The sequence below is a fragment of the Bacillus sp. FSL R12-0074 genome, assembly GCF_038005725.1.
Lineage (GTDB): Bacteria > Bacillota > Bacilli > Bacillales > Bacillaceae_G > Bacillus_A > Bacillus_A mycoides.
Genome location: NZ_JBBOTR010000001.1, coordinates 2,944,083 through 3,059,425 on the forward strand (window position 1 = coordinate 2,944,083; position 115,343 = coordinate 3,059,425).

A 115,343-nucleotide genomic window follows, 5' to 3' on the forward strand; every position below is an offset into this window, starting at 1 on the left:
CCCTTCATTTAAAGAGAATGCAAAAGTTGCATCGCTGCCGTATTCTTTTTCAATCGTTTGTCCATTTATAAGTAGTCTCCACTCACACGGTTTATCTGTTTGAACGTTATAAATAATATTTCCTTTAACCTCATCGCCGACAGCAATCGTTTCACCTTCGTTTTGAATATCTATCGTTAGTTTTCTAAATCGAGAGAAATAAATTCTTCCGTTTTTGATCGCAAATTTCAAGTTTTTAATTGATAAACCGTTACATAATACATATGTTCCTGGATCACCGTAAATTGATGGGTCTTTTGATCCTGGGAATGTTTTAGACGGATGTAAATGAGAGTCACTTCCTCCTATTCCCCAGATTTTAAGACCATTTGACCACATTTGATCGAAACAACGCAAAGCTTCTAAAGTAGATGATTTACTTTTTTTATACGTTGGATCACACATAATTTCCATCGTATGAACATTTTCTAAGTTAATATTAACTTGGTTCGCCCAAGGCTTCATAAATGGATGATTCACACTCAATAAATACCCTTTTTCTTTCATGAGTGAAAATAGTACATTCATTTTTTCAGCACTAAATGATTCATCTACATACTCTGTAAAATCAACGAATTCTCTTATACCAAATATGTTGTAATGACCGAAAGGCGTTGTAAGTTCCATAGATGGTATAATTAATGTGTTTCCTTTTTCATAAGATGGCATAACAATATTGTGCTCCGTCGCATATAAAAAATCTAATTCTTGTTTTTCACATACTTTCATTCCAAGTTCATCATCTATCTCGCCATCTGTTAAATCTGTATGTTCATGAAAATCCCCTTTGTACCAGCGATGTTCTTCATTTACTACCTTATTAAAACGGTCTTCATCGATAAAAACATTTCCCATACAAAAATGATCTCTATTATACTTTCGTTCCAACTGATCATTCATTTCTATATTTACTGTATAGTCAATTTTTCCCCCAGTAAACTTTACTACTTTCTTTGCACAATGAGGGATATATACGACTTCTAATTCCCAATTACCTGACTGTATTTCTCCTCCAATACAACCAGCGGAACAAAACTTTGAATCTTTCGAAACGACTAGTTTTTCATTTACAATTGGAGTTTGATATTGTATACGTACATAACCGTTAGGATCTCTCAAGATTAGTAAAAGCGGAATTTTCCGGCTGTCCCCTTGATCAATTGTTAATGTAAAGTTTGTAATATCAGTTTCATCCATTTGGAAACAATGTTTATTTTTTACGAATGGAGAAAGTGTTATCGTACTTGTTATTTCGATCATAGTTCTCACACCTTTTTAAGTGAATTTTAGAGGTACTTCCTTCGTTCAAAAGCACCTCACGTTCGTACTACAACAGGTTTATTTCTTCTTTTTCAGAACTTTATCTAATTCTTCTTGCGCAACTTTAGCTGCTTCATCTAATGCTTTCTTTGCTGGAACCCCTTCAATCTCTACTTTATCTTTAGCTACATTTAAAGCGTCATTGATTTTTCCGCCCGTTGGATCTACAAATGGTTCCACTCCATTATTGTTAGCTTGTTCTAATGGAACTAATGCTTGTGGTTGTTTTTTAACAAATTCAGCATATGGACCGTACTCTGTTACATTGTTACGAACAGGAATATAGCCTGTTGCCATTGACCATTCAGCCGTTTTCTCCGTACTTGTCGCAAATTTCATAAAGTCATATGCACCTTTTGCTACTTCTGGATCAATATTTCTCGTTAATGTGAATAAATATGTTTCTAATTTTGGTGCTGGTTTATTATTATCCCAAGCTGGTTGTGGCAATGCGTCAAACGTGTTAAGACGTTCTTCTTCCGTCATTCCTTTACCTAATGATTTGAAAACAAATGCTTGGTCACCAGATGATCCTGTAAACCCTAATGTTCTGCCTTCTACTAAATCAATTACCGTTTTATCCCAATATTCCCATCCAGTACCACCTGAATGTATTTTCATAATTTTATCTTCATGAAGCCATGTGCGGAATTTCTCCCATACCGTAACCCAAGTATCATCGTTAATTAATACTTTTTTACCATCTTCACTTAATACATTGCCACCAGCACTACGGACTACATCAATTAAGTTTGATGTCCCCCACATTGGCATCCAGCCAGCATATGAAACATTTCCGTTTTCACCACGTTTTGCGACTGTTTTTGCTACCTTTTCTACACCTTCCCACGTCTTTAAATCCTCTTTTGTAAAGCCATTTTCCGCTAATGCCTTTTTATTGTAATAAAAGATTTGTGTTGTACCGTAAAACGGAATTCCATATAACTTCCCGTCAATTGTTGCTTGCTCCATAAAACCTTTTCCGTAATCTTCCTTTTTAAAATCAGTATCATTTTTAACAGATTCATCTAAAGGTACGATTAACTGTTTTTTAACATATTCTTGAATGACGTCTGAACCTAGTAATGCGATTGCTTCTTGGTTATTCGCTGCAAATCCACTTTGTAGCTTTTGATAAGACTCATCGTAGTTACCCGCTTTCGTCGTTTTCACTACATATTTGTCCTGACTTTTATTGTATTCTTCCACGATCTTGTCTACACGATCTGCAAGAGAACCACCCACTCCATTTATGAATGGAACAACAACCTTCTCGCCTTCTTTACTTGCTTTAACAGTACTTCCTTTTCCGCCTGAACAACCCGCAAGTGCACTAACAAACAACGTTAAAACTGTTAGAAGCATGAATAGTTTTTTCATCCCATATATCTCCTTTACTATTTAATTACCCCTTTATTCCTGAATCAGTAACACCAGATAAGAACCATTTTTGTAGAATTAAAAATACGATTAAGAGCGGCACCGTTGCGATTGTACTTGCAACCATAATGTGTGACCAATCTCGTCCTAAAGAACTATTAATGAAATAATCAGCAATTCCATTCGTAATTAGCTTTTGTGTATTATCTTTCAAAATAAGAGCTGGCCAAATGTAATTATTATAGTTACCAATAAATGTGACCAATCCTAATGTTACAAATGATGATCGTGTCATTGGAAAAATAATCTTCCAAAGAATTCGCCAATCACTCGCTCCATCAATTTTGGCTGCTTCTACTATTTCAAAACCAACTTTGTGGAACGTTTGTTTCAAATAGAAAATACCGAATACGCTAACAGCCATAGAAATCATGTATCCAAAATGTGAATCAAGTAGACCAAACTTCCCTAACATTACATATACAGGAACATACGATACAGCTCCAGGGATCATATAGGTTGCCATCACAACACTAAACGTAATATTCTTGCCTTTAAACTTATAAAATGCCAACATATAAGCAAAAAGCGCTGACGAAACAAGTACATATATAGTAATGATGAAAGAAGTATAGAAACTATTAAATAAATATGTGCTAAATGGAAGTATATCTAATACTTGCTGATAATTTTCCCAGTGAAATTCTTTAGGCCAAAAACCTCCTTGTAATACTTCACTAGATGTTTTAAACGAACCAAGCACCATCCATATGAATGGAAAAATAAATAGTATACTTGATAATGCTAGAAAGAGATGCTTTACGATTAATGAACCTTTTTTCATATTATTCACCTTAATAGTTCACCCACTTGTCACCTATTATTTTGTTTATAACAGATAGTAGTATTGTAATGATTAGTATGATAAATGCGATTGCTGTTGCAGATCCCATATCAAATTGTTCAAACCCTTGTTGGAAGAATAAATAAAGTAACGTACGCGTCGAACCACTAGGTCCACCTTGTGTTAAAATTTTTATTTGATCGTAAGCCTGCACTGAAGAAATTGTATTGACAACAACTAAGAAGAACGTTGTTGATGAAACCATAGGCAGTGTTACATATCGAAATTTCTGCCATGAATTTGCTCCATCAATACTAGCTGCTTCATATAAACTATCTGGAACTTTTTCTAATGCGCCGATATAGAAGATCATCGTCCAACCAACTAATTTCCAAACTGTCACAATAATGACTGCTAACATCGCTGTTTGACTACTTTGAAGCCAGTCCAAACCTGGTATCCCGAAAAAGTTTAGAACTTTATTAATAACTCCAAATTGAGGTTCATATAAGAGTGACCACACAATGGATACAGCTATTGTTGGCGTTACCCAAGGTGAAAAGATCATTAATTGGTACAATGCAGAACCTTTGAATTTTTTTCGGAAGAATAATGCGAATCCTAAACCTAATGCAATCGTTGGAATCACTGTTCCAATTCCGAAATAAAACGTATTTAGCAATGCTTGCATAAAAGAATCTTGTGTAAATAAATTGAAATAGTTTTCTAAACCAACAAAATTAAAATCATTCGTCATAAAATCCCAATCAGTAAAACTAATACCTAAACTAATGAAATTCGGAATAATCCAAAATAATATTAGAGGTATTCCAACTGGTATCAAAAAGAACACAGCTTTTGATAGTTTTATTTGCATTCTTGCCACCTCCTAATTCATATTGTACGAGTATATTATTAACACAATGTTGTTAATTTGTTAACTAATTGTAAAAACAACAAATAAACAAAATAAAACAACATATAAACAAAAAGAAAACTATTTCTCAACTTACTAAGAAATAGTCTTCTTTTTGTTTTTCTATACTGTTATTACTTCTACCCCATTACTTGTTAACACATTTTGCCACGCCTCATCGAGCTTAGCGTTTGTATATAATGCATCTATATCACTAAAATTCCCGCTTTTATAAAACTTTGTTAAATTAAACTTTGACTCATCTACCATCATTACAACTTGTTTTGCATTATGCTTTAACTGCTTATATATTTGTGCATCTTCAATATACGAACATGTTAGTTCCTTTTCTAAAGAAATTCCATCACACGAAGCAAATAACTTATTAACAGTAAAATGGTCAAGATAGTTTAACGTCATTTCTCCAGACAATGCTAATGAATTTGTATTCAATATTCCTCCAATGACTATTAACCTGCAATCAAAGGAATCATATTGTTCTTTAAGCTCAATAATTTTATTTACAGCTGGTATCGAGTTTGTTAAAATCGTCAAATTCTTTTTATCGTGTATGTAATCCAAAATTTGCATTGTGGTTGTCCCAATTTCAATTGCGATAATATCATTATCTTCTACGAGTTTACTTGCTTCCATTGCAATTTTTCGTTTTTCTTCAATATTTTCAGCTCGGCGCTTATTAAAATGAAATTCTAGTGTCTGATCTTTTTTCTTAATTGCACCACCATGTATTTTCGTAAGCTGCCCTTCCTTGTGCAACATATCTAAATCTCTTCGTATCGTTTCTGTTGTAACATTCAATACCTTCGCTAAATCATTTACCATAACTCGGTTGTACTTTTCTAATTCATCTAGTATGTGTTTTCTTCGTTCAAATTGCGTGTACGATTTCATTTCATTAACACCTCTTCAAATTACGAAAAATATTGTTTTTCTAAAAACTCTTATTATTAGTACGACTTAATCGTTACTTTTAACATAACATCATTTACAGAAAGAAGGAACGATTATCTTCACTATATTCCGTCAAAGGAACAATGATATATATCACTATATTCATCATACTTTTTTATTTCAGGAAATCTATTTGTTTGGCGCCCTTTTTTATAAAGAGTGCACTTTTTATTTTCATCTAAAATTCAAATTGGTTTAACAATAAAAACAAGATTATAACAAATAAAAATTTATTGTTAAACGATAAATTTCATGTTAGATTAAATAGATAATTAATAAATGAGGTGCTTTATATGAAACAAGGTTCAACACTCTTTTTAAAGACAGCTATTATTCTGATTGGAATCCCTGTTCTTGCTTTATGTATATTTTTAGTTCCTAACATAGGGAAATATGCAGCGGAATTGTTCCCGGATATTGCATTTATAAAATATCTTGTTTTAATCAATCTATATGCAACCGTGATACCTTTTTATTTTGCTCTATATCAAGCCTTTAAACTTGTAAGCTTCCTTGACAAGGGTAACGCTTTCTCGAAATTATCTGTTAGGGCTTTAAAAAAGATAAAAAACTGCGCAGTAACAATCAGTATTTTATATGTGGTAGGTATGCCACTCTTCTATCTTGTAGCAGAGAGAGATGACGCACCAGGTATTATTATACTTGGCATGCTCCTAATCTTTGCTTCAATGGTTATCGCAGTCTTTGCTGCCGTTCTCCAAAGACTTTTAAAAGATGCGATAGATATAAAATCAGAAAATGATTTAACGGTCTGAGGTGAATAACATGGCAATAATAATTAATATTGATGTAATGTTAGCTAAAAGAAAAATGAGTGTAACAGAGCTTTCGGAGAAGGTTGGAATTACAATGGCTAACCTTTCTATATTAAAAAATGGAAAAGCAAAAGCAATTAGAATTACAACTTTAGATGCTATTTGTAAAGCATTAGAATGCCAACCTGGGGATATTTTAGAATATCAACCTGAAGATACCGAATAAAAGAGTCCTTCTATTAATGAAGGACTCTTTTTATTGCTCATTACGGCGCGAAGCTAACTTGACCCGTCAAAACTAAAATAATTGCGATGATCCAAAATATAAAAAATGATGAGGACAGTACTAATGAAATAATAGCTATCCCCTTTTTCTCTGTTTTTTTCGTCATTGTGATTATTGAAAGTATAATACCTACACCTGTAAGAGCAATCGTTACATAATCTCCAACTATATTTCCCGCATTCGCTATTCTCGTCGGAGTTATAAAAACGAATAAAAAACACATAATTCCGATGAGTAAAGATATATAGCTTATTATACTGTACTTCTTTTTGGGAACTATTTCGGTTTTCATAATACCCACCCCTTTTATATAGCTATGTGTTCATATTAGCATGAATAACCATAATTTGGTTAAAACAAAAAAACAGATACAGTGGAAACTTCCACTGTATCTGTTTTTTATTTAATATATAAACCTGCTATTTCAATTACAGGAGTAAGATCTTTCATTTTCTCCTCTGATAATGCGGTTTTCATCTTACTATCAAATTTTTCATGCACTTCTTTATACTTAGCTTCATTTTGTAACTACTAAATCCGCCCTATCCCTCGGCGATTCCGCTTCCCAATAATGCTCCTCAGCTTTCCAATACCTACTTTGAAATTTTGAAAGATTCTTCTGCGTTTCTGGACTTTCACGTAGAAACCTTGTCTCTCTTGAACAATCCAAATACACCATATAATGAAAGAAATCTCTCCATTCTTTTCGCTGAAGAAAAACTCCTTCTATAATTATTACACCTACTAAAGGAAGCTGTATTTCTTTCATTTCACATGAGTCTGTTTCATCATGATAAAAAGGTAATTCTAATTCAATGTCGCTTTGTAACTTTTGAAAAAGGTTTCGCAGCAACCAATCGATATCCCATTGAAGGTTGTAGTACTCATACCACTCTTCAAATCCAGTATTATATCGCTTGTTACGCTCGGTAATATGATCGTCAATATGAAAAATATGAAACGAGATTCCATTTCGTTTCATATTTTCTTCTAATTCTTTAACCAACGTTGTTTTACCCGAACGACTTAGTCCGTCTATACCTAGTATAAATCGCTCATCATTTTGTTCCTTAATAACTTTCATTATTTCATTTGTGCTCATTACTTTTGCCAATCTTCTTTTAATAATGAATAAACGACCGTGTCATGAGCAACATCATTTTGAATCATATATTTCCGAAGTAATCCTTCTTCTTGAAATCCGACTTTTGTTAATAAATTACGGGAAGCTTCATTTTCTATATATACGACAGCTGCAATTCTTATAAATTGCAACGTTTCAAATCCATAAGCTAGCATTGCTTGCAGTGCTTCGGTTGCGTATCCTTGTCCCCAATATGTATCATCTAGCTCATAACCAATTTCAGCTCGTTTATGATGATTGTTAATTAAATGAAACCCACACGTACCAATTAATTGATCCGTGCCTTTCTTCTCTATTCCCCAGCGAAATACACTTCCCTCTTCATTACGCTTTCTAAACGTTTGAATTGTCGTTTTCGCTTGCTCAACATTTCCGAAAGAGTCCATTCCAAAATAACGAATAACGGATTCTTTTGAAAAATAATGGAACATCGTTTCTGCATCTAATAGTGTAAGTTCTCTTAATAGTAAACGTTCTGTCTCTAATTTTGGAAACCCCATCCTCTTTTTCTCCTTCTATTCTAATGAACTACAAATTTCAATATAATTACCGTCTGGATCGGCAATGTAAGCAATTGTTTGTCCCCACGGTTTTACGATTGGCTCAACTAGAACTTTCACCCCTTGTTCTTTTAATTTCTCAATCGTTTCCTTTACATCCTCTACAACAAACCCTAACTCAAAATGAGAAGATTGTAGTACACCTTCTGTAAGAGGTAGTCCCGTTAACGCCTTAACATCCTCTCGTGTATTCATCGCTAAAATTGTTGCTCCTGTTTCAAATTCAATATATGTACCGTGCTCTGCTCTTATTGGCAATCTTAAAATTTCTTTATAAAACTGAAGACATTGTTCAAACTTTTCAACATATAAAATAATGTATTTCATTTTTAAGTTCATACTTATTCCCCCTTTACCTTCACCTCTAAAAATTCGACAAATATTTTTAAAAACCTTGTAACTTATTGAGATGAGCACAAAAAAATGAGGCCGATTTCTCGGCCCCCCAGCTTATTGGCATAAAACAGGAGATTTGGTTTGGACATAACCAGTTCTTACATTTATTATATTTTATTTTTTCTGAATTTTAAATATAATAAACACCTATTTATATTGAGAAAGTTTTTTTACTTGCATAAAATCATACCGCTTAAGAAATGCTACAAATGGAGGTGTATACATATGGAACCAATGCTATGTCCAAGCTGTAAAACGAACCGAACGCGCTTTAATATTCTTGAGCAACAAGTAAAACCAGTAAAGTTAAATCCACAAACTGGTCAAGTAGAAGAAGAATACACAAATGAAACGATGAACGCTTTTCATATGGCTTATCAAGGACCTACTTACCGCGTTCAATGTGCTGTATGCGGGCTTGTTGAAAATCCAGAACAATTTATTAAACCTGCGCAAAATCAGTCTTTCTCATAAAATCATTACTATCCCTTATAGAAATAGATTTTTCTTTAAGGGATTTTGCCTTTTAATGAGGTAGTACAAAACGTATTTCTTCCTTATTATATTTTAAACTCCATACTCTTCTGGTAATATTTACATCAGAGAGGTGAAATAAATGATATTTAATAACAGATTAATGATTCCATCCGCATTACTACTATTAGTTTGCCACATGATCATACTCTACTTTTGGATCTTCGACTGGAAGAAAATAACGACTCCCTATGGACTATTTATATGGATAGGATCAACTATTTGTGGCTTTTTACTTTATTATCATTTTAAAAACCAAAAATCTAATAAAAAAATATTAATCGGTAGCTCATTATTATTAATAGCTTCCTCATCATTTATGATTTTGTTAGGTGTTGTTACAGGTGTTATCTTTATTATCGTTAGCTCTATGCCTTAATTACATAGTTTTTATTATATAAAAAAGAATGAACAAAAAGAATTTTTTACATAACAAAAGAAGATGATTCCCATAAATCCTAATACGAAATCATCTTCTTAAAAATTTCACGATTTGTTACAATATTTCCTTTTTTAACTTTTTAATTTTCCAAAATAAATTAATAAATATATATAAATATATACAAACAAAAAATCCTATCATACCTTTATATAATCCAGATTCTGATACTCCAAAAAAACATAAGTACAGCGCTGGAATTAACATTGCAAACATAATTGCAATGAACTGTAACAACTCAGTAAGCTTTTGTATCTTCGTTTCCTTGTCTGAATATATATCAGGCAATTCATTTACCTCTTCTACTTCCTTACAAAAATAATTCCATCCTGTAAAACTCGTTACGCGTTTCCAACCAGACATTTCGTATATTTCGAAATACTCTTGTTGTTTTTCTTTTGAATCTCTATAAACCAATCTAAAATCTGCTTTATAAATTACATCTTTCGGCTCAGTTTTCTTAAACGTATACATTACATTATACTTTTGTAGCGCCCAGCCTTGTTGATGCATTTTTCTTAAAAAGGCTTCCTCTTTTTCTAAACTCCATCCTACGTAAAATTTAAATACCCTTTTTGTCTCCATCTTCCATTCACTCCCCTAATATACTGTTTCCATTCCTTACAGATCTCTGCAGTCTGTTATACTCTAGCTCTAACACTTCTCTCCCAAACGGTGTTAACTCGTAGCACTTCTTTCTGTCTGTAGAGGCAACTTCAACAATCAATTTCTCTTTTAATAACTTCGTCGTATTCCCATATAAAGTACCAGGACCGAGCTTTACTTTCCCATTTGTCATCTCTCCTACCATTTGCATAATTCCATAACCATGCATTGGCTTTACAAGTGACAACAATATGTAATATGTCGCCTCAGTTAATGGAATGTATTTTTGCGCTTTCGCATTCATTATAACTACCTCCGATACATCGCTTCATGATATATCGACTTACGATACACCGTATAACGATATTGTATAATCATATTCCAAAATATGCAAGTGTGATATTAAAATTAAATATCTATTTCTTCAGATTAAAAAATCATACTAATTTTCTGAATAATTTGTTAAAATATAGAAATATCCACTTTTATTTTGAAAGGAATGATACATATGATAAATAAATTAAAAGAAAACATAGGATCTGTTTTTGTCGGTAAGGAAAATGTAATTGATTTACTCCTCGTTTCACTGCTTGCTGATGGACATGTACTACTTGAAGACGTACCTGGTACCGGAAAAACATTACTAGCAAAAACAATTTCTAAAAGCATTGGTGGTAATTTTTCTCGCGTTCAATTTACCCCTGATGTACTTCCGAGTGATGTAACAGGTATTGAATATTTCAATCCAAAAACTAGTGAATTCGAATTAAGACTTGGACCAGTTATGACAAATATACTACTCGCCGATGAAATTAACCGCGCGATGCCGAGAACACAATCTAGTTTGTTAGAAGCGATGGAAGAACGACAAGTAACGCTTGAAAAGCAGTCTACTCCTCTTCCGAAACCGTTCTTTGTTATTGCGACGCAAAACCCGATTGAATCACAAGGAACTTTCCCTCTTCCAGATGCACAACTTGATCGCTTTTTAATGACGATTTCAATTGGTTATCCTTCTCCTGAAGATGAATTAAAAATGATGCGCCGTTTTCGTAACAATGCACCGTTAGAAAGCGTCACATCTGTCATTTCTTTAGAAGACATTTTAGAAGCACAGAAACAAGTGAAAGAAATTTTCGTATCAGAACCGTTAGAACATTACATTATTAAGCTTGCTCACGCTACAAGAAATCATGATTACATTGCTAACGGTGTAAGCCCGCGTGCTACATTAGCTTTAGTACGTGCGGTTCAAGCACTAGCCTTTTTACGCGGCAGAGAATACTGCACACCTGAAGATATACAGTTTTTAGTTCCTTCCGTTTGGAATCACCGTATCGTCTTATCGATGGAAGGAGCTTTACGTACGACAAAAAATGAATTAATGCAAAGGATTTTAAAAGAAGTAGACGTACCTGTGGAGATTGAACAAGCATGAATGGACAGCGCGTTGTAACTGTACCTTTATTTTTTCAGCTCCATATTATTCAATTAACTGTGCCAGGCGCTATACTATTTACGTTTTTTCTGCCGCAACGAATTATTATGTTTCTCTTTTTCTTCTACTATTTATTTGCGATTTTCATTTATAAATATGTCGCTTACATAGAGAAAAGATTTCAAGTTATAAATGAAAAACAAACAACTCGGCTTTTCCCTGATGAATCTGGACAGTTTTTTATTCATTTAAAAAATGGTGCAAATATACCACTCGTTAACGGCGTTTGTTATTTTCATTTAGATTCATCTCTTATACCGCATAAGGATCAAGGGATTGAACAAATATCGAAAACGTTATTTTCTTTCCCATTTTCACAACCTGCTCATTCAGCACAAAAATGGGATTTAACATTAACCGCAACGAAGCGTGGTGTGTTTCAAATTGAACAGTTCGAATGTGTTTTAAAAGATCCTTTTCATCTTTTAACTGTACATTTACCTGTTTTCGATAAGTTAAAGACTGAAATTATTGTGTACCCTTCTCCTAAAGAGGTAGGCGGTTTACAAGAACTTCAGCAACTATTAACAGGTTCGTATCGAACGAATTTCTCTTTTTACAATGATGAAACATCCATTATCGGTGTTAAACGATATGAACGTGAATCTTTCCGCTCTATTCATTGGAAAGCATCTGCTAAAATGCAGGCATTACAAGCGAAGCAATATGAACCTGTAAAAAATTATAGTTGGACGATTTGTCTTTCTTTAGCTGCTGATCGTGGGTTTGGTTGGAAAGAAAATGTAGAAGACCTTATTTCATTTACAACGTACATTTGTCAATATGCAACGAAGCATCAAATTCCGTTTGAGTTATTTATTAGTGTTTTAGCAGAAGGTGGCCCTTTGCTTTTACCATTAAACGAAGGACAAACACATTATGCCAAAGCGTTAGAAGAATTAGCACGTATTTCAGATGATAGTACGCTACTTCCGAAACAAGGATTTCTTCACTATGTAACGAGAAAAAGGGAACGCTCATCTACAATGATATACATTGGTTTGCAGAAAAAGGAGCTCCCTCTTCTATCTCAGCCTACGTTCCTCATTAATAATGAAGGGATGGTGGAAAAGCTTGAAAACTTGGCTCTATCACGTTAATGACTTTATTCTGCTCCTCCTTCTTTCATTATTAACGGAAAGAGATGAACTCATTGGTATTGCTATATTTTTAGTGACCGGTTATGTAGGAGTATTTCTTATTCATAAATTTATGAAGAAAAAAACAACAGGTTTTGTACTACTGTTAGTTATTCAAATAATCGGTTGTTCTTTATTTCTACCTTTCTCTATTTTAGGCACAATATTATTACCACTGTTTTTCTTTATCGTACACTCTGTTGGACCGGGATATCCAGTACAAAAATCGTTAGGCGGTATTGTATGGTTTGTCGTTTCAGCTATATTTTATGCCCCCTTTCCGCCATTGTGGAAATTGTTACTATTAACTTTACACATTATGATTGCATTTTGGTTAACAGGTTCCAATCGTAATCAACAGCTATTACGTTTCACTTCTATTATTACGATTGGAATAATTAGCGCTTTACTTATTCCGGTATTTCCTTATATTCGGCTTCTTTTTTCTTATATCATACAAGTAGTTGCCTTAGGATTTGGTTATGCTTTAAATCCATTGTTCTCGGCAGCTGCATTAAAAGATACAGACGACTTTTGGTCGAATAAAGGAAATTTAAAAGATTCTCAAATTAAAGAGGAATTGGGGCAGCGTCCTTTTGATCCAACTCTCATAAATAGCATTACAATAATAGCCTGTACAGCCATCGCTATTTACGTCGTTTGGAAAATAGTAAAAAAACGAAAACATTTAAGTTTACCAAATATGCCTGTCTTTGAATCTACAATCATTACTGATAAAGAAGGCATTAGCCAAAAACGCTTCAAACGAAATAAACCACCACATAACGAAATTCGAAAAGAAATTTTCAAACTCGAGAGTAAGCTATCTCCTCCTTTAAACCGAGAACGAGGAGAAACTGTTGAAGCTTGGCTAGAGAGAATTAATGATGAAGAAGAGGTAAATATTCAGAGTCATATTATTATAGACGCGTATAATGCAGTGCGTTATTCAAATGGTGAAAACACTGTACTTCTGCATGAATTTAAGGAAGAGGTTTATAAGCTTTATGCGTATCAGAAGAGTTTGAAGAAGAGAAAATGATGTATACAAAAAGACTCCTATTAAACTAGGAGTCTTTTTGTGTAAAAGTCCACGTTGCTTTTCACAAATTATGCTTTTTTTCCTGCTTCAATTTCTAAAGATTCTTCATGCCACCAAAGTGTTTCTTCAGGATCCTCTTTAGCAATTTGATGTGCTTCTTTTTTCGATTCTACAGTAGGATAAGAACCTTTTAGTGCACGTCCTGAGGTTGTGACAAACAGTACACTAAACACAATTAATCCAATTACACTTACACCTGTTAAATAAAATGCTGGTGCCAGTGGATTACCAGTAGCATGAACTAAGTATGAACATACGAGCGGTGTTGTACCACCGAATATAGATACAGAAATATTAAAGGAGATAGAAAGCGCACGATAACGTACATCGGTGAAAAAGAGTGCTGGTAATAACGAAGGCAATGTTCCTTCATAAACACTAAGGAAGAAACCTAAAATGAAAATACCCGCAAACATGGCTACAATATGTCCGTTACCAATTAATAAAAATGCTGGAATTGAACATAATGCTAAACCAAGTAAACCAATTTGTACTACGCGTTTATTACCTACTTTATCACTTAATTTACCGAAATAAAGTGCCAGTGGAATCATAAGTGCCATCGTAATTGAAATAATTAATAAGCCAGTTGTTTCTTTGACTTTTAGTACTTGTGTTAAATAAGAAGGAATATACGAAAGGATCATATAGTTTGTAATGTTAAAGAAGGCAACAATTACTGTGCTTAATACGAAGTCTTTTTTGTGATATTTTAATATATCCATAAATGAAAATTGTTCGTTGTCTTCAGATTCCTCTTGTGCTTTTTCCATCTCTTGAAAGATTGGAGATTCATCTAAATGACGTCGTAAATATAAACCGACCAAACCAATTGGTGCAGCAATTAAGAAAGGAATACGCCATCCCCAGCTGAGCATTTGCTCATCTGTTAATAATAACGTCAAAATGGTAACAATTACCGAGGCAGCAATGTAACCTGAGAGTGTTCCAATTTCAAGACCACTACCGAGTATACCACGCTTTTTATCTGGAGAAGATTCTGCGATATAAACCATTGCTCCTGAATATTCGCCGCCTGTAGAGAAGCCTTGAATCATTCGAGCAATTAAAAGTAGTATTGGTGCCCATACACCAATTTGTTCATAGGTTGGTAGTAATGCGATGAATAATGTAGAAAGTGCCATTAAAATAATAGTTGTACTTAAAACAATCTTTCGGCCGTATTTATCTCCTATTCTACCAAAGAAAATACCTCCGATTGGTCGAACGAGAAAGGCCGCCGCAAATGTACCAAATGTTAGTACAAGTTGCAAACCACTATTATCCACACCTGAGAAGAATAATTGACTTAAAATTACCGCTAAATACGCGTATAATCCAAAGTCAAACCACTCCATTGCATTCCCAATGCCAGTAGCAATAACTGCTTTTTTCGCTTGTTTAGAATTGACAATATTAACGTCTTGAGGTTCAAAATTTAAATCATTATTTTGTTGCATATAGTAAAACAGCCCCTTATTTAATTTAACTTCTTTAAGCACACCTTCTCTTACTAGAATAAATTCAATACGAAGCACTTAAGGAAAAGCAACGTCTCCTTATCTGTTATTATTGTTTCACATAATTAATTATTTGTCCAACGAGATGCTTCCTAGATTAAGTAATTTACTATTTTAAAAAGCTGAAGAAGGCGCTATACGAGTACCTTTTTCAGCTTTTTATTTTAATATCTAAATTTATTTTTTTCACCCCTATTTTCTTCCTATTTGAATTAAAAATAAGGTGCTTTTTTATAAAGTTTTTTAAACACTCGCTATAGCTGATAAGCTATGAATACAGGAGATAAACTCATAAATAAATGCATCAATTTCTTCTTTAGTAATTATATATGGAGGAAGTAAACGGATGATGTTCCCTTGTGTAACATCAACTAACATTCCTTTCTCCATTAGCTCCACCTGTAATTTCTTAACATTTTCATTCTTATCATTCAAACTAATTCCAAACATCATTCCAGCATGACGTACTTCCTGAATATAATAAGAATTTTCTTTCTGAATTTCTTGCAATTTATCATTTAGATAGTGTGATGTTTCATACGCTTCTTGCATTAAACCATCGTCAATCAATGTATTTAAAACCGTTAACCCTAAAGCCGTTCCCATTGAAGAATGAGCAAACGTTGTGCCGTGATCTCCTGGTGCAAATACATCACATAACTTTTCACCTACAATAATTCCGCCAAGCGGTATCCCGCCTCCTGCTCCCTTACCAATTTGAATAATATCCGGTGTAATATTGAAATTTTGATAAGCAAATAGTTTACCAGTTCTCCCCATACCACTTTGAACTTCATCAACGATAAGAATGACATTATATTTATCACATAAGTTTTGAACACCATGTAAATATTCACCCGATAAAGGGTATATCCCCCCGCTACCTAATACAGGCTCTAGCATAATCGCAATTGGATTTTCTTTAACGATTGTTTCTTCTAATTGCTCTATATTCTCGCGCTCTACTTCATATACTGGAATCGATGTTTTAGGGAAATTTTGATATACACTTTCTTGTCTCGTAAAATGAAGTGCCCCTAACGTACGCCCGTGGAAGCTATTCTTCAGCACTACGATTCCTTCACGTTCCTCATGCGTATTCGCTCTATATTTATCAATTAATTTCAACGTTGTTTCTGTCGCTTCCGTACCAGAGTTTGTAAAAAAGACTTTTCCATTTTTTAAAGAGCAATCAACTAATTTCTTTGCATACTCAATCGCAACTGGGTTTAAAAAATGAAATGGGAGATGCAGAGATTTCGTAACTTGTTCCATTGTCGTTTGCACGATTTTCGGGTGATTATACCCTAATACGTTCACTCCGACACCAGAAAATAAATCTACATACTCTTTACCATCCACATCATAAAGCTTGCACCCTTCTCCTCTTTCTATTGCAACCTTCGTACGACAATACGTAGGCATCATATATTCTTTATCTAATTGAAACCAATCCGACATTTTAAATTCCTCCTAGTTATTTTCCCTGTTTATTTATGTTCATTCTCTATAAAGTCATGTATAAATTCATTTTTAAGATTGTAATTTAAATAGTAATTTTCTTCCCGATATTCATTTTTCCATAATTTCTTCTATTTCAACAGGTCCACTACATACACGTTTTTTTCATCTAGCGGTCTGTTACTATTTTGAACTTTGCGTGTCATACATAATCAAGGCTATAAAATCATATTTAGTAACAATGGAAAAAAAGATTTGGAGGCTATATCGATGGATGAAAACTATGATAAACAGGGACAATCTTTACTAGGAAAAGGCTTTAATGAAAATGGAGAACGTAATGAACAAGCTAAACTTCACTCTCAAACAGTTGGTTCACGTGGACCTATTTTAAAGCAAGATAATGTACTGCACGAGGCGTTACAAGAATTTATTCACGAAAAAATTTTAGAAAGACCTGTTCATGCAAAAGGATTTGGTGCGTTCGGTTATTTTCAAACAATCTATCCAATGTCTGAACATACTAAACTAAGTTTTTTACAAAATTCTAATGAGAAAGTTCCTGTTATGGTGCGATTTTCATTAGCCGTTAGTACGAAAGGAACACCTGATACTTCTAGAAATGTACGCGGTTTTTCTACAAAGTTTTATACAAAGGAAGGCATTTTCGATCTTTTATGTAATCACATCCCTGTCTTTTCCGTTCGTGATCCGATGCGTTTCCCTGAAACAATTCAAGCGTTGTTACCTTCACCTATAAATAACTTAATAGACCCTAATAGATTTTGGAGCTTTGTCGCTAGAGCACCTGAATCCATTCATTTCGTTGTCCATTTATACTCTGATGCTGGTACAGCCAAAAGTCTTCGCCACATCCCAGGACATAGTGTTAATACATATGTATGGAGAAATGCTCAAGGTTATCGAAAGTATGTAAAGTATCATTGGTATCCATTTGAAGGTGTACAATTCATTACTAGTGAGGAAGCAAATAAACTGGCCGCCGAAAATCCTGATTATAGCGGGAAAGATTTATACGATGCAATTGAGGCTGGTAAAGCAGTGGAATATGGTTTATATGTCCAGCTCATGGATCCTAAAGATGAAACACACCTTTCTTATGACCCTTTAGATGATACAAAAGTATGGGATGAAAAGGAGTATCCTCTTATACCAGTAGGCAAAATGGTATTAAATAAAAATCCTGAAAACTATAAAGAACAAGTAGAAAAAGTCGCTTTCTCCCCTTCTAATTTACTAAACGGTGCAGAACTATCAGATGATAAAATGCTACAAGGTCGTGCTAACATTTATAGTGATTCTCAAAGAAGAAGAATTGGACCTGAATTTCGTAAAATAGCGATCAACCAACAGCAAGATTGGACACCTGCTAATCAAGCAACTAGCGGTGACGGAAGATACGTTGAAGGAAAACTTGAAAGAGCTTCTATAGCTAAGCAAGATGACTTTGGGCAGCCTGGTGAATTTTATGCGAAGTTACAACCGATAGAAAAAGAACATCTTGCCGAAAACTTAGCTAGTGATTTGAAAGTTATCTCCGATGATATAAGAAAGGTAGTTTTAGGGTATTTCCATGAAGTGTCAGCTGATTTGTCAAAGAGGATTGAGAGTGCGATGCAAAGGCTTTAAGAATAAAAAAACGTCATTTTCAATGATGAAAATGACGTTTTTTTATGGCGAACTTACTAGTGATTTCTATCGACCAATTTACATTTATTTACGAAAACTTTCCCATTCAAGATTTTCGTTACATCATTTTATATTATGGTATTCATTTCTCTTTTTCTGATAATCTATTTCACATTGTAATGGTCTGTATTCCACGATTTTCCCTTGCTTCTTTTTCGTTTCGGTAACAATCCATTCCCCTTTTTCAAGGTTTAGGCGTTTCATTACATTAGTATCGTCTATTTCTTTATAAAGTAAAAATGCTTCTTGCGCCTTCACAAATAATCTAGGCTCTCCCCTATATCCACCACTATCATAAACTTTAGTTAGCGAATTATAATAAGAATCATTTTCCCTTCCGCCATACATCAAATGCGCAGCCTCTAAGTCTCTTTTACTAATTTCCCAAAAACTATTTTCATCAATCTTTAAATCAGATGTAGATATAATGTCATTCATAATGTTTTTCACATACTTTTCATCACGAATTTTACTTTCTTCCAGACAATCTGAAGATAACCTTGGTGCATTTGACTGAGAATGTACCACATGCTGTATAGATACGCACAAAATAAATACACTTAAAACATACAATAGTTTTTTCATATTTAAGTATCACCTCAAATGATTTAGATACTATATTATTTGTTTTTGAGGTGATTCTATTCTTATACTGAAAATAATAAATCCCCTATAAAATTGATTTTTATAGGGGATTTATATTTAACATTTAATCGGCGTAGCAAGTACCTTACCACTTTTCACATCATATAAACCAACTGGTGTCACTCTAATGAAAGGTAGATGAGTCGCTGAAAAGAATAGTATTGTGAAAGCTGGATCGTTAAAAGAATAACCTCGCTCTTGCAGTAATTTCACCATCTTTTTCTCTTTATGTATTAATGCGCTCATTTTTAAATCGGACATAATCCCGAGCAATGGTAATGCAATTTCGTGTAACACTTCATTTCTTTCCGCTATTACCATTCCCCCGCCAAGCTCTTTTACTCTATGAAAAGCTGTAAGCATATCTTCTTTCCTTTTTCCAATAAGAATGATGTCACCTGTACCGGAATAAGAGCTAGCAAGACCTCCTAATCCATTCGCAAAACCTTTCACAACTGTATTCACTCGCCAAGTGCCATCACGAGCAATCATCATAAGAAAACATTCATCATGCTCAATAGAAAGTTCTTCACCGTTTAAGTCGATTTCAGTTACATATGGTTTTGAAATAACATCATTTAATAATTTTATACCTGTTGTTTCAGAAAAAATCATATCTTCTTTCTTTAAAGACCAGTCTAATGATAATGGAGTTACTTTGAATTTACTCCAGTCTATATGTAATGATGCATTTTTGTTTATTCCGTCACGCTTCATCCATTTCCCCTTTGCAATTACACTTATTGGAATCGGATTTTCTTTACTTTCCAAAATATTAATATTTGCAATTCTTCCTGTCGCGATTGCGCCGTGTAAATGCTCCATATTATAATAACGAGCAATGTTATAGCTTGCCATATTATAGGCATCAATTACTGGTATTCCTTGCTTTATCGCGATTTCTATCATCCTATTCGTCATTCCGTTTTCATAAAATGACGGATGTGAACCATCTGTTGTGAACATGAATCTATCAAATTGCTTGACACCTAATTCCAGCAATTCTTTCAGTAAAACTTCTAAATCTGGACGGATAGAAGAGTTTCTAAGAGTAACGATGTAACCTTGCATAAGACGTGTTAATGCTTCCTGCCCCGTCATCGCTTCATGATCGCAATCAGTACCTAGTAACTTTAACTTCGCTAACGTTGATTCAGACGCACCGGGAAAATGACCTTCTACTTTTTTCTGTAACCGCTTTGTTTCCTGTACCCAATTTAACATCTCATCATCGCCATTTAATAGTTTTGGCCATGCTGTTAACTCGCCGCCTTGAAGAACCGCTTCATGCTTTAGCCACTCTATTATTTCTTCACTATTAAATAAAGATTCACCATTTTGCAGCTCAGTTTGTCCATCAAAACGGCACCACCAATACATACTTGCTGGAATCTTTTCAAATTCATCTAATAAACGAAATGCTACTTCACGTTGTAATGTGAAAAATAAAGTTAAATTATCATTAATGAAAGTCGTTGTCCCAAATTGCATCGCATAATTCGCTAACGTCTCTGGATTATATAATTGATATGGATGTGCATGCGGTTCTATGTAACTAGGAACTACATACTTTCCACCACAATCAATGACTTCACATTCATGTAGTTGCTCTGGCAGTTTTTCTCCTACATATATAATGCGGTCATCATAGATCCAAATATTTGCTTGCACCCACTCGCGCATATAGGAATTTAAATATGTTGCATTCTTGAATAAAATGTGCGGGCTTCTTGTGCCATCTATTACTTCAACATGTTCTCGTAATTGTGTGTTACTCCATCTAAACTGATTTTGTCCCAATGTATTTCACTCCACATCAATTTACTTTTATTTATTAAAACAAAAATAATTAACTAACTAAAGTATTCTCCATTCATAACTCCCCTGTATATCCCCTATACCCTTTATTATATGGAATGATTACAAAAATAACAATTTTCAAAATTTTTAAACATGCCTCTTTGATCCTCAATAAAAAGGATGTCTTGTAACCGACATCCTTTTTTATACTAAACTATAAGATTGAATTACACTTGTATCCGTATTTATGTTCTACATATACTTGATTGCTGCCATACCATGAATGCTAATACTGTCCTTATTTGCGAAATTAAAAAGCATCTCTTTTATTTACAACTAAAGCAGGATCCCATTCGCTTTCTTTTCATCTATTTATTAAATTCAATTTGCATCATTTTATTAAACTGTGTAACAACATCCATCGCACCTAAAGAGTTAATATTGACAGCTAATGTATGTTTGCCTCCCATTACTCCGCCAACAAAAGTTGTAAATCCAGGAATTGCCCCTCCGTGACCCCAAACTGAAATACCATTTGGAAGTTTAGTCTCATAGATCCCAAGGCCATATCCATCACCAACACCTTTTCCTTCTATAGGAACTGTAGTAAGCATTTCTTTTAGCTCACGTTCTTTCAGTAACTTACCACCAAGTAAAAATGAAAAGAATTTATTTAGATCGTCCGCATTAGAAATCATATCTCCAGCTGAATTAGCTAAACTCGGATTATAATACGTCATGTCTTTCAATTCACTTGTTTCGTCTATTTTCATATACCCACGAGCATGATCCTTTCCTGGAATAACGGGTGAATTCCCTGGTAAAAACGTATTTGACAGATCCAAAGGTTCAATAATTCGCTTTTCAATTTCTTCCGCATAACTACTTCCAGTTATTTTTTCAATAAGCATTCCCAATATTACGTATCCTGTGTTTGAATACAGCCATCCCTTACCTGGTGAAAAATCTGGGGGTAGAGAAAGTCCCATTTTCACTATTTCTTCTGCTGTATACGTTTTTCTCGAATTCATTATGTCAGCGTCTTTTGACTTTAAGTATTCAGCTATACCACTCGTATGATTCAAAAGTTGACGTATCGTAATTTGATTGCCATCATACCCATTTCCTTGAATGAGACCGGGTAGCCACTTTTCAATTGGATCGTCAAGTTGCACGCGATTTTCTCCTACTAATTGAAGAACAGTCGTAGCGGTAAAAGTCTTCGTCACACTCCCAATCCGAAAACGATAATCCGATTTCATTGTTTTCTTTGTATTTAAATCCGCGACGCCAGCAGTATAACTACTAATCTTTCCATTGTTAGACGTCTTCGCTAATATTCCTGGGGTTCCAAGCTGTACTGTTTCCTGCATTACTTGTTTCCAACCATTCCGATTCTTTTGATCATGTGATTGTGACGGACTAGATAAATTTTGAACAGACTCTGCTTTCACAGTAAAACCTGGTGTGAATAGAGTAGTACCCGCTAATAAAACTGCCAAACTTGCTAACTTAATTGAATTACATTTTTTCATAAGGCTCCCTCTCCTCTATTAATATCTGATTGATTCAAGTTATACTTTAATCCTATATGATAAAACTCTCTTTTTTCTTATCCATTCCTTACGAAATACTTACGTTCAAATTTTGATACGATATGCTGAGAAAAAGTTATGTATGAAAACAAAAAGAGAATATAAAAAAAGACAGTCGATTAACTGCCTTTTTTCATTTTACCTCTCTTTATTTTTTCAAGATGATTCATTACTTGTGTTCATATCAAAAGTACATATATGTTTGTTCCAGTAACATATCTTTTTCCAAATCGAATTATCTTATAAATTTAAGGAGTTCATATTAAGATTAACAATAAAAAAAGAACGTGTTTTCAATTTATCAAAACACGTTCTCTTACATACTTAAAACCCTATATCAACTTTTTATTTCATTCACTTCTTTAAACTACTAATCTTTATTCAGTTTTACCATCCTGCACTAGCGTTCATGCCATTTCCGATAATAGTAAGAAATAGTGGCCACAATACTGGTCCTAACGTAAGAAGTAAATTTAGAAGTATAAGTAATCTATATACCCCGGGGAAATTTTGATCTTTACGATTTACAAATACTAAACTAACTAATAATATTATGGTCGTTAAAAATAAAAGTAGAATTAGCAACCAATACCAAACCATTAAACTGAGACTCCATGGTGTTAATAGCTCGTGTATTATACCAAATATGATTCCTAATACTCCAAAACTAAAGGTAGTAACTGTTGATTTTATAAGCACTATATTTAATGTTTTTTCGTATGTATTTTTACAATATAAATCTATTAAAGTGTATAAAGATAAATATGCCATTAATACACCTATCCAAGACAATAACCAGTCTCCGCCTCCTCTAAATAACATGAACAGCAACCAACACATCCCTACTGCAGAAAAAGCAAAGGAAATAAGTATGCTTTTCAATACCGGTTTCATTATATTTTCACACCCTTAAAAATAAATTATAAGTTTTTACTAAACTCATGTAATTTTTTATTAACATGCTACCCATTAATCGTTTAGCTCTAATGCATCCTTTTTTCATTCTATATTAATAAAACAAAGATACACTCATGAACAATTAAAGAAGCAATACTCTACAAAGAGTTCCATATAGCTTGTATATTCTTTTTCCATTGGTAGAGATATTAAAAAATTAAGTATACATTAACATGCAATTAAATATAAGTAAATAAAAAAGATGACCTCAGCATACGCCAAAGTCATCTTCTATAACCATATTATTTTACTAGTTCACCGCTATAAACCTTTATATCAAGCGGAGCAGTTAAAAACTGTGATGCTTTACTAACGAAAGATGTGAAGTGTTCACTCGTATTATGACTCGCAACTGCTGCTTCATCTTTCCATACTTCTACCATCGTATAAACACTTTCTTTTTCAGTATCTTTATATAAATCGTAAGATACATTTCCACTTTCTTCTCTTGAACCATGAAGTAGTGGCTGAATTTCTTCTAAAAATGATTGTTGTTTTGCTGGATCTACTTGAAATATTGCGTGAATAATAATCATGGTGTTTCCCCTCTCATATCTCACTTATTTCTGTTTTGTTATAAAATTACTTCCACTCAGCAACTTTTTCAATTGGAAGACGTACTGATGGATAACCACTGTCAGCAGCTTTTCCGATTGAAATTAACATAACTGGTACGTGACGCTCTTTGTCTAATCCGAAAGCTTCTGCGATTTGGTCTTTTTCAAATCCACCAATTGGGCAAGTATCATAGCCGTGAGCACGTGCTGCTAACATAAATTGCATCGCTACAAGACCACCGTCAATTAGTACAGTATCTTTCATTACTTCTGGTGTAACCATTGAGAAGTAACCTGAAAGTTTTTTCATTTGATCTTCTTTTACTTCAGCTGGCATAAGTCCGCGCTCTACTGCTGTACCGTAAATTTCTTCTGCGTTATCAAAGTTGTTTAAGTCACCAAATACAGCAATCATCGCTGAAGATGTTTCTACTTGAGATTGATTGAATTTTGCAAGTGGAGCCAGTGTTGCTTTTGCTTCGTCACTTTCAATAACAAGGAATCTCCAAGGTTGCATGTTTACTGAAGATGGTGCAAGTGTTGCTTCTGTAAGAATTTCAGTCATTTCTTCTTTGCTAATTTTCACTGAAGAATCGTACTTACGGATTGAACGGCGTCCTGTTAAAATTTCGTTAAAATCATTTGTTTTTACTGAGTTAGTCATAGTTGTATTCTCCCTTTTTTAAAGTTCTTTTATATTTTCTTGAATGCGGTCTAACATCGTTAAAAGATTGTCGCGTTCTTCTTCACTTAATCCTTTAAATGCTGAAGTAGCGAAACGCTCTTTTTCCTCTTGATACACTTGAATTTTATTTCGCCCCTCTTCTGTAAGAGAAACTAACGTAATTCTGTTATCATCTGGATTTTTACGTCTTGTAATCATTCCGTTTGCTTCCAGCTGTTTTAAATGCCTCGTAATCGCGGCATTATCAATATTCACTTCTTGCTGAAGTGCTTTTTGACTAATTTCATCTACTTCATATAACTGAAGTATGAGCTCTAATCTAGACTGACTCATACCCGTACACCCTTCAAATTTTGAACTTACTTCTTTGTTTAGAAAGTGTAATTTATATAAAATTATTGCTTCTTTTGAGCATGAACTTGTCAAATTACCCCTCCTTTACATCCAATACAAAAAACATTTGACGCATCAATAGTTGATATGTCAATTAATATAATCTATATCGATTTAGAATGCAAGCATTTTGTTTTCATTTTTATTTTTTCCAAATTAAGGCGCTTTGTCGCGTTACAAAAAATGTAAATTACATTATAATAGTAATAATTCAAATGACTGGAGAGTGATTGTAATGCGGCAATACACAAATAGAAATGAGGATATGAAAATGGAAAATGAAATGAGGATATTTATATATGACAACAATAAATATAGGAATTGTCGCGCACGTAGATGCTGGCAAGACGAGTTTGACTGAGCGTATTCTTTATGAAACGAATGTGATTAAAGAAGTTGGCCGAGTAGATAGTGGCAATACGCAAACTGACTCAATGGAATTAGAAAGACAACGCGGAATTACGATTAAAGCATCTGTCGTTTCTTTCTTTATTGATGATTTAAAAGTAAATGTCATTGATACACCTGGACACGCTGATTTTATCGCTGAAGTGGAGCGATCATTCCGCGTTTTAGACGGTGCGATTTTAGTTATCTCTGCCGTTGAAGGTGTGCAAGTACAAACGAAGATTTTAATGCGGACATTACAGAAATTAAACATACCTACTATATTATTTGTTAATAAAATAGACCGTAGTGGCGCAAATACTGAAAAAGTTGTGAAACAAATAAAAGAGCTTCTTTCAAATGAAGCATCCCCCTTCTACTCTGTAGAAAACGAAGGTACAAAGGACGCTCGGATTATTGAATATAAATCCTATGACGATTGTATGGAACGATTAGCACCATTTAACGAATCATTGCTTGAGTCATATGTAAATAACGAAATAATACCGGATGCACTATTAAGAAAAGAACTCGAAAAGCAAATACAGCAAGCAAATGTGTTTCCTATCTTTTTTGGTTCAGCAATGACAGGTATAGGAGTAACTGAATTACTTAAAAATATTTCAGCCTTAATTCCAGCTACTAAATCGGCACAAGATGAAACATTATCCGGTGTTGTTTTTAAAATTGAACGTGAATCTTCTGGCGAAAAGATTGCTTACGTAAGACTATTTTCTGGTTGTTTACACGTTAGAAAATATGTTGATATTCAGCGCAGTGAGTCTCTATCACATAAAGAGAAGATTAAAAAAATGTGCATATTTCATAATGGAAATGCAGTTCAAGCCTCTACTGTTCATAGTGGAGAGTTTTGCAAAGTATGGGGACTTACGAATATCAAAATTGGTGATATTATCGGTAAGCGGACGGATTATATAAAGGATATTCACTTTGCCGAACCACAAATGGAAGCTGCTATTGAAGCAGTACAAAAAGAGCGAATTCATGATTTATACGCTGCACTTATGGAGCTATGCGAAGAAGATCCTCTCATTAAAGTTTGGAAAGACGATGTTCATAATGAACTATACATTCGCCTTTTCGGTGAAGTACAAAAAGAAGTTATCGAAACAACACTTTATGAAAAATACAATTTACAAGTTACCTTTTCAAACACGCGAGTTGTATGTATTGAAAAACCAATTGGCATAGGGAATAGCTTTGATGTAATGGGCGAAAAAGAGAATCCTTTTTACGCAACAATTGGGTTCAAAGTTGAACGTGGCGCGCTTAACTCTGGCATAACGTATAACTTAGGTGTTGAACTTGGATCACTGCCTTTAGCATTTCATAAAGCGATTGAAGATACAGTATTTCAAACGTTAAAACAAGGTTTATGTGGATGGGAAGTTACGGACATTATCGTCACATTAACACATACCGGCTATGCCAGTCCTGTTACAATAGCGAGTGACTTTAGAAATTTAACACCGCTCGTATTAATGGATGCTTTAAAACAAGCCAAAACATGTGTATTTGAACCAATAAATGAATTTGAATTAACTGTTCCGGAGCACGCAATTAGTACCGCAATGTATAAACTAGCTGCTATCCCAGCAACTTTTGCAGAGCCTACGTTGCATAATGATTCTTACCATTTAACAGGATCATTACCTGTTGCAAAAACAGAGGATTTTAAACGAATGCTCCATTCATTTACTGAAGGAGAAGGTATCTTTATAACAAAGCCAACTGGTTTCACAAAACTTACGGCTCCCTTTCCTACTCGAAAACGTGTTGATTATAATCCGCTAAATCGGAAGGATTATTTGCTTCGTGTTTTGAAGGCTTATTAATTAACAAATAGAAAAAGTGCCCTCTTGTATGATATTTTCTTTACTAGAGGGCACTTTTTTATACAATATCAAGGTAGAGCTGGCTCAAACTCTCCAGTGATCGTTTGATATCCGTTATTATTCTCATATTCCTGTTTCCGCTCTAACCCGAACTTTTCTAAAATAGGCAGGTCGTTTGTTGAAAATACATAACTATTTTCTAGCGCAACGTGTTCGTGCCATGCCCAGTTTGGTACAACAAAGAAGTCTCCTTTCGACCAGTCAAAGCGAACACCATTAATAATCGTATATCCTGCCCCTTCATGTACATGATAGATTGATGCATGCGTATGACGATGCGCTTTTCCTTTGAATCCCTTCGGCAATTTTTGCATCCAAGCTGCAATCGTTGGACACGCTGTTTCACCGTTCGATGGATTTATATATTCAACAGCATAACCATCGTAAGCATCTGGCTCAAAACGACTTAATCCGTTAAGCGCTGCTTCCGTCCCTAACCATTTGTAAGAACTAAGTGGAGCCTTCTTTACATATCGGTCGGAAATCGGTCGAACCATTCTACCTTCATAACGCTGAGCAGTATAATTGTCCGGCACGTTTGGCTGTTCAATTTTTTCTGGATACGGCTCAAAGAACGTACCGCCGAGATAATAAATGGTCGGAATATCAAGGCAATCCATCCAAATCATCGGTTTGTCACCTGTGTGACCATGTCCGTGCCACAGTCCATTTGGAGTTGTTAAAAAGTCTCCTCGTTCCATGAAAATACGCTCTCCTTGCACAATTGAGTAAGCCCCTTCTCCTTCCATGACGAAACGTAATGCATTTTGAACATGCCGATGTGACGGAGCGGTTTCTCCAGGTTGTATTAATTGAACCGCTGCATATAATGTTTGGGTGGTCGATGCCCATCCCCAAGGTTTTCTATAATTAAGTCCAGGATTTTGAAAGTAGATGGCCCGGCGTTCTCCCCCGCGGTCTGGTGTAAATATTTGTGTCGCCTCCATTAACTTCTTTTGAAGCAATTCAGATTTCCAAAGGTACGCTTGTGCATGAGGCTCAGGTGTATGTTTCATTAAATCTGGGATCGCGTTCCAAAGTGGTCCGAGATGATATTGTTCTATATCACGATTGAAATCTTGTACGAGTGTACTTTCAAAAAAATCATTTTTTTCCGCCATTTTATTTGCCCCCTTTATTGCTCATTAAATTTACATAAATTCCGTTCGATTTGTTTATAATGCTTTTCTGTATGTTCTACGATGAGGTGATTCACGATAAAGTCAATCGGCTTATTGTTAAAACGAGGATTACGACTTGGAGCCTGAATATTTAACTCTTCGTCTGTTAATGTGTTTAGTACATTTTCTATGATGAGTGGTATAGAAGACAGCTGCTCTATGACTTCTTCTATAGATTTTTTGTTTATATTCTCTTCTGATACTGCTTGTAGACGTACTTCATCTGTTAAACCGCGGCCCCATACGTTTTCATGGTTTACTTTAATATTGTTAATTTCTTTTGCCCAATATGGGATAGCTTCCGCTACATGTGTAATAATTTGCATAATTGACCATTCATCTTCTGAAGGTTTCCAATAGATGATTTCCTCTGGCAAAGACTTAACAATAGTCTTGATCTTATCGATTGATTCATAAACAGACTCGGCTGCGTGGATTTGCAAGCTTTTCGTCATAGTACTGGCACCTCTACTGTTTGTCTTACTTTATTTTCAAGTACGCCTACTCCATCAACTTCAATACGAACGATATCTCCATCTTTAAGAAATACTTGCGGATTACGTGCAACACCTACACCACCTGGCGTACCTGTTAAAATGACATCCCCTGGTTCTAGTGTCATTAAACCGGATAAAAACGAAACGAGATATTGCACCGAGAATACTAAATTAGCAGTATTAGATTGCTGACGTGTCTCTCCATTCACTGTTAAGACTATTTCCAAGCCAGATGGGTTCGTTAATTCATCTGAGGTAATTAACCACGGTCCCATTGGAGCACTTCCTTCAATTGTCTTCCCTTGAAGCCATTGAATCGTACGGCGCTGAATATCACGATAAGTAATATCATTCGCAATTGTGTAACCAGCTACATATTGGAGGGCATCTCCTTCTGAAATATTTCGAGCACGCTTTCCGATTACAAAAGCAAATTCAGCTTCGTAATCTAGTTGTTCAGAAATCGGGTAATACGGAATATCATCTTCTGGACCGATTACTGTATTGGCAAACTTCGCAAAGATGACTGGAAATGCAGGTAATTCGCGTTTCATTTCCAAAATATGTTCACGATAATTGTGACCTACACATATAATTTTTCCTGGCGCAGGTACTGGAGCTTCTATTTTCACTTCACCTTCTGCAAAAACCAATTTATCTTCATGGTTTTTCATAAGCGCATAAGCGATTGCATCTTTTGCTAAATTCATACTTTCCGTTCCACCTTGTAAAAATCCATTCATATCCTTTGGTATATACGCCTCTGCAATTTGAGCGGCCCGAAGGTTTCCTTCGCTTGTCAATTTCGCTTTAAAAGCAGCATGTAAATCAATCAAAATCCCGTTCTCTAACGCAGCAATTCTCGTTTCTCCATTACGTGTAAAAGTAACAAGTTTCATAGTAATCTCCCTTTCCTTTAAATGAATGAAAATTCTACCCTGAACGATAGTAACGTATAACTTTCCAGCCTTACTCTTTGTTATAAAAGATAAAAAGTATTACCTTCTGGACCAAGTGGTACATGTCCCATTTCTATTAACTCTATAATTGGCAGCAATACATTTTTTTCTTCAGCTAATTCAGCAGCGCATGCAAGAACACTTACATACATCGCATGCCCGACGAGAAATTTCACTGTTTTTTCCTCTCCGAAATGCTTGAAAACTTCTTTATAAACACCATGAAAGATTGCTTCTGGTACTTTATCTACTACATCTACAAGAAGTTTTTCGTTACCAGCGCGTACAATTTTTTCTTTCAATTGATCTGGCACTTCTGCTAGTGCCCCCCATAAAGCATTACCTTCAAAGGAAATCCGCCCGATTGTCTCATGTAATTGGTTTCTTGAAATCCATTTGATTTCATATTCACTAACGTTTAGAGAACTCATAAATTGATCTATTTTCTTCTCAGCCTCTAGATTTTGCTGTCCAATGTTCCTATACCAGTTCATCGTCATTAACCGCTCAATCATTCCATTTGTAGAACGGGCATGAGAACCATACTTTTCTTCATTCATGAATTGAGACAAAACCATTTCTTATCGCTCCTTTCATCTTGTTCACGTTACTCATCTAATTTTTTTTATAATTTTAATATTTCGTTGTCAGTTCAGGAGGTCCAAATTTCGGTCCGTATGGTCCCTCATCAAGCCATCTTCCAAGCCTCGGAACGATAGATACCATTGAGGCAGCAATGTCGCGTTTCATGTTCATTTCAGGAGAATTTCCCTGAAGGTGATGAAGCGCAGTGGTTGAAGCATCGCGGTTCCATTTCGCTGCAATTCGGCGTTCGTTTGCAGCTGCTTCAATCGCGCACACTCGCTCTTCTTCAGAATGAGATTGTAGTGCTTTCTCAATACCTCTCGCAGCAAGAACTGCATCTGGAACTCCAGAATTTAATCCACGTGCACCGAACGGGGCGAATAAATGTGCTGCTTCTCCAGCTAGAAGAACACGACGTTTTACGTCAGTAAATGAATTTGCCACTACTTGATGGAAACGGTAGGAAGAAACCCATGTAATCCTATCAGCGTACTTAGCATCCATTACTTTTGGCAACCATTTCTTAGCACTTTCAATATTTGTATAATCATCTGGATTATCTGACTCAAGCAGTTGTAAATCAATACGCCATCCGCCTTTAAACGGAACAAACATTACATTTCTTCCCCCCATAGCTGGATGCTGGTAATGGAATATTCTTTCTAAAGGAAGTGGATCTGTTTCATCTTCTTTTGCATCCACGACGATAAAAGTATCTGCCGTGCGTGGGCCTTCAAACTTTAATCCCGCTTCCTCTCTTACGATTGAACGAGCTCCATCACATCCAATTACATACTGCGCCTTCAAGATTTCGTCATTTGTGATTGTTACTTCTACTCCAGAGTCTGTAATGTGTAAATTTTTAACTGGAGCATCCCAAAGGAATTCAACGCCCGCTTTTATACACGCCTCATACATATGCTTTTCGATCTCATCTTGATGAAGAGCTGTGAAATGAGGCAATCGGTTAAACTTAAGATTTTCATCCTTACCGTAATTTCGTACATATACTTCTTTCCCTTTATAAAACGTTCGTTTTACAGGCCAAATAATTCCGTTATGAGCAAGTGTGAAACCGAGGCCTTCTGAAGTCTCCTCCAGTAGTTTTAACGAAGCACTGTGTAAATAAATTGCTCTACTTCCTGGACGTGGTCTTCCAAATGAATCTCCCTCTATTACTAAAGTTGATATCCCCTTCTTTTGTAATGCAAGTCCTGCTACAAGTCCTACCGGGCCCGCACCAACAACAATGGCATCATATTTTTTTTCTTTTCCCATCAATATCTCCCCTTTATTAACAATTTCCCATTATGATTTCCTCACTCTTCTTTCTTTAACTCCCTACAGTTTTTATCTCCGGCATCATCTTCTTCCGAATATCCTCAGGTATTGGATGCGCTTTCGCTTTTTCTTTGAAAGAAGTCCATGCACGAGTTTCATAACCTTCTGCTACAACCCGTTCCCCTTTTACAAAAACATGCTGAATTGTAAAAACTTTATTATGCAATTCGTTCACAGTACTTTTCACAACTACTTGATCTTCAAAACGAAGAGGTGACTTAAATTGGCATTTTGCTTCTAGTAAGGGCAAACCAATTTGTTGTTCTTCGTAAAGTTCGGCGGAAGGAAAACCAATTTTTTTAAAATATTCATGAGTTGCTTCGTCCATCCATTTATAAAAATTAGGATAGTACACAATGCCCGCAGCATCTGTGTCTCCCCACCTTACTTGAAAAGTATATTCTTCCATTATGCCTTCCCTCCTATCTATCAAACTGTTGGACTAATATTTGAAGATACTTGTTCTCTCAGTTTCAACTTTTGAATTTTCCCACTTGCTGTTACAGGGAATTCATCAGTAAAGATCACTTTCTCTGGTAGTTTATAAATTGCCATTTTCTCTTTAAGATAGAGTTTCATTTCTTCTTCTGAACTTACTTCTCCATTTTTTAACCGTATGACCGCACACGCAACTTCCCCGAGCACTTTATCTGGAAGACCTACAACTGCAGCTTCGATTACTTTTGGATGTTTCATAATGACTGCTTCAATCTCCTGTGGATAAACGTTTAGCCCACCTCTTATAATCATCTCTTTCTTTCGCCCTACAAACCTTAAATATCCTTGATGATCAAGGGTGCCTAAATCTCCTGAATAATACCAACCATCATTATCCAAAACCTGTTTTGTCTGTTCAGGCATATTATAATAACCTTTCATTACTCCAAATCCCTTAACTGCGATTTCGCCCACTTCCCCTGGCGGGAGCGCTACTCTATTTTCATCGACAATTTTCAATGTTACTCCTGGGATAGCCTTTCCAAGAGTTTCTGTTATGTTCTGCTTTGTATCACCATACGAGGTCATCGTAATAGAAACCGTTTCAGTTATCCCAAATGATTGACAAAGGTTAATGCCCATCCGGTCTCGTATCTCCGTCACTGTTTTTGCCGGAATAGGTGAAGCTCCAACTAATCCAGCACGCAATGAAGATAAATCATATTTATTAAAATCCTCTAATTCTAGTTCTTTTATAAACATTGTTGGTACGCCTTTTTGGATGGTTACCTTTTCTTGTTCAATTAATTGTAAAGTTTCTCGCGGACGGAATTTTTCTTGTAGTATCATTCGTCCTCCCATCGCTACTGCACAAAGCATATTAATTGCCATACCGAAAATATGAAACAGTGGTGCTGAAATAATAAATACATCATCTTGTATACAATGCAGCTCTATTCCTATCGTTTGTGCAGATTGTACAACAGCACGGTGTGTAACCATTACACCTTTTGGGGTTCCCGTCGTTCCTGACGTATATAATATACAAAACAAATCTTCATTCACATTTATATTTACTTGTTCAATATCTATTGTTTCTGTACGCATTAACTGCTCATACGAACTGAGATTCTCTTGCGGAAACCGTACTGTAATAGCTGTTTGTACCATAGTAAGTACTTTTTCAAAACCAACATTCTTTTCAAATTCTCCGGATGCTATTAATAACTTCGGAGCTGAACTTTTCAATATAAATTCAATTTCATATGATTTATATTTTGGATTAAAAGGAACGATTATTGCTCCTAATTTTGCTGCTGCAAAATAAATTACTACTGTTTCGGACCAGTTTGGTAGAGATACGGCGATACGGTCTCCTTTACTTACTCCTAGTCTCTTAAATGCAGTAGCCAAACAATCTACTTCATTTTTCAATTGTTTGTATGTAATTCGTCTCGTTAAATCATATATCGCTTCTTTTTCACCATGAGATGAAGTAACAGATTCTAACAGCTCATACACCGCTAATAAGTTCCTATTCTTTTTCATTCTCTCACTCACTTTCTATCGTCTTACCTACTAGCTCGCGTTTTTTATCCCATACTTATAGCAGGACAAACGATGTAGGAAAACCAGGAAGGACTCTCCCTGGTTTTTCTAGTACAACGCTTCCCAAATCGCTGCAATTCCTTGCCCTCCGCCAATACAAACAGCGGATACCCCATACTTTTTATTTCTTCTTCTTAATTCATAAATTAAGGATAGAGAAATTCTTGTTCCACTCGCAGCAAGTGGATGGCCTATCGCAATTGCCCCTCCATTTACATTCGCTTTATCAAGATCGAACCCTAATTTTTTTTGACAAGCTAAGTACTGCGCTGAAAATGCTTCATTAATTTCAATCAAATCTAAGTCTGCTAAAGTTAGATTCGCTTTTTCTAATGCACTTTGAATAGCTGGAACCGGTCCAATCCCCATATACTTCGGTTCTACTCCAACAACAGCCCAAGAAATGAGCTTAGCAATCGGTTTTAAACCTCTATCATTTGCATAATCACTAGATGCTAAAACAACTGCCGCTGCACCATCCACCATCCCGCTTGCACTACCTGGAGTTACGACACCATTTTCAGCAAAACGGGGTTTTAATTTCGCTAATTTTTCTAGACTCGTATGACGGATATGCTCATCTTCATGTATAAGCTGTTCTCCTTTTCTTCCTTTCACTGTTACTGGAACAATCTCTTCTTTTAAATATCCTTTTTCCCTTGCTAAAAGAGCTCGTTCATGGCTAGAGAGTGCATGCTGATCTACTTCTTCTCTCGTTAAGTTATATTTTGCAGCCAAATTCTCGGCTGTTTCTCCCATCGTACATTTACCATACGTATCATAAAGACCATCCCATAACCAATCTTCTAAAGCCGGACCGCCGAGTGGACTTCCCCATCTCATTCCAGGTATTACATGAGGAACTTGGCTCATGTTCTCAGTTCCTCCGGCAAGTGCAACGTCTGCTTCTCCGCAAAGAATATAACGAGCTGCCGTTAAAATAGATTCAACACCAGTTCCGCAAAGACGATTAATCGTCAAAGCTGGGACATGAATAGGTGCTCCGGCTTTTAATCCAACATGCCTTGCCAATAAATGTGCATCTTTACTAGACTGCTGAACATTACCAAATACAACTTGATTAATATCTTCAGCAGATATAGAAGCTTTTCGTATTGCTTCCTTAGCGGCAATTGCCCCTAATTCTGTTGCATTTAATCCTTTGAACGATCCCGAAATTTCAGCGAACGGAGTCCTAGCTCCCTCCAATAAAACAATCTCTTTCATATCCCATTCACCTCATCATTTCCCTAAATAAACTGGTTTTCTTTTTTCAACGAATGCTTGTAATCCTTCTTTACGATCCTCTGTTGCGAACGCATTTCCAAAACAGGTGCTTTCAATTATTAAGCCTGTTTCAAGATCAGCATTACTCCCTACATTTACCGCCGTTTTTAACATTTGAAGTGCTACTGGTGGTTTTTTTGCCAATTTATATGCCCATCCCTTTGCAAACTCAAACAACTCTTCCGCAGGTACTACTTTGTTGACAATATGTAAATCGAACGCACGATGAGCATCAAACATATCTCCGAAATAAAGTAATTCTTTCGCTATACCTTGGCCGACAATTTTTTGAAGACGCTGTGTACCTCCGCCTCCAGGAATAATTCCGAGTCCCACTTCTGGAAAAGCGAATTTTGCTTGATCCGAACAAATACGTAAGTCACATGCGAGTGCGAGTTCAAAACCACCGCCAAGAGCTAATCCATTTATCGCCGCAATAACTGGTTTTGACATATTTTCAATTTTGCTAAATACTGTTCGTGAAGTCTTATTCATTTTATTTACACCGACAAGATCAAGTGCTGCCATTTCATTAATATCAGCGCCTGCGACAAACGCCTTCCTTCCGCTTCCTGTAAGAACGATTACTCGTACTTCTTCATTTGCCTCTAGTTCACCAAATAGAACGGAAAGTTCATGAAACACTTGTGTATTCAATGGATTTACAGGTGGTCGATTAATTGTAACGATCGCAACTCTATTTTCAATTTCACAAATTAAAAACTCATAATTCATAACTTAATCCCCCATTCTTTATTCATAATCATAAAAACCTGCACCTGTTTTTTTGCCGTGTCTACCTGCTCTAACTAGTTGTTTTAAAAGCAGCGGCGGCGCGTATTGATCATTATTTAATTCTTCTTTGAAGTACTCCATCACATGATAACCAATGTCTACACCTGCAAAATCCTGAAGTGTAAATGGCCCCATCGGATAATTAAGACCGAGTGTAACAGCCTTATCAATATCTTCTGCAGAGGCAACGCCATCTTCTAGCAATTTAATTGCCTCTATAAATTGCGGAATCATAATTCGATTCACAATAAATCCTGGGGAATCCTTCTTTACTTCAACTGGTTCTTTCGAAAGCTCTTTAGATAGCGCTTTCAATTCTTTGACTGTTTCATCACTCGTTCGATAACCACGAACAACTTCTACAAGTTTCATAAGTTGTGCGGGATTAAAGAAATGCATGCCCGCCACACGTTCTGGACGGTTCGTTGCTGAAGCAATCTCTGTTATAGACATGGATGAAGTATTCGTTGCAAGTATAACCCCTTCAGGAACGATTCGATCTAGAGCTGCAAACACTTCCCTCTTCAAATCTAATTTTTCTAATACGGCTTCAATAACTACATCCGCATCCTTCATATCTTCTAAAGTTGTAGTGAGTCGAATTCGGCCAAGCGCTTTTTCTTTATCTTCTTCCGTCATCTTTCCTCTTGTAACACTCTTAGTCATAAAACCATTCATACGTTGTATTGCATTATCTAAATAACGCTCTTCAATATCATGTAAAATAACTGTAAACCCATTTAATGCGGCTAAATTTGCAATGCCAGACCCCATAGATCCTGCACCGACAATACCAATTGTTTGAATCGCCATTCTTATACCTCCTTGAATAACTTTTTTTAATATTCTGTAAATAAATTATATCTATATCCAAAAAGTTTTTGTACATACATAGTGTAGGAAATATACATATTTCTTTCGTACATTTTGATGGTATTCATTTTAATTCAAACGGCTTTATATTCTATCTAGCGAGAGGTATAGTCCATTTACATATAAAAAGTGCGCACCTCAAAGTAAATAATTTTCCCTTCAGGTACGCACTCTATGATGTGAATTTTGAAACTATATGTTATCGTTCTTTTCCATTTGATGAAATAACTTCTTTATACCAATAGAAGCTCTGTTTCTTTATTCTTTTTAAATCTTTTAAATCATCTTCATCGCGATTTATATAAATAAAACCATATCTTTTTCTAAAACCTTGATGCGTAGAAATTAAATCGATTGCCGCCCAAGGGCAATAACCAATTACATCCACTCCATCTGCAATTGCCAATTCCATCTGTTCAATATGTTTTTTCAAATAATCAATTCGGTAGTGATCTTGTACTGATCCATCTTCATCTACTTTGTCGTAAGCACCTATCCCATTCTCTGTAACGATAATTGGCAAGTTATAACGATCATTCACTTCTCTTAATGTAACTCGGAAGCCAATTGGGTCGATTTCCCAACCGAAATCGGTTAATTCTAGATATTCATTATCGTCACCCATGAAGAATCCTTCTTCACCTACTTCAATTTGTTGATCAGCGGCTTCATCAATTACAAAGTTCTCATCATATTCACTAACAGTAATAGAAGAATAGTAGTTAAAAGCTATATAATCTGGTTTTGAACTAGATAGAATCTCCATATCTCCTTCTAGAATGACTGGTTCGATATTTTTGCTTTTCATGAAATTCCACGCTATATTGTTATATCTACCATATACAGCCATATCAAGGTATAACCAATTACGAATTGCGTTACAATTTTGAGCTGCAATAATATCATTCGGCTTACATGTTTTCGGATAAACATAACTAATATTTGGTGCTGGACCAATTTTCGCATCACGTATCATCTCGTGACACAAGTTTGTTACCTTTGCCTCTGCTAAAAGCATATGATGATTTTGCTGATATAGCTCTTTTTGAGATAGGACCGATGTCCCGATCGCCTGTCCATGTAGTATCATCATGTTCTGTTCATTAATTGTTAACCAATTCTTAACCCGATCTCCAAAACGTTCAAAAAGGATTTCACAATATGTAACAAAAGCATCGATAGTAGCACGGTTACTCCAGCCACCCTTTTTCTCTAATTCATACGGCAAATCAAAATGATACATCGTTATTAACGGTACGATATCATGCTTCAGCAATTCATCAATAAGATTGCTATAGAATGTAATACCTTTTTCATTCACTTCTCCCGTACCATTTGGAAGAATTCGAGTCCAAGCTATTGAAAAGCGATATACTTTTAGCCCTAATTCAGAAAAAAGCTTCACATCTTCTTTAAAATGATGATAATGATCACTACAAACTGTAAAATCTGACGTACCTTCAGGAATAACTTTCACATCTTGAACAGAAAGGCCTTTTCCATCTTCATTATAGGCCCCTTCTACTTGGTAAGCACTTGTGGAAGCTCCCCATAAAAAGTCTTTTTTAAATGAACTATTGAGCATAATTTTTACCTTTCCTTTTCAAAAATAGTATTGTTATAGTTTGTTTATATTAAACTTGTTTCACTAAAAATGTTTCATAAACGCTTATAAGCTCTTCTGCTATAATTTTAAACCCTTCTGCACTCATTAATTGATCTTCTGCATGTGCTAGCAATAAGCTTACTTCTACTTTTTCACCAGCCGCTTCTCTACTAATCAGTCCAGCATGCGCTCTATGACCTTCAATAAAAGTTTCACTACCCTCATTCATTAATTGTCTCGCTTGTTCAAAGTTACCCATTTTTGCTTCTTGAATTGCTTCAATATATGAAGATCGTGCGCTACCTACCGTTGATATAATTTTAAATACTACTAATTCATTTTGTTCCATAACGATTCTCCTAACATTTTTTTATTTTTATAAATCAAAGAACAATCAGTGAAGTTTCGTTCATCCCCACTGATTACTAGCCCACAACAATCGGGCTTTTGAGGGATACATTATTATTGCTCAGTTGCTGCTTGTTGTTCTGCCTCATAAGCTTTCTTATCTCCCATTTTAAAGAACGGATAGTATAATAGAATTTGAGAGATAATGATTAAAACTGTCATTAGAAGTAATAACCAACCACCAGAAATATAACCTGCAAATGGCGCTGGTGTTACCCATGGTAATTCAATAAGTGGGTTAAAGTTAGATAAAATCCCCGTGATTTTAAGGAATACGATACCAATTAACCCGCCAACTATTGAAGATGCTACTAATGGAATAAAATATATTGGATTCAGAACAAGCGGTAATCCAAATACAATCGGCTCATTAATATTAAAGATATTTGGGACGATACCGATTTTTCCAAGTGATTTATATTGCTCTGATTTCGCAAATAGTAGATTTATTGCTAAACCTAACGTATTTCCTGTTCCACCAATGGCAACTGCAAAATGCATTAAAGTAAACGCTAAGTATGGAACTTCCAAAAAAGGTGTTCCTGAAGCGAAAGCTGTAATTGCTGCTGTAAATAATGGAGCCGTCGCACTATACCATACATTTATAATTGGTGCTGGATGTAAACCGAAGAACCAACATATATTCATAAAAGTAAAGATAGCAATAACTGACCAAACGGATGATCCGATTACTTTTACAGGTAACGAGATTACTTGACTTACAAAGTTAAAAATATTTTCATATGGAGTATAGCCAAATATTACTCTAATAAAGAAGATAAGCGTGAAAATGATGATTGAAATAAATACAGGATTAATCGCATCAGCTACCATAGGTGGTACCGACTCCGGTAATTTCACTCCAATATTTTTTCTTTTTAATGCACAGTACAACTTAGCGGTGAAAACGCCGACAAACATGGCAACGAATATTCCATCACTACCTAGATACTGATTTAAAATAGCTGGAATTTGTTCTTCTCCTACCTTAATTGACATTGGCATTAAGCATAAGAAACTACCTAATGCTATAACAGCAGCTGTCATTCCGTTCATGCCTTCTTCTTTCGCATAAGAATAAGCGATAATGACAACCATATATACTGCTAACAAGCTAAGTGTCGCACTAATCATGTCTTGCATATGCGTATATAAACCAATTTGAATTAAAAATTCTTTCCACCCTTTAAATGGTAGATTACCTAAAATAGCAAACAATGTAACACCGATCGTAACAGGAATTGTCATCATCATCCCTGATGTAATAGCATTCACTACTTTACTATTTCCGAGATAATTTGTTAGTGGTGTGATGATTCGTTCTAGTCCGTTTTTTGTCCCTTCTAACAGCTTCATAATTACCTCCAACATTTCTGACTTTTAATTCATTTACTTTTTGCCTTTTTCCACATAGCTCATATCATTTACAGAGTGAACTTTATATTTCCCATCTTTATATACAACTTTTGAAACACTTGCATTTCCTAACCCTTCTTCAACCTCATTTAAAGATTCAGGAGATATTGAATATAATAGATCCATTAAAGATATACCATGTGATACAACAAGGACTTCACCGCCGCCATCTTCTGCCACTTCTTTTGCAATTTTATCAACTTCTTTTTTCATTCTCTTTGTGACTGTTTCAGTATCTTCAGCCTGTTTACTCTTATCGATCTTCGCTGCAGTTTTTTGCATAATATCGATGTCAAAATTATTCATAAATTCTTCATGGCTCATATTATTTGCTTGTGCAAGTTTTTCCCGAAAAGTATGATTTAACTCCCCTTCAAACTCACCGAAACATGCTTCCCGCAAATCTTTACTTTGATTGATACTCATATCTTTATTTCCACTTTGATTTAACACAATTTCCGCTGTTTCTACCGCACGTCCACTATCGCTACTATATGCCTTTTCAAACTTAACTCCTTTCAAACCTTTACCTAGATACTCTGCTACTTCAATTCCATCTTTAGTAAGTGGCTCATCCGCCCAACCTTGTACTCTATCAGTCGTGTTTAGCATTGTTTTCCCATGCCTTACCAAATAAAGTTCCACAGGTTTTTCTTCTTTTTTCTCTTTCACTTTTTGGCCTTCATTTGCTGAACATCCAAATAATGAAACTGTTAAAGAAACTAACAAGCAAAGTGATAATATTTTTTTACTCATTATGAAATCTCCTTATCGGCTTATAAAAATATGCATGCACCACCCACATGAGTAGAATGATATTTTTATAATGAAGATATTTTAAAAATTATTTTGACTGATTAAACACCCAATTTATCATCTCTTTATCCTGCAAAGCTGGTACCCAAGAGAAGTGTCCCATTGGTTTAACGATTCCAGTTGGATATTCTGTATATTTGACCAAAGAACCACCTAGTTCTTTAATAGCTTGTACAGCATCTCTGCTATATCTCACATCTACTAGCGGATCATCTTCTGCATGGAAGACCCAAATTGGCATATCTTTAATATCCTTGAATACTGAAGTATCTTGCATTGGTTCATATTCACCAACAAGCTTATTTCCCGGCAAATCTCCTATTCCACAAATCGGAACAGCAGCTGCGAAAAGATCCGGGTTCTTCTTAATAACATTCCAAGTCCCAATTCCACCATTAGACATACCAACAACATATATGCGATTTTTATCAATATCATATTTATCGATGGTTTCTTTTAGTAAATTAAACATAGTAGTATAGTTAGGTTCCTCGGTCCAATATGCTGTAAGTGTTTCAGCTGCTTCAACCTGAGGAGCTAACACATATGCAGGGTTTTTCTTTTGCTGTTCTGGATTAGCCCACGCTACAGCACCCTCATTTCCTACGACTTGCATATAGTTGTCATTGCCTCGTTCACCTGACCCATGTAAAAATAAGACTAGTGGATATTTTTTGTTAGGCTCTTTTTTAGGCTCAAAAAGTCTATATTGCATTTTGCTTCCAGAAGCATCTTGATATAACCCTTTTTTAAAATCATCTACAACAGGAGTAACTACATTTGAAATTTTATTTTTCTGTTCGGATGCTTTAAAATTCGCACCTTCTTTTGTTTTAATTTCCTTCGTAAGAGTTAACTTATAATCTAAATTATCTCTTGTGCTTAAAAATTTTTCTTCATCAAATGTTGAGGTAGATGCATGTTTATCGTTTTCATCTAATTCGATTACAACGTATTGTCCGTCTTTTGAAGCTTCTGATACCTCAGCTTTATTATTTGTATACACTTTAGTTATGTTTCTATTTTGAGGTTTCCCATTCACTTCCACCTCAACTTTGAAACTATCTTTTGTTAATTTTGAGCTATCTATTGTATCTCCAAAGTCACAAACGACGGTAGCTCCTACTTCCCCATACGGAAGAACATTCGTTATAAGTGTTATATCTGAGTCTTTTAAAGCCTTACCTTTGCTTTCTGATGAACATCCTGAAAGTACCAAACCACCTGCTAGACTCCCTATTACCATACATAAAATTGGAAATTCCCTTATCTTTTTCAGACGATGACCTCCCTCAAAATATGTACTTTTCATAACTCATAAGCTCGTTAATCGTTCCAAATGCAGAAACTTTTAATCACCTAAAATGGTTTTCACTCGTTCAATTACTTTTTTTCCATCTAACATGCCGTAAGCTGCCATATCAATTACTTCAATATGCTTTTCTGGCAATTGTTTTTTCACATTATTTAATGCATATCGAACTTGTGGTCCTAATAAAATCACATCAGCTGCTGGGCCAACATTTTGTGCTTCCGTTAATGCATAAGCATTAATTTCACAGTTATAACCTGCCGTTTCTGCAAACCCTTTCATTTTATTCATTAACATACTTGTAGACATACCTGCATTACATAAAAGTACGATATTTCTCATATTAAAAACCTCCAATATTTATTTTAAGTGCTTTGCATACTCTTCATTTCTGCAAGCGCTTTCTTTATAGGTTCAATATAAACTATGGTCTAAGACTAGGGTCAATAGCTTAATTTAATTAATTCATTTATTTTGTATAAACTTAACTGGACACCGCGTGAAAATTCTTTTGTTCCCAAAAAAAGGTGCATGTAATTGTAGACTGTGTCTAACAATTACATGCACCTTTTTCATTTCCTTCTCTACTTCACATTTACGAGGTCACCTTGCATTATTTGATTTCATAATAGGAATCATAATAATATAATGTTCAACTGTTTTGTCTTGACTCTTTGTTTCACAAACGTATCGACATAAAACATCTCCGTTAAGAGCGTATCCCTGTTCCAGCATAATATCGAATGGTTCATCTAATATTAACGATGATAACGGTTCATCCACGTCTTTTTCATATAAATAATTCAAGCACTCTCCCATATGTATTTGAATAACCGAATCATCCATAGGTAATTGACATTCTTTCATCTTTGATTCAGAGATAGCCATTACCCAATAACTGTTATCTATATTTTTCACTCTATATTCTTCAAGTGGAATACATAATGCTGGAGAAACTGTTGGCAAGAAATTCAACCACTTTTTTAATAAGGGATTTGCATATAATGTTCCTTCATTTAAATGAACATGTTTGAGAAAATAGTAAGTCTCAGCTTGTTTTATAACCCATCGCTTATCTTCTTGTTTATATTCTTGTAATAAGTTCATAAATTCATTTATTTGCTTTGTTTCTAACTCTAACTGTTTTATCGCTTCATTTTTTTCAGCTATTTTATCATTACATTTTTTCATTATGTCATCATATTCTAAACCGTTAAAAACCGATCCAATTTCCTTAACATGAAAACCCATTTGTCTAAAACTTCTAATTGCTAAAAATACTCCAAAATCCTCATATGTATAAAATCTAAAACCATTATCTTTGTCCTTTTGTGGTTTTAGGAACCCTTTCTTTTCATAAAACCTTAAAGCATCTATTGAAACTCCAAATTCCTTTCCTACTTCTCCTATTTTATATTTCTTCATGTATATCACCTTCAACTCTATAATTCCTTTAAATACCTATATAGTGTAACAAGTTTTGAAAAACAATTATATAAAAATAAAGTGCAACTTTAATCAGTGGGATAAAAGAGATTTCGGATAAAAGTGAAACCTCCTTTTATCAAAATAGCACATCACTGAAAATATAAACTTCTATTATCCTACTACTTCCCCATGCATATCATAAAGCTTTAATGCCATCATTAAATTAAACCTCACTTCCGCATGATTTAAATCAACTAAAATGAGCGATTCAATTTTTTCTAACCTGTACAAGAGAGAACTTCTATGAATAAAAAGTTCTTCTGCAGCACTTTTTACATTTCCATTGTTTTGTAAGAACACATGTAATGTATTATATAAATCAATATTCTTCCCTTCTGAATATTCAATCAGTGGACCAATTTGTTTCTTTACAAAAAGATCTACAGCGGTTGGATGGTTTAAATGATGTAAAATGGCATACGATCCTAGATCTTCAAATAGCGCAAACCCCTGTTTGCGAAAGCGACTATCTAAAATATTTAAAGTCTGTATAGCTTGCTGATAACTAATATAATAGTCTTCCAATTGTTTTGTAACACCGCCAATCCCTAATAAAACACGACAGCCTATAGGTGATGAGCCAATCCATTTTTTTATGCTATAAAACATCGATTCCCAAAATGTATCAGCGATTTTTTTCTGATTTTCAATAGGAACAATTAAAAGTTGTTCATCATTATGGGATACTGCTAAAATGCCTGTCCCGAGTTCTGGAAGACGCGTCTTAATCAAGTCCCATATAAGTGACTTTTTCGCTTGTTGTTCGAGTAGGTTTCCTTTCTTTAATTCTTTCTCATCGAGTGAAATTGATAATACCGCCACTCGATGTTTTTTGAAAAGATTCCATTGATATAAATTAGCATATTGCAAAATATTATCTCGATCCTCAATTTTTTCAGTTAATAATTTACTAATAAAACTGTCTTTCATCTGTTCTTTCGTATCTAGAACTAGCTTTTGTTTAATAAACTGGATGGAGCATATATTTCGGGCTAAATCAACCGTTAATTGATCAAATTCATCCATCCCTCCACTAGATCTTCGTACTGCTAAATAACCTAAAAAATTACCGCCCCCATTAATAATCCAAAACGAAAAACAATAATCACTATTATTCGGATCATTAATTTGGAAAGTATCAGTAAATCTTTGCTTTTTACGTTCTTCTCTCGTTAGTTCAGCTAAATGTTCTGCTAAGCGACTATCCTTTTCATCATTAAATGCTATTGGTTGCATAAATCTATCAAAAATAAATACTGTATCCTGAAACAGACTACCAAGCATTGTTGTAATACCTTCAAAATTATTATCATCGACCGTTTCTTTTAATAAAGCTTGCTGATAATCTAATAGAAAATGAAGACGTTGCTTATGTTCTTTCTCGCCATTATATAATCTTGCATTATCTAGTATAGTGGCCAAATGATTTGCAATCATTTCAAGTGATTTTGAATCTGCCTCCGTAAAAACCCCTTCACATTTCTTTTCAACGTGTAATACTCCAATCGGTTTCATATCAATAATGATTGGAGCAGTAAACTGTTCACCACCAATCGTTTCAAAAAATGGAAAGTGTTCTTTTAATACATATTTATCCTCAACCATAATTTTGTATGGCCTTCTCATTTCTCCATATGATGGTGGTTGTAGGACAAAACAATTTTCCGTCTCGTTATACAAGTAAACACATGCAAAATGCGAATTTGTTTCCATTCCCGCTTTAGAAGTTACTTCATATACATGCTTTTCTAACGGCACATCTAGTGACAGATTTTTGCTAATCCATCCAAAGCCTTCAATCTTTTTCAACTGCGACTCTTTTTGCCTTGCGACAGCTATTGCCACTGCTATATCTTTTCCGAACTCTTCAAATGATATTTCCATATCTAAAAGCGGGACATGATTTAAAAAGGCGACAATACAAAACCCAAAATGCTGGATATCATCTTTTAACGGGACGGTAAACCAAGTCTCCGCACCAGCACTTTTCAATGTTTCAGATAGAAGACACACTTCTGGTTCATCTGCCGTTTGATCCGTTATGCTTTGATATTGTAGTTTGGAAGAACATTCATCAGCATGAAGAGGAAACGCTGAAGCTAAAGAAGTTAAATTTCCACTCCACGCTTTTGGCAAAAACTGTCCTCCTTCATTAATAATTACAGCAACGAAATCACAATGTAATTCTGCGCAAAAAGAATGAGTTAAATACTGAAGCGCCTCTTCTTCCGTATCGATTTTAATAAGCTGCCTTGATGTATTTCGTAAATGATATTCTATTCTTTTCATTAATCTCTCTCTTTTATTACTAGACACGCCCCATCCCCCATTTCACCTTTTTATCTATTGTATAAGAAACGTCACATAAAACAAAAGTAAATATTCTAATTATTCACTAAACATTTTTAAATCCCGAAGAAATGTGTCCCCGGGATTGATCATTCACTATTTTGCTGTAGTTACATTATTATTTCCACTAGCAATCTCTTTTTTCTCTTTATAATAAATCCCATGTTCTTCCTTAACAAATAACAATGCTATACCACCGATTACAGCAGCAGTCGCAATTGCCGCAAAATTATATTGAGGCAATAAATGCATGGAAAGAAGAATACCTACCAACGTCGGAGCTACCACACCTCCAAGACGCCCAAAGGCCATTGTACTTCCTACTGCTGTTGAGCGCATATTACTAGGATAATATTGAGAAACGAATGCATTTGACATATTTTGTAGTCCGACAGAAGAAGCGCCAATCACTGAAATTAACAAAAACCCTAAAAACATATTATTTACAAATCCGATGAGTGATAACGCAATTGCTCCACAGAAAAATAATGGGACAAGTACCTTTTTAAATCCGATTTTATCTACTATCGGACCGAATATGAGTGTTCCAACAATAGCTCCAATTTGCATGACAGCCGTAAATGTGAGACTTGATTTAAGATCGTACCCTGACTGCATCATAAGCCTTGGTAACCATGTACTCATAGAGTAAATGAGTACGAAAGCACTGAAACATGAAATCCAAAACATAATTGTACTTACGGCGCGCTTTTCCTCAAATAACTTAACAACCGGAGAACCAGCTTCTTTAGTTGATGGTTTTGTAAATTCAATTGCCACATCTTTACTTAATTGTGGATTTACCTTAGCTATTACTTTTTTAGCTTCTTCTATTTTCCCTTTCATTAAAAGAAAACCAACAGACTCAGGAATACTTTTCATTAAAAACGGGATAAACAATAACGGAATTCCTGCTAACCAAAAAACAGGCTCCCATCCTGCTGGCGTAAGAAGGGAACGACTTGTAAGTGCTGCTGCCATTGCTCCAACTGAATATCCGCAAAAAATAAAAGATACGATAGCAGTTCGAACTCGTTTCGGCGAGAATTCTGTTGCTATAGCAATTACATTCGGCATAACTCCGCCAAGCCCAACACCTGCGATAACACGGAAAATCGCAAACATTACAGGACCATTCGCAAAACCAGATAGACATGTAAATAGACTAAATAAGATTGTAGTTAGTAGTATGATATTTTTACGACCTATTTTATCAGCTAATAAACCAAAGAAAGCAGCACCAATTGCCGTTCCTATAGCTGTATAACTACCAATTGCCCCTGCTGTAACATCCGATATTCCCCACTCTTTAATGAGCGAAGGTACTGTTGCTCCATAAATAACAGCATCATATCCATCAAATGCAATTACGATAAATAACCAAAATATTAACCAAATATGCATGGAATGAATACGACTCTCGTCTATCACATTCATCGGGTTAATCGATTTCATCTTAATATCCTCCTTATATGGGAATTTTCCCTTTCTTGTATTTCAATATCAGTAAACGCTTTCAATTACCTCCTCTTAAGCTTCTAAAACTTTTCTGAATTTTCCGTATTTAAATTGTAATAACTACTATTAAAAATTGTTATCCGCTTTTTATAGGAAAAAGAAAAGTAATATTCCTATTTAATGCTGGCTTCGCTTCATAGGAATTAAAATTTGAACATAAAAAAAGAGGTGCAATAAGCACCTCTTTTTCATGTATTTTTATAATTATTATTCATTCAAACTTTAATTGTTTCTATTGTTTCTTCAAGTTTTTCTATTATTTTTGCTATAGCTGTAATTGAATTATCTGTTTCAAATTCCCCAACATTTAAAGAATGGTTTGCATTTTTAACAATCTCAATCTTTAAATTGGATTGCTCTAATCGCTCCATTTGACTTGCATTGTATTGATGATCTTTGTCTCCGATTACTAAAAGCCCGTCGTGACGACTATGTAAGATCGAATCAAAAATCGAATCAAACGTCAATAAAGGTGTAAGTAATATCATTTTTGACTGTAAGTATTCTTCTCTCTTCATTAAATCATTCGCAATCGGGATTGTTCCAAGTGATTTCCCTAAAAACATCGAATCGTTGTATTGCCCATTTTTTAGCACTTCATTCATTATAGGGTTAATATCATCCATCATTACTTTCGTTACTTCTTCCATTGGTTTTTCCATTAATTGTCCATCATAGGAATAATGAATATGAACTACATCTATTTTATTTTCAAGCATAAGCATCGTTGCATAATAGAATAATGGTTTATCATAATTGTAACCGGAACCTGAAAACATAAAACAAACCGTATTAGAACCTTTTTCGATATGTGTGTAACGAATGACTTTATCATCTATATGTATCTCTTTTTTAGTCCCCTTCACCGTTTCCCCCTCCAAACACGTTTACTTTTGTAAAACGATATGTTCTGTATGAACTGATACATCCTTTACTTTATCTTTTATAAACGCTGGCTGTAAGTTATATGTATCTAATTCTTCTATCGGCACCCACTTAAACATATATGTTCTACCCTCTTCATTCAGAATATATTGATCCGCCCCATTTGCAGGTAATTCATGCAATTCTACTTCATAATAAAAACTAATCTCATGAAACTTTCGCTCAGAAAGTGTAAAGAAGTTTTCTACTGACCATATTAATCTCTTCACTTCAATAGGTACGCCTAGTTCTTCTGCAAGCTCTCGTTTTAACGCATCTTCACTATTTTCTAGCATTTTCACTCTTCCGCCTGGTACGTACCAATACTCTTCACCTTCATCTTGAAGGATAAGTATTTTATTATCATATTTACAAATTGCTCCGACTCGGTAATTAAAACATGTTTCTTCTACTTTAAATGTAAGATCCACAATTTTGTACCACCTTTATATAGTTTTGGATTATGATATTAAGCAATTGTAATTACAAGTAAGTACACTAAAAAACTTTTTTCACATGCACTTAACCTAATTACAATCTATTATTTATAAATTAAGGTTACTAAATCCACTCAAGTCTTTCAATGTTTTTAGATAAAAACCACTATTCTAACTATTGATTCATTATTTGTTGTTAACTACCTCGTAGTAATTTATAAAAATAATAATCTTCATCATCTAATTCCAGTTTGAATATTCTCAATTTTTTCATTGTTTCTTTTGTTATTACCAATTAATATAAATATGTGGAAGAATAGTAGATATTTGGATGTATCTACCGCTATTAAAAAACAAAATTGTTTCATGGGGGGGAAATATGTGTTTACTAAGTGGAAAATAGGAATAGTTACTTCTCTTCTAGCTTTCACAGCATTTACATCTGTGATTTCTGCTGAAGAGAAACCGAAAGATCAGCCCAAATGGGAAGAATGGATAAAGGAAAATGCACAAAAATTAAACGAACCAAACGCACAGACAAATGAAGATTTATCCTTTTTAAAAGAAAAAATAAAGGATAAACGAATTGTTCTGCTGGGTGAAAGTACACATGGTGCTAAGGAAATAAACCAATCAAAAGTACGTATGATTAAGTATTTACATGAAGAAATGGGATATGATGTAATTGCATTTGAAACAGGATTTGCGGAGGCAAATGCTGTAAATCAAAATCTCGACCAATTAACTGCTTTGCAGGCTATGAAAAAATCTTTATACGGTGTTTGGCATACTGAAGAAATATTGGAGCTCTTTCATTATATAAAAGATCAAAAAGAAAAAGGAACACCTCTTATATTAACAGGGTTTGATGCTCAATTCAGATGGTATTCTTATTTCCCTGAGTTTGCAAAAGAATGGTTAGAAAAAATTAATCCTGAAATTGCTAATGATATAGAAATAGCTCATAAAGAATTACTCAATATAGAGGAGAAAATTGAATCTATAGATAATAAGTACCCCTACGAACAATATAAAGCGGACGTTCAGCAAGTAATAGCGAAATATGAAAAAATTAAAACGTTTGTTCAACAACATAACGCCGAATTAAATAAGATAGCTCCATCAAATACATACGATGTAAATCTATTAGAAAAGACTATCAGTATACACATTGATACAATTAAAACACTCCAAGATGCTACTGTAAAAGAAAAAAACTTTATTTATCCAGCAAACTTTAAACTTACAGATCTATCTCTTTATATTCGAGATCAAAAGATGGGACAATCTTTAGCTTGGTTAAGTGATATTCAATACAAAAATAAAAAAATCATTGTATGGGGACATAACTATCATATCCGAAAACAAAATTCAAAAATGATACTCGATTGGACCAAATACCAACAACACAATTTTAAAGCGCCCAATATGATTGATTATTTACCTCAACGGATAAAAGATCAAATGTACACAATTGGCGTATATGCATATAGCGGAAATAGTTGGGATAGTAGTGACCTTAATAAAATAGTCCCTATAGATACAGACCATGCTGAACAAAGTATCGAGAATATATTACGAACATCTCAAAATCCTAATATATTTGTTAATTTAAAAGGAGAAAACAATCGTCCTGAAACATCTTGGATGTTTACTCCTACTACCGCAAGACACTGGGGCGTTAAAAAATCCGAAGAAATTTTGAGGCCGATTGAACAATACGATGGCATACTATGGCTAGACCGCATTTCACCATCACAATATAAGTAAGGAAAAGAGCACACTTTCGCTATGAATAAGTGTGCTCTTTTATATTCATAATAATTACTATAGTTTAGAAATTTATAGAATATCTTCTAGAATAATGATATATACAATAAATTATACCATCTTTTAAAATCAAGTCATTCTAAAAGTACCCTTGTTTGCCCTTCTTTATACCACTTCTCTATTAATACTCTTTCCCTCTCAACTGAAATACCTGCTTTTAATTCCCATTCGTCCATACTCTTCATCCACGCATACACATCTATAACAGTATCTTCTAACAATCTAAAAGTAAGCCCTTCTTTAACAGCACTATCGATACTAATAGAAAATCCACCTTTCCACGGCTTCGTTTCACCTTCTAATGCAAAAGTTTCAGGAAGCCATAACGGCATTTCAGTCCACGGCTGCACTTTATGTTCCTTCATAAATGATTCATCTACCCAAACGAATTCAGCGTCGCTATTCGTAACCTTTTTACTCATATTTAATAGCTCTTCCATCGTCAGCTCATCTTTCGGACCCGTTACATTAAATGTACCTACTTTATTGTTTTCTGCCATGTTTAGTCCAAAGCTTGCGACGTCTTTTATATCAACGAACTGCACTGGACGGTCTTTCCTTCCTGGAACTAACACTTTTCCTCCCTTTTCTACACGCTGAACCCAATATGGAAGTCGATCTGTATAATCAAACATTCCCGAAAGAAGTCCTGCTCTTACGTGTAAAACACGACCCGGCCAATAATTCTCTGCTTCTTTTTCACATAATACTTTAAGCGCACCGTAATACTCATAAGGAGATATTTCACCATCCTCTACAGCTTTTACCTTATCACTTGGTGGTTCAGGTAGTAATTTATAATCTTCTTTTATGTGATGCGGGATCCAATCTTTATATACGGAAAGGCTTGAGATGAATGTATAGTGCTTTATATTATCTTTAAGTAATTCTCCTACATTCCTAATGTGATGAGGAGAAAATCCACATGTATCTATGACCATATCCCATTTTCGATTTTCTAAACTTGAAACATCATCATTTCTATCACCGATTAGCTGCTCTACTTCAGGAAAAACTTCTTTATTCGTTCCGCGATTAAATAATGTAACTTCATGCCCTCTATTCAAAGCCTCTTCTACGAAAGCCCTTCCTAAAAAACGTGTACCGCCCAGTATTAGAATCTTCATTCTTTTTCCCCCATTCAATCAAGCGCATGATTAAAAACCTTTTCTTTTGTTTAACGATTTTCCCTTGTAAAAAGTTACGGGTATTTTTCATTTTTTTCTATAGTTAATATAACGTCATCCAAATTTGCAACTTGTGACATAACTTTTTATCGAATTCGACAGTAATGAAGACGATAAAGAGGGGTTGAAAAATATTTCAACTAAGTCATAGTGATAAGTACACATCTACGAAAATACTTATTTATACGAGCAATGCTCCTGTCAATTTGGCAGGAGCATTGTTTTTTCAACCTCTATTTACTTTTATATACTTGAATTGAAATTATAGAAATTAAACTGAGCAACCCCATAAATAAACAAGTCGCGCCTAGAATTGTATAAGAATTTCCGTATCCTTGTAATAAAGCTAAATACGTACTTGTATCCATATGACCGCCCTGCTCTGCAACAGATTCACTTGTTGCCTTACTCCCCATTTCTGGTGCATTTATTAGTACATACACACCGATAATAGCTACTAAAGCTGAAATGATTTCTACAACATTAGACTTTGTCATCATACCCTCACCTTTCAAACAACGTCTTTTATCCATCTAGTGAAATCTCTTTCTATCTCTTTCTATCTCTTACTATCTCTTACTATCTCTTACTATCTCTTACTATACTAGCAAAAAAAGGGATATAATTTAATCCCCTTCTCTATTACTAGAATCAACAATATGAAAATATTCATTCTGTCTATTTCCATTTCATATATAATTAAAATATCCAATATTTGATTAACAAATTATACGTACTTAGGTAGGTGATAAATATTAATAAAAACATAGTTTATCATTCAACATTTTACATTTATTCTCTCACATCGTTATTTTATATCTTTTTGCTAAACATAGAAAATGGTCGTAGTTATTTGGGTTTCACGATGGTTGTTCCGTTGTTAGCCGTTATTTTATATCAAAAAGCATATAAGAAACAAGAAATTTTCCATACATTTGGCATTTCACGTCCAACATTAAAATCACTAATTTTCTCCATTTTATTCCCACTACTTCTAGGTCTATGTCTCCATTTCTATTTTTATATTTATAATATAAAGTTCTTATTTAATCACTGCAATGAATTGGGATTTCTCCTACTCATTGGTCTTACAATTGCAGCTTTGTCTGCATTTTTTGAGGAAATTATTTGGCGCGGGAATCTTCATTACTATTTACGAAAAAAATATTCATTAATACAAACCGCAATAATTACAGCTTCACTTTGGTCTTTATGGCATTTACCAGTAGCACTCTTTTATAAAAACTATGAGTTATGGTTTGTAGGAATATTAAGTTATCTATCGTTATTATTTATATTATCTATAATTTTGACGTACACGAGAGAGTACGGTTGTTCTGTACTACCATCCGCAATTTTACATGGTATGTTTAATGTATTTTTTTTAACAGATGGATTGCAAAACAAGTGGGATGCCAGCCTAATGGAGTTAATTAAATTTATCTTTTTAGCAATTGCGCTCTGCATTATGTATCTTATACATCGAAAAGTTAAAAAATAGTTAACAATTAAAAAAAGTGTTTCAGTTTGATGTACCTTAATTAGCTCATTAAGTACTTCAACACCTTTCAATTATTCAATAATCGTATAGGTGTTGAAGTTTTCTAATTTTAATTGAACGACTCCGTTCTCACAGCACTTATTTCAATTATGTAGAACATAGCAAGTTTAACTATTTCTCTTATTGTAACTTTTGTAAAACTTTTAAATAAGGAAATATACACTCTTTGATTAATCTCCATCTATCCTTCGCTTCCGGTATAATCTCAGATGCAATCGCCACCACCAATTCCTTCTCCGGAATACAACAAATCATATTCCCACCATCACCCATGGCACAGTATGAAAAGACCCCATCTTCTTCTCGTAACCACCATAAGTAACCGTATTGATTTGAATTCATCGCTATTGATTTTTGTACCCACGATTTTGAAAGAATTTCCTTTTCATTATGAATACCTTCATTCAAATACATCTGTCCAAACTTAGCCATATCTTTAACTGTTAACGTTAGTCCCCAGCCGCCTGTCGAAATACCATTTGGATCATGAACCCATCCCTTTACATCTTTTCCGAATAAGTCATCGAATCCAAATGCTTTCATATTGTAGTTTGGAATTTCTCTTATACCGATAGGCTTGAATAGATATTCGTTCGCAAACTCACGAGCACTTTTCCCTGTTACACTCGTAATAATTGCTGATAGTACATGTGCGCCTGCCGATGAATATTTAAAAGGTCCAATTTCTCCACCTTTTCCTGCCCTATTTAACGTATACTTCACCCAGTCCATTTGTGTACATAGTTCTTCTAACGGTTCCTGCCAGTCTATATAAGGATATGGAGCTGTCATTGTAAGTAGATGCCGAACTGTTACTTCAGATGCCTTAATATTATATTCAGGAAAAAACTCTATTACTTTTTGATTAACACTTTTGATATATCCTTTATCTATACATATCCCAATTAACGCAGAGATTATCGTTTTTGTGACCGATGCTACATGACATGCATCATCTGGACCGTAACCATTATAATAATTTTCAAAAGTAACATTACCTTTTTGTACAACTAATACACCATTTATATTTTTATAGTTTTCTTTTATAGTCCAATCTAACTGTTCAGCAGTTTTCATCGTTCTTCCCCCTTAATCTATGATTAAAAAGGTTCGATAGGTACATATATATCGACTATATGTTTATTTTCCGGGTGCTGCCTTGGGTCATTTTTATACATTTCAAAAGGATATGAATCTCTCGGCTTATATCCGCTATTTGGGAGCCATTCACCGTATAAAAAATCCCATGCTCCTTTATATTCCTCTTGGAATATTTCAAAGTGGCCTACTGCATATTTCCCTGATGGTATTGTCATCAATCCAATATCGCTATTTCCTTCTACTACTTCATCCAGAATCGTTATACATAGACTTGTTCTTAAATGATAGTCTTCTGTGAACTCATGATGATCATGGTAAATTGTTAATACCTTCGTATCCTCGAACGCATGATAGTTTTGCTCCGATGCGTAATGAAATAGTTTTTCTATCATTTTCGGAAAATCTATAGCTAAATCTTTATATGTACCTACATGTCTTATGTATGCGACGTTTACTTTGTCCGCTGCTACAATTTCGACCTCTCCTCGAACCTTCTTACACTCATTGTATTGAGAATCTTCGCTAACGTCTTTGCAATTCTTGCTATTGTGATTTCTATAGTGAGACGGACTTACTCCGTAATAACTTTTAAATGTCCGGGAGAAAACTGCTGAATCTGTGAACCCGAAGTAATACGCAATGTCTGTAATCGTCATATCTGTATGATAAGTAAGAAGGTGTGTTGCCCTCTCTAATTTCAAACGATTCACATACCGAGATAACGGCTCATCCATCATCCCTTTAAAAATTCTATGAAAATGAAATTTTGAAAATCCTGCCACATTAGCTAAATCTTCAATTGAAAGTGAATCATTTATATGTAATTCTATATAGTCTTGCACTTTATAAACACGTCGTAAATACTCGTTTCTACTTTGAGAACTCTCCATATTTATCCCTCCTCACAACAAAAAGGCTAACTTTACGTCAGCCTACTTTACACATTTTTTAAAAATAAAACTCTACTCCCGCCGTTCCCATCATAATTTGTATGTACGGATACACCTTCTATTTCATCATCCCCAGCTTCAATTTGAAATCCGATTTCTTGATGAAATTCAATTGACTTTTTATTAACTGGTGACGTTATCGCTTTTACAACTTTACGGTTATTTGCACGAGCGACATCGAAGAAATAAGAATATAACGTCGATGCGATTCCTTTTCGTCTAAACTTCGGATTTACACCGATAAAATGAACGTACGCTTCATCTTTATGCGTTTGTGAAAAAAATCCACATAAGAAACCTAACGTTTTTCCATCTTCTTCAATGATAAAACTCGTTTCTTGAAAATGGACGAAAAACAACTTCGGCAACATACTAGCCATATCTCTTCCGCCCCACCAATCATTTAATACAGAATGAATATTTACATAATCTTCCCCTTGAATATTTCTTACTCGCATGTATTTCTCCCTCTCACTCACTTCATTTTTTCATATATTTTAATAACCGTTTCGACTAACAGAATGAATACCCAAATACCTGAAAATACAAGAACAGACTGGAATATCGATCCAATTATCATAACACCAACTGCACCTGATCCTGAAATTGATACTTCCCCAAATCCTGGATCATGTATAAGCGATCCAGCAGAAAAAGCCATTAAAATTGATCCTATTAAATAAATAACACTCATTATTTTTAATATTTTTATAGAAAGATACAAAGTTTGTTCTTCTTCCACTTGTGATAATTCGATTTCCCCACTCGCAATTCCTTTTTGAAGACAATCCTCACACAAAAATTCTTCATTTATTTTTTTACCACCATGTATTGTACCTGTTATTTCTTTACACCTTGAACATTTTCGATTTATCATGTTGTTATCACTCCAATCCTATAAGATTATACTTATATAATTCTACATTTACCTTAATATTCCTTTTATGTATTTTATAGAGAAAGGTCGTATTTTATGATTGGAAAACTTACATTTGGTTATAAAGAGCTTACTGTTCAGTATGTATTACGGCCTAGTTGCTATTCGGTTATTTTTAACAATACTTGCTCAAAAATAGCTATCATCGAAAAAGAGGATACATATTATTTAAACGATGGGTTCTTTTACATTGCACAAAAGATACATGAAGTTGAAGTTCATGAAGAAGACCATATTTTACAATGGATGTCTCCATCGCTTGCTATAGAACATTTACTTCACGATCATCAAAAATGGGCTGTTGAACAAGCGCTTTTATTACGAAATAAAAAATGATCTCCTTCTATATGAAAGAGATCATTTTTACTACTAACTTACTTTTTTCAAATTGAGAGCTGGCTTTTTGATTCCGCCTTTTTTTACAACATATAAGCCGATGAAGATTATAAGACCGCCAACGAGTTGCATCATATTGATTTGTTCTCCAATTGTTACAGCTGCAAAGATAACTGCGAACAATGGTACTAGATACATATAAACCATTACTTTCGTTGAACCTATTTTACTAATACCGACATACCACATTGCAAGTCCAAAGATTGTCGCAAAGACGATTGAATATGCTAGTGATCCCCAGCTTGGCGTATCTACTGGCCACGTTAATGTATTTACGTTGAATAAACAGTATATAACGAGAGGTACAATTCCAATTAAAGTAGACCATGATGTGACTCTCATTGCGGAGTATTTTGTGATAAGTGGTTGCGCTAAAATGGGATACCATCCCCACGCAATTGCTGCGACTAATCCAATTACATTTCCGAGCCACGCATACTCGTATGTAGCTCCTCCCGTATGCCCTGTTAATAAAACGAATGCTGCACCAATAAACGCTACTATTGAACCAATTTGTACTTTCATCGAAAAACGTTCTTGTTTGTGCAATACTGCTAATATCCCTGTAAATATAGGTGACATCGCAATTAATAATGAGGCGTTCGTTACTGAAGTATATTTTACAGATAGCATAAACATCGTTTGATACATTGTCGTTCCAACGATACCGACTGCTACTAATCGTAACCAATCTTTTCTTTCAATGCGAAGTGAGCGTTCCATTAAAAATGTAATAAGTAATAATACCGGAGATGCTACTAAAAATCGTAAACTATTAAATTGAATGGATGACATATATGCCACGCCATACTTTCCAATTGTATAATTTGCTCCCCATACTAATGCTACTGATACTAGGAGCCATTCCATTTGCCATCGTTTCATCCGAATCTCCCCTTCCCTATTTAGCATAGTAAAATTGGCTGGATATAACACCGTCCAATTGGCTGTTTTTTTACCCAGCCAATTTGTTATACTTAATGTATATAAGATTTGCGGAGGCGTTTGTATGGAATGGAAGCTAGATAACGACAGTAAAATCCCAATTTATCAGCAAGTTGTTGACTTTATTGAAAAACGTATTACATACGGAGAACTTCCCCCAGGTAGCTTCCTCCCTTCAGAACGGAAATTAGCTACGCAGTTAAATGTAAACCGAAGTACGGTAACAACTGCTTATAATGAACTACGTGCTATGGGAATTGTAGAAAGTACGACTGGTAAAGGTACACGTGTGAGTACACATATGTGGGGCGTTTCTCCAACATTAACGCCGAACTGGAGAGGTTTCGTAGAAGGTGGTACTTTTTTACCAAACTTACCGTTACTTCGCCATATTCGGGCAGAAGTACAACAAAATGAGAACATTATAGATTTCGCAAACGGAGAGCTCGGTTGTAATCTCTATCCTCACGATCAACTACAAACAATTTTGCGAGAACAACCGTTAACGCAGTCATTAAGTTACGATCATCCTCAGGGGTATCTCCCGCTAAGACAAGCGGTAGTAAAATATATGAAGGAATATTTAAAAGTTGAAGCGACCGAACAATCGATTATGATTACATCCGGCGCCCAACAAGCACTTCACCTTATCGTACAATGTTTATTAAATCCAGGTGACGCAGTCGCTTTCGAAAGCCCTTCACACTGTTATTCATTACCGTTATTCCAATCGGCAGGTATTCGTATTTTTCCATTACCTGTCGATGAACACGGTATTAATCCAGACGATGTGCAAGAGTTATATAGAAAGCATCGTATTAAAATGATCTTTCTAAATCCAAATTTCCAAAACCCTACGGGAACAATGCTTCATCCAAACCGTAGAAAAAAACTGTTATCACTTTGCGCAGACTTACGAATCGCGATCGTTGAAGATGATCCATCTAGTTTACTTGCGTTAGAAAATAAACAACCTTGCCCTACTTTAAAATCGATTGATGAAAACGGAACTGTCATTTATGTTCATTCCTTATCAAAAATGATTGCGCCAGGTTTACGAGTTGGTTGGCTTGTCGCCCCGCAGTCTGTAGTCGAGAGGTTATCCGACGCACGGCACCAAATGGAATTAGGTATGAGCATATTCCCCCAGTGGCTTATGCAGCAATTTTTCGAAACTGTACCATTTCAGTCGCATATCGTTCCGTTACGAAAACAACTTGCAGAAAAAAGAGACATTATCGTCCGTGCTTTAAATGAACAGCTTCACGATAAAATCTCTTTTTCAAACCCAACTGGCGGTATATACATATGGGGAAAATTAAACGAACCGATAAACGAAAAACAACTCATTATGCAAAGCTTAAAACAAGAAATCGCCTTTATGCCGGGTAGTATTTTCGGCGCGAAAGATGGTTATATACGTTTGTCTTATGGAAAAGTAAATATTGATCAAATCGAGGAAGGTATTTCTCGTTTGCGTGAGGCTATTTTGGTTTGTGAAAAATAACATTAGATAAAGCTTTCTCGTTTGACAAAAGCAAAATCTACCATTATTATCAACACGAACCTATTCATAGGAGTGATAAAATGAAGATTTACGTTGATGCAGATGCTTGTCCTGTAAAAGATGTGATTATTTATGAAGCTACGAATGTGGAAATTCCTGTTACCCTCGTTACTAGCTTTTCTCATTATTCTAATGCTAAGCAGCCAACAGGTGTGGAAACAATTTATGTTGATTCCGGAGCAGATGCTGCGGATTACCGGATTATGCAGTTAGCAAAAAAAGAAGATTTAATCGTAACGCAAGATTACGGTCTTGCTTCGCTTGCTTTAGCAAAAGGCTGTATCGTTCTACACCATAAAGGCTATAAGTATACGAATGAAAACATTGAACAATTGTTACAAACACGGTATTTAAGTGCAATGGTTCGAAAAAGCGGTAAGCGTACAAAGGGACCGAAACCATTTACAGCAGAAGATAAAGAGAAATTTAGAGAGCTCTTTAAAAGTGTAATTTCACTTTAGAAATGAACCTTCTATTTGTAGAGAAAGCTTTGCAAAGAAAAGAAGAGAATATCCAAATGAACATTCTCTTCTTGAGGTTTACCCGTTTAAAAAGAAGGTAAATTATCTAAGTTATTTTCTTTCATACCATCAGGTTCACTACGTATAATATCCCTGCCATACTTATGAAATACGTCCACATGAGCTAACTTTCCTGATTTCGCTTCATCAAGAGCAGTAATATAATCTAACTCTCTCCCGCTACTTGTCTTAAAAGCAATTAAATCCCCATCATCATTTTTACGAACGGCAACAATTTGTTCTGCTCCTGAATTGACTTCATTGTCTACTTCAAATTGAGCTTGCTCTTCTCCTTGATGTAAGTAATCATTATAAACTTTTTCAAAGTCTTTTTTGTCCATAAATTTCACCTCCAACACATTTTATTAGTATGGTTGTGAGGTGTTGGTTTTATGTACCTTTCTCTTAACAAAATGTATTTTTATTTATTATAAGTTTTGAATCATATATTCTAATTTAAATGCTTTTTTTTAATACCTACGCAAATCCTTCAAAGTCTCCAATATATCATCTGTAAAGGCAGTAGCACCCTCATTCTCTAAAGCTGTAAAATATAAACTTCTTAAGAAAGCTCTAATATTTTGTACTAAAATAGCATGCTGAGGATGTCGGATGTCTTCAACAATTGCTATACTATGTAGCCAGTTGCTCCACTCTTCTTCAGTTAAAAGATTTTGATTACGTAACGACATAATTGGCGTTACTAATCTCTCATCCTCAAAGTGTATGTATACGTAGTCACTCATACGAACTTTTTGACGAACAGCAGCAAGGATTGCATATGAAAACTCACGATTTCGTATCGTACGCGCTAAAGCATCTAGTGCATCTGCCGCATGTGCAGTAGAATGTGCCCAGCCTTTTCCTTCTACGTAACCCCTTACATCTTCTTCTAAATAGACATATTCCAGAACTTGTTCTGCCACACTATACAGCTGTTCTTCAGATAACAGTGGTTCTCTTTCATGAACAGATAAAATAAGCGGCGGAATTAATACGGAGAACGCACGTTTAAATACAGAATCTGTTCCCTTTTCACCAATTTTATAAAATAAATAATCAGGACTAATTGCTTGTAACATTAATCCTCGTAATTCTTTTTGTCTAAATACATCATTTGTAATCCATTTGTGAAGCGTACTATAAATCAAATCATCACGTAATTCAGCATCAGGTGATCCGATATAATCTAGCATCCACTGTGCATATGGATATGCATCTACATCTTCTGGCACAGCATAATTATTATTTTGAATTTGTTGTAATTCTTCTTTTAGTTCTAGTACTTCTGTCATTATATTTCCTGTCCCCTTTTTACGTTTTTTAACTTATTTTCGCCTTATCCCCTGTAATTTCCCTCATAAAATTAAGTCGACTTTTAATATAGTTTTAGTCCCTATCTTTCTATGAACTTGATTCAATTATATAAATTTCTCCCGAAAAATAAAAGGAAATACATTGGAATACAAAAGCTTCTCACTTTGTTTACATGCATTTCATGTAAGCTTAGGCCATAAAATAAAGTATTTTTTCATTTGTATTCAAACGTAGTTACAATCAAAATTCAAATCATTTTAGAACTTGTTTAATAAATTCTGTTTTAGCTTTTGTGTATGCTTCTCTATCTTGGTTAAACCTTTTAGCTAACTCTTGCTTTAGATTTGAATAATCATAAACTAATTGTGGATTTTCTTGTAAGCGGTTACGAAATAAAAGTTGTTGCTCCCATCGTTCAGTTCCTTTAACCATCAAATGCAGATGAGCTACACGCCTATTATTCTTCACTTTCACAAAGAACCTTCTCCAAGGTCTTTCATCTAATTCCGGGCCTACATAATGCCAATCATATATAGCCAATTTTGCTGAAATATCGAGCACTCTATCAAATGAGTCTGTTTCAGCCATTAGATCAATGATAGGTTTTGCAGGTAAACCAGGTATGGATGTACTGCCTATATGTATTACTTTGCTAATACCGAGAGGAGTAAGCAGTTCATAAAGTTGCTGTTCTTCACATCGGCCTTTATCTTGCCAATCAGGATTTGCATTAACTATCTCTACTGACTCATTCGCCCATACAGGCCAATCGTTCGGATTATCTTTTTTATCCACCCGACGCATCCCCTTTCACGAACTTTTTGCTATATAAACGATTTTAAATTCATTTAAATACAACTACCGGATCATCAAAATTACTATTCTGAAATATAACATTTGCACATTCTTTCGGATTATGCTCATCTATATACATCTTACAAGCTGCATGATATCTGTTTATAAACATTTTCTCTGCTTCTTGATAACTTCCAAAAGCCTCAGTCTCGCGCTCTGCACCACGGTTTCTCGCAATCTCAAAATCTGTATCTACGAAAATTTTATAGTCAAATAGATACTCAATTTCTTTTTTCAATAAAAATGTTCCATCTACTATTAGCACCATATTTGGCGAGGCCACTAGCGGCGTATTATGTACAGGCATGTCCGTTATTAAGTTATGAGAAATCGTTTCATACTGTAAATTCCCGTTAGGTCCTAAAGGTTTTAATAGCCTTTCTTTGAAAGCTGTATAATCGTGTGCATCTTCATAATACCCTCTTGCAGATTCTTTTCCTTGTGCATAACGAATCACTCTCGGGTTATGAAAATCGTCAATGCTGGTGCGTATTACTTGCACTCCCCGATTTTTCATTTCCTCTGCCAGTTCGTTTGCAAATGTTGTCTTTCCTGAAGCTGTTATACCATTTACTCCAACTCTTGTTGGATGGGTTAAGTTTAATTTAAAAATATGATCTACAATTTTTTTAATGCGTTGTTTTCGGCGCATGACATTCCCTCCCGTAACTCTGTTTACATAATATATTTATAATAAATAAACTTCATCACTGTTTGTCGGTAAATCGATATTTTGAAAAACCGTTGATATATTTTTATTAAGTTACATATTCCTTACTTCCCTTTAAACCCCCGATACAAAGCAGTTCGTAACTCCTGCTTGTATTCCTCAATTTCTGGCATATCCAACTCTTCAGCTAATCGGATGGCTAGTTCAATATCATATGGTACACGTACGAGTTGAATGGAAAAGCTTGCTGCTTCTTTTTCATTGTATGTTCCTTCAAAAATTAAATAGGAAGCTTGTGTAATTTCAAGTGGATTACCTACACTACCAGCATTACATAACGTTTTCCCTCTAAAATTTTGCACATACGCCTGATGAACGTCACCGTAACAAACGACATCTGGTTTTCTTTCCCCTTCTATATTCTCTGTGAGCTCACTATTTTCGAACATACTAATACGCTCTTCTCTTGTTGCATGTGGTTGAATTCTTTCATATAAACTTCTTGGTGAAGCGTGGAACATACGAATGAGTTTGCCGCTCATAAAAAATTCGATTGAAAATGGTAAGCTTCTTAAATAGTCATTTTGTTCTTCTGATAATTGTTTTTGATGCCATTTTAACGATTCAAATTCAGTCGGTTTTGTAATGAAATCATCCCAGTTTCCCATTACGGTTCCTTCACATTCTTTACGAACGATTTCAATTACTTCGCTAGAATGCGGACCTTTTCCTACTAAATCTCCAAGACAAATAATACGTTCAATTCCTCTTAATTTAATATCTTTCAGTACTGATTCTAATGCCGGAATATTACCATGTATATCTGAAATTACCGCAATTTTATCCAAATGAATCCCTCCGTTATTTATTGTTTATTATATCCTCATGTTGTGATTGATACCATTTTGGAATATAAGATGAAAAATGATTATGATCTTCTATAATTCGGTTCAATCTTTCTTTCATATCCTCTACTAAATGTGGTGTAGTTCGGTTTGTCCATACGATATCCGCTGGGAATGTCATCGCTGCATATAATGAATACAGTTTCCAAAAATGGAGTGGCGGATTGCCTCCGCAATAACCGTGAACTTGTCCAACCGCAAATGGTTTGCTTATTCTTGTAGTAAAAATCGCTACGTTATAAAAATCATGTATGGGATCACCAAAATCATATCCACTAAAATCGATAACGATAAACTCTTTATTGTGAATCATACTATTTGCTGGGTGGTAATCATCGTGTAAAAATGTGATAGGCCGATTTTTCAATAAGTCTTTATGATTTTTTACAAAGGTTAATACTGGCTTCAAATCCAGAAAATTCACCTCATAATCTGCTAATGCCTCTATGTACCTTTCATACTTATTCCACCTAAATATTTCCCATTTATTACTTGCACTTTCTCTTTCTATCGAGTGAATTCTCTTTAATATTTTCCCTGCTTTTCTTCCTGCATTATACTGTTCTTCCACCGATAGCTTGCTTAAGCTCTCTTCACCATTTACACCTTGGGTCCATTCAAATACTTGAACACATTTATTTAATCCCTCAAGTTTTATGAAATGAATTAACTGCGGCGTTGGAATATGTAATAACTCCAATTGTTTCATATACATATATTCTTCTTGTTTTCGTTCATAATTAGCAGAATCACACACTTTTACAAAATAAGTTTCTCGATTCTCTAGGTCAATTTTATACTTCTCTTCGTGTGAAAAACCTTTTGTAATTGCTGTACATTTTACAATACGTGACCACTCTAGTTTTCTTTCTATCTCTGTTAATATCTCTTCCACACACTCACCTCTATCCATATACGTACAAACTACCTAACACTTCATGCTCTCGTTTCTTTTCTCCTTTAAACTCCACTGCAAATGGATATTCGCCATGATGCTTCAAACGTTCTAGTACTAGCCCTTCTCCAACTGGTTCACAAAACTGCACATGAACATCACCAAACGATACACTTTGACACTCAGCATTCCATTCTTCATTTTGTATGATTGAATTTGCAGTTAGCTCCATTACTTCTTTCCATTTCCGCACTGTTTCTCGAACATTTTTCACCGTATAATGAATCGTTTCAATTTCTTGTACTTTATTTTTATGCTCAGTGATCGTCCCTATTTTACGTAAATCGTTTCTTCTTTCTTCATCCGTTTCATTCCACTGTATAAAGAATGGTAATTTCGGTCCATTCTCTTCTTGCTTTACAAATAACATTTTCCATTCTAAAAGCCGACCATCTTTTCTCATCCGTTTCCCTTCAAATGGTCCTATCGTATGTAAGCCGTGCTTATTAAACTTATTTGCTAGTTCTTCAATTTCATCTGTTCGAATTGCGATTTGTAGCATCCCTTCTCCATTTTTTAATTTCACCACTGTTTCTTGTACTAATGGATTTTCTGCTTCTTTCGCTTTTTCTTCATGCTGAACTGCTAAAAATTCTATATATGATAAATCAAAATAACATAAACTATTCCAAGTACCCCAAGTCGTATGCTCACCGCCTAATGCAGTATGAAATCCATGCTCCTGCATTTGTTTTGCCGCTTCCTCCGGTGTACAATGCACTGCATGAACGAGATGATCAAATGCTAACATAGTCTTTCTCCCCTTTCTCTCCATCCTTTTATTGTATATTTTATTTTTCTTTCGTTCAATTCAAAAAACTTTAAAACCCAGTTGATTTATACGATTAATGTGTATTATAATAAAACAAATTTAATTATTGCTGATTGGAAAAACCAAAGGCACTTTTCTCATACGGGAAAAGTGTTTTTTTCATTTATTATTACAGGGGGATTATTTATGCAGAAATTAATTGTCTTTGCTATTATTGGATTTTTCGCTCAATTGATTGATGGCGCACTTGGTATGGCGTACGGGGTAACGTCTACCTCACTATTATTAATGTTTGGTATCGCACCAGCTGTAGCTTCCGCATCAGTTCATTTAGCTGAAGTCGTTACAACCGCCGCTTCTGGTGCATCTCATATCAAATTTGGAAACGTTGATAAATATACAGTTTCTAGGCTTACATTACCAGGAGCAATTGGCGCATTTATTGGGGCATGTTTTTTAAGCAATTTACCTGGTGATGTAATTAAACCGTACATTTCCATATTTTTATTTACTTTAGGGGTTTATATTTTATTACGATTCATCATTCAAAAACAAATTGTTTCTTCAAATAAGCGTATGTCTGCTAAACAACTTGTACCACTTGGCTTATTCGCTGGATTCGTCGATTCAACTGGCGGCGGTGGTTGGGGGCCGATTACGACACCTGTTCTTCTTGCAAGAGGAAATGAAGCTAGAAAAGTTATTGGATCTGTAGATACGAGTGAATTTCCTGTTTCACTCGCTGCAACGATTGGCTTTTTCATTTCACTTGGCTGGGAACAAGTAAGCTGGGTTTGGGTATTTGCCCTCATGCTTGGTGGCATTGTTGCCGCACCAATCGCCGCATGGTTAGTACGCATCGTTCCTTCTCATTTACTTGGCGTACTCGTTGGCGGACTTATTATCTTTACGAATATTCGTACACTGCTTACTACATTTAAAGTAGATCCAACTATTATTTCACTTTCTTACGTTGCAGTTGGTCTTGTCGTTATTATATCTATTTTTATTGCTGTTCGTAATCATTCCAATCGTTCTAACGTATCGACAGCCGGCTATCCGAAAGATCAAAAACAAATGCTACCATAATTAATAATAATACCGCCCGATTTACTTCGAGCGGTATTTTTTATTTTTCTATTTTCCAATTGACCATCGTTTCAGTACTATTTACTCTTTTCATATGTAATTTCTCTAATACACGAATGGAGCTATAGTTATCAAGGAGTGTCTCCGCTATAATCATTTCCACTTCCCCTGTTTGAAAAGCCCATTTCATTAATTCACTAACTGCTTCTGTTGCATACCCTTCATTCCAATATTTCTCAATAAATCCGTAACCAATTTCTACCGTATGTTGCTCATTCGGTTTCCCTTTAAATCCTATATCACCTAGAACAACATCATCCTCTTTCCGAATAACATACCACGGTCCCCACGGTAATGAAGCCGCATCTCGTTTCACATTTTCTATATGTCCTACAATATGCGGACCACTATTGTATCCTTGATTATCCGCAATTTGAATCCATTCTTCTGTACACGGTACTATATGTAATCTTTCCGTTTCTAATTTCATAATGATATCCCCTTTTCAATTAAACAATACCTCAATTTTATCAGAAGTAAAAAGAATATTCATTCTATTTATCGAATTTATACTTATTCTTTGAAACGAATTTAAGGAATAATCCCCTTTTAATAGTTATGTCGAATTATATTTTCTGAATTTTCTTTTAATTTTAAAGGGTTTTTCAATATTTTTTGCGAAACATTTGTATAACAATTTTTCTTTGCTTATTGTTACATAACAGTAGGTTCGGGTGGAGTTTTGCAAGCGTTTCCTATACAATAACCGATAATTTTTGACTTTTCCTAACAAAATCCCTTGCAATATATTCAGAAAATCATTACAATTGCCATATATTAAAAATCATAGCAATATATAAATCCTCATCAATCCGATGAGGTAGAGGTTGCGACTTTTAAAAGTAAAATGGACGAGACACAGCGAATGTCACTGACTCCGTTTGAAAGGAAAAGTTGCCGAAGTTTATATTTCTTCTCTGGAAATATGAGCTGGGGCTGTCTCCGAAAGGAACAGAACTGTCACGTTTACAAAATTACCGTGTAAACGTGGTGTGCTATCTTAACGGAAGGGTATGATGGGGTGGTTATTTGTGAAACGTTCCGCCTAATTCCTTTGGCGGTTTTTTGTATTTTTCTCCCCCGCTCCTTCCTAACCTACAAGAAAAGGAGTGTTGAACATGAATAGCGCAACAAATCAATCTACCTCTAAAACGCAAACTACACAAGGACAAGGTGAATTAAAACGCGGATTAAAATCTCGTCACCTTACGATGATTTCTCTCGGTGGTACAATCGGTACCGGATTATTTCTTGCCAGTGGTGGTGTTATCCATTCAGCTGGTCCTGGCGGTGCATTAGTCGCATATGCCGCAATTGGAATTATGGTTTATTTTTTAATGACAAGCTTAGCAGAACTCGCGGCTTACATGCCTGTTACTGGATCTTTTAGTACTTATGCAACAAAATTTGTTGATCCATCACTTGGTTTTGCACTTGGATGGAACTATTGGTATAACTGGGCAATTACGATTGCAGCTGAACTAGCGGCCGTAACATTAATTATGAAATTTTGGTTCCCAGATACCCCTTCTCTTATTTGGAGTGGACTTTGTTTAGCTATTATTTTTCTCTTAAACTATTTATCTGTTAAAGGTTTTGGTGAATCTGAATATTGGTTCGCACTTATTAAAGTAGTTACTATTATTATCTTTTTAATTGTCGGTTTTATGATGATTTTTGGAATTATGGGCGGCGAATCTGTCGGCTTTAAAAACTTCACTGTTGCAGATGCACCATTTAATGGCGGCATCATGGCAATTATCGGTGTATTTATGGCTGCTGGTTTCTCATTCCAAGGAACTGAATTATTAGGAGTAGCTGCTGGTGAAACTGCTGATCCAGAACGCAATATTCCAAAAGCAATTCGTTCTATCTTTTGGCGTATTATATTATTCTACATTTTAGCAATTCTCGTTATCGGTTTATTAATTCCTTATACGACTGATAGCCTTGCAGCAAGTGATGTTACAGTAAGTCCATTTACACTTGTATTTGAAAAAGCGGGCGTTGCCTTCGCTGCTTCTGTTATGAACGCTGTTATTTTAACTGCAGTACTTTCTGCTGGTAACTCTGGAATGTATGCATCAACTCGTATGCTTTGGGATTTAGCTCGCCAAGGAAAAGCACCAAAGTTCTTAGGAAAATTAGATAGCCGTGGTGTACCTGTTAACGCATTAATCGCAACATCAGTAGTTGGTAGCGTCGCTTTCATCGCTTCTTTATTCGGTGACGGTGTTGTATACATTTGGTTATTAAATGCTTCTGGGATGTCAGGATTTATTGCTTGGGTCGGGATTGCTATTAGTCATTACCGTTTCCGTAAAGCTTATATTGCACAAGGGAAAGATTTAAAAGATTTACCATATCAAGCAAAATGGTTCCCGTTCGGTCCAATCTTTGCATTTACACTTTGTGTTGTCGTTATTTTAGGTCAAAACTACGGAGCATTTACGGGAGCATCTATCGACTGGAACGGTGTACTCGTTTCTTACATCGGTTTACCACTCTTCTTAGTACTATGGTTAGGCTATAAATTTACTAAGAAAACGAAAGTCATTCCACTTGATAAATGTGAACTGAAATAAAGTAAAACGAGCAAACAAAATTGTTTGCTCGTTTTTTTTATTACAATCCCATTTACTTTATTATTTCTTATCTTTTTGCAATAATAAAGCAAATACACTTAAAGGTTGGGATCACATGAACATTCGTATTATCGATGAAGCAAAAGCTGCTATACATAGACTAGAACGTGAAGACAAAAAGATTATTCGCATTAGAGGGACAATGACAAACTCTTGCAGCATTTTTGTTGATGTTGATTTAATTTGGGATACATATAATGCGGATGATGTTGTATATGAAGATGAACAGCTTATTATACAAATGGACTCATTCACGAAAGACTACACTGGTGGTACGTTAAAACTTGATTATAAAACAACTGGTTTTAGTATTACGACTCCAAGTGAGACGTTGGTGTATGGGTTGTCGATTAAAAAATAAACATTGTTTTTATCCGACCAATGGGGTGAAAAAATGGGTAAATATGTTCCGTTAAAATTTTTATTTAACGAAGAATTAGCAGAAAAAATGGCTGATTCTATTTCTAAACACGTTCCTAATTTCTCTAAAAAAAATTTTGTAGATTCCGTAACATATAAAGTTGAAAATTTAGAGTTAAAGCAACGTATAGAAGTAATAGCAGATGAATTACACAATGCATTACAAAAAGATTTTAATGAAGCAATACATATATTACTGAAAACATTAGGACCAGAAAATACAACAGAAGTCGGCACATTTACAAAGGGTTATATGTATATGCCTATCGCAAAATACGTTGAAAAATATGGGCTTAACGATTTTGACTCCTCATTCAACGCAATGTATGAAATAACAAAAAGAAATACTGCTGAATATGCCATTCGTCCTTATCTTGAAAAATACCATGAAGAAACCTTGGACATATTGCAGCAATGGTTACGTGATGAAAACAGCCACATCAGGAGATTAGTTTCAGAAGGTACTAGACCAAGACTTCCTTGGGCAAAAAAAATAGGAGCTCTGAAAGGTGACTTCAGAAATAATTTAAAGCTTCTTGAGCCATTAATGAATGACCCTTCTAAGTATGTTCAAAAATCTGTAGCCAATCACATTAATGATATTACGAAAGAAGATAACGAACTCGTTTTTCAATGGTTGCAACAATTACGCGATAAACAGCATCCTGTTAATCCTTGGATTATGAAACATGGATTAAGAACGGTGATAAAAAGTGGGACTTTGCCAAAAGATTTTTCTTTTTAAGTATTTTATACAAAAACGCTTATGCTTCAAAAATGAAGTATAAGCGTTTTTTCCTTTTGAATAAAGCAATTATAAACGTAAAAAGTGCTTTAAAATTCTTCTTTATACCTTTATTTTACTAGCTCTTCTATGTTATTACTTTTCTTGATTTTTTCTGATGATAGCCAGAGTGAATAACTTGTTCCATCCTTGTTCCTTAAAAATATGTTAAATTCCTTATTATATAGTTCTTCTTTAAGAATAGTGACTACCTTTCTCAAATCCTCTATTACATATGAATCATTTCTATATTTTATCTCACTGTCATTGAAAACTAAAGTCAATTCATACTCTAGACAATTGCCGTCTTTCGGGTGTGAACAAGTAATATCTTCCATTCCAAAACGATCATTTTGAATTTCATTTAACCTTTCGCCTACTTTTGTTTCAGTTTGAATCAAATATGTCCAATAACCGCTTACGGTGTTTTTCATTGTCAAAAGCAGTTCTTCTTTCGTTATAGCTTTTTGCACATTATAAAAAGGTAAGCCTATAGATTCACCATTATAATCCTCAATTTCAAGTTTTGTTATCTTTCTATTACTCTTCTGAATGAATTGGATTAGAGCATATAAACGATCTAATTCTTTTGATTCAAATTGACTGTAATCAATCTTGTCACTCGTTTTTAAAGTTAATAATAACTTATCAGTTGGTTTCTCCTCTATATAATCATCATCCACTATATATTGAAAAACATTTTTATTTTCAGGTTCCACGTAACCTAATTTTCCAATTTCTTCTAGCATTGGTTTGAATTCCTTATATTCCTCATATGTTTTTTTCCCGTATTGATATTCATCACCTTTTATTGTTGAATATAAGATGCCATCTACCTCTACTCTAAATTGAATATTTTTGTTATTTTTAGCTTGAACAGTATGGTATGTATGTCCCATATTCCCTTCATGTATAGCACCCCAATCTGTTACAACCACATCAATTCCGTGCTTTTTTTTCACATATTTTTTCACCTGATCTTCATCTTCATAATTACAACCACTTAAACATAAGAAACACAACACTAGCAACATTACATTTTTCATTCTTTTCATCTAGCCCCTTACCCTTTTTTCCTAAAAATAAATATTCCATATATAAACAATACTAAATTATCGAATGTTTTCAAACAATTAAAACGTTTTTATATTCAGTTTATATATCTATTTCTTGTATTAATAAAAATATCCCCATAGATAAGTACATCCAAAGGGATAAAACGGTTCCACTTTTTTATAAACAGTACGACTTTATTGTTATGTAACAGAAATGTGAAATATCATATTTCACAAAATATCTTGGCAAAATGCAGTTTCACTGTATAACCCCATCCAAAATTTGATCGTACTTTCACCTACCCTAATTACTTCAAAGGATTTTCACTCGATACTCCCGAATATATAAATAACCATTCTCGCAAGGAGCTAATTTATATGAATCTATTCGAACACGAAACATAAAACCGTTCCACTTTAATAAGAGGTCCTCCCTTTTTCTTTTCTTACTATATCATTTATTAACGAAATAGGAGGACGACAATATGAAACGTGATCCATTATTTTCAGCACTATTAGAAAGTGCAAAGACTAACTTTAACGGCTGGGATTTCTCTTTCATTTCAGAAACTGGCCGTATGAATAGCGAGCCCCTATCATGGTCATACGGTAGCACTGCTTTCCAGCTTATGCAACGTGCAAAATCAATGCTAGATATGGGGACTGGTGGCGGAGAGTTTTTATCTATGTTACAACCGTTCCCGTCAACTATTTATGCGACTGAGGGCTATGCTCCGAATGTCCCAATTGCACGAAAGAAATTAGAACCTTTAGGAGTTATAGTCGTAGAAGTGACTGATGATACTGCTTTACCATTTCAAGATGGTCAGTTTGATTTAATTGTGAATCAACATGAATCCTATTCTGCTTCTGAAGTGAAAAGAAGTCTTTCCATCAATGGAACATTTCTTACACAACAAGTCGGTGGTCTTGATTGTGCGGAACTGAATGAGCAGTTTGGCACACCGCTGAATAGCGAATTTTCAAGTTGGTCACTCGAAACGGCATGTAGTGAATTAGAACAAAATGGATTTACTATTTTAGAAGCGAAAGAAGAATTCCCTCTTCAGCGTTTTTATGATGTCGGTGCTGTTGTCTATTACTTAAAAGCAATTCCGTGGCAAATCCCTGATTTTATAGTAGATAGCTATACCGAGGAATTGTATCGCATACATGAAATTATCTTACAAAAGGGATATTTCAATGTGAAGCAACACCGCTTTATTATTAAAGCAAATTATGAAGAGTAAACTTAGAATTAGCATTCCTTGTAAAAAGCCAAATTCCCATAAAGAATTTGGCTTTCTCTTCGTATTTTAACGTTTCTTCTCTTATTGAGAAACGAGATATTTTTCATATCGTTTTTTCGTATTATCTTCTATCAAAAGTGTAGTTTTGTAATCAATAATATTCCGATTATCATATATGAATATATGCTCTAAATTGTTGTCCTCACTTAATAATGTCGGTAAATATCTTTGCAAATTGCTAACTACACCTCTATTATCACCATCTAATATCCAATCAATTGACTTCCATTCTAATATACCTTCATGAGTGCTTACTGGCGTATCAATATGTACTCCATCTGGTAAATCAGCTAGGAATACATACATTCCCTCGCTACCCCGAGGTTCGTCTTTAACTTTAAAAATAACATTCCCTTTATACGTTACACTTGGAAGCTCTATTCCCGTTTCCTCAAAGGTTTCTCTAATGACTCCTTCGTATGGCGTTTCATACTCTTCTATTTTCCCTCCGACACCATTCCACATTCCCATTGTCGGCTTCTTGTTTCTATTTAGTAAAAGTATTCTATCTCCTTTTCTAATGAAGCAAATTGTGTACTTATACATACGATCATTTCCTTTCATTTACATCTTCTTTTGTAAGCAATTCATTTTCCACATGTGTTATTTGGCTTATTTTCACGTGAAAACACTCGCCTTATAATCCCTTACCACATAATATATAGTACAACTTTCATACGTAAACTCTTTACGTATGAAAGAATCCTTTTTAGAAAGGAGAATTCAAAATCGATAACATTAGTAGCGAATTTCTAAAACAATATTACGACAGCAACGTTTGGTTACATGGTACACACTGGTTCGGGGTTCCAATCTGCAAACTTCCTTCTGATCTCTTTTTGTATCAAGAAATATTATACGAATTAAAGCCTGATTTAATTATTGAATGCGGAACTTTTCACGGTGGTAGTGCACTGTTTTTAGCTTCTATGTTAGATTTAATTGGAAAAGGTCACGTACTTACTATCGATATAACTCCGCAACCAAATCGGCCATCCCATAATCGAATTACGTATTTAACAGCTTCATCTGTTTCTGTACAGGCCGTCCAATCAATATTAAGTATGCGCAAACCTGATAATGTGATTTTAGTTATTTTAGATTCTGATCATAGTAAAGAACATGTATCGAAAGAACTCTTACTTTATAAATCTATTGTAACCACTGGCAGTTACATTATTGTAGAAGATACAAGTATTAACGGAAATCCTCTCCTTCCTGATTGGGGCCCTGGCCCAATGGAAGCTGTGGAAGAGTTTTTAACTAAAAATAGCAATTTCATAATCGATGAATCTAAACATAAGTTTTTCATATCATTTAATCCAAAAGGTTTTTTAAAGAAGATAAAGTGAAACTTTAATAAGTGGGGTTTTGTGAATCCCCACTTATTTTATGATTTTCATTTTCGAAAAAGGATAGTACACAAATTCCACTTTTCCTATTATATTATCTTCTTCAATATATCCTAAACCATTTCGACTATCCTTACTTTGTTCACGATTGTCTCCCATTACAAATAACTTATTTGGCGGAATCTTTGTCTTTTGAAAATTATAAAACACTTGTGTATTGTTATATAAATCTTTATTTATATAAGGTTCATCTTGCTTTTTGTCATTTACGTATACAGTTCCATTCGTTATGTTAATTACGTCACCAGGAAGCCCTATTACACGTTTCACATAATATTTCGACTCATTCTCTTCCTTAATAATGACGATTTCTCCGTGCTGTAAGCTAGAAAAATGTACCGCAGCTTTATTTACAAATACGTAGTCTTCTTCATGTAAAGTTGGCTGCATTGATTTTCCTTCCACTTTACATAAAGTGAAAGACTGGTACGTTACTACTAGGACAAATATAAATAGTATGTACTTTCCCCAACCTCTCTTATTCTCCTCTTTCATATCCATTCCCACCTTATCAAAACACTTTTTAACTCAAAAATATATCACTGCACCTGTTCATTTGCGCAGTGATATACTACAATTTGAATTTTTTACTGTGCCTTACTCGGCTATTGTGTTACTGGGACTGGACTTACACCCGATCTCTGCGTTTTTAAATCAAAATATGCATCCAAAACCTCTTTACCAATTGCAGAATTAATACCTGATTTATCATTATTTACCCATGGCACAACAACAGAAAAAGCAACTTCCGGATCAGCATCATATGGCGCATACCCGGCGAGAGTTAAATTATAACATTTTTTTCGATAGTTGTTTTCATCTCTTCCAATATCACTTTCTCCACCGTACACTGTTTCTGCTGTCCCTGTTTTCCCAGCCGGTTTATAAGGTAATCCTTTAAAAGTTCCAGCACCGGTCCCATCTACCTCTTGGAAAACTCTTCTAAACCCTTCTTTCACATGATTTATATATGAAAGATCCATATCCACTCGATTTAACACGACTGGTTCCATCGATTGCATAACTTTCCCGACTTCCTCTGGTCTATTCGGTTGCTCTCTAATTTCTTGTACAATTTGTGGTTTCATTCGGTAACCACCATTTGCAATCGTTGACATATATTGCGCAAGCTGAAGCGGCGTATATGTATCATATTGTCCAATGGCGTAGTCAAGTAAAAAACCAGGTATATTATCTGTTCTACCCATTTGACCAATCGATTCATTTGGAAGGTCAATACCGGTTGGTACACCTAAACCAAATTGTCTAAAGTAATAGCGCATTTTATTGAATGTTTCTTGCCTAATATCTAACGGATTGTTTGGTACATAATCAATCCCCGCAATCTTTAACGCCGTATTAAACATGTAGACATTGGATGAAACTTGCAATGCTCTTAAATCATCAATATCTCCAAAGTCTTTCCACGATTTCTTCGGCTTCGAACTTCCTTTAAAGTACATTGGTGCATCAAAGAAATGCGTATATGGCTTAATCGCTTCTGTTTGATATCCCGCTAATACCGTAGCTCCTTTCACCGTTGATCCTAACTCGTAAGAACTTATCATCGTTCCTAAAGCGTAGTCTTCTATTTGCATCCCGCCATCTTTATTTACAATTTTCTTTCCTGCTAATGATAGAATTTGACCATTTTTTGGATTCATCATAACGACGAATGCACGATCCATCATCGGTTCAGAAGAATGAAATGCCCTTAAATTCCTTTCAAGACTTTCCTCCACCTTTTTCTGTAAATCCATATCAACTGTTAACATTAAATTATTTCCACTTTTTCCTTTTGTCACTTTTTCAGTCCGAATAATATTTCCAGCTTTATCCGTAATATTTTTAGACTGTTCTTTCGTTCCATGTAACACATCTTCGTATTGTTTTTCGATGTAACTCTTACCAATACGATCATTTCGGTTATAATCTCGCACTAAATAATAGTCTAATTGCTCCCTTGGTAATCCCTCATTCTCAGTAGAAACACTACCAAGTACAGAACGTAGTATTTTGTCATTTGGATATTCGCGCTCCCAATCCACAGTCGTATCTACGCCTGGCAAGCTCGATAATCTTTCACTCACTACTGCATATTCATTTTGACTTACATCTTTTTTGACGATTTGTGGCGTCATTTTATATCCCGCATTCATTTTGCTTTTAATTGCTAGTACTTCTATATCCTCTTTCGAAAGCTCGTTTAATTCTTCTTGTGTAATTCTTTCTCGTCTCAACTCTTCTACTTTCTTATCTAAGTCTTTCCCTTCTATTTCCTGTTTCCTAAATTTACTCTCATCTTCTTTCGTTATTTTTGTTGCTGCACGTTTTTCATTTAACTGCATCCAAAAGTCTTTTTTATCTGTCTCTGTTAACTTGTCCATATCTTCTTGCGGCATTTCAATTAGCTGTGCTAAATTTCTTGCCACTATTAAAACCTCTTTTGAGTCCACTCCTTTCATCTTCGTATATGTAACAGTTCGTAACGGTTTATTATTTACAATAACTTTCCCTTCCCGGTCAAACATCTTCCCTCTCGGAACTGGAGTACTCACCGTTACATCTTCCTTTTTATTCACTTCATTTCGATACGTTTCTCCGTCAATGATTTGTACTTTACCTAATTGAATAATAATAGCTGAAAATAAAAGAAAAACGATAAAAAATAGTACATTTAACCGAAACGGAATATGAGTCTTTTTCTTTTTCGACTGTTTCTGTTTCTCCTTTTTCTGTCTCATTTTGCTCCCTCGCTTCATTCTATTAACATTTCTACGCATGAACCATTATGTATTAAATTTATTTATATGCTATATATAGAATTTTATATTAATTACAAAAGAAATAAAAGATTTAATTTTCAGTTTTTGATTTTCTCATCCTATTTATTACCATTCCCCTTATACGCAATAACATGAATATAATTCATACAAAAAAACTGAGGTGGACATCATTCACCTCAGTTTCTTTACGAAAACAAAAACTTATTTAATCGAAGATAACCCTTTGGCAAATTCACCAATCTTATTTTGAAAAACAAAATCAAAATTGTATTCTTGCCCTGTTAACTCTTCATTTACTAAAATTGTTGTTGCACCTACTTCTCTCTTTGCGATTTCTGGGAATGAAGCGACAGGTTGCACTTTTAATGACGTTCCCATTACGAGAAGTACATCTGTTTCATATAAACGTTTTATTGCATTTTGATATTGTGGCAGTGTATCTCCGTATAACACAACATCTGGGTTTAGAATGAAATTACACTTCCCGCAACGCGGTACTTCATGATCAATCATATATTGTAAATCATATCCCGTTTTACACTTCGGACAATGTGCAGTTTGAAGTGTTCCATGTAAATCAATTACATGTTTACTACCACCTACTTGATGCAAACCATCAATATTTTGCGTTAAAATCGTTATGTCTTTCCCTTGTTCTTCTAGCTCCGCTAAAAAGCGATGCCCTCGATTTGGTTTATATTGATGAAACGTATTAATTTGAAAGATTTCTTTATAATGCTTCCAAAACTCTTTCGGATTTCTATTATAATAGCCTCTCGACAAATACATCTCTACATTCGCATCAGCATATAATCCATTTGCTGAACGAAAATCTGGGATACCACTTTCCGTACTTGCACCAGCCCCTGTTAACACTGTAATTTTCTTTGCTTTTTCTAATATCGAACGTACTTCCTCATATTGCACAAAAATCACCTCTATGTATATTCCTAAACTTATTATACCAGTTGTTTACAGTAGGTGTTGTACAATTCATTTTACTTACTTCATTGCATGAATTAACCCCCAACTTTTTTTGGTGTAATTAAAATTTCAAAGATAACTACTGTTCAATTAAAATACAGTTATTTAATTTTAATTCCGCAAACTGGCATAAAACCTTTCGAAAATTCAAACCAGCTTTAAGAATAATTGTTTATCTTATAAATTCACAACTGATTATGTTATGGAGAATGTAGTCGGCCTTGCTAGGAAACACAAAGAATGTATCGTTTAACTTCCCTACTGGTATATCTGCCGTTGTTACTCCTAGAGATGCAATTGGCAACTTACATAGCCCGGATACTATTAAATCGCGTGAGAAAGTGTTAGGTACTTTTCCAAACCATACTGCTACATGGACTAGTCCTACTCCTGAAAGGATACTTGATTTAATTGCAAATCCAAAACCAAACCAATTTAATGGTGTAAGAAAGTTATCTTGGGATCAACCATCCTACACTATCACTTCTCATATTGCAAAGGATGGTAGAGAGTTTATTCATCCGCAAGAAAATAGAAGGTTAACCGTTCGAGAATGCTTAAGATTAATGAGTGTTCCAGATACATACGTTATTCCGCCTCATATACCATTAAGTCAACAATATACACTTGTTGGTAATGGCCATAGCATTCTTAGTAGCTAAAGCACTCTCACAATCAATTCTGGATTGTTTAGAGGTAGATTCAGTGAAAGGTGTGTCTAATGAGCAAATGACGATTTTTCAATTCATTTAGAAAGCAGCCAGAAGGCTGCTTTTCTTCATCGATGGGCTTAGATAGTTATGGACTACTGGGAGCCTCTTAAGTTATACTTGTATAATATTAAAAATTAATAAGGGGTAATATTAACATTATGAAAGAAAAAAACGAACTTGTTCAAAGTATTCCTCAAACAGGATTTTTTGGGCATCCAAAAGGATTATTCTCTTTATTCTTCACTGAGTTTTGGGAAAGGTTTTCTCATTACGGAATGAGAGCTATTTTACTGTATTATATGTACTATTCGGTCGCAAAAGGTGGATTAGGAATTGAACAATCTACCGCAACCTCGATAATGGCAATTTACGGTTCCTTACTGTTCATGTCTAGTATTATCGGTGGATGGATATCGGATCGTTTATTTGGTCCAAGTAAAACCGTATTCTTTGGTGGCGTTTTAATTATGATTGGCCATCTTATTTTAGCTTTACCGGGTAGTAAAAGTGCGTTATTTATCTCTATGGTCTTCTTAGTTCTAGGAACAGGGTTGTTAAAGCCTAACATATCGAACATCGTAGGAAGTTTATACAGTGAAACAGATGCGCGTCGTGACTCAGGGTTCAGTATATTCTACATGGGTATTAACTTAGGTGCCTTACTTGCACCTTTAGTTGTCGGAACATTAGGTCAGCAATATAATTTCCACCTTGGTTTTGGAGTTGCGGCAATTGGTATGGCAATTGGGTTAGGGGTATTTGTTGGAACAAAACAGAAAAACCTTGGTCTAGTCGGTACGCAAGTACCTAATCCATTATCAGATTCGGAAAGAAAAAAGACTATTAAGTATTTCAGTGTTGGTCTGGTTGTATTAACATTGCTAGGTCTGGTTACAATTCCAACTGGGTTGTTAACTATAAATCGTTTTACATTCCTGATTAGTATCTTAGGGATTGTTATTCCAACCTATTATTTCATTTATATGTATCGTAGTCCTAAAACAACAAAAGTAGAGCAATCTCGTCTTCTTGCGTATATACCACTCTTTATTGCAGCTACAATATTTTGGTCTATACAAGAACAAGGTGCTATTATCTTAGCGACATACGCGGATCAACGAACTCAATTACAGTTCAATGGAATTACATTGCATTCCGCTTGGTTCCAATCATTAAGTCCAATCTTTATCGTAACGCTTGCCCCGATTTTTGCATGGGTTTGGATAAAGTTAGGCAAGAAGCAGCCTTCAACGGCAAAAAAATTCGCTATTGGATTGCTATTTGCAGGTTTATCATTCTTAGTTATGATTATTCCGGCTTTAATCAACGGTACTCACTCTTTAGTGAATCCTATGTGGTTAGTCCTTAGCTTCTTTTTAATTGTAATTGGAGAAGTTTGTTTATCTCCTTCAGGGTTATCAATAACGACGAAGCTGGCTCCAGCTGCTTTCTCTTCGCAAACCATGAGCTTATGGTTCTTATCAACTGCGTCTGCGCAAGCAATAAATGCCCAAGTTGTTAAACTGTATAATCCTGCAACAGAAGCAATTTACTTTGGTATTATTGGTGCTATCTCCATTTTAGTTAGCATCCTGCTGTTTACATTATCATCAAAAATCCAAAATTTCATGAAGGGACTTCAATAACGGTCTCTTATTGAAATGAACAAATACAAGTTTCTATGTGAAGAGTAGCCAAATGGGTTACTCTTTTTTGTAAAAGTTAGATAAATATCGCATTCTTACCGTACTTATATTTAAATTTATCAGTTTTGAAAAATCATAGTACAATTAACAATTCTGATGATTATCTCTTACCCAGTTATACTTTACTAATGGCAAAAATTCACTCTGTTTGTTTTACATAAAAATGGTGTGATATTTTTATCACACCATTTTAAAATCATTACTTTGTATGTCTTTGAGTTTATCAGAACTTAACTTTTTATCCATTCATATAGACGAAAATTCTACATCATTAAGAAACTATTTAAAAAGTTCCCTTTTATTTGGAACAATTCCATATTTGTTAGAATACTCCCATTGCAACCTTTCCCTTTATATTCTATACTGCATCTTCAATTACAAAATACAAACACACAAAGAGGGCTGCATCAGCCCTCTTTAATCAACATGCTTTTTACTTAATGCGTCGCACCGCCGCACGCTACAATATCTACTTCCACTTCCGTCGCTACCTCAATTGCCAATTCTATCCCTTTACTAATCGTAGAAAGTGACATACTCGGTTGACCTGGATAGTTACTCGCTTGCTCTGGTAAGAACGGAATATGAATAAATCCGCCTTTTATTTTCTTATCATGTTTTTCTAGTTCGTGCATGAGACCATAGAATAAATGATTACAAACGAATGTACCTGCAGTTTGTGAAACTGATGACGGTATACCTTCTTCGCGAAGTTTTTTCACGATTGCTTTCATCGGAAGTGTAGACCAATACGCATTAGGTCCTTCTTCTACAACCGGCATATCCACCGGCTGATTTCCTTCATTATCAGCAATTCTTGCATCATCAATATTAATTGCTACACGCTCTATCGTAATATCTGGTCTGCCCCCAGCTTGTCCAATACATATAATCATTTCAGGCGACAACTCTTCTATATACTCTTTTAATACTCTTATTGATTTATGAAATACGGTTGGAACTTGTTTACTAATAATCTTGTACTCTCCGATTGTTTTTTCATGCAAACTTTTTGCGACTTCCCAAGCTGGGTTGATACTTTCTCCCCCGAACGGATCAAATCCTGTTACTAATACTGTTTTCATAGTTTCACTCTCCTAATTAGAAACGATATACAAGGCCGTACATAATAAACATATTTATAATAAAAATGGAAAGAGCAATTGGTACTTGTGCTTTAATGACTGCATTTTTATCTTTCAATTCTAAAAGCATCGCAGGTACGATATTAAAGTTTGCTGCCATTGGAGTAAGCAGCGTTCCGCAATATCCAGCAAACATACCGAGTGCTGCCATAATAGCTGGATTCCCTCCGTGCATTTGTACAATTAGAGGTAAGCCGATTCCGCCAGTGATTACTGCAAACGCTGCGAATGCATTCCCCATTACGACTGTAAATAGCATCATTCCTAAACAATACGCCATAACAGCAACGAATGGATACTCTGTCGGTAACACTTGTCCGACTAAATCTGAAACAACTTGACCAACGCCAGACTTCACGAAAATACCGCCAAGTGCCGCTAACATTTGTGGTAAAATAACTGCCCAACCGACAGCTTGTAATAACCTACTTCCTTCTTGAACAGGCGTTGTTATTTTGGATTTCGTAATACGCATCGCCGCAACGAATGCGAGTAATGCTCCTAGCGCTAATGCAACTAATGTTACTTTATCAGGATCAACAAGTGCGACATTTCCCCATTTAATTTTCCCTAACGTTAACGTACCGATTATCGTAAAAATAGGTATTAATATTGCAGGCATAAAAATTTTATTTTTTAATTTCGCAGCATGTTTCACACGTTCTTGTACTGGTACTTCTTTCTCCTGAGATTTTGTTACTTTATTCAATGAAGCTAAAACGACCATAGCGAGCACAATACAACCAACGTAAAACGAAGGGATTACATTTCCGAATATAAATGTAACTGCAAACAATGCCCAAAATAAACTAGAACCAAATTTATTTGGATGTTCACGATCAAATACAATACGAACAGCGATAAATGCAACGATTATACCTAATACATAATAAATTGTATCCATTGTTATGATGTTCATCTTATATAGCCTCCTTCTCTTGGTTTTCTTCTGCCTTCATTGTTTTCTCTATATACTTGTCAAACCTTCTAAACCTAATCCAGCTCACAATAAGTGCCGATATCGCAGTTGGAATGCCCCAAAGCGCCATATCCCATACACCGACATGCATACCTACTGAATCGAAGAACCCTTTCATTAATAAAATGGCACCAGTTGCGATAAAAATATCTTCTCCGAAAAACCAAGCTGTATTTTCCGCAGCTGCTGCATTTGCTTTTATCTTTTCTCTCAATTTTTCAGGGAGTTTACCATATTTACCTTGCGCAGCTCCTTCTGCCATTGGCGCAACAAGCGGTCTTACCGTTTGCGCATGACCACCAATATTTAGTCCAAGTGCTGCTGATGATTCTCTTATCGTAAAATATGACATTAATACTCTTCCAGTTGTTGCTCCTTTTGATTTTGTTATAAGTGCTTCTGCTCTTTCTTTTAAACCATAACGCTCTAAAATTCCGATTACCGGTAAAGTTAATATGATTGGCATAGACATATATCTGTTTTCTATGAAAAATTTGCCGAACATGCTGATCACATCATAAAAGCTTAAACCAGAAACCATACCAGTAACAATACCCGCAACCATTACTACTAACAGTGTATTTAGTCTAAATAAAAACCCAACTGCAACAAGTAGTATCCCAATTAATTTAATCAATTTTAACACTTCCTCTCATTTTTAATCCCGCTAGTTAAAGTTTCACTTTATTTGGTGCGCATATAGAAATGCCATTGAGTTTGAATGTTCTGTATATTTTTTCCGCAAATTGGACTGCTTTCTCTCCATCCCCGTGTAAACATATCGTTTGCGCTTGAACTGCTACTTTTCCTCCATTAACTGCTTCTACATACCCTTCCTTCACCATTTGAAGTACTTGTTTTATTGCTTCATCTTCATTTTTTATAAGAGCATTTTCTTCTGTACGGCTCGTTAAAGTTCCATCCTGCTTATACGTGCGATCAGCAAAAGCTTCTTGTACGAGAGTTATATTATATTTGTCTGTTGCCTTTATAAATGCCTCACTATTCGCTAATCCGTAAAGTAATAATCCAGGGTTAATATGATAAATTGCCTTTGCGATTGCATCCGCAATTTCCGAATCAGTTGCTGCCATATTATATAGTGCGCCGTGCGGTTTTACATGTTGCATTTTCCCTCCAGCAGCTTTAACAAATCCTTCTAATGCGCCAATTTGATATAAAACATAATCGTACACTTCACTTGCTGAAACTTGCATGTTCCTTCTCCCAAATCCAATTAAATCAGGAAATCCAGGATGTGCCCCTATTGCTACGTTATGCTGCAGAGCTTTTTCAACCGTTTGCCGCATAACGGCCGGATCACCCGCATGAAAACCACAAGCAACGTTTATAGAGGAAACGAACGGAAGAATTTCATCATCATTTCCCATTTTATAAGCTCCAAAACTTTCTCCTAAATCACAGTTTAAATCGATTGTAGTCACGATGTTTTCCTCCTAATCTCAGCTTCGTAAAGCGATGAATTTCTTTAATAGACTCATACTTGTTTCCTGTTCTATATATAATTGTGCAGCTTCTTCCATAGTTATTGTTTCAAAAGTTACATAGTCTCCTGGTTTCAGCTGCGCTAGAAGAGGTAAATCTACTGAAATTACATTTCCAATTCTCGGATAACCACCTGTCGTTTGCCTATCCGCCATTAATATAATAGGCTGTCCACCATTCGGTACTTGAATTGTTCCGAATGTAACTGGGCTCGATAAAATTTCTATCTCTTCAACTCTATTTAAAACATCTCCGTCAAGCCTATATCCCATGCGATCAGCATAATTGGATACTTTATACTCTTTCGAAAAAAACGACTTTATACTTTCTTCTGTAAATTGATCATATTCAAATTCTGTTATGACGCGAAGAATAGGCTGCTTCTTATATTTTGGTAAAGTATTGTTACAAATTGCCCACTTCGTTTTTATACGCTTTTCTTCTTGTAAATTTCGAATGAAACGACTCCCAACTTCTGCCCCTGTACCAATTTGAAAATAATCTCCTTTTTTCAGCATTCTCCCTTCAATACCGCCAAGAGCAGCACGTATGTAAGTACTTTTACTTCCCATCGTACGATCAATATTTATACCGCCCGCAAAAGTCACATACGCCCTGCAACCGCTTTTCGCTTTTCCGAGGCAAAGCATACTTCCTTCTTCAGCTAATATAGGGCGCCATAATGGAATACGTTCTCCATTTAACAACGGTTCCATATCCGCTCCACCAATCGCGAGCAATGTCGTTTTCTTTATTAACAATTTAGGTCCCATTATTGTAATTTCGAGTCCAGCCTCATTCTCTTCATTGCCTACTAACATATTAATCATCCTGAGTGCATTTTTATCCATAGCCCCGCCAACAGCTACACCGTATTGTTGATAATGAGATCGTCCTAAATCTTGGACTGTTGTAAACATTCCTGCATGCAAAACCTCTACATCCATTCTTTAGCCCCCTCAAGCGATACGTACTCTTCCTTTGTTATTGGTATAAATCGTAAATACATACCACTTTGAATATATGTTGGTGTTTCTTCTTTTGGATTAAATAGAGAAATAGGTGTTCGGCCGATAATATTCCAGCCTCCTGGTGTTTCAAGCGGATAAATACCCGTTTGATTTCCACCAATCCCTACTGAACCAGGAGCGATTTGTAACCGTGGTGTTTCTTTTCTAGGTGTTTCTAGTTCTTTTGATAATCCCCCTAAATAAGGGAATCCAGGTGTAAAACCTAACATGTACACGAAATATGTTGTTTCACTATGTATTCGAATAATATCCTCTACTTGTAAGCCTTGATAATGCGCAACTTCTTCTAAATCAGGTCCATATTCTCCCCCGTAACACACTGGTATAGAAATATGTTTCACATCTCGGTTCACTTCTTCTTTATAAGAATCACACAGCTCCCGTATATACTGGCAAACGTAATCATATGGTCTTATATTTCTATCATTTCCCTTCCATACTTCGTACAAATTGTAGTACACCGCTAATGAAGTAAACGACGGAACGCATTCAACCATTCCTGCAAATGGATGCCGCCTCAGCGCTTGAAATAACCGTTGCACTTTTTCATATATATCCATCCCAATTTCTTCACCAAATGCAACAATAATTGCTTGATCCCCTAACGCAGAAAATTTCATCCCACTCCCTCTTTCTATGCCAAAAAGCCGAGTTCTTTCGAAATGCGGTATGCTGTTTCTTTCACTTTCGCAGTAAAATATGAAATGTTACTTTCGCTATACTCAATTGCTAATCCCGAAATACTAATGCCGGCTACAACCGTTCCATCACTTGCAAAAATTGGTGCTGCTATAGCCGCTGTATGATTTTCTAATTCAGAATAACTAATTGTATATCCAGCTTGTTTTGCCATATATAACACTTCTAGTAAATGCTCCTTATTCACAATCGTTCCATCTGCAAACTGCTTTAAATCCGTTTCCTCTACGTACTTTCTTTTCTCTTCCTCAGAAAAATACGATAGTAAAATTCTCGGACATGCACCCGCATAAAGCGGTGCTCTTCTTCCAACCGCCGTATAAACACGTACTGGCTGAACTCCTTCCATCTTCTCAACGTAAATTGCGTCATTACCATCTTGAATAATTAAATTTACTGCTTGCCCTAAACTATCCCTAAGCTCTTTCATATAAGGAATCGCAATATTTCTTACGGATAACCTTTGGGAAACAAGTTGACCAAATCGTAAAAAAACGACTCCGAGACGATATTTGCCCTTTTCTGTTTTTTGTAAAAAGTCCATTTCTTCTAACGAACCAATTAAACGATAAACAGATGTTTTCGGCATATTCGTAAGCTGAACCATCTCTGTCAAACTTAGCTCCTCATGCTCATAAAACAACTCTAAAATATCCATTGTCTTAACTGCCGTTTTATTTATACTCATCCTATCTCCTTTTCGTTCCGAATTTCGGAACTTCAATTCCGTTTTTCGAAACAAACATATAATTTAAAATTATAAAATATTCTTTCAATTCTATCAATATATTTTTCGCAAACAAAAAAAGTATGGAAGAATATTTCTCCCATACTTTTTGTTTATAACGCTCTCACTTGTTTCAATGGCCAGAAAACAGCTTGTCCTTTTCCGACAATTTCATCTTCTGAAATAAATCCAAACATACGACCGTCTTTAGATACTTCACGATTATCTCCTAAAACAAACACTTGGCCCTCTGGCACTTTCGTTTTCCCTGTGATTTGTTCTAACGTAAAATCAGGAGTTAATACACGACCAGACGCCTTTTCTTTAAATTCTTTTAAATACGGTTCTTCCATCGCTTTTCCGTTTACATATAAAACATCATCTTTATACTCAACTGTATCACCTGGTAAACCAATTACTCGTTTTACTAAATCGTACCCTTCTTTTCCGTGGAAGACGATAACGTCGAAACGATCTAACCCGCTTATACTATAACCAATCTTATTCACGAGAACTCGCTCATTATTTTCTAAAGTTGGCATCATCGATTCACCTTGTACTAATGACGGCGTAAATAGCACCCCACGAACGATAAAGGCAATCGCAAGTGTAATACCTATCGTCTTAATCCATGAGATCAATTCTTTCTTCGTATTTGTCTTCATCGTCTCTCCTCTTTCTTAAATACTTACTTTATTATTTCAACTAACTCTTGTACTAAATTTAGGTCAACCTCAGAAAAACATGACTTACCTTCTCTAACCGCTGTACCTACATGCGCCTGCGTAATTCCAGTTTCATCTAGCAATTGTTTTACATTCTTTTTCGTTACTCCGCTTCCGACAACAAGCTGTATATTCCCTTCACTTTCCTTTTGCATTGCTGCAAGAACCGGAATATTATCTACTACATTTCCTTGTCCGCCTGAAGTTAAAACGTGAGTAACTTTATTGAATTTCTTCAAAACTTTCATCGCTTCTACTGGATTTTCTGTATCATCTATCGCACGGTGATACGTTACATTTATTCCATCTACAACAGATAATAAATCTACTAATTTCTCTTCATCAACTTCATTTTGTTCATTTAACACACCTAATACAACACCAGCAGCTCCAAGATTTTGAGCAACTACAATATCTTCTTTCATCATTTCAATTTCTTCTTCCGTATATGTAAAAGACTTCGCATGCGGACGAATCATAACATGAACTGGTATTTGCACTGCTTCTACTGCTTTTTTTATAAAAGCATAGCTCGGTGTTAAACCACCTTCTGTATATGATGAAATGAGTTCAATTCGATTTCCACCAGCCTTTTCAATTCGCTTCACATCTTCTAAACAAGTTGCAATAACCTCTAGCATGAGATAACCTCTTTTCGTACTTTTTTCTTATTATACAGTAGGTGAAATAAGAAACATAGCATTCCACTATAAAACTATAAAAAGAAGAATGAAAAGAAAGATTTATTGAATTGATAATAAATATCATATATGTTATGTTTCCCTTAAAATTATACATTCTTATATCCTTATAAAAGGAAAAAAATATATGATTCTTACAAAAAAACGGTTCGTTATCTCTAGTTCATTTATTGTAATTGCATCACTTTGCGCGATTACTTTATTAACAAAACAAAATACAAAACTAGATTCCTCAACTTCAAGTATAGAAACAGAAACGATTACCCTTTCATCAAGCAATAAAGAAGAAACTCAAACCTTTCATTCATCTTCATTTAACAATACACATACATTCCGCGGGGACATGGGTACTGGCTTTGACTTTAGTGGCCAAGGTGACTTACATATTACGATTAAAAATACTGGTACAAACAGTTTTACCTATTCAATTAAATTCAAAGAAGATCGTTTAGTAAAACACACGTTACAGCCAAATGAAAGTGAATCCTTTCCTTTACGTTCACTCATCGCCAATCCTTTACCAGGTGAGTATTCATTATTTGCACATAATCAAGACGGTTCTGCAAGTAGTATGAATCTTGAGGTGCAGCCACAATAGAACAAAATAAAAAGGCTATCCTCTTATCAAAAGGATAGCCTTTTTATTTTGTAAAACGAGAATTCCCTCTTCTTTGAACAATGACATAATACATGGAATTATATCAACGATTCAACATAGAATACCAATTCACCGACAACGAAAAGCCTGTTCCTGAACGGAACAGACTTTATATTTCTTCATTACGACCGAAACGCCGCATCCGCCAGCATAGACAGTGTTGCATCATCCATCGGCGGATTGTGTAGTCCTGCTCTTACGTTTAAATAATAACGATGAAGCGGATTTTTTTCTGATAAACTTTTCGCCCCGACAATACGCATTGCTTTATCCACAATAGATATCGCCGCATTTGTTACCGCGTATTTCACTGCCGCAAGTTCGGCTTGCAATGATAATTTATCTTCTGCCTCATCGTATTTTTTCGCAATTTGATATAAAAAGACACGAGCTTGCATAAGCTCAAGTTCTAATTCTCCAACTAACCTTCTAACATTCGGTAATAAACTTATAGAATGATTTATACTGTTTGGCTTGTATGATACCACAAACTGAACTGCATAATTTCTTGCTGATTGTGCAATTCCTAAATAACATGCTGGTATATGTAGCAACCAGCCAATACCCTTAGCTTTAACTTTTGAACCCTTTATATCAGTGAAAAAGCGATCTGGTATCTCTACATTTTGTAAAACGAGATCATGGCTCGCAGTTCCTCGCATTGCGATGCTATCCCACGTTTCTTCAATTGTCACGCCTTGCGTATTCTTTGGAATGACAAACTCTCCGATATCTTCCTGGCCTTCAATACTTGCTGAAATGATAAAATAATCAAGTACTGGTGCCATTGTCGTAAACGTTTTTCTTCCATTTATAATCCACTTCTCACCTTTTTTGACAGCTAACGTCTCTGGTTTCCCGCCGCGCGTAGGACTACCTGTATTCGGCTCTGTCGCTGCTCGATTAAAAAGCGCACCATTACGTACTTCTTCACAAAACCAAGTGAACATTTCCTCATTCCAAGAACGATTTTCAGCTAATTCCTTTACAATGCCAAGGTGCCATCCAATCGATAATGCGGTAGCACCGCAGCCTTCTGCTATTTTCTCTTGAAATAAAACGAAGTCATATAAAGAAATCGCATTGCCTCCCAATTCTTTTGGCAACGTTAATTTCGTATATCCGATATCTTTCAAATTATTAATATTTTCATACGGAAATGATCCTAATTCACTTAGTTGATGCTCCCTTTCCATGAACTTCGGAATCAATTTATTTATTTGTTCAATAACTAAAGATTGTTCTTCTGTTTCAACAAATGAGAGTGCCATACATAATCTCCTTTATGTCCGATTCATAAACCGTTCATTTTGTCATTATGATTATATGAAGTTACTTCTCTATTGTTTCACTATTCCGATAAAAATACAATGCTTTTGAACAATAAGAAAAGTTCCTATAAAAAAGATAGGTTCTTTTCTTATATTAATCCCCTTTCAATGCCTTTAATGGCAAAGAGGTTACATATCCAATATACGAGCATAATTCTTTAAAAAAGAAAGGGATTTCTGTATCTAACGTTTTATACGCTGACGTTGGAGTTGGTGATGCATACGCTTCAATTTTAATATGTTTTGCAATTTTCATTGCACGTTTCATATGAAGTGGATCACTCACAATCGTATATGTGCGTATTCCGTTCTCTATTCCAACTTGCTTTGCATTCTTTAAATTGTCCTCTGTGAAAAGGGATTTTGTTTCAATTAGAATATCCTCTTCTTTCACACCATGTTTCAGTGCATACACTCTAGCAGTACGCGCTTCCTCAAGCTCTGCCTCAAACTTTGTACCACCTGTGAAAATAATCTTTTTAATATTACCGTTCTTATATAAGGAAATTGCATGATTAATTCTTTCTTTAAATACAGGAGATGGTTTTCCGTTCCATGAAGCTGCTCCCAGCACGATACCAGCATCTGTCTTCACACCATCATCTGTTTTAAAGCGATAACTCCAAATATCGTAAGCTGCATAACTTACATATAAAATAATAGAACAAATCATAAGCAAGAATACTTGCAAGATTCTTCTTTTCTTACTTTTCTTATTTTCTTTCATTTATAACTGCCTCCGTACATCATCCATACTTCTATATAAAAACGTATATATCAAATCATTTTGTTTGAATTTGTTTAAAAGAAGGAATTTTTCTTATCATATATATTCATTAAAGGGTTTTCATTTAAAATTGAGGATTATCAATTCATTTTTCGTTTGCGGTTTTCATTACATTTGTGTAATTTATAAGTTTATTACCATACAACTACATTGTAACGAATTTTTTATCATAATGGAATGATGAAACAAAAGAAGTAACTGTTTTGTAAGAAAAAAGGTATATTTTTCATCTTGACGATCAATACACCTTTCTTAATATGAATTATCGTTTTTCTTTATATGACTCTAATTTTTCTAATAACCTTTCCTTTACAGCTGGCCATTCATTTGCAATTACACTGTATACAACTGCATCTCTAACATGTCCACTCGGTAATTTTCTTTCGTTTCTAAGTACACCCTCTTTTACTGCGCCGAGTCTTTCAATTGCTCTTTGTGCTTTTTCATTTCGTGCATCCGTCTTAATTTGTACCCTCCGCATATGCAACTTTTCAAAAGCATATTGTAATAACATGTACTTACATTCCGTATTCATACTCGTACGTTGCACACTTGGGTCATACCACGTTTTCCCTAATTCCACCGTCTTATCTTCAACTGAAATGTTATATAAGCGTGTACTCCCTACTATTTCATTTGTCTTTTGATCAACAACAACAAATGGCAAATCCTTCCCTGCCCCATAAGCTTTTATCGCCTTTTGAACATATTGCTGCATATCTTGAACAGTATCCATTTTAGAGATTAAATACGCCCAAATATCTCGATTTCCTTCCACGATTGAAAACATTTTTTCGACATCATTGCTATCCATTAACCGTAACTTTGCTCTTTCGTGAATAATTTCCATTTGTAAGCCCCCTTTGTTGTAACTATATCACACTCTATCACCGTTATATCCTTATATAAGAACATAAAATTATTTTTATATCAAAGAATAAAATATATCTTTAAAATAAAAAGTGCGATGCCTTTTATTCAAGCATCGCACTCATAAATTGAATTGAAATTTACTTCTTTTCCATTACTGCAAAATAATTATTTTCGCTATCTGCAAAATTAAATATTCTACCTGAAGGCATATTTACAATTTCTCCGACTGTAACGTTTTTGTTTACTAAATCACTATATAAACGATCGAATTCTTTTGAGAAGAACATTAAAGAAGGTGTGCCAAGATTTAACTCCGGCTGCATTTTAGCAATTAGCTCCTTATTATGGAGAATAATACTTGTTTCAGCTTCTTTAGTTGGAGCAATTTCAATCCATCGCATTCCTTGACCGTTATCTTCCTCTGAAATGACAATAAATCCTACTTTTTCTGTCCAGAATTCCTTCACTTCATCTTGGTTATTCACATATAACATGATTTGACCAACATTATTAATCATTTATTTTAACGCTCCTTTATAAACAATTTTTATTAAACTCCATACACTTATACCTAATTATCACCGAAAATAAAGTTGCGGTGCAAAAATCTATTTCAGCGACTCCAATCGCTCATTCAAACGATCCCAAGTTTCGGTGATACCTTGTAGCATGCCCATGTCCATAACGGTCTTAAGGGCTTCTTCGGAAACATATTCAGCACGGTTTATTAGCTTTGTCTTTCCACCTAAATCGATGAATTCCAATGTCATCTCGGTTGACGGCATAGAATCATTTACATTGCCTTCAGCATCTGAAAAGTAATCAGTGTAGACGATTTTCTCTGGCTCAATAATCTCTTTATAGACTGCTTTTCCCCATGATTCCATACCAAAAAATTGCTCCAAGTTCTGATTGACACACTTCATACAGTAGTGCCAAACGCCTCCCGGACGGAAGTCGACAGTGCATACTGGAATTTCCCAACCTCTTGGTCCCCACCAATGTTTCAAATGCTCTGGTTCTTTAAACATACTGAATACAAGATCACGCGGCGCATCGAAAACGCGCTCCAGTACTAATACCCGATCGTTCTCTACTCTTGATACCATTGTATTGTTTGACATTTTAATTCCTCCTTAAATATGAACTGATTTTATGACTTTTCCTTGTTTTGCAATTCCTTCAAATACTCATCTAAATTATCGAATCTCTCTTCCATCACACGCTTAAATGACTGCACCCAACAATCAAGTGCTTGGAAAGGCTCAGGTCGGAGCTTGTAAATCCGGCGATTAGCTTCAGCCTGCACTTCCACAATCCCTGTATCGCTTAACACTTTTAAATGTTTCGAAGTTTGTGGTTGCCTTAATCCCAAATGTTCGGCGATTTCCCCAACGGTTAAGGGACCGTCACGCAAGAGTTCAACGATATTCATACGATTCGGTTCAGATAAAGCGCTCAACGTCGTCATATTCACGCCCGGAATTTTCCCCGACATATCACTCACCTCGTTAAGTGATGGTCTCCGGTTATAACACATCAATATCATCACTAATATTATTTTCCTGTTGAATCGATTATAACCAAAGAGGAATATTCTCATCAAGGAATATTCGAAAACTAAAGTAATACCACATCGTTACTTAATAATAAGAATGGATTAAAAACATTTCACAAACCTATGTTTTACGATAAAGTGATGCTTTAGTCAGTGGGTTTTGGAACGATTTTCGCGAAGGCTTTGTTTTATTTGGTCCAAGAAAGCTTTAACACTTTTAATACTATTTAACGCTATAGTATTTTTTGTCATATTTTTATTTGATAGATTAGATGCTTTAGTCGGAGCTATAGCCATTGGAAAATAGGGAAATACAATAAACAAAATGAATATCTTAAACAGTTCGGCTTTATATCGAGCAATTTATTTTTATGGTTAATATTTTGGGTTTTTATTGGTATATTTATCGCTTCTATCTCTGTATGCTATAGTTACTTACTTCAAATCTAAACCTCTGCAAGATTAATGGAAAAAGTAATTAGTACCGCAAATGCAATGGTCCACGGCGCTATGTTTATTTCACCTACATTAGGTTCACTTTTAGCCCTATGGATAAAGTTTTTCTACTCGCAGGAGTTTTAATCACAAGTATTGGTATGATTATTTACTTAGCTCATACGTTATTTATGAAAAAACAGCTGGAGTTACTATAGAACATAATTAAAGTTATGCCATTTTCTGATTTGAATAATCGGAAAATGGCATAACTTCAGAAACTTAAGGCTACATTTTTAAAGCAACAAATAAGCAATCGGTGTAATAATAAGCAACGTTAAAATCGTTCTTTGCACATATAAAATAATAAGTTCAGATACTTTTAACGGAATATCTGTTGATAATATACAAGGAATTGAAGCGGAGAAAAACAAAATAGATGATACCGAAACAACCGCAATGACAAACTTTGTTACAAGTGGTGCACTTACAACTAAAAGAGAAGGTAAAAACATTTCTGCAATACCAACTGATACTGCTTTAGCAGCTAGGTCTGCTTCTGGTAATTGTAATAGCCACGTAAATGGATAGAAAATGTAACTTACCCAATCAAATATTGGCGTAAACTTTGCTAAGACGATACCAATTAATCCTACTGACATAATTGATGGTAAAATCCCCATCGTCATTATAAATCCGTCTTTTAAATTCACTGCGATATTTTTCATAATACTTGGCGCAGACTTCGATACTTCTAATGCATCTTCCCAAGCTCGCTCTAACATTTTCTCTTTATAAACGGGCTCTGGGAACCCTTCTTTCGTAATATATGTATCTGGTTTTCTACTAAGAGGCGGGATTCTTACGGTGATAGCGGTCACAATGAATGTTACAACAAGAGTAGTCCAAAAGTAAACATTCCATAAATGCATAATATCTAATGTTTTTGCGATGATGATCATAAATGTTGCGGATACTGTTGAAAAACCTGTTGCGATAATTGCTGCTTCTTTCGTCGTATACTTTCCTTCTTTGTAAACACGGTTCGTAATTAATAAGGCTAACGAATAGCTTCCTACAAAGGAAGCAACCGCATCAATTGCTGATCGCCCAGGTGTTTTCCATAACGGTCTCATAATTGGACGACAAAACGTGCCGATAAACTCAAGCAATCCGTACCCGACTAATAACGCTAAAAATGCTGAGCCAATTGGAACGAGTAAACTTACTGATATAACTAACTTCTCATACAAAAACGGTCCAACATCTGGCGCAAAGAACCATGCTGGTCCTACTTTCAAACAATATAATACGCCGAAAACAACACCTACTACTTTTAAAATAGAAAAACAAATGTCTACAATAGATGCATTCCATTTCTTCGTATAAAATGGATAAATCGCACCAATTATCATTACAAGCAGTGCATAATAAGGTACTACCGAAGGAACCGTAGCTCTTATCCACGATACGATATGATCAATCATAATAGACGAAGCACCGTTTATCGTAACAGGAACAAAAAACATAAACACACCAACTAGACTAGCAAGTATAAAGCGAAGTATAATCCCCTTCTCTCGCCCTGTCTTAATTACATTACTTTTTAATTCAATTTCATTCAAAATTAGACACCTCCTATTATCTAAATATTCTGTATAAAAACGTCGGATTCCTTCTTTTAATTCTGAATATTTAATCATACGAAAATGCCTATTTTGAAATATACAATCAAAATAAGCTTTTTCTATTACCTCTTATAATCATCCACAATTACTTGAATTACACGATAAGATTCTTCTGCCACTTTTTTATTACTATCCCTATTCGCATCATATGTAATTAACGCCTTCCAAAGCGCCCATCCTCTCGCCCTATTCCACGTTTCTTCATCCATCTGTAATACTTCTTTAAATACGTTTCTACTATTCTTATCAAAAAACGTCCATGCCATCGCTGCATCACAAGCAGGATCTCCTACTCCTAATATACCAAAATCAATTACGGCACAAAGCTTTCCATCCTTAACGAGTAAATTCCCTGGCGCTACATCTCCATGAACCCAAACTGGTTTGCAATCCCATGTTGACCTAAGTGCTAAATCCCAAAGATGCTTTAACAATGTCTCATCAAAAACATCCTTATTATTTTCAATAGCCACTCTCGCTTCTTCATCGTATACAGATATAAGCCCGCCTCGGTAAAAATTATGTTCTCCAGCTATTGGCCCGTTACTCGCATCAATTGATTGTAACTCTATTAAAAATGAGCCTAAGTCCGCCGCAAATTCATCTAGGTCACGAACATTCTCTTTCGTGACTGTCTCTCCCTCGATCCACTTATTAATAGACCAAGGCCACGGATACTCTTCAGTCGGATTCCCTTTCACAATTGGTGCAGAAATTTGTAAAGAAAGTCCCTTACTTAATATAGGTGACCAAGTGTTTTCTTTCTCTACTTGCGGTGCATATGCTGCATCACTCGGTAATCTGACACTCATCTCCTCCCCTAGGTGAAACGTTCTATTATCATGCCCACTAAACTTTACAGGTTTCACTTCTAAATGTGCCCATTCTGGAAATTGTGCCCCTACTAACCTTTTAACTAAATCAGCATTAATATGATTCATTTACTTCCCCCTTTATATACCTATCACACGGATAAACGCGTTCTACCGTCATTTTCGTCTGTAACATATTCAACATAAAACCCTTGATCAATTGCGTTTTCATACATCATTTCAATCTCTTCTTGGTTTTTCGCATAAACCTGTATGTAATCACCATCCGCTACTAATACGACTACTTCACACTTACTCTCTTTAAATTCTTCATATGTTTCAATATCTACTACTTCCTCTCCTTTTGGATACGCTTTTAAATCTGCAAAAATGAGATAATATATGTTGTCTTTTATTAATTTTTTCAATTCTAATCCACTCATTACCTTGTTATCTTCTGAAAATAATTCTGGTCCTAATCCATCAGGCAATATGAAATAAGATTCCTCGTTTTCCACTTGCCAATCAAATGAAGTAATATCGATTGGCTTTAACACTTTCCAAAGTAGATTATCATATTCATTTGGAATATCTACAAAAATTCCTCTTTTCATTTGTTTGCTCCTAGCTTATTTATTTTCGTTTTCATTTCATACATTATATACCAAATTCAACTACTATATTTTGTCGATACCTATGCACATCATAAAAAACCGCTCCACTACTAGTGAAACGGTTTCCTTCTGCTTACATTTACATATCTTATTCAATTGTTGCACTGCGTTTTAAAATAATTTCTAATATGTTCAGCACATCAGCCATTCATTTTTAACACTCACTTCGACTTCACAAAATAATATAAAAACCACACCGCATGATTTTGTTCATCTGCAGCTGTTCTGCGCAATAGCTCTTTCATAGATGCATCTGCTGCTTCATCCGAAATTTCCAAGTAAAAATCTACGGTCTTTTGCTCATCTTTTATAGCGAACTCTAATCCCTGTAAGTACGTATTAGGGCAATTTTCCGTAATCTGTGGTTTCGGCTGTCTGCCAGTTAAATTCGTATAGATTTGTACAAAATGATGAAAATGCCTTATTTCATCATTACGGATTTCAAGAATTTGTTTTTGTTCTACTTGATTTGGAGCCATGTTAGCTAATTTTGCATAGCAGCTTATAGCGCTATACTCTCCGTTTATAGCTTTTTCAATATCACTAATTAGCTTATCATTCTGTCTATACCAATCATCATAATTCGAATTATACATCGTATCCCCTCCATTATTTCACATAACATTTTATGCATTTCGAAATAGTAGGAGCCTGTATACATAAAAGAACAGCATGGACTCATTCTTATAGCCCTTTTACTTCAATCCCTTTAAAACATTGAAAAAGCCTAGCTATCACTACTTTCATTTCCTGTCGATTAAATATTCTATAATGATTTCACAAAAAAACGCTTCACTACTAGTGAAACGTTTTTATCTTTTAAATGTTTAATTCAGTTTTATTTCCTCTTCTTATTTTATTGACATCACATCAAAAAAATTATTGATTCTTATTTATATACAATTTTAAAATACGAATAAACAGTTAACACATAATATCCGAAATAAATTATGCAATATACACCGCTACTAATTAAAATAGGAATTATGATATTAAATATAGGCATGTTGCTTATTACTGGTAAAGCAAATAAGCTATGAACAAGTCCAATTATCACGGGTAAAATAAAACTAAAACGAACTTGTTTTGAAATTGACTTTCTTACCTCTTTTTTCGTAACACCAATCTTACGAAGAGTCTCATAATATCTCTGATTAGCATGCGCTTCAGATAATTGTTTGTAATAGATAATAGAACCTGTTGCCAGTACAAATACAACCCCTAAAAAACCTCCAATAAATAATATAGTCGCATACGTCTCCATAACATCTAAATTTGTTTTATAGAAAGTATTGATTTTAATATCATCAGCAGCAGGTACTATCTTTAATAAACCTTCTGTCAACTCTTTACTATCCTTTTGTTGCGTTACATCAATATTTTTCACAATATAGGTCTGATGTGTTTGCTTAACCATTTCATAGAGCTGATCAGGTACAATGACAACCAAATCTCCTAAATTTATTAGTTTACGCATTTCGATCCCCTGAATGACAGATATTTTCGGCTCAACTTCAAGGGGTAATTGAAGTCTATTTCCCTTTTCAAAATTCTTATCAGGCTGTAGATTATATATAACTACTTCTCCTGGATTTAATTTGACTTTCTTCACTCCTAAATTTTTAGCATTATTATTCAAAATAGATTGGGATATAAGCTGAAAATCATATGCTATTTTATAAGGGGGATTGGGTAGACTTGTATTTCCTTCTTCCTCAAAAGGCCCTCCCTTAACTGTTACCATTTCAACTTCAAAATCACGGATAATTGAATTTTTTTTCTTGTTCTCTTCGAAAACACCCTGTATGCCCTTTTCAATTGCATCCTCTTGTTTTTCATATGAAAAACTGTACGGTGCCTTGTTTTTTGCTTCAGCTTCTCCATAAAAATATGCCGATGTAACAGTCCCAATTGCTGTTAAAGCTACGGCACTTAATATAGCAATTGTCGCAAGTAACCTTGCATTTCCTTTTACTCGATATAATGACTGTGAAATGTTCAGTATGCTCATACCATTATAAAACATTGTCCTTTTACTTCTCATTTTCTTTAATATAACAACTGTATAAGACGTGAATAATAAATATGTCCCAAGAACAATTGCAATCAAAATAATAGCCGGAATATACATAGGTTGCTTATCCGTAGGGGTCTGCACAATTTTTATGATTTCACGAATAAAAAAGGCTGACAAATAACCTAATCCTATTAAAATAATGCTCATGTATGCCATGATTCTAGATACTTTTGGCATACTTTCCCCTTGATGATCAGCTTGAAACATCTCAATTAAAGAAAATTGATAAATTATGCGAGAGTTTCTCCAAGCCGTATATAATAAAATAGCTAAAAAAACTACGGATGTGTCTATCAGCGCCTTTATAGAAAACTCAAAATGAACGGGCACCTTTAATTTCATTAAACTCATTAGTATTTCAAAAGCTAGCTTTGAACTCCAACTACCAATTAGTACTCCCATTACTAAAGCTACGCTCCCCATTATTATGGTTTCACAAAATAACATTGTACCGATTTGTTTTTTAGTTATACCTAGTAAAGAGTATAACCCTACTTCTTTTTTACGCTTCTTTATAAAGAAATTTGTAGAGTAAATAATAAATATGGCAATAAAAACAATAAGAACTACTTTTGCAGATTGAAGAAGGTTCTTAGTCTCCACACTATTAGTCAATGCTGCATTTATTTGTGTATTATAGCGAAGTGATGCAAACATAAAATAGATAACTATACTCGCAGTTAGGGACACAAAATAGATTATATACTCTTTAAAATTACGTCGTATATTCCGTTGAACGATGTCAAATAACGTCATCAATTGCACCTCCGGAAATGACGGACATTACGTCAACTACTTGTTGGAAGAACTGTTTACGTGTTAATTCCCCGCGATGCAATTCTTTACATAACTCACCATCTTTAATGAAAACCACTCGTTTACAGTAACTTGCCGCAAACGCGTCATGCGTTACCATTAAAATTGTTGAGTTATCCTGTTCATTTAATGACTTCATACTTTCTAATAAATCTATTGCTGACTTAGAATCAAGCGCTCCTGTTGGCTCGTCTCCAAAAATCATACTTGGATTTGTAATCATTGCACGAGATGCTGCGCAGCGCTGCTTCTGTCCCCCAGATACTTGGTATGGGAATTGATTTAAAATATGCTCAATCCCAAACTTCTTCGCAATTTCCAAAACGAGTCGATCAATTTCGCTCGCTTCCACTTTTGATAGCGCAAGTGGGAGGGCAATATTCTCTTTCACCGTTAGCGTATCTAATAAATTATAATCTTGGAAAATGAAACCTAAATGATTGCGACGGAATAATGCCAACGTATCATCATTCATCTTCACGATATCTTCTCCATCAATTAAAATCTCACCGTTCGTCACATTATCGATTGTAGAAAGAACATTTAATAGAGTCGTCTTACCTGAACCAGAAGGTCCCATAATTCCAACGAATTCACCTTCTATTACTTGTAAGTTAATACCTTTCAACGCTTCAAATGTATTTCCGCCTGTGTCATATACTTTTTTAATATTTTTTGCTTCTAATACTGTTTTCATTTTTATATTCCTCTCTTTTCTTCATATCTATAGCCAAAAAATCTATATAAAATTAGAATTAAGATTACTTAACTTTTGGGTTACCTTATGAAAGTCCTTATTAAAAAAAGAGTGAATACTCATAGGGGTATTTACTCTTTTTTAAAACATCTTACCTTTCACCTACACTATTATTCATATCGAAGACAATCAATTGGGTCCAATTTAGCTGCTTTATTTGCTGGAAGTATACCAGAGACAATACCAATCAATATAGATATTCCAACAGATAGTAGACCGAGATTTACGGAAATAACGAGTGGCCATCCACCAGTGATTGCCGCTACCCAAGCAAAGATAATACCTAACCCAAAACCAATTACTCCGCCCAATGCTGTTAAAATACAAGCTTCAATGAGAAATTGCATTAATATTTTCCTTCTCGTTGCGCCAAGTGCTTTTCGAACACCTATTTCACGCGTACGCTCTGTAACAGATACAAGCATGATATTCATTACACCAATACCACCTACGATTAAAGAAATCCCAGCGATACTAGCGAATACCATTTTCATCATTTGAGCATTTTCTTCAAACCCTTGCCTATATGTTCCCGTATCCACTACTGTAAATGGATGCTCAAATTCCGGTGATTTCAATTCATTTAATACAGATACAGCTTGTTTCCCTACTTCTTCACGATCATTAGCAGAAGATAATTTAATTTTCACTGATTCGTATTCCTCGATTCCTGAAATCAACATTGCATTGTCAATCGATGTATATCCTTCATACACTTTAAATGGCCGCGCAAAACTACCCTCATTTTTGTACGCTCCGACAATCTTGTATGGTTTTCCTTTTATGTCTATATATAAATCATCTTTCCAAGTACCAAATAGCTTTGTAAATAAATCTTCATGGAGAATGACTACAGGGATTGGTTTTTTTAGTTCATCCTCTGTTAACTCACGCCCATGTACAATTTTCATTTTACGGTCCTGCATAAAATTACCTGTTCCCACAGCCAAACTAAAAGCAACATCTTGCGACCCTGTATATGCTTTTATGGACATGTATACCTGTGGATACACATCCTTTACACCTGGTATCACTTGTAATTGCTTTACCATATCTGGTGTAATTTTCGCTTTCTCTAGTGGGAAATCCGGATTGTTATACTCTATATCAATTTCATCTATATGGTTGTTTTCTTCAAACTCTTTTTGCATCTTTGCGGTTTGTCCATCACCCATTGCGAGAATCGTAATAATCGCACTGATTCCAACAATAATTCCCAGCATCGTTAAAATGGATCGCATTTTATGTGTAAAGATAGAAGCTATAGCCATACGTATATTTTCATTTATATTCAAATTTATTCTCTCCAATCCTGAACAACGATTCCATCACGAATGACAATTCGACGTGCTGCGGCTTCCCCTATTTCACGATCGTGGGTAATCATAATAATAGTTGATCCCTGTTTGTTTAATTCGTAAAATAGATTTACAATTTGTTCACTTGTTTTCGTATCTAGTGCACCTGTTGGTTCATCTGCCAAAATAAATTTCGGGTTATTTACAATTGCGCGTGCGACTGCAACACGCTGTTTTTGACCACCTGACAATTCATTTGGAAGATGGGTAGCGCGATCAGCTAAACCGACTTTTGTTAAAGCCGCTAACGAACGCTCACGTCTTTCTTTTTTATCGGCTCCTGCATAAATAAGCGGTAATTCAACGTTTTGTAGCGCTGTAAGTCTTGGAAGTAACATGAAGTTTTGGAACACGAATCCAATCTCTTTATTTCGAACATGTGCGAGTTCTGTTTCAGACATGTTTGAAATATTTTGACCAGCTAATTCATACGTACCCGTCGTGGGCTTATCTAAGCAACCGATAATATTCATTAATGTAGATTTACCAGAACCAGACGGTCCCATGATAGAAGTAAAATCTCCTTGATTCAGCGTTACATCAATCCCGTGTAATATTTGAATGGATTCTGAACCATTTTGGAAAGATTTTGTGATTCCTTGTAAGTTAATCATTGAGCGACAACCTCCATACCATCTTTTAGATTTACAGTAGGTGTAGAGATAATTTGCTCTCCTTTTTTCACTCCTGAAGCTTTCGCTTCACTACCTGTTTCAAATTCAACCGTAACAACTTGCTCTTTTGCTTTTCCGTCTTTTACTACGTAAACAACCGTTTTATCTCCTTTTTTCAAGATGCTAGTTTTTGGAACGATTGTGCCTGTTGCTTCGCCAGATTTACTCATTACATATACGTGGAAACCATTTTGTAATCCTTCACTATTATCTAATGTGACAGTGAATGGATAATTAGAAACTGTTTTGTTTTCATCCATACTCATTAGTGGTGTAGAGCCGATTTCTGTTACTTTTCCTGTCCAAGTCTTGCCGGCAACCACTTTTGATGAAACCGTTACTTCTTGCCCAACTTTCATATTAGTAAGCTCATATTCAGACAGTTGACCTTTTACTTTAAAGGGGCCAGCGTGACGAAGTGTAATGCCGCTCATACCGGATTTCTCATCTGCAATTTTCACAATATCGTCAATTACACCATCGGCCGGGCTTGTTACAGAAAGAGTATTTAATTTCTCTTTTGCTGCTTTAATCATTTCATCAGCTTTTTCTACCTCAAACTTTTTCATTTCAAGTTGTGATTCTAATTGTTGAACTTCGGTTTCTGATGCATGTATTGCTTCCCCAGGAAGCCCAGCGTTTTTATCTTTTTTTAATTTTTGCTTTGCTACATCAATTTGTTTTTGCTGTAAGGTTACTTCTTTTTGTGCAATTTTCTTTTGCATTTCTGCTTCCGTTACCCCTTGTCTAGCAATAGGATCATTATATTTGAAAAGAAGCTGTCCTTTTGTTACTTCATCACCTTTTTTCACAGATAATTCATACGTACCTTTTGTTTGATCGAATGAAATTGTTTCTATACCATTTGGAATAACCTCGCCACTAAATTTTTGATGATTCTCTATTTGTTTTTCTGTCACTTGATATACTTTATATGGTAGACCCGGTTCAGATCCCCCAGCAAACGTCATATAGGCTCCAACTCCTATACCCATTGTTAACACTCCAACGATGATTACTTTATTTACTTTTTTCATATTATCCTCACTTTTTTCTATATTTTACATTTAGAAACCATTAGTTCTTTTTGTGTAGTTAGTTAGTTTTTCGGGAATTATATATAAATTAGATTTCAAAATATAAACTCATCCTTTTTAAAATCTTCGTGTTATATAAAATCCAGCGCATACTGTGCGCAATATAAAAAGCCCCACTTTTTATTTCTAACTCCTCCTTGACCTAACATATGTATAGGATAGAAGAAACTTATTAAATAAAAAGTGGGGTAACATTAAATATTTATTAAATTCTTGAATTCTCTTCTTTTGGCAATCTCACTTCAAATATTGTTCTCATTACATTACTCTCAGCAGAAATCTTCCCATTATGTTGCTCAATAATATTTCTAGCAATATATAATCCAAGGCCCGTACTGTTTTTATGGACTGTTCTTGCTTTATCACCTGTATAAAACATATCGAAAAGATAGGGCAAATCTTCTTCTGGAATGCTTTCTCCATAATTAACAATCTGTACAACAACATCTCCACCTTCAATATATCCATTCATATCAATAAAGTGTCCTTTATTTCCGTATCGAACCGCATTTGTTACAAGATTTTCAAATACACGAGCTAACAAATTCCCATCACCATTAATAAATAAATGAGGTTCAATATTTGATCTCACCTCTAATTGATTCTTTTCCAGTAAAGGGTATAATTCCTCATCTAGCTGAATGAGTAATTCACGTATATTAATGGATTCTTTATCTAATTTTTGTACGCCATAATTCATTCGTGTGATTTCAAACAACTCATCAATTAAACTTTCAAGTCGTTGTGATTTTGCAAATGCAATTGTAGAATAATATCCAATCTGTTCCTTCGTTAAATTCTCCTGTTTGAGAATTAAATCTAAATAACCAAGCACAGATGTCAATGGCGTTCTTAAATCATGGGCTAAGTTTACAACAAGCTGATCTTTACTACTTTCAGCGAAGTCGCCTCTTTCAACCGCCTCTTTTAATTTTTCACTCGCTATATTAATTTCACGTGCAATATCGCCAAATTCATCATTTGATGAAATATAAACCTTATTTGCAAAATCTCCTTTAGCCAGATGATGAATGCCATTAGAAATTTCATCAAAATACTTTAAATATTGTTTTGTTAAAAAGAAAAAAAACAAAGTAGATAGTAGGGCGACGGAAATAAAAGAAAGATAAATATTTCCTCTGACCAGAAGTAAAATGTGTATATAATCTTCATGACTAAACCTCATTCTTAAACAGAAACCTACTATTTTAACAAGTATATATGTAACACCAGCTGCTAACACCATACTTAGTGCAAACAAAGCAATCATTTTAAAACGAAAACTTCTCATCATGTTAGCCATTGAAAGTATAACCTACCCCCCATACCGTTTTTATTAACTTATTCTTTCTTGTATCCTCCCCAATTTTTTTTCGTAAAGTACGAATATGTACCGCAACTGTACTTCCACCATCGTAATAATCATCCGCCCACACTTGCTGAAGGATATTTTCCACACTGTACACTTTTTTCGGATGGCTCACTAATAAATATAAAATATCAAACTCTTTTGGGGTTAATTCAATTTGTTCTCCGTATACATTTAGCTTTCGTTGCTCAAGATTAATAACCACTCCGCCTACTTCTAAAACGGATTTATTCTCCTCTACTTTCGGTTGATTTAACGTAAGAAATCGACGTAATTGTGCATTTACACGCGCAACTAATTCAATTGGTGCAAAAGGCTTTGTCATATAATCATCCGCACCTAGTACAAGACCTGTCACCTTATCAAAATCAGATGTTTTCGCGCTTAGAAAAATGATTGGCATATTATGTTTCACACGAATTTGTCGTGTTACTTCATAACCATCCATTTTTGGCATCATAATATCTAAAATAACTAAATCAATTGGTTGCGATTGAATAATAAGAACAGCTTCTTCTCCATCAGTAGCTTTCACAACATGATAACCTTCTTTTTCTAAATATATCCCAATTAATTCAGCAATTTCCACCTCATCATCCGCTATTAAAATTGAAATCTGCTTCATTTTGCCCTTCCCCTCATTCCTTTTTCATACGTTCAATTTTAAACTAGTCTATTTTGTTTATACCATCTTAAAAGAACATTATTATGAAATCCTTACTTTTTAAAGATAATCTCGAGTACTATATTTCTTATGCATTTATTTTTGCATGTTTATGTTTTGTTAACTTTGCAACACCCTCTATGATTTCACGTTTTATGGTAGAAAATGCAGAAAAACTAACAAAAATAAAGTATATCAGAGATAGTAATTATATAGTACAACAGATTTTTTAGTAGGATCCCTTCATCTCAAGCCTAGCTAAGTGACAGTTAGTTTCACAAATAACTAACTTCCTTTCATTATATCAATATATTTTGTACCCTTACTTGTATTTCAACATAAAAACCGCTTCACTACTAGTGAAACGGTTTCTCCTTTACTTATTTTTATGCATTTACTTCAGTTTTTTGTTCCTTTACTACACTACGTTTGAAAGCAGTCGCTAAAATAATCATCATACTTACCGCACCAATCCAAACGAGCACAGTAAGAGGTGTACTCCAGCTTAACCCTTTTCCGAAGAAGAATATTTCTCTAAGTCCTTCAATCATAAATCGCATTGGCAACCATGCGTACACCCAGTCTTGGTAAAATGGCGACAACATTTCAGGCGCTAATGATAATAACGGTGCACCGAAGAATAGTAAGAGAGCAAATAAACCGATTCCCTTTAGTCCAACTAATGAAAGTACCGCCGATATCATTAAGAAGAAACTAAAAGAAGTAATTGATAAAAATAAAGCCGTATTTGTGAAATTCGGGATATTTAATCCTACCATTCCATCCACAATCCATGTAAGCCCAAATCCAATTACAAGTGCAGCAATCGCCCCTGTTATTATTTGTTTTAGTTTTAATACGAAGTTTTCTTTTCTTGTACCTACTGGCATTTTACTTATCGCAATAAAGATAATTGCTGCGCTCGCTAAACTTGCAATCCATAACGGTTGGAATAAAGACATTGGCGAGTTACCGTTCGCACTATTTTTGCCGATTTCATTCACATTTGTCACTTTCTTTGCAATAGGTGTTATTACATTTGAAACTTGGTCTGCTGTTAATGTAGCTCCTTTTGCTTTCAATCCTTCTAATAGTTGTGTACGAACAGTATTGTTCATATTATCAACGATCGCATTTAACATTTGTCCTGCCATAGTTGATGCTGCTGTATTCATTCCTTGATTGATGAATATTTCTACCTCTGGCGAAGATGGCTGTGGTGTTCGTAATGATGCTTGTTTTGTGCTAAAGTCTTTCGGAATAACCAATGCTGCATAATATTCTTGATTATTTAAGCCTTTTTGAACTGCTTCTTTATTTTGCACTTCTACCCACTTTACCGCAGGTTCTTCCTCTGATTTTGATGTCTTTTTCATATTATCAACAATCGTTTGCCCCATATTCATCTTCGGTTGATTCGGAATTTCTACTCCTTGATCCTCATTTACAATTGCGATTGGTAAGTTTTTCGGCTTAGGTTGAACCGTTGGAAATAATGTTAATGAAAAAATAAAAACAACAAGTAGTGCAATAACTGGAGATAACAATAAAAGTTTGTTTTTAAACATTTTCTTTTCTCCTCCTTTAATTTGATTTATAATAACCAACAACGTGTTGTTTATTTATATTTGAATTATATGTTCGAGTTGAACCTTATACAATAATCAAAAATCGTGAATGTGTCGGTTATAAGACACATCCTTGAAATGTGTTGGCTAAAATTAAGGAGGGACATGCTTTGCGCGATAGTAATTTAGATTTACGTGTCATTCGTACGAAAACTGCCATACGAAATGCATTGGTGGAGTTAATTGAGGAAAAAGGTTTTGACGCCATTACAGTGAAAGATATTACTACGAAAGCAAACATAAATCGTGGTACTTTTTATGCGCACTATCAAGATAAATTTGATTTAATGACGAAATGCCAAGAAGAAATTATGCATGAGTTTTCCAGCATTGCCAAACAGAAACTTCCGGAAGTTATTGCTGAACTTGGATCAAATCCTTCCCCAACAATGCCGTTTGTACTTATCGCTTCTATTCTTGAATTTCTAAATGAAAATAGTGGTTTTATGAAAGCTGTACTAAGCCCAAAAGGAGATTTATCTTTCCAAACAAAATTGAAAGACTTTATGTGGAAAACACTATTTGAAGATACGAATGGTGCTCTCATTAATAAGGAGAATTTACTTGTCCCAAGCCAATACTTAACTTCTTATATGGCATCTGCTCATATAGGTGTCATTCAACAATGGTTAAATAATGGACAAAAAGAAACACCCGAGGAAATTGCTCGTATTTTATCAACAATCGCAGTTCATGGACCTTTTTATGCGGCTGGTTTAAAGAAATAAGTCCGCTATATAATAAAAGATCATCCACTATAATAGCGGATGATCTTTTATTTCATTACAACACTTCAATATAGCCTTCTGTTCCATGTACCCGAATTCGTTGTCCGTCTTTTATTAATTTCGTAGCATTCTCTACCCCGACGACTGCTGGTAATCCATATTCACGTGCAATAACTGCTCCATGTGTCATGAGCCCACCAACTTCGGTGACTAACCCTTTTATAGACACAAATAACGGTGTCCAGCCAGGATCAGTAAAGGCAGTAACTAATATATCTCCATCTTCTAAATTCGCTTCTTCCATGTTTAAAATAACGCGTGCTCTCCCCTCAATCACTCCTGAAGAAACAGGCAAACCTACAATCGCATCTGCTGGGAGGTTTTCTCGTTTATATTTACCTGTAATGATTTCTCCATCAGACGTCATAACGCGGGGAGGCGTTAGCTTTTCATATAATTTGTACTCATTTTTTTGTTTATGAATAAGCTCGTAATCTAGTTTATTCGTGCGAACAACTTCGTGAAGCTCTTCAAAAGTTAGATAGTATATATCATCGACTACATGAATGACACCGCTCTGCACAAGTTGTTCAGCTTCTTTCAATAATGCCTTCTTATATATGAAATAACGATTAATCATGCCGTATTTTGGATATTCACGATAACCGATACAATTGCGGATGTTACGAATCATTCGCTTCGTTTCTTCTACTTTTTGTTTACCATCCGGCAAGTGCTGTAATCGATCTACTAACTCTTCTTCTTTTTGCAAAGCTTCTTGCAGTCCTTCTTCAAACTTCCGCTTACTCGCCCCCGCTTCAAAGTCTCTTATATTATTTAAAATCATCGGGATAATTGTAGTTGGCTTTTCACTCCAGCGTGTTTTCGTAATGTCGATTTCTCCGCTGCATCTCATTCCGTATTTATTTAGAAAAGTTAGAATGGCATCTCGAGCTTTTTCTCCGCCTTTAAATTGAACTAATTCATCTAAAAAGTTATCATTTTCTACATGTTGTAAATACGCAATAACTTCTGGATATGGCCGAATCACATCAGCAACATCGAGTAATGCTAGCCCCATTTCAGACGTAATATTGTTTTGTACTGATTGAGAAAGTGTGTCTGCTGCATTCTTTTCGCCTAGCCATTGCTCCATTTTTTCATTGATCCATGTTGAAGCATCCATACCTGCCATAATGACAGCCATACTTTGCGGATGAAATAATATTTTCTTTAATTGCTGCATATCTTCCAAAATAAAATCAAGTACATCCACCCCTGATTTCGTTTGCATGTTTCGTTTTAACTCTTCGATTGATGCTTGATTCATCTTTATTAAATCCGTAACGATTGCTGGATTGTTTTCGACTTGTGGTTGCGAACTTGCAGGTGGTCCACTTTTACCAACACTCTTTTCTTTTTCATCATCTGGTAACAATGTAATAAAATCATCTCGCTCGACTACAGTCGTTAATGCATCTTTAATAAGCGGTTCCGAATTCCCTATCATATTTAATAAAAGTTCTCTACTAGTAGGCGAAGCCAATCTTTGTGCGACATCAACAAACAACCTTCCTCCAGCTTGAAACCTCTGTCCAAAAGATGTTAACTGGAATAAAGACATTCCTAATGGCTTCAAGGGATCGGTCATCATTTGCTGGTGACCAACCGATACATACACATGATTTTCCCCATCATTTACTTTTGGTATTGGATATAAAGTCGTGATTGGGCGACTTTGGACAATATAAAATGTATCATCCACTAAACACCATTCAATATCTTGCGGACAACCAAAATAAGCTTCAATCTGTCTTCCAATCTGTGCTAGTTGTAAAATTTGTTGTTCAGACAATGTTTGAATTTTTTGCTGAGCCAGATCAACCTGTTTCGTCTCCGTTCCGCCCTCTTTTAAAGCATAAATAGCTAATTTTTTAGTTGCTATCATCTTTCCAGTAATTTCGCCTTCTTTTACTTTATAATTATCGGCAGAGACCAGTCCTGATACTAACGCCTCACCAAGTCCAAAACTGGCATCAATTGATACTACCTTTCGGTTAGAAGTAACTGGATCAGCAGTAAATAAAATTCCCGAAGCCTCAGGGAAAACCATTTTTTGAACGACAACACATATAGAAACTTGATTATGTTCAAAATCATTTTGCATGCGGTACATAACTGCTCGCTCTGTAAATAAAGAAGCCCAGCACTTTCTTACATGCTGCAAAATCGCTTCTTTACCGATAATATTTAAATACGTATCTTGTTGACCAGCAAACGAGGCATATGGTAAATCTTCAGCCGTAGCACTAGAACGCACGGCATACGCATGTTCATTTCCAAAACGTGAGAGATAATGAGCTACCGCTTCCACTACTTCAGAAGGGATTTCTACTGCCATAATGACTTCTCTAATCTTCTTACTAATTCCACCAATTTGGGCTCGCTCTTCCATTTTCAACTTTGTTAGCTGCTGCAACAAAGTTTGAAGCTCGTCATTTTGCTCGATGGCCTTTTCATACCCTACCGTTGTAACACAAAAACCTTCTGGCACTTGTATACCTTGAATGTTTGATAATGCCCCTAAATTCAATCCTTTTCCGCCAACGAGCGAAAGCTGCGTTTTTTCTATTTCCTGAAAATCGAGAACGAAAGAACTCATTTAACATCTCTCCTTACTGTGCATGTGTTCTTGATTGTAGCAGTAGTAAATGAGAATAAACAGTCTATTTTGAACTTGATTTACATGATATAATTAAGTTAGGAAGAGATATTCCTCCCCTCTAATTCACTTCAACTACATCACCAAACTTAAACATCCTTTGATTATGAAAAGCATCAGTACAAGTAATCGTCTTATTTAATGGATTTATATCAGCTACTGTTATGTAATTTTTATATAGATAGCCCTCTTTATAATATGTAAGTAAAACCTCTTCTTCACCTAAATATGAAATTAACAGCTTATTTTCAATCCTTTCTTTTGCATCTTGCGTTAAAATTGGACGCGGGACTTTTGTTTGTTCCTGTATCATTTCTTTAATACAGACGAACTGCTCTGGCATACTAGCAAACGGTTGCCACTTGACCATATTATCAAGACATTTTTTCAAGTTTTCTAGAAATATGAATGTCCCAATCATTGTACACATGTATATGTACAATGAGCCTCTCATAAATAACACACGTCAAATCCCTCCCCCTAATACAATATTCTCCCTATTGGGGTATTACCACATCGCTATCAAGCTAAGCTTATGCAAAGTCAATTTTAGGCGAGATTGTTTCTTTTTCTAAAGAGCAAGTGTAGGTGATTGAAAGATTTGCATACGAAAGAAACCCTAACGGGTTTCACTTTTTTGAATTAAGCGGCTTGATTATCAGACATGGTACAATTGTAAACGACACCTAATATATCAAAGACCGTTTTTTTCTCATATCGATGAGATTTCCGCCCGTTTTGCTGTAGGAGATTGAACAGGCGAAGTAACACCTTTGATAGCTCTTGGGTGTTTTTTTGTATAGTTTGGAATAGGAGAAGAAAATAGTCTTTAAGCATATATATGGCTTTATACTCACTAAGCTCTCGTTTTTTCTTTATGAAGAGCACTTGGCGCATTTGAAACATGATAGAAGAACAGAGTAGAATGGCAATCAATTGACCATATAAATGGCATTCCAATCGTTCTGGTTTTATCTTTTTACAATGATGAATTTGAAAGAATGACTTCCACGTTTTAAATAAAATTTGTCGGGTAAAGAACTGGCGCGGTATCAGTTATGACCCGTCTCCAGCCCCTCCCCATAAGAACTGCTCGTGAAGTTTTCCCTCAAGCAGCTCACCCCATAAACTTCATCAAAAGGGTTATGAGACCTATCAGATGGCAGACACTTTTATCAATATCTTCCCGAGCTTTCGAGAGGACGAACTTTCCAGTTCCAGTAGAGTCCTAGTACACCATAGAGATATTCATTACTCCATCTCTGCCATCCAATGCTACGCTTTTGTCGCCGTTTCCTTCTCGTCAATAACGTACGGACTTTCATCTCTGTATAGTCTCGTACTTTACTAAAAGCTCGACTAGAATTCCCAACCCGGAAGTAATTCACCCATCCAATCAGTACAGTATTGATTTGTTTTACTAAATCTTGTGCAGGCTTGGCGCCTGCGTTTCTGATTAATTCTCGGATTTTTGCTTTCACTTTCGTACAGGCTTTCTTCTTCGGGGTAATAAGAACAAAGTATCTACTCTTATTTCGATTAAGTACTCGCCTCAAATCAAATCCTAGGAATCCGAAGGATTCTCCTTTTAAAACATTAACCACTCGGGTTTTCTCCAGATTCAGTTCAACTCCCAAAGGCTTTAATTGTTCCCACAGTCGTCGCAATGCCAATTCAGCCCATCCACGTTTACTAGAGTGTCCGCTTACAGTGATAACTATATCATCAGCAAAACGGTGATAGTTTACAGCCTCGTAATGGTTTTCTGTTGTCTTACGTCGAATGGCATCAAATGTCCAATCTACTTCATTGAGGTAGATGTTTGCGGCTAGGGGAGAAAATGGTCCCCCTTGCGGGACACCAATCTTTCCTGTCACCTTGATTACCTGTTTTACAAGGTGCATAACTTGCGAATCTTGGACACGCTTTGCAATTTTCTCCAAAAGTATGTGGTGTCGAATTGTATCAAAGTAGCGTGACAGGTCAACATCGATTACTACAGTCATCCGGCGCAATATGCTACGTCGCACTTCTGCCAGTGCTTGATGTGGAGAGCGTTTTGGTCGGAATCCGTAGGAATTTGAACAGAAATCAGCTTCAAAGATGGCTTCCAATATGAGTTTTAGCGCTCCTTGGACCACGCGGTCCCGTATACACGGGATTTGTAGTGTCCGCATTTTTCCGTTTTCTTTTGGGATTTCTACTTTACGATTAGCTTGTGGTTGATATGTTCCAGCCTGTAGTTCTGCTTGGATATTCTTTAAAAACGGCATAACTCCCTCTAGCTCTATATCAGCGAAACTTTTCCCGTCGATGCCTGGGGCACCGTTGTTTTTCCTCGCTTGCTGATATGCTTCATGAAGGGTTGTTATTTTGGTAATGTGGGAAAATATTCCCCAAAACCGATGCGTAGGTTCAGACTTCGCCTTTTGATAGATTCGTCGCCTTAGTTCCTGCAAAGTAATAGGTGTTTTTATCATGGCACCCTTGCCTCCTTTGGTCGTACGAAATATTTACAGGTTCGGACCCTTCCCTCCCCGCGCGTTTTGCTGCACGCAGATCTCTGGTACTACGATCCGTTCCGCCACCCTGACACCTACCGTTCTCACTTCCCGATCGCGGTTATAGAGACGGTCTCCTCGATGAGGTTTCTTCATCGGGTGTCGAGGGCTTCTCCAGTTTCCACATTATCTTTCTCTCCATGTCGCCGCTGATACCCCGCCGGTGAGAACTGCCGTTCCAGACTCGTTTCGGTCAGTTCTTGCTGCTTTCGCACGTTATCGACCGTCTCAGCCACCGGAATTGCGTGTAACGAGGCTACGTCTACGTTCACTGTACGTTACAACCTGGAGATTTGCCCACATGCCTTTTGCATGTGATGTCAGAGGGCTTCGCCGTGTCGCTTTCACTTCATGGCGCCTCTCAGGCTACGGGAGTGGAGTCTATTCTCCCGATTGGACTTTCACCAACTAGATAATGTGTCCTTATCTGGACACGCCGATTTGCCAACGCAAAGAATACCAGTCATGTACCTGTCCCATCGGGACAATATCTGTAGGGGTGTTTGTCATATATACATTGATACCACTGAGTCGTTTACTACGAGGAGAATACTTCATTCCTTTCTTTTTTTCTCTTACAGTTTGATCTTGTAATCGTTTTTGTTGCTGTTGTTTTGTTAATCGATGAACAATTACACGGGCTGGCACTTTATCAATCATTCCTACATAAGCATCAGCTATTTCACATGTTTGTCCTGGTTGAAGGGAGTTCATTAACGTCTCCATATCTAACTGTATATACTCTGTACCTTTCTTAATTCTTCCATCTTGAAAATAATCAGGGTTAGGATTTTTTTGATAAATACGTGTATTCGACTTGATACGAGAGATATAGTAGGCCTCTTTATCTTGTCTATATTGAAGGTCTTTTAAATGAAAATAACCTAAATCTCGGATACATAAATCATTCGCTGTCACAGTTGGGGCACACAGAGAGCCGTAAGTGCGATCATGTTGTTTACCTGGACCTGTATGAATATGTAGGAACTGTCCACTTAACAAATCATACTCAAGTTGAATTTTTATCCCAGCTGTATGGCTGCATCCTCCTGCACCTGGATAAACCGATGAAAATACATCCGGGAGTTGAAATGCAGTTGAATCTAAAATACGAATACGCTTGAAAACAGAAGTGTATGGAGAAGAAATCGGCATAGATGCGGCCAATTTTTTGCTTAGTAGTTCGGCTAGTAGGTGTTGTAAAAGTTGGACGGCCGCCTTATTAAATCGTTGATTCAGTCCCTCAGGACTGATGAGTACTGCTGTTGATGCTTCTAAACAGCTAGATAACTGAGTTAAAGAAGTCATAGCTATATTTTGGCTCAGCCATACACATAAAGCGACTAAATCTTTTGCCTGATACTTACTGGTCCGTTGTACAAAACCAACATCTCTAGCAAGATCCCGTAAGGTATTTGGAGATAAAAAACTTTGAATCTCTTGAGCAAATAGTTATAGTTCGTCAGACACAGAAACAGACATAAAAAACGCCATCCTTTCCTATGATTCTACAGAAAGAATAGCGTATTTTTTCATTTTAGGGGGCATTTCTTTTTATTAACTTGGTAGCGATATGATGATACCCCCTGTAAGTGAGAATTAAAGCTGTGTTTATGCTTGATGTTTGAATGTAAACAATTCATTTTCAGGTACCTGCAAAACACTCTTATTAGTATTTTTAACAGAGATACTGGCAGTTCTGTTTCTTTCTAAAG

The 115,343-nt window shown here is 35.2% G+C and carries 116 protein-coding genes, 3 pseudogenes and 1 riboswitch (2 of these 120 cut by a window edge); of the genes and pseudogenes, 24 read left to right on the forward strand and 95 right to left on the reverse strand.

Going from position 1 to position 115,343, the window contains the following annotated elements; genetic code table 11:
- The 5 genes from NSS97_RS15385 to NSS97_RS15405 all read right to left on the reverse strand — a co-directional run.
- Nucleotides 1–1,299 carry the 5' portion of a CehA/McbA family metallohydrolase gene (locus NSS97_RS15385; RefSeq protein ID WP_107886703.1) on the reverse strand. It extends 129 nt beyond the left edge of the window, so only the first 1,299 of its 1,428 coding nucleotides appear in the window; it begins with the start codon at nucleotides 1,297–1,299; its stop codon lies beyond the left edge, outside the window.
- 78 nt (nucleotides 1,300–1,377) lie between these two features.
- The gene (locus tag NSS97_RS15390; protein WP_341113209.1) at nucleotides 1,378–2,739 is read right to left on the reverse strand and encodes an extracellular solute-binding protein; all 1,362 of its coding nucleotides are present in this window, start codon (nucleotides 2,737–2,739) and stop codon (nucleotides 1,378–1,380) included.
- A gap of 25 nt (nucleotides 2,740–2,764) precedes the next feature.
- A complete protein-coding gene (locus NSS97_RS15395) occupies nucleotides 2,765–3,583 on the reverse strand; it encodes a carbohydrate ABC transporter permease (RefSeq protein ID WP_044438221.1) in 819 nt (272 codons plus the stop codon).
- Between the two features lie 10 nt (nucleotides 3,584–3,593).
- The gene (locus tag NSS97_RS15400; RefSeq protein WP_002200097.1) at nucleotides 3,594–4,460 is read right to left on the reverse strand and encodes a carbohydrate ABC transporter permease; all 867 of its coding nucleotides are present in this window, start codon (nucleotides 4,458–4,460) and stop codon (nucleotides 3,594–3,596) included.
- Between the two features lie 162 nt (nucleotides 4,461–4,622).
- Nucleotides 4,623–5,411 carry a DeoR/GlpR family DNA-binding transcription regulator gene (locus tag NSS97_RS15405; protein WP_107886701.1) on the reverse strand — a complete coding sequence of 263 codons (789 nt, stop codon included), beginning with the start codon at nucleotides 5,409–5,411 and terminating at the stop codon, nucleotides 4,623–4,625.
- A gap of 353 nt (nucleotides 5,412–5,764) precedes the next feature.
- On the opposite strand from NSS97_RS15405, the gene NSS97_RS15410 reads away from it, so the two are divergent.
- Together NSS97_RS15410 and NSS97_RS15415 are read left to right on the forward strand one after the other, a co-directional pair.
- The gene (locus NSS97_RS15410) at nucleotides 5,765–6,247 is read left to right on the forward strand and encodes a DUF2975 domain-containing protein (RefSeq protein WP_044438219.1); all 483 of its coding nucleotides are present in this window, start codon (nucleotides 5,765–5,767) and stop codon (nucleotides 6,245–6,247) included.
- Nucleotides 6,248–6,257: 10 nt separating this feature from the next.
- On the forward strand, nucleotides 6,258–6,473 hold the full coding sequence (locus NSS97_RS15415; protein WP_000974615.1) for a helix-turn-helix domain-containing protein: 216 nt from the start codon (nucleotides 6,258–6,260) through the stop codon (nucleotides 6,471–6,473).
- A 40-nt stretch (nucleotides 6,474–6,513) separates the two neighbouring features.
- On the opposite strand, the gene NSS97_RS15420 is transcribed toward NSS97_RS15415, so the two are convergent.
- The 5 genes and pseudogenes from NSS97_RS15420 to NSS97_RS15435 form a co-directional block, all read right to left on the reverse strand.
- Nucleotides 6,514–6,825 (reverse strand): hypothetical protein, encoded by a 312-nt coding sequence (locus NSS97_RS15420; RefSeq protein ID WP_002190010.1) that lies wholly within the window; start codon nucleotides 6,823–6,825, stop codon nucleotides 6,514–6,516.
- Nucleotides 6,826–6,935: 110 nt separating this feature from the next.
- Nucleotides 6,936–7,061, reverse strand: a pseudogene (locus NSS97_RS30515) (DUF3887 domain-containing protein); the annotation flags it as partial.
- Nucleotides 7,051–7,635, reverse strand: a complete 585-nt coding sequence (locus tag NSS97_RS15425) for a kinase (protein WP_341113212.1) — start codon at nucleotides 7,633–7,635, stop codon at nucleotides 7,051–7,053. The gene NSS97_RS15425 and the pseudogene NSS97_RS30515, both read right to left, overlap by 11 nt.
- Nucleotides 7,635–8,177: a GNAT family N-acetyltransferase gene (locus NSS97_RS15430; protein WP_044438213.1), complete on the reverse strand. Its 543-nt coding sequence runs from the start codon at nucleotides 8,175–8,177 to the stop codon at nucleotides 7,635–7,637. The genes NSS97_RS15425 and NSS97_RS15430 overlap by 1 nt, the downstream gene beginning before the upstream one ends.
- Nucleotides 8,178–8,192: 15 nt before the next feature.
- Nucleotides 8,193–8,576, reverse strand: a complete 384-nt coding sequence (locus NSS97_RS15435; RefSeq protein ID WP_044438211.1) for a VOC family protein — start codon at nucleotides 8,574–8,576, stop codon at nucleotides 8,193–8,195.
- Between the two features lie 282 nt (nucleotides 8,577–8,858).
- Here NSS97_RS15435 and NSS97_RS15440 point away from each other — a divergent pair, with 282 nt between their 5' ends.
- Nucleotides 8,859–9,107 carry a hypothetical protein gene (locus NSS97_RS15440; RefSeq protein WP_000433610.1) on the forward strand — a complete coding sequence of 83 codons (249 nt, stop codon included), beginning with the start codon at nucleotides 8,859–8,861 and terminating at the stop codon, nucleotides 9,105–9,107.
- A gap of 142 nt (nucleotides 9,108–9,249) precedes the next feature.
- Nucleotides 9,250–9,546: a hypothetical protein gene (locus NSS97_RS15445; protein ID WP_044438209.1), complete on the forward strand. Its 297-nt coding sequence runs from the start codon at nucleotides 9,250–9,252 to the stop codon at nucleotides 9,544–9,546.
- Between the two features lie 117 nt (nucleotides 9,547–9,663).
- Here the strand turns inward: NSS97_RS15445 and NSS97_RS15450 are convergent, their stop codons facing one another.
- Complete coding sequence (locus NSS97_RS15450) at nucleotides 9,664–10,191, reverse strand: DUF2812 domain-containing protein (protein WP_341113215.1); 528 nt, start codon at nucleotides 10,189–10,191, stop codon at nucleotides 9,664–9,666.
- Nucleotides 10,192–10,198: 7 nt separating this feature from the next.
- A complete protein-coding gene (locus NSS97_RS15455) occupies nucleotides 10,199–10,516 on the reverse strand; it encodes a PadR family transcriptional regulator (RefSeq protein ID WP_341113217.1) in 318 nt (105 codons plus the stop codon).
- 204 nt (nucleotides 10,517–10,720) lie between these two features.
- On the opposite strand from NSS97_RS15455, the gene NSS97_RS15460 reads away from it, so the two are divergent.
- Genes NSS97_RS15460 through NSS97_RS15470 form a run of 3 tightly spaced genes read left to right on the forward strand, consistent with a single transcriptional unit; the run spans nucleotide 10,721 to nucleotide 13,891 of the window.
- Complete coding sequence (locus tag NSS97_RS15460; protein ID WP_012261180.1) at nucleotides 10,721–11,650, forward strand: AAA family ATPase; 930 nt, start codon at nucleotides 10,721–10,723, stop codon at nucleotides 11,648–11,650.
- Nucleotides 11,647–12,810, forward strand: a complete 1,164-nt coding sequence (locus NSS97_RS15465) for a DUF58 domain-containing protein (RefSeq protein ID WP_044438205.1) — start codon at nucleotides 11,647–11,649, stop codon at nucleotides 12,808–12,810. The genes NSS97_RS15460 and NSS97_RS15465 overlap by 4 nt, the downstream gene beginning before the upstream one ends.
- The gene (locus tag NSS97_RS15470) at nucleotides 12,785–13,891 is read left to right on the forward strand and encodes a DUF4018 domain-containing protein (protein ID WP_044438204.1); all 1,107 of its coding nucleotides are present in this window, start codon (nucleotides 12,785–12,787) and stop codon (nucleotides 13,889–13,891) included. The genes NSS97_RS15465 and NSS97_RS15470 overlap by 26 nt, the downstream gene beginning before the upstream one ends.
- Before the next feature lie 68 nt (nucleotides 13,892–13,959).
- On the opposite strand, the gene NSS97_RS15475 is transcribed toward NSS97_RS15470, so the two are convergent.
- On the reverse strand, nucleotides 13,960–15,411 hold the full coding sequence (locus NSS97_RS15475; protein WP_341113220.1) for an MFS transporter: 1,452 nt from the start codon (nucleotides 15,409–15,411) through the stop codon (nucleotides 13,960–13,962).
- A 303-nt stretch (nucleotides 15,412–15,714) separates the two neighbouring features.
- Nucleotides 15,715–16,932, reverse strand: coding sequence for an aspartate aminotransferase family protein (locus NSS97_RS15480; protein ID WP_002190021.1), 1,218 nt, complete (start codon nucleotides 16,930–16,932; stop codon nucleotides 15,715–15,717).
- Between the two features lie 270 nt (nucleotides 16,933–17,202).
- Here NSS97_RS15480 and NSS97_RS15485 point away from each other — a divergent pair, with 270 nt between their 5' ends.
- Complete coding sequence (locus NSS97_RS15485) at nucleotides 17,203–18,582, forward strand: catalase (protein WP_107886696.1); 1,380 nt, start codon at nucleotides 17,203–17,205, stop codon at nucleotides 18,580–18,582.
- A 123-nt stretch (nucleotides 18,583–18,705) separates the two neighbouring features.
- Here NSS97_RS15485 and NSS97_RS15490 read toward each other — a convergent pair whose 3' ends face one another.
- From NSS97_RS15490 to NSS97_RS15520, 7 genes are all read right to left on the reverse strand, one after another.
- The gene (locus tag NSS97_RS15490) at nucleotides 18,706–19,227 is read right to left on the reverse strand and encodes a hypothetical protein (RefSeq protein ID WP_341113222.1); all 522 of its coding nucleotides are present in this window, start codon (nucleotides 19,225–19,227) and stop codon (nucleotides 18,706–18,708) included.
- A gap of 117 nt (nucleotides 19,228–19,344) precedes the next feature.
- Nucleotides 19,345–21,087 carry an adenine deaminase C-terminal domain-containing protein gene (locus NSS97_RS15495; protein WP_341113224.1) on the reverse strand — a complete coding sequence of 581 codons (1,743 nt, stop codon included), beginning with the start codon at nucleotides 21,085–21,087 and terminating at the stop codon, nucleotides 19,345–19,347.
- A 368-nt stretch (nucleotides 21,088–21,455) separates the two neighbouring features.
- Nucleotides 21,456–22,622: a serine hydrolase domain-containing protein gene (locus tag NSS97_RS15500; protein WP_341113226.1), complete on the reverse strand. Its 1,167-nt coding sequence runs from the start codon at nucleotides 22,620–22,622 to the stop codon at nucleotides 21,456–21,458.
- Between the two features lie 447 nt (nucleotides 22,623–23,069).
- Nucleotides 23,070–23,576 carry a DUF3902 family protein gene (locus NSS97_RS15505; protein ID WP_341113228.1) on the reverse strand — a complete coding sequence of 169 codons (507 nt, stop codon included), beginning with the start codon at nucleotides 23,574–23,576 and terminating at the stop codon, nucleotides 23,070–23,072.
- A gap of 305 nt (nucleotides 23,577–23,881) precedes the next feature.
- A complete protein-coding gene (locus NSS97_RS15510; protein ID WP_000583822.1) occupies nucleotides 23,882–24,175 on the reverse strand; it encodes a putative quinol monooxygenase in 294 nt (97 codons plus the stop codon).
- Between the two features lie 46 nt (nucleotides 24,176–24,221).
- Entirely contained in the window at nucleotides 24,222–24,860 is a 639-nt protein-coding gene (locus tag NSS97_RS15515) for a nitroreductase family protein (protein ID WP_088292137.1), read from the reverse strand.
- 18 nt (nucleotides 24,861–24,878) lie between these two features.
- Nucleotides 24,879–25,307: a MarR family winged helix-turn-helix transcriptional regulator gene (locus tag NSS97_RS15520; RefSeq protein ID WP_000204168.1), complete on the reverse strand. Its 429-nt coding sequence runs from the start codon at nucleotides 25,305–25,307 to the stop codon at nucleotides 24,879–24,881.
- Between the two features lie 266 nt (nucleotides 25,308–25,573).
- Between NSS97_RS15520 and NSS97_RS15525 the strand changes: the two genes are divergently transcribed.
- Complete coding sequence (locus NSS97_RS15525; protein WP_341113230.1) at nucleotides 25,574–27,517, forward strand: translation factor GTPase family protein; 1,944 nt, start codon at nucleotides 25,574–25,576, stop codon at nucleotides 27,515–27,517.
- 68 nt (nucleotides 27,518–27,585) lie between these two features.
- On the opposite strand, the gene NSS97_RS15530 is transcribed toward NSS97_RS15525, so the two are convergent.
- The 21 genes from NSS97_RS15530 to NSS97_RS15630 form a co-directional block, all read right to left on the reverse strand.
- Nucleotides 27,586–28,698, reverse strand: a complete 1,113-nt coding sequence (locus tag NSS97_RS15530; protein ID WP_107886691.1) for a cupin domain-containing protein — start codon at nucleotides 28,696–28,698, stop codon at nucleotides 27,586–27,588.
- A 14-nt stretch (nucleotides 28,699–28,712) separates the two neighbouring features.
- Nucleotides 28,713–29,213 carry a DinB family protein gene (locus NSS97_RS15535; RefSeq protein WP_044438190.1) on the reverse strand — a complete coding sequence of 167 codons (501 nt, stop codon included), beginning with the start codon at nucleotides 29,211–29,213 and terminating at the stop codon, nucleotides 28,713–28,715.
- The gene (locus NSS97_RS15540) at nucleotides 29,210–30,154 is read right to left on the reverse strand and encodes a fumarylacetoacetate hydrolase family protein (protein WP_107886689.1); all 945 of its coding nucleotides are present in this window, start codon (nucleotides 30,152–30,154) and stop codon (nucleotides 29,210–29,212) included. Before NSS97_RS15540 ends, NSS97_RS15535 begins: the two co-directional genes overlap by 4 nt.
- Before the next feature lie 80 nt (nucleotides 30,155–30,234).
- Nucleotides 30,235–30,792, reverse strand: a complete 558-nt coding sequence (locus NSS97_RS15545) for a hypothetical protein (protein ID WP_044438187.1) — start codon at nucleotides 30,790–30,792, stop codon at nucleotides 30,235–30,237.
- Between the two features lie 55 nt (nucleotides 30,793–30,847).
- Nucleotides 30,848–32,077 (reverse strand): FAD-dependent oxidoreductase, encoded by a 1,230-nt coding sequence (locus NSS97_RS15550; RefSeq protein WP_341113235.1) that lies wholly within the window; start codon nucleotides 32,075–32,077, stop codon nucleotides 30,848–30,850.
- A 55-nt stretch (nucleotides 32,078–32,132) separates the two neighbouring features.
- On the reverse strand, nucleotides 32,133–32,549 hold the full coding sequence (locus NSS97_RS15555) for an acyl-CoA thioesterase (protein WP_044438184.1): 417 nt from the start codon (nucleotides 32,547–32,549) through the stop codon (nucleotides 32,133–32,135).
- A 20-nt stretch (nucleotides 32,550–32,569) separates the two neighbouring features.
- Nucleotides 32,570–34,126, reverse strand: a complete 1,557-nt coding sequence (locus NSS97_RS15560; RefSeq protein ID WP_341113237.1) for a class I adenylate-forming enzyme family protein — start codon at nucleotides 34,124–34,126, stop codon at nucleotides 32,570–32,572.
- Nucleotides 34,127–34,234: 108 nt separating this feature from the next.
- The gene (locus NSS97_RS15565) at nucleotides 34,235–35,413 is read right to left on the reverse strand and encodes an acetyl-CoA C-acetyltransferase (protein WP_341113239.1); all 1,179 of its coding nucleotides are present in this window, start codon (nucleotides 35,411–35,413) and stop codon (nucleotides 34,235–34,237) included.
- A 15-nt stretch (nucleotides 35,414–35,428) separates the two neighbouring features.
- A complete protein-coding gene (locus NSS97_RS15570; protein ID WP_044438180.1) occupies nucleotides 35,429–36,208 on the reverse strand; it encodes an enoyl-CoA hydratase/isomerase family protein in 780 nt (259 codons plus the stop codon).
- Between the two features lie 18 nt (nucleotides 36,209–36,226).
- Nucleotides 36,227–37,081: a 3-hydroxyacyl-CoA dehydrogenase family protein gene (locus NSS97_RS15575; RefSeq protein WP_060750405.1), complete on the reverse strand. Its 855-nt coding sequence runs from the start codon at nucleotides 37,079–37,081 to the stop codon at nucleotides 36,227–36,229.
- 259 nt (nucleotides 37,082–37,340) lie between these two features.
- Entirely contained in the window at nucleotides 37,341–38,726 is a 1,386-nt protein-coding gene (locus NSS97_RS15580; protein WP_044438178.1) for a glycoside hydrolase family 1 protein, read from the reverse strand.
- A gap of 49 nt (nucleotides 38,727–38,775) precedes the next feature.
- Nucleotides 38,776–39,096: a PTS lactose/cellobiose transporter subunit IIA gene (locus tag NSS97_RS15585; protein ID WP_061674867.1), complete on the reverse strand. Its 321-nt coding sequence runs from the start codon at nucleotides 39,094–39,096 to the stop codon at nucleotides 38,776–38,778.
- Between the two features lie 113 nt (nucleotides 39,097–39,209).
- On the reverse strand, nucleotides 39,210–40,511 hold the full coding sequence (locus tag NSS97_RS15590; RefSeq protein WP_044438175.1) for a PTS sugar transporter subunit IIC: 1,302 nt from the start codon (nucleotides 40,509–40,511) through the stop codon (nucleotides 39,210–39,212).
- 33 nt (nucleotides 40,512–40,544) lie between these two features.
- Complete coding sequence (locus tag NSS97_RS15595) at nucleotides 40,545–41,327, reverse strand: histidine phosphatase family protein (RefSeq protein WP_341113244.1); 783 nt, start codon at nucleotides 41,325–41,327, stop codon at nucleotides 40,545–40,547.
- A gap of 88 nt (nucleotides 41,328–41,415) precedes the next feature.
- Entirely contained in the window at nucleotides 41,416–42,633 is a 1,218-nt protein-coding gene (locus NSS97_RS15600) for a prolyl oligopeptidase family serine peptidase (RefSeq protein ID WP_052502148.1), read from the reverse strand.
- 105 nt (nucleotides 42,634–42,738) lie between these two features.
- Nucleotides 42,739–43,041, reverse strand: a complete 303-nt coding sequence (locus NSS97_RS15605; RefSeq protein ID WP_044438172.1) for a PTS sugar transporter subunit IIB — start codon at nucleotides 43,039–43,041, stop codon at nucleotides 42,739–42,741.
- Between the two features lie 261 nt (nucleotides 43,042–43,302).
- A complete protein-coding gene (locus tag NSS97_RS15610; RefSeq protein ID WP_107886683.1) occupies nucleotides 43,303–44,124 on the reverse strand; it encodes a MerR family transcriptional regulator in 822 nt (273 codons plus the stop codon).
- A gap of 174 nt (nucleotides 44,125–44,298) precedes the next feature.
- Entirely contained in the window at nucleotides 44,299–46,503 is a 2,205-nt protein-coding gene (locus NSS97_RS15615; protein ID WP_341113249.1) for a helix-turn-helix domain-containing protein, read from the reverse strand.
- Nucleotides 46,504–46,632: 129 nt separating this feature from the next.
- Entirely contained in the window at nucleotides 46,633–47,991 is a 1,359-nt protein-coding gene (locus tag NSS97_RS15620) for an MFS transporter (protein ID WP_341113252.1), read from the reverse strand.
- Between the two features lie 278 nt (nucleotides 47,992–48,269).
- Nucleotides 48,270–48,920, reverse strand: coding sequence for an alpha/beta hydrolase (locus NSS97_RS15625; RefSeq protein ID WP_341113254.1), 651 nt, complete (start codon nucleotides 48,918–48,920; stop codon nucleotides 48,270–48,272).
- Between the two features lie 21 nt (nucleotides 48,921–48,941).
- Entirely contained in the window at nucleotides 48,942–49,409 is a 468-nt protein-coding gene (locus tag NSS97_RS15630; protein ID WP_044438165.1) for an NUDIX hydrolase, read from the reverse strand.
- Between the two features lie 387 nt (nucleotides 49,410–49,796).
- Between NSS97_RS15630 and NSS97_RS15635 the strand changes: the two genes are divergently transcribed.
- Nucleotides 49,797–51,185, forward strand: coding sequence for an erythromycin esterase family protein (locus NSS97_RS15635; RefSeq protein WP_341113256.1), 1,389 nt, complete (start codon nucleotides 49,797–49,799; stop codon nucleotides 51,183–51,185).
- Between the two features lie 134 nt (nucleotides 51,186–51,319).
- Here NSS97_RS15635 and NSS97_RS15640 read toward each other — a convergent pair whose 3' ends face one another.
- Both NSS97_RS15640 and NSS97_RS15645 read right to left on the reverse strand, forming a co-directional pair.
- Complete coding sequence (locus NSS97_RS15640) at nucleotides 51,320–52,372, reverse strand: SDR family oxidoreductase (protein WP_341113258.1); 1,053 nt, start codon at nucleotides 52,370–52,372, stop codon at nucleotides 51,320–51,322.
- 293 nt (nucleotides 52,373–52,665) lie between these two features.
- On the reverse strand, nucleotides 52,666–52,965 hold the full coding sequence (locus NSS97_RS15645) for a hypothetical protein (RefSeq protein ID WP_000361375.1): 300 nt from the start codon (nucleotides 52,963–52,965) through the stop codon (nucleotides 52,666–52,668).
- A 212-nt stretch (nucleotides 52,966–53,177) separates the two neighbouring features.
- Here NSS97_RS15645 and NSS97_RS15650 point away from each other — a divergent pair, with 212 nt between their 5' ends.
- Nucleotides 53,178–53,933: a CPBP family intramembrane glutamic endopeptidase gene (locus tag NSS97_RS15650; RefSeq protein ID WP_044443197.1), complete on the forward strand. Its 756-nt coding sequence runs from the start codon at nucleotides 53,178–53,180 to the stop codon at nucleotides 53,931–53,933.
- Nucleotides 53,934–54,113: 180 nt separating this feature from the next.
- Here the strand turns inward: NSS97_RS15650 and NSS97_RS15655 are convergent, their stop codons facing one another.
- Genes NSS97_RS15655 through NSS97_RS15670 form a run of 4 tightly spaced genes read right to left on the reverse strand, consistent with a single transcriptional unit; the run spans nucleotide 54,114 to nucleotide 56,921 of the window.
- A complete protein-coding gene (locus tag NSS97_RS15655; protein ID WP_341113262.1) occupies nucleotides 54,114–55,070 on the reverse strand; it encodes a serine hydrolase domain-containing protein in 957 nt (318 codons plus the stop codon).
- 23 nt (nucleotides 55,071–55,093) lie between these two features.
- On the reverse strand, nucleotides 55,094–55,984 hold the full coding sequence (locus tag NSS97_RS15660; protein WP_341113264.1) for an AraC family transcriptional regulator: 891 nt from the start codon (nucleotides 55,982–55,984) through the stop codon (nucleotides 55,094–55,096).
- A 47-nt stretch (nucleotides 55,985–56,031) separates the two neighbouring features.
- Entirely contained in the window at nucleotides 56,032–56,502 is a 471-nt protein-coding gene (locus NSS97_RS15665; RefSeq protein ID WP_002066078.1) for a GNAT family N-acetyltransferase, read from the reverse strand.
- A gap of 17 nt (nucleotides 56,503–56,519) precedes the next feature.
- Nucleotides 56,520–56,921, reverse strand: coding sequence for a DUF3980 domain-containing protein (locus tag NSS97_RS15670; RefSeq protein WP_341113267.1), 402 nt, complete (start codon nucleotides 56,919–56,921; stop codon nucleotides 56,520–56,522).
- Nucleotides 56,922–57,017: 96 nt separating this feature from the next.
- Between NSS97_RS15670 and NSS97_RS15675 the strand changes: the two genes are divergently transcribed.
- Complete coding sequence (locus NSS97_RS15675; protein WP_341113268.1) at nucleotides 57,018–57,317, forward strand: hypothetical protein; 300 nt, start codon at nucleotides 57,018–57,020, stop codon at nucleotides 57,315–57,317.
- Between the two features lie 33 nt (nucleotides 57,318–57,350).
- Here the strand turns inward: NSS97_RS15675 and NSS97_RS15680 are convergent, their stop codons facing one another.
- Nucleotides 57,351–58,262: a DMT family transporter gene (locus tag NSS97_RS15680; protein WP_002084776.1), complete on the reverse strand. Its 912-nt coding sequence runs from the start codon at nucleotides 58,260–58,262 to the stop codon at nucleotides 57,351–57,353.
- A 124-nt stretch (nucleotides 58,263–58,386) separates the two neighbouring features.
- On the opposite strand from NSS97_RS15680, the gene pdxR reads away from it, so the two are divergent.
- Together pdxR and NSS97_RS15690 are read left to right on the forward strand one after the other, a co-directional pair.
- On the forward strand, nucleotides 58,387–59,829 hold the full coding sequence (pdxR, locus tag NSS97_RS15685) for a MocR-like pyridoxine biosynthesis transcription factor PdxR (protein WP_341113270.1): 1,443 nt from the start codon (nucleotides 58,387–58,389) through the stop codon (nucleotides 59,827–59,829).
- Between the two features lie 80 nt (nucleotides 59,830–59,909).
- Complete coding sequence (locus NSS97_RS15690) at nucleotides 59,910–60,350, forward strand: YaiI/YqxD family protein (RefSeq protein ID WP_341113272.1); 441 nt, start codon at nucleotides 59,910–59,912, stop codon at nucleotides 60,348–60,350.
- An 86-nt stretch (nucleotides 60,351–60,436) separates the two neighbouring features.
- On the opposite strand, the gene NSS97_RS15695 is transcribed toward NSS97_RS15690, so the two are convergent.
- The 7 genes from NSS97_RS15695 to NSS97_RS15725 all read right to left on the reverse strand — a co-directional run bounded on the left by NSS97_RS15695 (nucleotide 60,437) and on the right by NSS97_RS15725 (nucleotide 65,863).
- Nucleotides 60,437–60,751 carry a DUF3892 domain-containing protein gene (locus NSS97_RS15695; RefSeq protein ID WP_193664984.1) on the reverse strand — a complete coding sequence of 105 codons (315 nt, stop codon included), beginning with the start codon at nucleotides 60,749–60,751 and terminating at the stop codon, nucleotides 60,437–60,439.
- Nucleotides 60,752–60,880: 129 nt separating this feature from the next.
- Nucleotides 60,881–61,705: a DUF2785 domain-containing protein gene (locus NSS97_RS15700; protein WP_044443179.1), complete on the reverse strand. Its 825-nt coding sequence runs from the start codon at nucleotides 61,703–61,705 to the stop codon at nucleotides 60,881–60,883.
- A gap of 274 nt (nucleotides 61,706–61,979) precedes the next feature.
- Entirely contained in the window at nucleotides 61,980–62,522 is a 543-nt protein-coding gene (locus NSS97_RS15705; protein ID WP_341113279.1) for a GrpB family protein, read from the reverse strand.
- 49 nt (nucleotides 62,523–62,571) lie between these two features.
- Nucleotides 62,572–63,234 carry an AAA family ATPase gene (locus tag NSS97_RS15710; protein WP_107886672.1) on the reverse strand — a complete coding sequence of 221 codons (663 nt, stop codon included), beginning with the start codon at nucleotides 63,232–63,234 and terminating at the stop codon, nucleotides 62,572–62,574.
- Nucleotides 63,235–63,356: 122 nt separating this feature from the next.
- Nucleotides 63,357–64,100: a metallophosphoesterase family protein gene (locus tag NSS97_RS15715; protein WP_107886671.1), complete on the reverse strand. Its 744-nt coding sequence runs from the start codon at nucleotides 64,098–64,100 to the stop codon at nucleotides 63,357–63,359.
- 13 nt (nucleotides 64,101–64,113) lie between these two features.
- Entirely contained in the window at nucleotides 64,114–65,052 is a 939-nt protein-coding gene (locus NSS97_RS15720; RefSeq protein WP_341113282.1) for an aminoglycoside phosphotransferase family protein, read from the reverse strand.
- A gap of 10 nt (nucleotides 65,053–65,062) precedes the next feature.
- Nucleotides 65,063–65,863 carry a VOC family protein gene (locus NSS97_RS15725; RefSeq protein ID WP_107886670.1) on the reverse strand — a complete coding sequence of 267 codons (801 nt, stop codon included), beginning with the start codon at nucleotides 65,861–65,863 and terminating at the stop codon, nucleotides 65,063–65,065.
- A 207-nt stretch (nucleotides 65,864–66,070) separates the two neighbouring features.
- On the opposite strand from NSS97_RS15725, the gene NSS97_RS15730 reads away from it, so the two are divergent.
- Entirely contained in the window at nucleotides 66,071–66,973 is a 903-nt protein-coding gene (locus NSS97_RS15730) for a sulfite exporter TauE/SafE family protein (protein ID WP_002127976.1), read from the forward strand.
- A gap of 40 nt (nucleotides 66,974–67,013) precedes the next feature.
- Here NSS97_RS15730 and NSS97_RS15735 read toward each other — a convergent pair whose 3' ends face one another.
- Complete coding sequence (locus NSS97_RS15735; RefSeq protein ID WP_107886668.1) at nucleotides 67,014–67,463, reverse strand: GNAT family N-acetyltransferase; 450 nt, start codon at nucleotides 67,461–67,463, stop codon at nucleotides 67,014–67,016.
- Nucleotides 67,464–67,846: 383 nt separating this feature from the next.
- Nucleotides 67,847–68,039, forward strand: a riboswitch (Lysine riboswitch).
- A 112-nt stretch (nucleotides 68,040–68,151) separates the two neighbouring features.
- Between NSS97_RS15735 and NSS97_RS15740 the strand changes: the two genes are divergently transcribed.
- The 3 genes from NSS97_RS15740 (at nucleotide 68,152) to NSS97_RS15750 (ending at nucleotide 70,843) form a co-directional block, all read left to right on the forward strand.
- Nucleotides 68,152–69,618, forward strand: coding sequence for an amino acid permease (locus NSS97_RS15740; RefSeq protein WP_341113284.1), 1,467 nt, complete (start codon nucleotides 68,152–68,154; stop codon nucleotides 69,616–69,618).
- 115 nt (nucleotides 69,619–69,733) lie between these two features.
- Entirely contained in the window at nucleotides 69,734–70,039 is a 306-nt protein-coding gene (locus NSS97_RS15745; RefSeq protein WP_341113286.1) for an iron-sulfur cluster biosynthesis family protein, read from the forward strand.
- 33 nt (nucleotides 70,040–70,072) lie between these two features.
- Entirely contained in the window at nucleotides 70,073–70,843 is a 771-nt protein-coding gene (locus NSS97_RS15750; protein ID WP_341113288.1) for a DNA alkylation repair protein, read from the forward strand.
- Between the two features lie 110 nt (nucleotides 70,844–70,953).
- Here the strand turns inward: NSS97_RS15750 and NSS97_RS15755 are convergent, their stop codons facing one another.
- Nucleotides 70,954–71,937, reverse strand: a complete 984-nt coding sequence (locus NSS97_RS15755) for a hypothetical protein (protein ID WP_044443124.1) — start codon at nucleotides 71,935–71,937, stop codon at nucleotides 70,954–70,956.
- Between the two features lie 485 nt (nucleotides 71,938–72,422).
- On the opposite strand from NSS97_RS15755, the gene NSS97_RS15760 reads away from it, so the two are divergent.
- On the forward strand, nucleotides 72,423–73,187 hold the full coding sequence (locus NSS97_RS15760) for a class I SAM-dependent methyltransferase (protein ID WP_044443122.1): 765 nt from the start codon (nucleotides 72,423–72,425) through the stop codon (nucleotides 73,185–73,187).
- Between the two features lie 81 nt (nucleotides 73,188–73,268).
- On the opposite strand, the gene NSS97_RS15765 is transcribed toward NSS97_RS15760, so the two are convergent.
- Nucleotides 73,269–73,793, reverse strand: coding sequence for an NUDIX hydrolase (locus NSS97_RS15765; protein WP_341114643.1), 525 nt, complete (start codon nucleotides 73,791–73,793; stop codon nucleotides 73,269–73,271).
- Between the two features lie 182 nt (nucleotides 73,794–73,975).
- On the opposite strand from NSS97_RS15765, the gene NSS97_RS15770 reads away from it, so the two are divergent.
- Nucleotides 73,976–74,599: a CmcI family methyltransferase gene (locus tag NSS97_RS15770; RefSeq protein WP_107886664.1), complete on the forward strand. Its 624-nt coding sequence runs from the start codon at nucleotides 73,976–73,978 to the stop codon at nucleotides 74,597–74,599.
- Nucleotides 74,600–74,632: 33 nt separating this feature from the next.
- On the opposite strand, the gene lepB (NSS97_RS15775) is transcribed toward NSS97_RS15770, so the two are convergent.
- The 3 genes from lepB (NSS97_RS15775) to NSS97_RS15785 all read right to left on the reverse strand — a co-directional run bounded on the left by lepB (NSS97_RS15775) (nucleotide 74,633) and on the right by NSS97_RS15785 (nucleotide 78,372).
- Complete coding sequence (gene lepB / locus NSS97_RS15775; RefSeq protein ID WP_044443120.1) at nucleotides 74,633–75,154, reverse strand: signal peptidase I; 522 nt, start codon at nucleotides 75,152–75,154, stop codon at nucleotides 74,633–74,635.
- Nucleotides 75,155–75,264: 110 nt separating this feature from the next.
- A complete protein-coding gene (locus tag NSS97_RS15780; RefSeq protein WP_181295466.1) occupies nucleotides 75,265–77,421 on the reverse strand; it encodes a peptidoglycan D,D-transpeptidase FtsI family protein in 2,157 nt (718 codons plus the stop codon).
- Nucleotides 77,422–77,646: 225 nt separating this feature from the next.
- On the reverse strand, nucleotides 77,647–78,372 hold the full coding sequence (locus NSS97_RS15785; RefSeq protein WP_044443117.1) for an NAD-dependent protein deacylase: 726 nt from the start codon (nucleotides 78,370–78,372) through the stop codon (nucleotides 77,647–77,649).
- 278 nt (nucleotides 78,373–78,650) lie between these two features.
- Between NSS97_RS15785 and NSS97_RS15790 the strand changes: the two genes are divergently transcribed.
- Nucleotides 78,651–79,091 carry a DNA cytosine methyltransferase gene (locus tag NSS97_RS15790; protein ID WP_234705775.1) on the forward strand — a complete coding sequence of 147 codons (441 nt, stop codon included), beginning with the start codon at nucleotides 78,651–78,653 and terminating at the stop codon, nucleotides 79,089–79,091.
- Between the two features lie 209 nt (nucleotides 79,092–79,300).
- On the forward strand, nucleotides 79,301–80,788 hold the full coding sequence (locus tag NSS97_RS15795) for an oligopeptide:H+ symporter (protein ID WP_107886662.1): 1,488 nt from the start codon (nucleotides 79,301–79,303) through the stop codon (nucleotides 80,786–80,788).
- Nucleotides 80,789–81,285: 497 nt separating this feature from the next.
- Here the strand turns inward: NSS97_RS15795 and pcp are convergent, their stop codons facing one another.
- The 9 genes from pcp to NSS97_RS15840 form a co-directional block, all read right to left on the reverse strand.
- Entirely contained in the window at nucleotides 81,286–81,933 is a 648-nt protein-coding gene (pcp, locus tag NSS97_RS15800; protein ID WP_044443115.1) for a pyroglutamyl-peptidase I, read from the reverse strand.
- Nucleotides 81,934–81,949: 16 nt separating this feature from the next.
- A complete protein-coding gene (locus NSS97_RS15805; protein ID WP_341113298.1) occupies nucleotides 81,950–82,912 on the reverse strand; it encodes a DUF979 domain-containing protein in 963 nt (320 codons plus the stop codon).
- Nucleotide 82,913: 1 nt separating this feature from the next.
- Nucleotides 82,914–83,609 (reverse strand): DUF969 domain-containing protein, encoded by a 696-nt coding sequence (locus NSS97_RS15810; RefSeq protein WP_116746641.1) that lies wholly within the window; start codon nucleotides 83,607–83,609, stop codon nucleotides 82,914–82,916.
- Nucleotides 83,610–83,643: 34 nt separating this feature from the next.
- Complete coding sequence (pxpA, locus tag NSS97_RS15815) at nucleotides 83,644–84,417, reverse strand: 5-oxoprolinase subunit PxpA (RefSeq protein ID WP_341113301.1); 774 nt, start codon at nucleotides 84,415–84,417, stop codon at nucleotides 83,644–83,646.
- Between the two features lie 18 nt (nucleotides 84,418–84,435).
- Nucleotides 84,436–85,425 (reverse strand): 5-oxoprolinase subunit C family protein, encoded by a 990-nt coding sequence (locus tag NSS97_RS15820; RefSeq protein WP_341113304.1) that lies wholly within the window; start codon nucleotides 85,423–85,425, stop codon nucleotides 84,436–84,438.
- On the reverse strand, nucleotides 85,416–86,129 hold the full coding sequence (gene pxpB / locus NSS97_RS15825) for a 5-oxoprolinase subunit PxpB (RefSeq protein WP_341113307.1): 714 nt from the start codon (nucleotides 86,127–86,129) through the stop codon (nucleotides 85,416–85,418). Before pxpB ends, NSS97_RS15820 begins: the two co-directional genes overlap by 10 nt.
- A 14-nt stretch (nucleotides 86,130–86,143) precedes the next feature.
- Nucleotides 86,144–86,896 carry an IclR family transcriptional regulator gene (locus NSS97_RS15830; protein WP_044443106.1) on the reverse strand — a complete coding sequence of 251 codons (753 nt, stop codon included), beginning with the start codon at nucleotides 86,894–86,896 and terminating at the stop codon, nucleotides 86,144–86,146.
- 152 nt (nucleotides 86,897–87,048) lie between these two features.
- Nucleotides 87,049–87,600 carry a signal peptidase I gene (lepB, locus tag NSS97_RS15835; protein WP_002084707.1) on the reverse strand — a complete coding sequence of 184 codons (552 nt, stop codon included), beginning with the start codon at nucleotides 87,598–87,600 and terminating at the stop codon, nucleotides 87,049–87,051.
- 23 nt (nucleotides 87,601–87,623) lie between these two features.
- Nucleotides 87,624–88,301: a copper homeostasis protein CutC gene (locus NSS97_RS15840; protein ID WP_341113312.1), complete on the reverse strand. Its 678-nt coding sequence runs from the start codon at nucleotides 88,299–88,301 to the stop codon at nucleotides 87,624–87,626.
- Nucleotides 88,302–88,488: 187 nt separating this feature from the next.
- Here NSS97_RS15840 and NSS97_RS15845 point away from each other — a divergent pair, with 187 nt between their 5' ends.
- Entirely contained in the window at nucleotides 88,489–88,959 is a 471-nt protein-coding gene (locus tag NSS97_RS15845) for a hypothetical protein (protein WP_341113314.1), read from the forward strand.
- A 182-nt stretch (nucleotides 88,960–89,141) separates the two neighbouring features.
- Here the strand turns inward: NSS97_RS15845 and NSS97_RS15850 are convergent, their stop codons facing one another.
- From NSS97_RS15850 to NSS97_RS15935, 18 genes are all read right to left on the reverse strand, one after another.
- The gene (locus tag NSS97_RS15850; protein ID WP_341113315.1) at nucleotides 89,142–90,290 is read right to left on the reverse strand and encodes an acyl-CoA dehydrogenase family protein; all 1,149 of its coding nucleotides are present in this window, start codon (nucleotides 90,288–90,290) and stop codon (nucleotides 89,142–89,144) included.
- Between the two features lie 154 nt (nucleotides 90,291–90,444).
- A complete protein-coding gene (locus NSS97_RS15855) occupies nucleotides 90,445–91,077 on the reverse strand; it encodes a YdcF family protein (protein ID WP_002033016.1) in 633 nt (210 codons plus the stop codon).
- Between the two features lie 322 nt (nucleotides 91,078–91,399).
- On the reverse strand, nucleotides 91,400–91,987 hold the full coding sequence (locus NSS97_RS15860; RefSeq protein ID WP_002185500.1) for a GNAT family N-acetyltransferase: 588 nt from the start codon (nucleotides 91,985–91,987) through the stop codon (nucleotides 91,400–91,402).
- 160 nt (nucleotides 91,988–92,147) lie between these two features.
- Nucleotides 92,148–92,528 carry a VOC family protein gene (locus NSS97_RS15865; protein WP_002033018.1) on the reverse strand — a complete coding sequence of 127 codons (381 nt, stop codon included), beginning with the start codon at nucleotides 92,526–92,528 and terminating at the stop codon, nucleotides 92,148–92,150.
- A 90-nt stretch (nucleotides 92,529–92,618) separates the two neighbouring features.
- The gene (locus NSS97_RS15870; protein WP_044443094.1) at nucleotides 92,619–93,134 is read right to left on the reverse strand and encodes an SRPBCC domain-containing protein; all 516 of its coding nucleotides are present in this window, start codon (nucleotides 93,132–93,134) and stop codon (nucleotides 92,619–92,621) included.
- A 29-nt stretch (nucleotides 93,135–93,163) separates the two neighbouring features.
- Nucleotides 93,164–93,508, reverse strand: a complete 345-nt coding sequence (locus NSS97_RS15875; protein ID WP_000014568.1) for an ArsR/SmtB family transcription factor — start codon at nucleotides 93,506–93,508, stop codon at nucleotides 93,164–93,166.
- Nucleotides 93,509–94,299: 791 nt separating this feature from the next.
- Nucleotides 94,300–95,628, reverse strand: a complete 1,329-nt coding sequence (locus tag NSS97_RS15880) for a YjiH family protein (protein WP_044443091.1) — start codon at nucleotides 95,626–95,628, stop codon at nucleotides 94,300–94,302.
- Nucleotides 95,629–95,753: 125 nt separating this feature from the next.
- Nucleotides 95,754–96,632: an aminoglycoside phosphotransferase family protein gene (locus tag NSS97_RS15885; RefSeq protein ID WP_341113317.1), complete on the reverse strand. Its 879-nt coding sequence runs from the start codon at nucleotides 96,630–96,632 to the stop codon at nucleotides 95,754–95,756.
- 23 nt (nucleotides 96,633–96,655) lie between these two features.
- Nucleotides 96,656–97,117, reverse strand: coding sequence for a DUF2691 family protein (locus tag NSS97_RS15890; RefSeq protein WP_341113319.1), 462 nt, complete (start codon nucleotides 97,115–97,117; stop codon nucleotides 96,656–96,658).
- Between the two features lie 221 nt (nucleotides 97,118–97,338).
- Entirely contained in the window at nucleotides 97,339–97,773 is a 435-nt protein-coding gene (locus NSS97_RS15895) for a ferritin-like domain-containing protein (RefSeq protein ID WP_044443085.1), read from the reverse strand.
- 293 nt (nucleotides 97,774–98,066) lie between these two features.
- Nucleotides 98,067–100,010 carry an ABC transporter permease gene (locus NSS97_RS15900; protein WP_044443083.1) on the reverse strand — a complete coding sequence of 648 codons (1,944 nt, stop codon included), beginning with the start codon at nucleotides 100,008–100,010 and terminating at the stop codon, nucleotides 98,067–98,069.
- Nucleotides 99,997–100,767: an ABC transporter ATP-binding protein gene (locus tag NSS97_RS15905; RefSeq protein WP_044443081.1), complete on the reverse strand. Its 771-nt coding sequence runs from the start codon at nucleotides 100,765–100,767 to the stop codon at nucleotides 99,997–99,999. The genes NSS97_RS15900 and NSS97_RS15905 overlap by 14 nt, the downstream gene beginning before the upstream one ends.
- A 170-nt stretch (nucleotides 100,768–100,937) precedes the next feature.
- Nucleotides 100,938–102,122, reverse strand: a complete 1,185-nt coding sequence (locus NSS97_RS15910; RefSeq protein WP_341113320.1) for an ABC transporter permease — start codon at nucleotides 102,120–102,122, stop codon at nucleotides 100,938–100,940.
- Between the two features lie 2 nt (nucleotides 102,123–102,124).
- Nucleotides 102,125–102,799: an ABC transporter ATP-binding protein gene (locus tag NSS97_RS15915; RefSeq protein WP_044443078.1), complete on the reverse strand. Its 675-nt coding sequence runs from the start codon at nucleotides 102,797–102,799 to the stop codon at nucleotides 102,125–102,127.
- Nucleotides 102,796–103,896 (reverse strand): efflux RND transporter periplasmic adaptor subunit, encoded by a 1,101-nt coding sequence (locus NSS97_RS15920; protein ID WP_341113323.1) that lies wholly within the window; start codon nucleotides 103,894–103,896, stop codon nucleotides 102,796–102,798. Before NSS97_RS15920 ends, NSS97_RS15915 begins: the two co-directional genes overlap by 4 nt.
- Before the next feature lie 265 nt (nucleotides 103,897–104,161).
- Nucleotides 104,162–105,259, reverse strand: a complete 1,098-nt coding sequence (locus tag NSS97_RS15925) for a HAMP domain-containing sensor histidine kinase (RefSeq protein ID WP_341113325.1) — start codon at nucleotides 105,257–105,259, stop codon at nucleotides 104,162–104,164.
- A complete protein-coding gene (locus NSS97_RS15930; protein WP_341113326.1) occupies nucleotides 105,252–105,950 on the reverse strand; it encodes a response regulator transcription factor in 699 nt (232 codons plus the stop codon). The genes NSS97_RS15925 and NSS97_RS15930 overlap by 8 nt, the downstream gene beginning before the upstream one ends.
- A gap of 425 nt (nucleotides 105,951–106,375) precedes the next feature.
- The gene (locus tag NSS97_RS15935; RefSeq protein ID WP_341113328.1) at nucleotides 106,376–107,557 is read right to left on the reverse strand and encodes a YhgE/Pip domain-containing protein; all 1,182 of its coding nucleotides are present in this window, start codon (nucleotides 107,555–107,557) and stop codon (nucleotides 106,376–106,378) included.
- A 170-nt stretch (nucleotides 107,558–107,727) separates the two neighbouring features.
- On the opposite strand from NSS97_RS15935, the gene NSS97_RS15940 reads away from it, so the two are divergent.
- Nucleotides 107,728–108,345 carry a TetR/AcrR family transcriptional regulator gene (locus tag NSS97_RS15940; protein WP_044443069.1) on the forward strand — a complete coding sequence of 206 codons (618 nt, stop codon included), beginning with the start codon at nucleotides 107,728–107,730 and terminating at the stop codon, nucleotides 108,343–108,345.
- Between the two features lie 55 nt (nucleotides 108,346–108,400).
- Here NSS97_RS15940 and ppsA read toward each other — a convergent pair whose 3' ends face one another.
- The 6 genes and pseudogenes from ppsA to NSS97_RS15970 all read right to left on the reverse strand — a co-directional run.
- Nucleotides 108,401–111,007 carry a phosphoenolpyruvate synthase gene (gene ppsA / locus NSS97_RS15945; RefSeq protein ID WP_341113330.1) on the reverse strand — a complete coding sequence of 869 codons (2,607 nt, stop codon included), beginning with the start codon at nucleotides 111,005–111,007 and terminating at the stop codon, nucleotides 108,401–108,403.
- A 121-nt stretch (nucleotides 111,008–111,128) separates the two neighbouring features.
- Nucleotides 111,129–111,437, reverse strand: coding sequence for a YolD-like family protein (locus NSS97_RS15950; RefSeq protein ID WP_341114646.1), 309 nt, complete (start codon nucleotides 111,435–111,437; stop codon nucleotides 111,129–111,131).
- A 272-nt stretch (nucleotides 111,438–111,709) separates the two neighbouring features.
- A pseudogene (locus tag NSS97_RS15955) lies at nucleotides 111,710–112,096 on the reverse strand (IS4 family transposase); the annotation flags it as partial.
- 146 nt (nucleotides 112,097–112,242) lie between these two features.
- The gene (ltrA, locus tag NSS97_RS15960) at nucleotides 112,243–113,547 is read right to left on the reverse strand and encodes a group II intron reverse transcriptase/maturase (RefSeq protein WP_061674703.1); all 1,305 of its coding nucleotides are present in this window, start codon (nucleotides 113,545–113,547) and stop codon (nucleotides 112,243–112,245) included.
- 513 nt (nucleotides 113,548–114,060) lie between these two features.
- Nucleotides 114,061–115,065 (reverse strand): annotated as a pseudogene (locus NSS97_RS15965) (IS4 family transposase); the annotation flags it as partial.
- 174 nt (nucleotides 115,066–115,239) lie between these two features.
- Nucleotides 115,240–115,343 carry the 3' end of an ABC transporter permease gene (locus NSS97_RS15970; protein WP_341113331.1) on the reverse strand. Its footprint extends 886 nt past the window's final position, so only the last 104 of its 990 coding nucleotides appear in the window; its start codon lies beyond the right edge, outside the window; its stop codon occupies nucleotides 115,240–115,242.

What these genes read in the sequence shown, in the direction of transcription:
- NSS97_RS15390 (WP_341113209.1), bottom strand. Translation starts at nt 2,739, where the DNA reads ATGAAAAAACTATTCATGCTTCTAACAGTTTTAACGTTGTTTGTTAGT.
- NSS97_RS15395 (WP_044438221.1), bottom strand. Translation starts at nt 3,583, where the DNA reads ATGAAAAAAGGTTCATTAATCGTAAAGCATCTCTTTCTAGCATTATCA.
- NSS97_RS15400 (WP_002200097.1), bottom strand. Translation starts at nt 4,460, where the DNA reads ATGCAAATAAAACTATCAAAAGCTGTGTTCTTTTTGATACCAGTTGGA.
- NSS97_RS15405 (WP_107886701.1), bottom strand. Translation starts at nt 5,411, where the DNA reads ATGAAATCGTACACGCAATTTGAACGAAGAAAACACATACTAGATGAA.
- NSS97_RS15410 (WP_044438219.1), top strand. Translation starts at nt 5,765, where the DNA reads ATGAAACAAGGTTCAACACTCTTTTTAAAGACAGCTATTATTCTGATT.
- NSS97_RS15415 (WP_000974615.1), top strand. Translation starts at nt 6,258, where the DNA reads ATGGCAATAATAATTAATATTGATGTAATGTTAGCTAAAAGAAAAATG.
- NSS97_RS15420 (WP_002190010.1), bottom strand. Translation starts at nt 6,825, where the DNA reads ATGAAAACCGAAATAGTTCCCAAAAAGAAGTACAGTATAATAAGCTAT.
- NSS97_RS15425 (WP_341113212.1), bottom strand. Translation starts at nt 7,635, where the DNA reads ATGAGCACAAATGAAATAATGAAAGTTATTAAGGAACAAAATGATGAG.
- NSS97_RS15430 (WP_044438213.1), bottom strand. Translation starts at nt 8,177, where the DNA reads ATGGGGTTTCCAAAATTAGAGACAGAACGTTTACTATTAAGAGAACTT.
- NSS97_RS15435 (WP_044438211.1), bottom strand. Translation starts at nt 8,576, where the DNA reads ATGAACTTAAAAATGAAATACATTATTTTATATGTTGAAAAGTTTGAA.
- NSS97_RS15440 (WP_000433610.1), top strand. Translation starts at nt 8,859, where the DNA reads ATGGAACCAATGCTATGTCCAAGCTGTAAAACGAACCGAACGCGCTTT.
- NSS97_RS15445 (WP_044438209.1), top strand. Translation starts at nt 9,250, where the DNA reads ATGATATTTAATAACAGATTAATGATTCCATCCGCATTACTACTATTA.
- NSS97_RS15450 (WP_341113215.1), bottom strand. Translation starts at nt 10,191, where the DNA reads ATGGAGACAAAAAGGGTATTTAAATTTTACGTAGGATGGAGTTTAGAA.
- NSS97_RS15455 (WP_341113217.1), bottom strand. Translation starts at nt 10,516, where the DNA reads ATGAATGCGAAAGCGCAAAAATACATTCCATTAACTGAGGCGACATAT.
- NSS97_RS15460 (WP_012261180.1), top strand. Translation starts at nt 10,721, where the DNA reads ATGATAAATAAATTAAAAGAAAACATAGGATCTGTTTTTGTCGGTAAG.
- NSS97_RS15465 (WP_044438205.1), top strand. Translation starts at nt 11,647, where the DNA reads ATGAATGGACAGCGCGTTGTAACTGTACCTTTATTTTTTCAGCTCCAT.
- NSS97_RS15475 (WP_341113220.1), bottom strand. Translation starts at nt 15,411, where the DNA reads ATGCAACAAAATAATGATTTAAATTTTGAACCTCAAGACGTTAATATT.
- NSS97_RS15480 (WP_002190021.1), bottom strand. Translation starts at nt 16,932, where the DNA reads ATGTCGGATTGGTTTCAATTAGATAAAGAATATATGATGCCTACGTAT.
- NSS97_RS15485 (WP_107886696.1), top strand. Translation starts at nt 17,203, where the DNA reads ATGGATGAAAACTATGATAAACAGGGACAATCTTTACTAGGAAAAGGC.
- NSS97_RS15490 (WP_341113222.1), bottom strand. Translation starts at nt 19,227, where the DNA reads ATGAAAAAACTATTGTATGTTTTAAGTGTATTTATTTTGTGCGTATCT.
- NSS97_RS15500 (WP_341113226.1), bottom strand. Translation starts at nt 22,622, where the DNA reads ATGAAAAAATGTAATTCAATTAAGTTAGCAAGTTTGGCAGTTTTATTA.
- NSS97_RS15505 (WP_341113228.1), bottom strand. Translation starts at nt 23,576, where the DNA reads ATGAAACCGGTATTGAAAAGCATACTTATTTCCTTTGCTTTTTCTGCA.
- NSS97_RS15510 (WP_000583822.1), bottom strand. Translation starts at nt 24,175, where the DNA reads ATGATTATTATTCACGCAATATTTCAAGTAGATCCAGCAAAACAACAA.
- NSS97_RS15515 (WP_088292137.1), bottom strand. Translation starts at nt 24,860, where the DNA reads ATGACTAACTCAGTAAAAACAAATGATTTTAACGAAATTTTAACAGGA.
- NSS97_RS15525 (WP_341113230.1), top strand. Translation starts at nt 25,574, where the DNA reads ATGACAACAATAAATATAGGAATTGTCGCGCACGTAGATGCTGGCAAG.
- NSS97_RS15530 (WP_107886691.1), bottom strand. Translation starts at nt 28,698, where the DNA reads ATGGCGGAAAAAAATGATTTTTTTGAAAGTACACTCGTACAAGATTTC.
- NSS97_RS15535 (WP_044438190.1), bottom strand. Translation starts at nt 29,213, where the DNA reads ATGACGAAAAGCTTGCAAATCCACGCAGCCGAGTCTGTTTATGAATCA.
- NSS97_RS15540 (WP_107886689.1), bottom strand. Translation starts at nt 30,154, where the DNA reads ATGAAACTTGTTACTTTTACACGTAATGGAGAAACGAGAATTGCTGCG.
- NSS97_RS15545 (WP_044438187.1), bottom strand. Translation starts at nt 30,792, where the DNA reads ATGGTTTTGTCTCAATTCATGAATGAAGAAAAGTATGGTTCTCATGCC.
- NSS97_RS15550 (WP_341113235.1), bottom strand. Translation starts at nt 32,077, where the DNA reads ATGGGAAAAGAAAAAAAATATGATGCCATTGTTGTTGGTGCGGGCCCG.
- NSS97_RS15555 (WP_044438184.1), bottom strand. Translation starts at nt 32,549, where the DNA reads ATGGAAGAATATACTTTTCAAGTAAGGTGGGGAGACACAGATGCTGCG.
- NSS97_RS15560 (WP_341113237.1), bottom strand. Translation starts at nt 34,126, where the DNA reads ATGAAAAAGAATAGGAACTTATTAGCGGTGTATGAGCTGTTAGAATCT.
- NSS97_RS15565 (WP_341113239.1), bottom strand. Translation starts at nt 35,413, where the DNA reads ATGAAAGAGATTGTTTTATTGGAGGGAGCTAGGACTCCGTTCGCTGAA.
- NSS97_RS15570 (WP_044438180.1), bottom strand. Translation starts at nt 36,208, where the DNA reads ATGAATTATGAGTTTTTAATTTGTGAAATTGAAAATAGAGTTGCGATC.
- NSS97_RS15575 (WP_060750405.1), bottom strand. Translation starts at nt 37,081, where the DNA reads ATGGCGATTCAAACAATTGGTATTGTCGGTGCAGGATCTATGGGGTCT.
- NSS97_RS15580 (WP_044438178.1), bottom strand. Translation starts at nt 38,726, where the DNA reads ATGCTCAATAGTTCATTTAAAAAAGACTTTTTATGGGGAGCTTCCACA.
- NSS97_RS15585 (WP_061674867.1), bottom strand. Translation starts at nt 39,096, where the DNA reads ATGGAACAAAATGAATTAGTAGTATTTAAAATTATATCAACGGTAGGT.
- NSS97_RS15590 (WP_044438175.1), bottom strand. Translation starts at nt 40,511, where the DNA reads ATGAAGCTGTTAGAAGGGACAAAAAACGGACTAGAACGAATCATCACA.
- NSS97_RS15595 (WP_341113244.1), bottom strand. Translation starts at nt 41,327, where the DNA reads ATGAGTAAAAAAATATTATCACTTTGCTTGTTAGTTTCTTTAACAGTT.
- NSS97_RS15600 (WP_052502148.1), bottom strand. Translation starts at nt 42,633, where the DNA reads ATGGTAATAGGGAGTCTAGCAGGTGGTTTGGTACTTTCAGGATGTTCA.
- NSS97_RS15605 (WP_044438172.1), bottom strand. Translation starts at nt 43,041, where the DNA reads ATGAGAAATATCGTACTTTTATGTAATGCAGGTATGTCTACAAGTATG.
- NSS97_RS15610 (WP_107886683.1), bottom strand. Translation starts at nt 44,124, where the DNA reads ATGAAGAAATATAAAATAGGAGAAGTAGGAAAGGAATTTGGAGTTTCA.
- NSS97_RS15620 (WP_341113252.1), bottom strand. Translation starts at nt 47,991, where the DNA reads ATGAAATCGATTAACCCGATGAATGTGATAGACGAGAGTCGTATTCAT.
- NSS97_RS15640 (WP_341113258.1), bottom strand. Translation starts at nt 52,372, where the DNA reads ATGAAGATTCTAATACTGGGCGGTACACGTTTTTTAGGAAGGGCTTTC.
- NSS97_RS15645 (WP_000361375.1), bottom strand. Translation starts at nt 52,965, where the DNA reads ATGGATAAAAGACGTTGTTTGAAAGGTGAGGGTATGATGACAAAGTCT.
- NSS97_RS15655 (WP_341113262.1), bottom strand. Translation starts at nt 55,070, where the DNA reads ATGAAAACTGCTGAACAGTTAGATTGGACTATAAAAGAAAACTATAAA.
- NSS97_RS15660 (WP_341113264.1), bottom strand. Translation starts at nt 55,984, where the DNA reads ATGGAGAGTTCTCAAAGTAGAAACGAGTATTTACGACGTGTTTATAAA.
- NSS97_RS15665 (WP_002066078.1), bottom strand. Translation starts at nt 56,502, where the DNA reads ATGCGAGTAAGAAATATTCAAGGGGAAGATTATGTAAATATTCATTCT.
- NSS97_RS15670 (WP_341113267.1), bottom strand. Translation starts at nt 56,921, where the DNA reads ATGATAAATCGAAAATGTTCAAGGTGTAAAGAAATAACAGGTACAATA.
- NSS97_RS15675 (WP_341113268.1), top strand. Translation starts at nt 57,018, where the DNA reads ATGATTGGAAAACTTACATTTGGTTATAAAGAGCTTACTGTTCAGTAT.
- NSS97_RS15680 (WP_002084776.1), bottom strand. Translation starts at nt 58,262, where the DNA reads ATGAAACGATGGCAAATGGAATGGCTCCTAGTATCAGTAGCATTAGTA.
- pdxR (WP_341113270.1), top strand. Translation starts at nt 58,387, where the DNA reads ATGGAATGGAAGCTAGATAACGACAGTAAAATCCCAATTTATCAGCAA.
- NSS97_RS15690 (WP_341113272.1), top strand. Translation starts at nt 59,910, where the DNA reads ATGAAGATTTACGTTGATGCAGATGCTTGTCCTGTAAAAGATGTGATT.
- NSS97_RS15695 (WP_193664984.1), bottom strand. Translation starts at nt 60,751, where the DNA reads ATGGACAAAAAAGACTTTGAAAAAGTTTATAATGATTACTTACATCAA.
- NSS97_RS15700 (WP_044443179.1), bottom strand. Translation starts at nt 61,705, where the DNA reads ATGACAGAAGTACTAGAACTAAAAGAAGAATTACAACAAATTCAAAAT.
- NSS97_RS15710 (WP_107886672.1), bottom strand. Translation starts at nt 63,234, where the DNA reads ATGCGCCGAAAACAACGCATTAAAAAAATTGTAGATCATATTTTTAAA.
- NSS97_RS15725 (WP_107886670.1), bottom strand. Translation starts at nt 65,863, where the DNA reads ATGTTAGCATTTGATCATCTCGTTCATGCAGTGCATTGTACACCGGAG.
- NSS97_RS15730 (WP_002127976.1), top strand. Translation starts at nt 66,071, where the DNA reads ATGCAGAAATTAATTGTCTTTGCTATTATTGGATTTTTCGCTCAATTG.
- NSS97_RS15735 (WP_107886668.1), bottom strand. Translation starts at nt 67,463, where the DNA reads ATGAAATTAGAAACGGAAAGATTACATATAGTACCGTGTACAGAAGAA.
- NSS97_RS15740 (WP_341113284.1), top strand. Translation starts at nt 68,152, where the DNA reads ATGAATAGCGCAACAAATCAATCTACCTCTAAAACGCAAACTACACAA.
- NSS97_RS15745 (WP_341113286.1), top strand. Translation starts at nt 69,734, where the DNA reads ATGAACATTCGTATTATCGATGAAGCAAAAGCTGCTATACATAGACTA.
- NSS97_RS15750 (WP_341113288.1), top strand. Translation starts at nt 70,073, where the DNA reads ATGGGTAAATATGTTCCGTTAAAATTTTTATTTAACGAAGAATTAGCA.
- NSS97_RS15755 (WP_044443124.1), bottom strand. Translation starts at nt 71,937, where the DNA reads ATGAAAAGAATGAAAAATGTAATGTTGCTAGTGTTGTGTTTCTTATGT.
- NSS97_RS15760 (WP_044443122.1), top strand. Translation starts at nt 72,423, where the DNA reads ATGAAACGTGATCCATTATTTTCAGCACTATTAGAAAGTGCAAAGACT.
- NSS97_RS15765 (WP_341114643.1), bottom strand. Translation starts at nt 73,793, where the DNA reads ATGTATAAGTACACAATTTGCTTCATTAGAAAAGGAGATAGAATACTT.
- lepB (WP_044443120.1), bottom strand. Translation starts at nt 75,154, where the DNA reads ATGAAAGAGGAGAATAAGAGAGGTTGGGGAAAGTACATACTATTTATA.
- NSS97_RS15780 (WP_181295466.1), bottom strand. Translation starts at nt 77,421, where the DNA reads ATGAAGCGAGGGAGCAAAATGAGACAGAAAAAGGAGAAACAGAAACAG.
- NSS97_RS15795 (WP_107886662.1), top strand. Translation starts at nt 79,301, where the DNA reads ATGAAAGAAAAAAACGAACTTGTTCAAAGTATTCCTCAAACAGGATTT.
- pcp (WP_044443115.1), bottom strand. Translation starts at nt 81,933, where the DNA reads ATGAAAACAGTATTAGTAACAGGATTTGATCCGTTCGGGGGAGAAAGT.
- NSS97_RS15805 (WP_341113298.1), bottom strand. Translation starts at nt 82,912, where the DNA reads ATGAACATCATAACAATGGATACAATTTATTATGTATTAGGTATAATC.
- NSS97_RS15820 (WP_341113304.1), bottom strand. Translation starts at nt 85,425, where the DNA reads ATGGATGTAGAGGTTTTGCATGCAGGAATGTTTACAACAGTCCAAGAT.
- pxpB (WP_341113307.1), bottom strand. Translation starts at nt 86,129, where the DNA reads ATGAAATTTTCTGCGTTAGGGGATCAAGCAATTATTGTTGCATTTGGT.
- NSS97_RS15830 (WP_044443106.1), bottom strand. Translation starts at nt 86,896, where the DNA reads ATGAGTATAAATAAAACGGCAGTTAAGACAATGGATATTTTAGAGTTG.
- lepB (WP_002084707.1), bottom strand. Translation starts at nt 87,600, where the DNA reads ATGAAGACAAATACGAAGAAAGAATTGATCTCATGGATTAAGACGATA.
- NSS97_RS15840 (WP_341113312.1), bottom strand. Translation starts at nt 88,301, where the DNA reads ATGCTAGAGGTTATTGCAACTTGTTTAGAAGATGTGAAGCGAATTGAA.
- NSS97_RS15845 (WP_341113314.1), top strand. Translation starts at nt 88,489, where the DNA reads ATGATTCTTACAAAAAAACGGTTCGTTATCTCTAGTTCATTTATTGTA.
- NSS97_RS15850 (WP_341113315.1), bottom strand. Translation starts at nt 90,290, where the DNA reads ATGGCACTCTCATTTGTTGAAACAGAAGAACAATCTTTAGTTATTGAA.
- NSS97_RS15855 (WP_002033016.1), bottom strand. Translation starts at nt 91,077, where the DNA reads ATGAAAGAAAATAAGAAAAGTAAGAAAAGAAGAATCTTGCAAGTATTC.
- NSS97_RS15860 (WP_002185500.1), bottom strand. Translation starts at nt 91,987, where the DNA reads ATGGAAATTATTCACGAAAGAGCAAAGTTACGGTTAATGGATAGCAAT.
- NSS97_RS15865 (WP_002033018.1), bottom strand. Translation starts at nt 92,528, where the DNA reads ATGATTAATAATGTTGGTCAAATCATGTTATATGTGAATAACCAAGAT.
- NSS97_RS15870 (WP_044443094.1), bottom strand. Translation starts at nt 93,134, where the DNA reads ATGTCAAACAATACAATGGTATCAAGAGTAGAGAACGATCGGGTATTA.
- NSS97_RS15875 (WP_000014568.1), bottom strand. Translation starts at nt 93,508, where the DNA reads ATGTCGGGGAAAATTCCGGGCGTGAATATGACGACGTTGAGCGCTTTA.
- NSS97_RS15885 (WP_341113317.1), bottom strand. Translation starts at nt 96,632, where the DNA reads ATGAATCATATTAATGCTGATTTAGTTAAAAGGTTAGTAGGGGCACAA.
- NSS97_RS15890 (WP_341113319.1), bottom strand. Translation starts at nt 97,117, where the DNA reads ATGAAAAGAGGAATTTTTGTAGATATTCCAAATGAATATGATAATCTA.
- NSS97_RS15895 (WP_044443085.1), bottom strand. Translation starts at nt 97,773, where the DNA reads ATGTATAATTCGAATTATGATGATTGGTATAGACAGAATGATAAGCTA.
- NSS97_RS15900 (WP_044443083.1), bottom strand. Translation starts at nt 100,010, where the DNA reads ATGACGTTATTTGACATCGTTCAACGGAATATACGACGTAATTTTAAA.
- NSS97_RS15905 (WP_044443081.1), bottom strand. Translation starts at nt 100,767, where the DNA reads ATGAAAACAGTATTAGAAGCAAAAAATATTAAAAAAGTATATGACACA.
- NSS97_RS15915 (WP_044443078.1), bottom strand. Translation starts at nt 102,799, where the DNA reads ATGATTAACTTACAAGGAATCACAAAATCTTTCCAAAATGGTTCAGAA.
- NSS97_RS15920 (WP_341113323.1), bottom strand. Translation starts at nt 103,896, where the DNA reads ATGAAAAAAGTAAATAAAGTAATCATCGTTGGAGTGTTAACAATGGGT.
- NSS97_RS15925 (WP_341113325.1), bottom strand. Translation starts at nt 105,259, where the DNA reads ATGGCTAACATGATGAGAAGTTTTCGTTTTAAAATGATTGCTTTGTTT.
- NSS97_RS15930 (WP_341113326.1), bottom strand. Translation starts at nt 105,950, where the DNA reads ATGAAGCAGATTTCAATTTTAATAGCGGATGATGAGGTGGAAATTGCT.
- NSS97_RS15935 (WP_341113328.1), bottom strand. Translation starts at nt 107,557, where the DNA reads ATGTTTAAAAACAAACTTTTATTGTTATCTCCAGTTATTGCACTACTT.
- ppsA (WP_341113330.1), bottom strand. Translation starts at nt 111,007, where the DNA reads ATGAGTTCTTTCGTTCTCGATTTTCAGGAAATAGAAAAAACGCAGCTT.
- NSS97_RS15950 (WP_341114646.1), bottom strand. Translation starts at nt 111,437, where the DNA reads ATGGTCAAGTGGCAACCGTTTGCTAGTATGCCAGAGCAGTTCGTCTGT.
- ltrA (WP_061674703.1), bottom strand. Translation starts at nt 113,547, where the DNA reads ATGATAAAAACACCTATTACTTTGCAGGAACTAAGGCGACGAATCTAT.